The 113458-nt window shown below is 69.4% G+C and carries 109 protein-coding genes and 2 pseudogenes; 57 read left to right on the top strand and 54 right to left on the bottom strand.

Features of this window, described 5'->3' with window-relative positions; all coding sequences use genetic code 11:
• Positions 1-76 precede the first annotated feature (76 nt).
• The 12 genes from ACGFI9_RS31540 to ACGFI9_RS31485 all read left to right on the top strand — a co-directional run bounded on the left by ACGFI9_RS31540 (position 77) and on the right by ACGFI9_RS31485 (position 10606).
• The gene (locus ACGFI9_RS31540; RefSeq protein WP_393183769.1) at positions 77-1186 is read left to right on the top strand and encodes an AAA family ATPase; all 1110 of its coding nucleotides are present in this window, start codon (positions 77-79) and stop codon (positions 1184-1186) included.
• Positions 1187-1212: 26 nt separating this feature from the next.
• Entirely contained in the window at positions 1213-2811 is a 1599-nt protein-coding gene (locus tag ACGFI9_RS31535; protein WP_393183768.1) for a VWA domain-containing protein, read from the top strand.
• A 245-nt stretch (positions 2812-3056) separates the two neighbouring features.
• Positions 3057-4244, top strand: coding sequence for a monooxygenase (locus ACGFI9_RS31530; protein ID WP_393183766.1), 1188 nt, complete (start codon positions 3057-3059; stop codon positions 4242-4244).
• A gap of 121 nt (positions 4245-4365) precedes the next feature.
• Positions 4366-5358 carry a DUF4192 domain-containing protein gene (locus tag ACGFI9_RS31525; protein WP_393183764.1) on the top strand — a complete coding sequence of 331 codons (993 nt, stop codon included), beginning with the start codon at positions 4366-4368 and terminating at the stop codon, positions 5356-5358.
• Positions 5359-5440: 82 nt separating this feature from the next.
• The gene (locus tag ACGFI9_RS31520; protein WP_393183762.1) at positions 5441-5872 is read left to right on the top strand and encodes a DUF3085 domain-containing protein; all 432 of its coding nucleotides are present in this window, start codon (positions 5441-5443) and stop codon (positions 5870-5872) included.
• Between the two features lie 73 nt (positions 5873-5945).
• The gene (locus ACGFI9_RS31515; protein ID WP_393183760.1) at positions 5946-6518 is read left to right on the top strand and encodes a hypothetical protein; all 573 of its coding nucleotides are present in this window, start codon (positions 5946-5948) and stop codon (positions 6516-6518) included.
• 194 nt (positions 6519-6712) lie between these two features.
• Entirely contained in the window at positions 6713-7009 is a 297-nt protein-coding gene (locus ACGFI9_RS31510) for a hypothetical protein (protein WP_393183758.1), read from the top strand.
• A 54-nt stretch (positions 7010-7063) separates the two neighbouring features.
• The gene (locus tag ACGFI9_RS31505) at positions 7064-8089 is read left to right on the top strand and encodes a hypothetical protein (RefSeq protein ID WP_393183756.1); all 1026 of its coding nucleotides are present in this window, start codon (positions 7064-7066) and stop codon (positions 8087-8089) included.
• Positions 8086-8721: a hypothetical protein gene (locus ACGFI9_RS31500; protein WP_393183754.1), complete on the top strand. Its 636-nt coding sequence runs from the start codon at positions 8086-8088 to the stop codon at positions 8719-8721. Before ACGFI9_RS31505 ends, ACGFI9_RS31500 begins: the two co-directional genes overlap by 4 nt.
• Positions 8722-8863: 142 nt before the next feature.
• The gene (locus ACGFI9_RS31495; protein ID WP_393183752.1) at positions 8864-9244 is read left to right on the top strand and encodes a hypothetical protein; all 381 of its coding nucleotides are present in this window, start codon (positions 8864-8866) and stop codon (positions 9242-9244) included.
• On the top strand, positions 9241-9699 hold the full coding sequence (locus tag ACGFI9_RS31490) for a DUF4262 domain-containing protein (protein ID WP_393183750.1): 459 nt from the start codon (positions 9241-9243) through the stop codon (positions 9697-9699). The genes ACGFI9_RS31495 and ACGFI9_RS31490 overlap by 4 nt, the downstream gene beginning before the upstream one ends.
• A gap of 313 nt (positions 9700-10012) precedes the next feature.
• On the top strand, positions 10013-10606 hold the full coding sequence (locus ACGFI9_RS31485; protein ID WP_393183748.1) for a restriction endonuclease: 594 nt from the start codon (positions 10013-10015) through the stop codon (positions 10604-10606).
• Positions 10607-10810: 204 nt separating this feature from the next.
• On the opposite strand, the gene ACGFI9_RS31480 is transcribed toward ACGFI9_RS31485, so the two are convergent.
• The 3 genes from ACGFI9_RS31480 to ACGFI9_RS31470 are packed head-to-tail and all read right to left on the bottom strand — an operon-like array spanning position 10811 to position 15563.
• Positions 10811-12010 (bottom strand): DUF2637 domain-containing protein, encoded by a 1200-nt coding sequence (locus tag ACGFI9_RS31480; protein WP_393183746.1) that lies wholly within the window; start codon positions 12008-12010, stop codon positions 10811-10813.
• The gene (locus tag ACGFI9_RS31475; protein WP_393183744.1) at positions 12007-15084 is read right to left on the bottom strand and encodes a BTAD domain-containing putative transcriptional regulator; all 3078 of its coding nucleotides are present in this window, start codon (positions 15082-15084) and stop codon (positions 12007-12009) included. Before ACGFI9_RS31475 ends, ACGFI9_RS31480 begins: the two co-directional genes overlap by 4 nt.
• A 35-nt stretch (positions 15085-15119) precedes the next feature.
• Entirely contained in the window at positions 15120-15563 is a 444-nt protein-coding gene (locus ACGFI9_RS31470) for a pilus assembly protein TadG-related protein (protein WP_393183742.1), read from the bottom strand.
• A 168-nt stretch (positions 15564-15731) separates the two neighbouring features.
• Between ACGFI9_RS31470 and ACGFI9_RS31465 the strand changes: the two genes are divergently transcribed.
• Entirely contained in the window at positions 15732-16436 is a 705-nt protein-coding gene (locus tag ACGFI9_RS31465) for a hypothetical protein (protein WP_393183740.1), read from the top strand.
• A gap of 74 nt (positions 16437-16510) precedes the next feature.
• On the opposite strand, the gene ACGFI9_RS31460 is transcribed toward ACGFI9_RS31465, so the two are convergent.
• The 10 genes from ACGFI9_RS31460 to ACGFI9_RS31415 form a co-directional block, all read right to left on the bottom strand.
• Positions 16511-16948: a TadE family protein gene (locus ACGFI9_RS31460; protein ID WP_393183739.1), complete on the bottom strand. Its 438-nt coding sequence runs from the start codon at positions 16946-16948 to the stop codon at positions 16511-16513.
• Between the two features lie 122 nt (positions 16949-17070).
• On the bottom strand, positions 17071-17445 hold the full coding sequence (locus tag ACGFI9_RS31455; RefSeq protein WP_393183808.1) for a TadE/TadG family type IV pilus assembly protein: 375 nt from the start codon (positions 17443-17445) through the stop codon (positions 17071-17073).
• A 29-nt stretch (positions 17446-17474) separates the two neighbouring features.
• A complete protein-coding gene (locus ACGFI9_RS31450; RefSeq protein WP_393183737.1) occupies positions 17475-17678 on the bottom strand; it encodes a hypothetical protein in 204 nt (67 codons plus the stop codon).
• Positions 17679-17708: 30 nt separating this feature from the next.
• Positions 17709-18578 (bottom strand): type II secretion system F family protein, encoded by an 870-nt coding sequence (locus ACGFI9_RS31445; RefSeq protein ID WP_393183735.1) that lies wholly within the window; start codon positions 18576-18578, stop codon positions 17709-17711.
• Entirely contained in the window at positions 18575-19423 is an 849-nt protein-coding gene (locus ACGFI9_RS31440) for a type II secretion system F family protein (protein WP_393183806.1), read from the bottom strand. The genes ACGFI9_RS31445 and ACGFI9_RS31440 overlap by 4 nt, the downstream gene beginning before the upstream one ends.
• Before the next feature lie 2 nt (positions 19424-19425).
• Positions 19426-20745: a CpaF family protein gene (locus ACGFI9_RS31435; protein WP_393183733.1), complete on the bottom strand. Its 1320-nt coding sequence runs from the start codon at positions 20743-20745 to the stop codon at positions 19426-19428.
• A complete protein-coding gene (locus ACGFI9_RS31430) occupies positions 20742-21479 on the bottom strand; it encodes a hypothetical protein (protein ID WP_393183731.1) in 738 nt (245 codons plus the stop codon). The genes ACGFI9_RS31435 and ACGFI9_RS31430 overlap by 4 nt, the downstream gene beginning before the upstream one ends.
• Before the next feature lie 20 nt (positions 21480-21499).
• Entirely contained in the window at positions 21500-22054 is a 555-nt protein-coding gene (locus ACGFI9_RS31425; RefSeq protein ID WP_393183804.1) for an SAF domain-containing protein, read from the bottom strand.
• A 134-nt stretch (positions 22055-22188) separates the two neighbouring features.
• On the bottom strand, positions 22189-23055 hold the full coding sequence (locus ACGFI9_RS31420; RefSeq protein ID WP_393183729.1) for a hypothetical protein: 867 nt from the start codon (positions 23053-23055) through the stop codon (positions 22189-22191).
• Positions 23049-23645 carry a hypothetical protein gene (locus tag ACGFI9_RS31415; RefSeq protein WP_393183727.1) on the bottom strand — a complete coding sequence of 199 codons (597 nt, stop codon included), beginning with the start codon at positions 23643-23645 and terminating at the stop codon, positions 23049-23051. Before ACGFI9_RS31415 ends, ACGFI9_RS31420 begins: the two co-directional genes overlap by 7 nt.
• Before the next feature lie 632 nt (positions 23646-24277).
• Here ACGFI9_RS31415 and ACGFI9_RS31410 point away from each other — a divergent pair.
• Both ACGFI9_RS31410 and ACGFI9_RS31405 read left to right on the top strand, forming a co-directional pair.
• Entirely contained in the window at positions 24278-24988 is a 711-nt protein-coding gene (locus tag ACGFI9_RS31410) for a prepilin peptidase (RefSeq protein WP_393183725.1), read from the top strand.
• 134 nt (positions 24989-25122) lie between these two features.
• Positions 25123-25494, top strand: a complete 372-nt coding sequence (locus ACGFI9_RS31405) for an ArsR/SmtB family transcription factor (RefSeq protein ID WP_393183723.1) — start codon at positions 25123-25125, stop codon at positions 25492-25494.
• 83 nt (positions 25495-25577) lie between these two features.
• Here the strand turns inward: ACGFI9_RS31405 and ACGFI9_RS31400 are convergent, their stop codons facing one another.
• Both ACGFI9_RS31400 and ACGFI9_RS31395 read right to left on the bottom strand, forming a co-directional pair.
• The gene (locus ACGFI9_RS31400; RefSeq protein WP_393183721.1) at positions 25578-26288 is read right to left on the bottom strand and encodes a hypothetical protein; all 711 of its coding nucleotides are present in this window, start codon (positions 26286-26288) and stop codon (positions 25578-25580) included.
• 207 nt (positions 26289-26495) lie between these two features.
• Complete coding sequence (locus tag ACGFI9_RS31395; protein WP_393183719.1) at positions 26496-27488, bottom strand: DUF5954 family protein; 993 nt, start codon at positions 27486-27488, stop codon at positions 26496-26498.
• A gap of 320 nt (positions 27489-27808) precedes the next feature.
• Here ACGFI9_RS31395 and ACGFI9_RS31390 point away from each other — a divergent pair, with 320 nt between their 5' ends.
• Positions 27809-28639 (top strand): hypothetical protein, encoded by an 831-nt coding sequence (locus ACGFI9_RS31390; protein ID WP_393183717.1) that lies wholly within the window; start codon positions 27809-27811, stop codon positions 28637-28639.
• Positions 28640-29005: 366 nt separating this feature from the next.
• Here ACGFI9_RS31390 and ACGFI9_RS31385 read toward each other — a convergent pair whose 3' ends face one another.
• The 3 genes from ACGFI9_RS31385 to ACGFI9_RS31375 all read right to left on the bottom strand — a co-directional run bounded on the left by ACGFI9_RS31385 (position 29006) and on the right by ACGFI9_RS31375 (position 31546).
• Positions 29006-29389 (bottom strand): Lsr2 family protein, encoded by a 384-nt coding sequence (locus ACGFI9_RS31385; protein ID WP_393183715.1) that lies wholly within the window; start codon positions 29387-29389, stop codon positions 29006-29008.
• Between the two features lie 531 nt (positions 29390-29920).
• Complete coding sequence (locus tag ACGFI9_RS31380) at positions 29921-30742, bottom strand: endonuclease domain-containing protein (RefSeq protein ID WP_393183713.1); 822 nt, start codon at positions 30740-30742, stop codon at positions 29921-29923.
• A 147-nt stretch (positions 30743-30889) separates the two neighbouring features.
• Complete coding sequence (locus tag ACGFI9_RS31375; RefSeq protein WP_393183712.1) at positions 30890-31546, bottom strand: hypothetical protein; 657 nt, start codon at positions 31544-31546, stop codon at positions 30890-30892.
• Positions 31547-31808: 262 nt separating this feature from the next.
• On the opposite strand from ACGFI9_RS31375, the gene ACGFI9_RS31370 reads away from it, so the two are divergent.
• Complete coding sequence (locus tag ACGFI9_RS31370) at positions 31809-31973, top strand: hypothetical protein (RefSeq protein WP_393183711.1); 165 nt, start codon at positions 31809-31811, stop codon at positions 31971-31973.
• A gap of 18 nt (positions 31974-31991) precedes the next feature.
• Here the strand turns inward: ACGFI9_RS31370 and ACGFI9_RS31365 are convergent, their stop codons facing one another.
• The 4 genes from ACGFI9_RS31365 to ACGFI9_RS31350 all read right to left on the bottom strand — a co-directional run bounded on the left by ACGFI9_RS31365 (position 31992) and on the right by ACGFI9_RS31350 (position 35670).
• On the bottom strand, positions 31992-32357 hold the full coding sequence (locus ACGFI9_RS31365) for a hypothetical protein (RefSeq protein WP_393183709.1): 366 nt from the start codon (positions 32355-32357) through the stop codon (positions 31992-31994).
• A gap of 72 nt (positions 32358-32429) precedes the next feature.
• Positions 32430-33107 carry a hypothetical protein gene (locus ACGFI9_RS31360; protein WP_393183708.1) on the bottom strand — a complete coding sequence of 226 codons (678 nt, stop codon included), beginning with the start codon at positions 33105-33107 and terminating at the stop codon, positions 32430-32432.
• Positions 33108-33264: 157 nt separating this feature from the next.
• Positions 33265-34362, bottom strand: a complete 1098-nt coding sequence (locus tag ACGFI9_RS31355; RefSeq protein ID WP_393183707.1) for a hypothetical protein — start codon at positions 34360-34362, stop codon at positions 33265-33267.
• Positions 34363-34602: 240 nt separating this feature from the next.
• Complete coding sequence (locus ACGFI9_RS31350) at positions 34603-35670, bottom strand: ATP-dependent DNA ligase (protein ID WP_393183705.1); 1068 nt, start codon at positions 35668-35670, stop codon at positions 34603-34605.
• 548 nt (positions 35671-36218) lie between these two features.
• Between ACGFI9_RS31350 and ACGFI9_RS31345 the strand changes: the two genes are divergently transcribed.
• From ACGFI9_RS31345 to ACGFI9_RS31335, 3 genes are all read left to right on the top strand, one after another.
• On the top strand, positions 36219-36860 hold the full coding sequence (locus ACGFI9_RS31345) for a hypothetical protein (protein ID WP_393183703.1): 642 nt from the start codon (positions 36219-36221) through the stop codon (positions 36858-36860).
• Between the two features lie 455 nt (positions 36861-37315).
• Positions 37316-37513: a hypothetical protein gene (locus ACGFI9_RS31340; RefSeq protein WP_393183702.1), complete on the top strand. Its 198-nt coding sequence runs from the start codon at positions 37316-37318 to the stop codon at positions 37511-37513.
• A 75-nt stretch (positions 37514-37588) separates the two neighbouring features.
• Positions 37589-37912 carry a hypothetical protein gene (locus ACGFI9_RS31335; protein ID WP_393183700.1) on the top strand — a complete coding sequence of 108 codons (324 nt, stop codon included), beginning with the start codon at positions 37589-37591 and terminating at the stop codon, positions 37910-37912.
• A 169-nt stretch (positions 37913-38081) separates the two neighbouring features.
• On the opposite strand, the gene lexA is transcribed toward ACGFI9_RS31335, so the two are convergent.
• Positions 38082-38753 carry a transcriptional repressor LexA gene (gene lexA, locus ACGFI9_RS31330; RefSeq protein ID WP_393183698.1) on the bottom strand — a complete coding sequence of 224 codons (672 nt, stop codon included), beginning with the start codon at positions 38751-38753 and terminating at the stop codon, positions 38082-38084.
• A gap of 25 nt (positions 38754-38778) precedes the next feature.
• Here lexA and ACGFI9_RS31325 point away from each other — a divergent pair, with 25 nt between their 5' ends.
• The 4 genes from ACGFI9_RS31325 to ACGFI9_RS31310 all read left to right on the top strand — a co-directional run bounded on the left by ACGFI9_RS31325 (position 38779) and on the right by ACGFI9_RS31310 (position 45208).
• Positions 38779-39069 carry an Imm1 family immunity protein gene (locus tag ACGFI9_RS31325; protein WP_393183696.1) on the top strand — a complete coding sequence of 97 codons (291 nt, stop codon included), beginning with the start codon at positions 38779-38781 and terminating at the stop codon, positions 39067-39069.
• Between the two features lie 243 nt (positions 39070-39312).
• A complete protein-coding gene (locus ACGFI9_RS31320) occupies positions 39313-40881 on the top strand; it encodes an N-6 DNA methylase (RefSeq protein WP_393183694.1) in 1569 nt (522 codons plus the stop codon).
• On the top strand, positions 40874-42097 hold the full coding sequence (locus ACGFI9_RS31315) for a hypothetical protein (RefSeq protein WP_393183692.1): 1224 nt from the start codon (positions 40874-40876) through the stop codon (positions 42095-42097). Before ACGFI9_RS31320 ends, ACGFI9_RS31315 begins: the two co-directional genes overlap by 8 nt.
• 3 nt (positions 42098-42100) lie before the next feature.
• On the top strand, positions 42101-45208 hold the full coding sequence (locus tag ACGFI9_RS31310; protein WP_393183690.1) for a type I restriction endonuclease subunit R: 3108 nt from the start codon (positions 42101-42103) through the stop codon (positions 45206-45208).
• A 181-nt stretch (positions 45209-45389) separates the two neighbouring features.
• On the opposite strand, the gene ACGFI9_RS31305 is transcribed toward ACGFI9_RS31310, so the two are convergent.
• Positions 45390-46577 (bottom strand): ImmA/IrrE family metallo-endopeptidase, encoded by a 1188-nt coding sequence (locus ACGFI9_RS31305; protein WP_393183688.1) that lies wholly within the window; start codon positions 46575-46577, stop codon positions 45390-45392.
• Positions 46561-47391 (bottom strand): hypothetical protein, encoded by an 831-nt coding sequence (locus tag ACGFI9_RS31300; protein WP_393183686.1) that lies wholly within the window; start codon positions 47389-47391, stop codon positions 46561-46563. Before ACGFI9_RS31300 ends, ACGFI9_RS31305 begins: the two co-directional genes overlap by 17 nt.
• Positions 47392-47738: 347 nt before the next feature.
• Here ACGFI9_RS31300 and ACGFI9_RS31295 point away from each other — a divergent pair, with 347 nt between their 5' ends.
• The 5 genes from ACGFI9_RS31295 to ACGFI9_RS31275 all read left to right on the top strand — a co-directional run bounded on the left by ACGFI9_RS31295 (position 47739) and on the right by ACGFI9_RS31275 (position 55642).
• On the top strand, positions 47739-49631 hold the full coding sequence (locus ACGFI9_RS31295; RefSeq protein ID WP_393183684.1) for an ATP-dependent endonuclease: 1893 nt from the start codon (positions 47739-47741) through the stop codon (positions 49629-49631).
• Positions 49621-51315, top strand: a complete 1695-nt coding sequence (locus ACGFI9_RS31290) for a UvrD-helicase domain-containing protein (protein WP_393183682.1) — start codon at positions 49621-49623, stop codon at positions 51313-51315. Before ACGFI9_RS31295 ends, ACGFI9_RS31290 begins: the two co-directional genes overlap by 11 nt.
• Before the next feature lie 127 nt (positions 51316-51442).
• Entirely contained in the window at positions 51443-53791 is a 2349-nt protein-coding gene (locus tag ACGFI9_RS31285; protein WP_393183680.1) for a Piwi domain-containing protein, read from the top strand.
• The gene (locus tag ACGFI9_RS31280; RefSeq protein ID WP_393183678.1) at positions 53788-55107 is read left to right on the top strand and encodes a hypothetical protein; all 1320 of its coding nucleotides are present in this window, start codon (positions 53788-53790) and stop codon (positions 55105-55107) included. The genes ACGFI9_RS31285 and ACGFI9_RS31280 overlap by 4 nt, the downstream gene beginning before the upstream one ends.
• A 304-nt stretch (positions 55108-55411) precedes the next feature.
• Complete coding sequence (locus ACGFI9_RS31275) at positions 55412-55642, top strand: transposase (RefSeq protein WP_393183802.1); 231 nt, start codon at positions 55412-55414, stop codon at positions 55640-55642.
• A gap of 691 nt (positions 55643-56333) precedes the next feature.
• Here the strand turns inward: ACGFI9_RS31275 and ACGFI9_RS31270 are convergent.
• From ACGFI9_RS31270 to ACGFI9_RS31255, 4 genes are all read right to left on the bottom strand, one after another.
• A complete protein-coding gene (locus ACGFI9_RS31270; RefSeq protein WP_393183676.1) occupies positions 56334-56825 on the bottom strand; it encodes a tyrosine-type recombinase/integrase in 492 nt (163 codons plus the stop codon).
• A gap of 1642 nt (positions 56826-58467) precedes the next feature.
• Positions 58468-58872, bottom strand: coding sequence for a hypothetical protein (locus ACGFI9_RS31265; protein ID WP_393183674.1), 405 nt, complete (start codon positions 58870-58872; stop codon positions 58468-58470).
• Between the two features lie 352 nt (positions 58873-59224).
• Positions 59225-59716 carry a hypothetical protein gene (locus ACGFI9_RS31260; protein ID WP_393183672.1) on the bottom strand — a complete coding sequence of 164 codons (492 nt, stop codon included), beginning with the start codon at positions 59714-59716 and terminating at the stop codon, positions 59225-59227.
• 305 nt (positions 59717-60021) lie between these two features.
• The gene (locus ACGFI9_RS31255; protein WP_393183670.1) at positions 60022-61341 is read right to left on the bottom strand and encodes a tyrosine-type recombinase/integrase; all 1320 of its coding nucleotides are present in this window, start codon (positions 61339-61341) and stop codon (positions 60022-60024) included.
• A 576-nt stretch (positions 61342-61917) separates the two neighbouring features.
• Between ACGFI9_RS31255 and ACGFI9_RS31250 the strand changes: the two genes are divergently transcribed.
• From ACGFI9_RS31250 to ACGFI9_RS31230, 5 genes are all read left to right on the top strand, one after another.
• Positions 61918-63453: a DUF3375 domain-containing protein gene (locus ACGFI9_RS31250; RefSeq protein ID WP_393183669.1), complete on the top strand. Its 1536-nt coding sequence runs from the start codon at positions 61918-61920 to the stop codon at positions 63451-63453.
• Positions 63450-64208, top strand: coding sequence for a DUF4194 domain-containing protein (locus tag ACGFI9_RS31245; RefSeq protein ID WP_393183667.1), 759 nt, complete (start codon positions 63450-63452; stop codon positions 64206-64208). The genes ACGFI9_RS31250 and ACGFI9_RS31245 overlap by 4 nt, the downstream gene beginning before the upstream one ends.
• A complete protein-coding gene (locus ACGFI9_RS31240) occupies positions 64205-67750 on the top strand; it encodes an ATP-binding protein (RefSeq protein WP_393183665.1) in 3546 nt (1181 codons plus the stop codon). The genes ACGFI9_RS31245 and ACGFI9_RS31240 overlap by 4 nt, the downstream gene beginning before the upstream one ends.
• Entirely contained in the window at positions 67750-69009 is a 1260-nt protein-coding gene (locus ACGFI9_RS31235; protein ID WP_393183663.1) for a Wadjet anti-phage system protein JetD domain-containing protein, read from the top strand. Before ACGFI9_RS31240 ends, ACGFI9_RS31235 begins: the two co-directional genes overlap by 1 nt.
• Positions 69010-69643: 634 nt before the next feature.
• Positions 69644-70222: a hypothetical protein gene (locus tag ACGFI9_RS31230; protein WP_393183661.1), complete on the top strand. Its 579-nt coding sequence runs from the start codon at positions 69644-69646 to the stop codon at positions 70220-70222.
• Positions 70223-70245: 23 nt separating this feature from the next.
• On the opposite strand, the pseudogene ACGFI9_RS31225 reads toward ACGFI9_RS31230, so the two are convergent.
• From ACGFI9_RS31225 to ACGFI9_RS31210, 4 genes and pseudogenes are all read right to left on the bottom strand, one after another.
• Positions 70246-70488: pseudogene (locus tag ACGFI9_RS31225) on the bottom strand (HNH endonuclease); the annotation flags it as partial.
• 90 nt (positions 70489-70578) lie between these two features.
• Positions 70579-71889, bottom strand: a complete 1311-nt coding sequence (locus tag ACGFI9_RS31220) for a ThiF family adenylyltransferase (protein WP_393183659.1) — start codon at positions 71887-71889, stop codon at positions 70579-70581.
• Positions 71882-72325, bottom strand: a complete 444-nt coding sequence (locus ACGFI9_RS31215; RefSeq protein WP_393183657.1) for a hypothetical protein — start codon at positions 72323-72325, stop codon at positions 71882-71884. Before ACGFI9_RS31215 ends, ACGFI9_RS31220 begins: the two co-directional genes overlap by 8 nt.
• Positions 72322-72588, bottom strand: a complete 267-nt coding sequence (locus ACGFI9_RS31210; RefSeq protein WP_393183655.1) for a DUF2604 domain-containing protein — start codon at positions 72586-72588, stop codon at positions 72322-72324. The genes ACGFI9_RS31215 and ACGFI9_RS31210 overlap by 4 nt, the downstream gene beginning before the upstream one ends.
• A 232-nt stretch (positions 72589-72820) precedes the next feature.
• On the opposite strand from ACGFI9_RS31210, the gene ACGFI9_RS31205 reads away from it, so the two are divergent.
• The 4 genes from ACGFI9_RS31205 (at position 72821) to ACGFI9_RS31190 (ending at position 75958) form a co-directional block, all read left to right on the top strand.
• Positions 72821-73168 carry a hypothetical protein gene (locus tag ACGFI9_RS31205; RefSeq protein WP_393183653.1) on the top strand — a complete coding sequence of 116 codons (348 nt, stop codon included), beginning with the start codon at positions 72821-72823 and terminating at the stop codon, positions 73166-73168.
• Positions 73165-74265 carry an XRE family transcriptional regulator gene (locus tag ACGFI9_RS31200; RefSeq protein WP_393183651.1) on the top strand — a complete coding sequence of 367 codons (1101 nt, stop codon included), beginning with the start codon at positions 73165-73167 and terminating at the stop codon, positions 74263-74265. The genes ACGFI9_RS31205 and ACGFI9_RS31200 overlap by 4 nt, the downstream gene beginning before the upstream one ends.
• A 706-nt stretch (positions 74266-74971) precedes the next feature.
• Positions 74972-75337: a hypothetical protein gene (locus tag ACGFI9_RS31195; protein WP_393183649.1), complete on the top strand. Its 366-nt coding sequence runs from the start codon at positions 74972-74974 to the stop codon at positions 75335-75337.
• Positions 75338-75457: 120 nt separating this feature from the next.
• Entirely contained in the window at positions 75458-75958 is a 501-nt protein-coding gene (locus ACGFI9_RS31190; RefSeq protein WP_393183647.1) for a hypothetical protein, read from the top strand.
• A gap of 801 nt (positions 75959-76759) precedes the next feature.
• Here ACGFI9_RS31190 and ACGFI9_RS31185 read toward each other — a convergent pair.
• Together ACGFI9_RS31185 and ACGFI9_RS31180 are read right to left on the bottom strand one after the other, a co-directional pair.
• Positions 76760-77245, bottom strand: coding sequence for a hypothetical protein (locus tag ACGFI9_RS31185; protein ID WP_393183800.1), 486 nt, complete (start codon positions 77243-77245; stop codon positions 76760-76762).
• A 199-nt stretch (positions 77246-77444) separates the two neighbouring features.
• Positions 77445-77669 (bottom strand): flavodoxin, encoded by a 225-nt coding sequence (locus ACGFI9_RS31180; RefSeq protein ID WP_393183645.1) that lies wholly within the window; start codon positions 77667-77669, stop codon positions 77445-77447.
• Positions 77670-77671: 2 nt separating this feature from the next.
• On the opposite strand from ACGFI9_RS31180, the gene ACGFI9_RS31175 reads away from it, so the two are divergent.
• From ACGFI9_RS31175 to ACGFI9_RS31165, 3 genes and pseudogenes are all read left to right on the top strand, one after another.
• Positions 77672-78190 (top strand): zinc-binding dehydrogenase, encoded by a 519-nt coding sequence (locus ACGFI9_RS31175; RefSeq protein ID WP_393183644.1) that lies wholly within the window; start codon positions 77672-77674, stop codon positions 78188-78190.
• Positions 78191-78282: 92 nt separating this feature from the next.
• Positions 78283-78372, top strand: a pseudogene (locus ACGFI9_RS31170) (DUF2255 domain-containing protein); the annotation flags it as partial.
• Between the two features lie 130 nt (positions 78373-78502).
• Entirely contained in the window at positions 78503-79390 is an 888-nt protein-coding gene (locus tag ACGFI9_RS31165; protein ID WP_393183642.1) for an aldo/keto reductase, read from the top strand.
• Between the two features lie 133 nt (positions 79391-79523).
• Here ACGFI9_RS31165 and ACGFI9_RS31160 read toward each other — a convergent pair whose 3' ends face one another.
• On the bottom strand, positions 79524-80705 hold the full coding sequence (locus tag ACGFI9_RS31160) for a low temperature requirement protein A (protein WP_393183640.1): 1182 nt from the start codon (positions 80703-80705) through the stop codon (positions 79524-79526).
• Positions 80706-81503: 798 nt separating this feature from the next.
• Here ACGFI9_RS31160 and ACGFI9_RS31155 point away from each other — a divergent pair.
• The 9 genes from ACGFI9_RS31155 to ACGFI9_RS31115 all read left to right on the top strand — a co-directional run bounded on the left by ACGFI9_RS31155 (position 81504) and on the right by ACGFI9_RS31115 (position 89010).
• Positions 81504-81677, top strand: coding sequence for a hypothetical protein (locus tag ACGFI9_RS31155; protein WP_393183638.1), 174 nt, complete (start codon positions 81504-81506; stop codon positions 81675-81677).
• Between the two features lie 374 nt (positions 81678-82051).
• The gene (locus ACGFI9_RS31150) at positions 82052-83095 is read left to right on the top strand and encodes a fatty acid desaturase family protein (RefSeq protein WP_393183636.1); all 1044 of its coding nucleotides are present in this window, start codon (positions 82052-82054) and stop codon (positions 83093-83095) included.
• A gap of 147 nt (positions 83096-83242) precedes the next feature.
• A complete protein-coding gene (locus ACGFI9_RS31145) occupies positions 83243-83974 on the top strand; it encodes a GAF and ANTAR domain-containing protein (protein ID WP_393183634.1) in 732 nt (243 codons plus the stop codon).
• Between the two features lie 150 nt (positions 83975-84124).
• The gene (locus ACGFI9_RS31140) at positions 84125-84925 is read left to right on the top strand and encodes a SigB/SigF/SigG family RNA polymerase sigma factor (protein ID WP_393183633.1); all 801 of its coding nucleotides are present in this window, start codon (positions 84125-84127) and stop codon (positions 84923-84925) included.
• Between the two features lie 398 nt (positions 84926-85323).
• On the top strand, positions 85324-85725 hold the full coding sequence (locus ACGFI9_RS31135) for a lipopolysaccharide assembly protein LapA domain-containing protein (RefSeq protein WP_393183631.1): 402 nt from the start codon (positions 85324-85326) through the stop codon (positions 85723-85725).
• Between the two features lie 23 nt (positions 85726-85748).
• Positions 85749-86282, top strand: a complete 534-nt coding sequence (locus tag ACGFI9_RS31130) for a DUF5994 family protein (protein WP_393183629.1) — start codon at positions 85749-85751, stop codon at positions 86280-86282.
• 322 nt (positions 86283-86604) lie between these two features.
• Positions 86605-87105, top strand: a complete 501-nt coding sequence (locus ACGFI9_RS31125; protein ID WP_393183627.1) for an inorganic diphosphatase — start codon at positions 86605-86607, stop codon at positions 87103-87105.
• A gap of 551 nt (positions 87106-87656) precedes the next feature.
• Positions 87657-87992, top strand: a complete 336-nt coding sequence (locus ACGFI9_RS31120) for a hypothetical protein (protein ID WP_393183799.1) — start codon at positions 87657-87659, stop codon at positions 87990-87992.
• A 688-nt stretch (positions 87993-88680) separates the two neighbouring features.
• Complete coding sequence (locus ACGFI9_RS31115; RefSeq protein ID WP_393183625.1) at positions 88681-89010, top strand: nucleoside triphosphate pyrophosphohydrolase family protein; 330 nt, start codon at positions 88681-88683, stop codon at positions 89008-89010.
• Between the two features lie 189 nt (positions 89011-89199).
• On the opposite strand, the gene ACGFI9_RS31110 is transcribed toward ACGFI9_RS31115, so the two are convergent.
• The 4 genes from ACGFI9_RS31110 to ACGFI9_RS31095 form a co-directional block, all read right to left on the bottom strand.
• Positions 89200-90315, bottom strand: coding sequence for a hypothetical protein (locus ACGFI9_RS31110; protein WP_393183624.1), 1116 nt, complete (start codon positions 90313-90315; stop codon positions 89200-89202).
• A gap of 139 nt (positions 90316-90454) precedes the next feature.
• Positions 90455-91090 (bottom strand): hypothetical protein, encoded by a 636-nt coding sequence (locus ACGFI9_RS31105; protein ID WP_393183622.1) that lies wholly within the window; start codon positions 91088-91090, stop codon positions 90455-90457.
• A gap of 371 nt (positions 91091-91461) precedes the next feature.
• The gene (locus ACGFI9_RS31100; RefSeq protein WP_393183620.1) at positions 91462-94557 is read right to left on the bottom strand and encodes an FG-GAP repeat domain-containing protein; all 3096 of its coding nucleotides are present in this window, start codon (positions 94555-94557) and stop codon (positions 91462-91464) included.
• A 136-nt stretch (positions 94558-94693) separates the two neighbouring features.
• Positions 94694-95281 carry a TetR family transcriptional regulator gene (locus tag ACGFI9_RS31095; RefSeq protein WP_393183618.1) on the bottom strand — a complete coding sequence of 196 codons (588 nt, stop codon included), beginning with the start codon at positions 95279-95281 and terminating at the stop codon, positions 94694-94696.
• 65 nt (positions 95282-95346) lie between these two features.
• Between ACGFI9_RS31095 and ACGFI9_RS31090 the strand changes: the two genes are divergently transcribed.
• Positions 95347-96048: an NAD(P)-dependent oxidoreductase gene (locus ACGFI9_RS31090; RefSeq protein WP_393183617.1), complete on the top strand. Its 702-nt coding sequence runs from the start codon at positions 95347-95349 to the stop codon at positions 96046-96048.
• Positions 96049-96149: 101 nt separating this feature from the next.
• Entirely contained in the window at positions 96150-97007 is an 858-nt protein-coding gene (locus ACGFI9_RS31085) for a haloalkane dehalogenase (RefSeq protein ID WP_393183615.1), read from the top strand.
• 38 nt (positions 97008-97045) lie between these two features.
• Here the strand turns inward: ACGFI9_RS31085 and ACGFI9_RS31080 are convergent, their stop codons facing one another.
• Genes ACGFI9_RS31080 through ACGFI9_RS31060 form a run of 5 tightly spaced genes read right to left on the bottom strand, consistent with a single transcriptional unit; the run spans position 97046 to position 99867 of the window.
• Complete coding sequence (locus ACGFI9_RS31080) at positions 97046-97723, bottom strand: pentapeptide repeat-containing protein (protein WP_393183614.1); 678 nt, start codon at positions 97721-97723, stop codon at positions 97046-97048.
• On the bottom strand, positions 97720-98424 hold the full coding sequence (locus tag ACGFI9_RS31075) for a hypothetical protein (protein ID WP_393183613.1): 705 nt from the start codon (positions 98422-98424) through the stop codon (positions 97720-97722). Before ACGFI9_RS31075 ends, ACGFI9_RS31080 begins: the two co-directional genes overlap by 4 nt.
• 8 nt (positions 98425-98432) lie before the next feature.
• Positions 98433-99134 carry a WXG100 family type VII secretion target gene (locus ACGFI9_RS31070; RefSeq protein ID WP_393183612.1) on the bottom strand — a complete coding sequence of 234 codons (702 nt, stop codon included), beginning with the start codon at positions 99132-99134 and terminating at the stop codon, positions 98433-98435.
• Complete coding sequence (locus ACGFI9_RS31065) at positions 99131-99460, bottom strand: type VII secretion target (protein ID WP_393183610.1); 330 nt, start codon at positions 99458-99460, stop codon at positions 99131-99133. Before ACGFI9_RS31065 ends, ACGFI9_RS31070 begins: the two co-directional genes overlap by 4 nt.
• Positions 99461-99465: 5 nt before the next feature.
• Positions 99466-99867, bottom strand: a complete 402-nt coding sequence (locus tag ACGFI9_RS31060; RefSeq protein ID WP_393183608.1) for a YbaB/EbfC family nucleoid-associated protein — start codon at positions 99865-99867, stop codon at positions 99466-99468.
• 229 nt (positions 99868-100096) lie between these two features.
• Here ACGFI9_RS31060 and ACGFI9_RS31055 point away from each other — a divergent pair, with 229 nt between their 5' ends.
• A complete protein-coding gene (locus tag ACGFI9_RS31055) occupies positions 100097-100735 on the top strand; it encodes a LysE family translocator (protein ID WP_393183606.1) in 639 nt (212 codons plus the stop codon).
• 59 nt (positions 100736-100794) lie between these two features.
• Here ACGFI9_RS31055 and ACGFI9_RS31050 read toward each other — a convergent pair whose 3' ends face one another.
• The 4 genes from ACGFI9_RS31050 to ACGFI9_RS31035 form a co-directional block, all read right to left on the bottom strand.
• On the bottom strand, positions 100795-101979 hold the full coding sequence (locus ACGFI9_RS31050; RefSeq protein ID WP_393183605.1) for a hypothetical protein: 1185 nt from the start codon (positions 101977-101979) through the stop codon (positions 100795-100797).
• On the bottom strand, positions 101979-102488 hold the full coding sequence (locus ACGFI9_RS31045) for a sigma-70 family RNA polymerase sigma factor (protein WP_393183603.1): 510 nt from the start codon (positions 102486-102488) through the stop codon (positions 101979-101981). Before ACGFI9_RS31045 ends, ACGFI9_RS31050 begins: the two co-directional genes overlap by 1 nt.
• Before the next feature lie 177 nt (positions 102489-102665).
• Entirely contained in the window at positions 102666-102806 is a 141-nt protein-coding gene (locus ACGFI9_RS31040; protein WP_393183797.1) for a hypothetical protein, read from the bottom strand.
• Between the two features lie 71 nt (positions 102807-102877).
• Positions 102878-103423 carry a hypothetical protein gene (locus ACGFI9_RS31035; protein ID WP_393183601.1) on the bottom strand — a complete coding sequence of 182 codons (546 nt, stop codon included), beginning with the start codon at positions 103421-103423 and terminating at the stop codon, positions 102878-102880.
• 266 nt (positions 103424-103689) lie between these two features.
• On the opposite strand from ACGFI9_RS31035, the gene ACGFI9_RS31030 reads away from it, so the two are divergent.
• Positions 103690-104055, top strand: a complete 366-nt coding sequence (locus tag ACGFI9_RS31030) for a VOC family protein (RefSeq protein ID WP_393183600.1) — start codon at positions 103690-103692, stop codon at positions 104053-104055.
• 69 nt (positions 104056-104124) lie between these two features.
• On the opposite strand, the gene ACGFI9_RS31025 is transcribed toward ACGFI9_RS31030, so the two are convergent.
• From ACGFI9_RS31025 to ACGFI9_RS31005, 5 genes are all read right to left on the bottom strand, one after another.
• The gene (locus ACGFI9_RS31025; RefSeq protein WP_393183598.1) at positions 104125-107262 is read right to left on the bottom strand and encodes an FG-GAP-like repeat-containing protein; all 3138 of its coding nucleotides are present in this window, start codon (positions 107260-107262) and stop codon (positions 104125-104127) included.
• Positions 107263-107360: 98 nt separating this feature from the next.
• Positions 107361-109079, bottom strand: coding sequence for an arginine--tRNA ligase (gene argS, locus ACGFI9_RS31020; RefSeq protein ID WP_393183597.1), 1719 nt, complete (start codon positions 109077-109079; stop codon positions 107361-107363).
• A 284-nt stretch (positions 109080-109363) separates the two neighbouring features.
• Positions 109364-110422 carry a tryptophan--tRNA ligase gene (trpS, locus tag ACGFI9_RS31015; RefSeq protein ID WP_393183595.1) on the bottom strand — a complete coding sequence of 353 codons (1059 nt, stop codon included), beginning with the start codon at positions 110420-110422 and terminating at the stop codon, positions 109364-109366.
• A 93-nt stretch (positions 110423-110515) separates the two neighbouring features.
• Entirely contained in the window at positions 110516-110683 is a 168-nt protein-coding gene (locus ACGFI9_RS31010) for a hypothetical protein (protein ID WP_393183593.1), read from the bottom strand.
• A gap of 91 nt (positions 110684-110774) precedes the next feature.
• Positions 110775-111215, bottom strand: a complete 441-nt coding sequence (locus ACGFI9_RS31005) for a PRC-barrel domain-containing protein (protein WP_393183591.1) — start codon at positions 111213-111215, stop codon at positions 110775-110777.
• Between the two features lie 287 nt (positions 111216-111502).
• Between ACGFI9_RS31005 and ACGFI9_RS31000 the strand changes: the two genes are divergently transcribed.
• From ACGFI9_RS31000 to ACGFI9_RS30990, 3 genes are all read left to right on the top strand, one after another.
• A complete protein-coding gene (locus ACGFI9_RS31000) occupies positions 111503-111967 on the top strand; it encodes a hypothetical protein (protein ID WP_393183589.1) in 465 nt (154 codons plus the stop codon).
• Between the two features lie 70 nt (positions 111968-112037).
• The gene (locus tag ACGFI9_RS30995) at positions 112038-112613 is read left to right on the top strand and encodes an alpha-ketoglutarate-dependent dioxygenase AlkB (RefSeq protein WP_393183795.1); all 576 of its coding nucleotides are present in this window, start codon (positions 112038-112040) and stop codon (positions 112611-112613) included.
• Between the two features lie 53 nt (positions 112614-112666).
• Positions 112667-112921, top strand: coding sequence for an SCO4848 family membrane protein (locus ACGFI9_RS30990; protein WP_393183587.1), 255 nt, complete (start codon positions 112667-112669; stop codon positions 112919-112921).
• The last annotated feature ends 537 nt before the right edge of the window (positions 112922-113458 follow it).

Raw genomic sequence — 113458 nt, 5'->3', positions numbered from 1 at the left:
GCTGCGCGGATGTTGCTTGTTGCCCGCGCACCCCGGAGACGGGTGCGCGGGCCCTACCCCCGATGGGAGGACCCGTATGGATCCCACAACCCCAGCCGCCACCCCACCTGTGATGGATGGCCGGCGCCCCGGCTACCTGTACCGCAAGGTCGCCTCGCATCTGGCCGCTCACCCGGACCAGATGCTCACGGTCGGGGAGATCACCAAAGCCCTCTCCGCCCCCTCGACCGGGGCGGTGTTCGAAGCCTTGAAGAAGATGGCCGTCGCCGGTTACGCCACCCACCAGATGGGCCCGCACCGGTTCCAGATCACCCAGGCCGGGATCGACGCCGCCGGCACCATGCCGCCACCCGCCCCGCGCACACACAGCCAGGGCCGGCGGGCAGGGCGTCGGCAGCCCGTCGCGCGCCCGAACGGTGACCTGTACTTCCCGCGCAAGCTCGCGGGGGCCACCGATGTCGACGTGCTGCGCCGGCTACGCGACAAGCGCATCCCGGTGCTGCTCTACGGTCCGCCGGGCACCGGCAAGACCGCCCTGGTGGAGGCCGCTTTCCCGGACCTGCTCACCGTCGCCGGCACCGGCGACACAGTGGTGGAGGACTTCCTCGGCAACTTCATCCCCCTGCCCGACGGCGGGTTCGAGTTCGTCTACGGCCCCCTGGTAGTGGCGATGCGTGAGGGGCGGGCGTTGCTGGTCGACGACGCCACCCTCATCCCCCCGAAAGTCCTCGCCGTCCTGTACCCGGCGATGGACGGCCGCCGCGTGATCACCATTCCCGGCTACCGCAACGAACGCGTGGAGGCCGCCGACGGGTTCTACGTCATCGCCGGCCACAATCCCGGCGTCCACGGCGCGGTCCTCACCGAGGCGTTGGCGTCGCGGTTCGACGTGCACATCGAGGTCACCACCGACTGGGACCTCGCCCGCCACCTCGGCGTCCCCCGTCCCGCCGTCGAGGCCGCCATCGCCCTGAACACCGACCTCGCGGCCGGACGCGTCGGCTGGGCGCCGCAGCTACGCGAGCTGCTCGGCTTCACCCGCGTCAGCAAAACCCTCGGGGCCGCCGCAGCCGTGGCGAACCTGGTCGGCCGCGCCCCACTCGAGGACCGCGAGCAGGTCCTCGCCGCCCTCAAGCAGCAGTTCGGCACGGACATCAACCCGCTGACCCTCGGCAAGCAACGCTGACCAACCCCTAGAAGAGGAAAGCCACCATGTCTCATCCCTCCACCCACCGGGCCGCCGGCTCGGGCAGCTCGGCTGCCAGCATCCCGGACTGGCACGCGTGGAGCGACGCCTGGACCCGGCACATCCCGGTCCTGACCGGCCGCACCGACCTGACCGTCACCGTCGCCCCCGGCGCGGGCGGCGGCGCCCCGGCCTGCTTCTACCCCGACGCCCGCCGCATCGAAGTCGACGCCACCCACATCGGCGCCCCCGACATCACCGACCCCCGCCGCGCCGGCCACAAGCGCCTGGTGCCGACCGCGTACGGGCTGCTCGTGCACGAAGCCGCCCACGCCACCCACAGCCTGTGGAGCACACCTCCCGGCACCCCGCCGGTCGTCGCCGCCGTCGCCGATCTTCTCGAAGAGTCCCGTGCCGAGAACCGGCAACGCGGCAGGCGGCGCGCCGACCGCAGGTGGCTGCGCCACACCGTCACCACCCTGCTCGACCCCGCCGATGCGCCGGTGGACGACGCCTGGCACGCCGCCCACCTCGCCGGGCTGCTCCTGGCCCGCGTTGACGCCAGGATCATCACCGCCAAGGACATCAAAGGCGTCCGGGCCGCCGTCACCAGCGTGCTCGGCCGCACGAAACTCCGCCAGCTGCGCGACATATGGCGTGAAGCCCACGCCGTCGACGACACCGACGCCACCACGATGATCGACCTGGCGTGGCGGTGGTGCCGCATCCTCGACATCAACCCCCACCAACAGCCGCAACCGCCGCAGCCCGACCCCGGCGCATTCGCCGGGCAGCTCGCCCAAGCCCTCGCCGACTACCTCGCCCACGCCGTCGGACTGACCCCCGCCGAATACGCCGCCCAGCAGATCAACACCCGGCATGGGGCGCCCGCGTCGTGGACGCGCCGCGATCCCACCGACGCCGAACGCGCTGCCGCCCGAACTTTGGCCGCGCGGCTGCGCCGGGCCCGAACCCACTCACCGGAACCCGACACCCGGCCCAGCCCGATACCGCCCGGGCGGCTGCGAACTCGGCACGCCATCACCGCCAAGGCGCAGATCGCCGCCGGCAGCATGCCCACCGCCACACCGTGGCAGCGCCGCGCCCAGATCCCACCGCCGAAGCCGCACCTGCACCTGGCCGTGCTCGTCGACACCTCCGGATCCATGCGCTCCTACGCGGCGCCGATGTCCTCGGCCGGGTGGATCCTCGCCCACGCCGCCCGCACCAACCAGGCCACCACCACCATGATCGGGTTCGGCAGCCAGGCAACGCTGCTCGTGCCGCCCCGGCAGCACCCCGCCTACGTCCTGCAGATGCGGGCGGCCGGAGGCACCACCGCGTTCATCGACGCGGTGAAACTCGCCGACCAACTGCTGAACCTGCGCCAACCGGGCCGGTTGCGGATGCTCGCCGTCGTCTCCGACGGCGACCTGCCCGACATCGCACCGGCGCAGCGGCTGATCACCACCCTGCACCAGAGCGGCTGCGCGGTGCTGTGGCTGCGCCCCGCCGACCTGGCCGGGCACACCTTCACCCACACCACCACCCTCCTGGTCGCCGACCCGGTCCAGGCCGTCGACGCCATCGCCGACGCCGCCGTCACCGCACTCGAACACGCCTGACAACCCTCAGCACGAGAAAGACGCCGAGGCCGGCTACCGGGCACGACCGACAACATCAGCCGCCACGATCGGTCGCCGCTTTCGCGGGCTCGTGACTCCCACGCCCCGCCGCTGACCTCGCCGCCTCACATCGCACGAACCAGGCCGTTGCCCGGCCACCCGCGCACACCAGCGCAAACCCCGGGCACGGCCGACCGGCCGTGCCCGGGTTTCCCACCCACGAGCCTCGAAAAAGGGGAAACCCGATGACACTGCCGCCGCTGATTCACCCGGCCGGCGCGCCCACCGCCGTCACGACGAGCCCGACGACACGTGCGCCTCAGCCACGCATCGCCGTCGTCGGCGGATCCCTCACCGGCTGCGCCACCGCGCTGCTGCTCCAGCACGGCGGTTTCCACCAGGTCACCGTCTATGAATCAGCCCCCGATGCCGCGCCGCGCGGCGGCGGGCTGATCGGCCTGGAATACCCCGCCCTGGACATCCTCGACCGCCTCGGCATCGGCCAGAGCGAGTTCGTCGCCTACGACTCCGAGACCGTCTGTCAGGTCACCGTCCGTGCACGCCAGCCCATCCACACCCTCCGGCAGGTCTACCCGGGCCGCAACACCACCTGGACGCTGCTGCACACCGCGCTGGCCACCCGCCTGCCCGCCGAGGTGCTGCGCACCGGTCGCCGGGTCGCCGCCCTCGGCGTCCACCACAAACGACCTGTCCTGACGTTCGGCGACGGCTCCCGCGAGGTCGCCGACCTGGTGGTGTTCGCCGACGGACGCGCCTCCACCGGCCGCCGCCTGCTCGACCCATCCCGGCGGCTGCGGTACGCCGGCTACGTCGCCCACCGCGGCCACGCCCCCACCCCCGACCAGCCGCTGCGGGACTTCCTGCGCCTGGAGCCCGGGCCCGGCTGCCAATACAACGTCGCCCCGATCCCCGGCGGGCTGGACTGGACGCTCTACCTCACCTGCGGCCCCACCGCCTACGCCCACCAGTTCGGGGCGCCGCCCGAGCGGCGGACGTTCGCCCTGCCCCATCACGTCGGGCCAGCGGCCCGCGCGCACGTCGACGAGCACGCCACCCGGCTGCTACCCGCCGCACACGCCGCGACGGTGCATGCCATCACCGTGCGGATGGCCGTGCCGGTGATGGACATCGATCCGCCCACCCGCATGGTGTGGCCCGCCGGGCGCGGGTGGGCGGTGCTGCTCGGCGACGCCCTCGCCCCCGTGCGCCCGCACACCGCACGAGGCGCGAACAACGGCATCGAACAGGCCGCCGGCCTCGTCACCGCCCTCACCCAACACCACCGCTGGGGCGCCGACCTGGCCGCGGCCCTGCACGGCTGGCAACGCCGCCACCTGCCCGCCGCGGTCGCCGCCGTCCACCGGGGCCCCGTCATCAGCGCCCGCCTCGGTCTCGGCCACCACCCCCGCTGAGCAACCCCTCGACCTGACCGACCCGCCGGCGGCAGGCGCCTGATCTGCCGCCGGTCCACCGCCAGCCCCGTACGCCACGCCCAGCGGCCGCGGAGCCATTTCTCACCAAGGAGTTACCCCTATGACGCACGACCAGCCGGCCCGGCTGCCGGTGACCTCGATCAGCGACCTGCTCGCCGCCGTGCCGTACCTGCTCGGCTTCCACCCCGCCGACAGCCTCGTCACCATCGGCCTCACCGGCCACCGCATCGCCGTGGCCGCCCGAGCCGACCTCCCCGCCCCCGCGACCATCCCCGACTGGGCGCCCGTGGCGGCGCGGCAGCACCTCGCCCTGCTGCGCAACGTCGACGCCACCACCGCCATCCTCATCGGCTACGGACCCGCCACCGCCGTCACCCCGGTCGTCGACGCGATCACCCCACACCTGCACGCCGCCGGCATCACCATCTTCGACACGCTGCGCGTCACCGACGGCCGCTACCACTCCTACCAATGCCAGGACCCGCACTGCTGCCCGCCCGACGGGGTGCCGTTCGACCCGCACTACAGCCCCACCGCCGTACACGCCATCGTGGCCGGGCAGACCGCCCTGCCCGACCGGGCCGCACTCGTGGCCAGCCTCGCCCCCACCGGCAGCGCCGGCATGGCCGAGGCAAGCCGCAGGGCGCAGGAACGCGCGCTCGCCGCGCAGCTCTCGGGCGGGCGGGCGGCGCTCATCCGCGCCGGACGCAAAGCCGTGGACCAGGCGCTCGCCCGCTATGCCGCCGACGCGGTCCTCACCGACGACGAGGTGGCCTGGCTAGCGGTTCTCCTCGCCGACATCGCCGTCCGCGACCACGCCGGGGAGGCCACCGGGACCGAGCCGTGGCATCTGGCCCTGTGGACCGACATCACCCGCCGCGCCGAGCCCGCCTACACGGCCGCCCCCGCCACCCTGCTCGCCCTCACCGCCTGGCGGCACGGGCAAGGCGCCCTCGCCGCCGTCGCCCTCGACCGGGCACTCGCGGCCGACCCCCACTACCGCCTCGCCCGGCTCATCGACCACGCCCTGCGCCACGGCATCCCACCCACCGCCCTCGACGACGGGCCCACCTCCGGCAACCCAGCCCGGTAACCGCCCGCACCAACCCCGCCCCGGACGTCCGGCCACCCACCACCCGGACGCCCGGTCTTCGATCACACGCAAGGAGAGCCTGATGGCACTGCACCTGTACTTCGACCTCACCGACACGCTGCGGCTGGCCGAACACGCCGTCGCCGCCGGCGAGCACGCCCACACCTTCACCGAACGCGACGAGCAGACCCCCTGCCGGGGCGCGTTGGAGTGGGTCCACGACCACGGCGTCTACCTCATGTCCAGCGGCCTGCCCCGCCTGACAGACCCGAACCGGCCCGAGGCCAACCTCGTCGTCTACGCCCACGGCTGGAATCCCCACACCGACGGATACCGCCACGACCCCGACCTCGGCGGCGACGACTTTATCGAGCACGTGCACCTCACCGAGCAGCCCACACCCCTGATCGACACGCTGCGCGCCGCCCACGCCGCCGGCTACCGGTGGCTGCACCTGACCGTCAGCGCCGACACCTACGAGGTGCGCGTGGCCCGCACCCGCCGCCCCGACTGACCACCCCCGCCACCCCGGCCCCGCCCCCACACCTGGGGCGGGGCCGGCGGCTGTTCAACGACTCGGAGACCCCATGTCCACCCCTGAGAATCCCCAGCCGCGACCGGTGAGCCTGGAGGCCGTCCTGCGTGACGCGTGGGACGCCTCCCACCCCGGCCAACCCGCACCACTGGGCTGGCTCACCCACACCGCCGCCCGCATCCACGACCACCTCCGCACCCAGCAGCCCACCCCCACCGCGGCCGCGGCGCTTCCCACCGTCGACGAGCAGTCCACCGCCCTGCGCCGCCGTGTGTGGCAGGCGCTGCGTGACGCCGCAGCCGACGACGTCATCGCCCCGGATGCCGCCGACCACATCCTGGACAGCCTCGACCTGCCCGGACTGCCACGCCGCTGGCAGATCCGCCTCACCCTGCCCCTGTGGATCGAGGTCACGGCCACCAGCCGGGACGACGCCGTCGAGGCCGCGGAAGACGCCATCGACGCCGCCCTCACCGGCACCGGCCACGACACCTACCTCGACTGGGACAACACCACCCGAGACGACGCCACCCCCGGCGCCATCGACACCACCACCGACACGCCAGCCGACCTCCGTTCGGCCACCGCAGCCCCGGAACCGGACCACGACGCCCACGCCAGTTAGCTCATCCGCCGCCGCAGGGCCCCGCCATACCGCGCCGAGCAGCGCGCGTCGACGACTTGATCAACACGAAAAGTCGAGCGTCACTGACCCGGCCGCCACCCCTGTGGCGAACCCGACCGCGTCAGCCCATGCCGCTGGCCGCAGGGGTGGCGGCCTTGTACCGGCCGAACACCAACCGGAAAGGACTGCGGCTCATGGTCTCGTCGCACCGCCGCGCGATACCGCGCACCGTCACCGACGTCTTGTTGTGGCTACTCGCCAGCGACGTCGCCGCCGCCCACCAACCCCAGCCGCACCGGCCCGACCGCTGCGGCAACCTGCGCTGCGCCGGCCAGGCATACCCCTGCCCGCCGGCACGCGACGCCCACCGCGCCCACCAGGCCGCCACCCGACCCCAGCCGCGACCCCAGGGCCGCGCACGGGTGATCCCGCCCGCCCACCGGGTCACCGGCTGGTTCCGGCCCGCCGGCACCCAGCCCCGCGCCGCCTGAAGCCACAGCGACCCGGCGGTCCGCCAAACCCCAACACGCATTGATGGAGGTGTCGTGAGTTTTCGTACGGAGTCGACCCTTGCCGGCTATGCCCGCGCGACGGTCGACCTGCGTGTGCGCATGACCGACTACACGCGTAGCCGCTTCGCCCACCAGTACCTGAGCGCGTTCCTCGAATCCGCCCGCGACGCGACCACCGACAGCTCTGACCGCACGGCGGCCGTCATGGACGCGTTCAGCCGGGTCGCCCATCAGCCGTGGCAGGACGGCGAACCCTATGTCCTCGCCCCCGCCATGACCGCGATCATCGCCGCCGCCGCCCAGGCCCTCGACCTGTCCGGCGACATCGTCGGCAACGACGTCGCCCCGAGCGACGCCGGAGTGCTGTTCCTCCCCGAACCCATCTACGAGCGTGGCGTCCACGGCCAGGTCACCTCGATCGGCGCGATCGCCTGGGCGAAGTTCCACAACACCGGCAACGGGCGTACCGGCTGGTGGATCACCGGCTGGGCCGACCGCGACGACCCCCTCGACCCCGCCGCCGCCCGCCGCCGACGCCAACTCGCCGAAGCCCCCGAACTCGCCGCCCAGTTCGGCCCCTACGTGCTCCACTCTTTCGCCGAGATCCCCGTCGGCATCCCCATCACCGCTCGCAGCGAGCCGGCTGAGGAAGTCGACCGCGACTGGGAGACCGCGCCCGACGGCCGCTTCTGCATCGACGAATCCGCGCTGCGGATGCGGGCCGTCGCGGCGGTGCTGTACGCGTTCTGGCGCATCCAGGAACAGCCCATCGCCGCCGTCGCCGCCCCGCCCCTGGACCGGCCGGCCCGCCGTCGGGCGTTGCGCGCCAGCCTGCGCCATGACACCCGCGTTGTCATGCTCCGCCGCACCAAACCCGTCGCCGAACCCACGGGCGAGGCGAAGTGGCACTACCGGGTGCGGTTCGTCGTGCGCGGGCACTGGCGGCGTCTCGTCAACGCTGACGGCCAGCCCTACCGCATCTGGATCCACTCCTACATCAAAGGCCCTGACGGGGCGCCGCTGCTGCTCGGCGACACCGTCTCCGTCCTCGCCCGATGACCCGACTCCACCCCCGCGACCAGCAGGAGATACGCCTGATGCACGACGCCGGTTACCCCTTCGACACCGCCAACCGCGCCTACCAGCGTTTCCTCTCCCTCGCCAGCGACCATTTCGAAGTCCTCAGCTGGGACAACGCCACCACCGGCCGTCCCACCCTCATCACGCTGACCGACATCGGCAGCCGCGACACCTTCAGTCTGGCCCTGCTCGACAGCGTCGAGGACCGCGCCCCGCACGCGCTGCTCGCCGTCACCACCACCGGCGCGCTGTCCCTGCACGGCCCGGTCGAGGGCCGCGCCGCCGCCGCCGACTATGCCCCCCACCTGGCCATGCGCAACCCCGACATCGCCGCCACCACGCCCGTGGCCCTGCACGACCCCACGCAGGCGCGCATCAGCGACGACGAGTGGACAGCCGTTCCGCCAGACATCGTCCAGGTCGCACGAACCACCACCGTCGACGCCCCACGCGTGGCGTTGGCCCTGCTGGACCGCGACCGTGCCCGCCTCGCCGTCGTCGGGCCCTTCGCCACCCTCGACACCGCCGACGCCTGGCAGCCCGAAGCCGCCGGGCAGCCGCCGGCCGACCGGCTCCTGCTGCCCATGCACGCCCCGAACAACACGTACTGACCGGACGTGCCCACCCGACTATTACCCATCCCCGCCGCGGCTGCGAGGCCATCCGAGCAGTCACCGCCAGCGGTACCAACAATGCCAACGAAAGGGGCGTCGCCGACGGCGGCGCCCTTCAGCTATCCAGGAGGCAGACATCATGGAACCTGTGCCCGACCCCGCCGATGACGCCGGCCGGCAGGAGGAACTCAGCGTCGGCGATCCGGTGCTCGGGAAGTCACGGCTGCTGTCGCGGCAGTGCGACACCTGCATTTTCGCCCCCGGCAATCGCATGCACCTCGGGCCGGGGCAGCTGCGTGCCCTCGTCGCTGAGGTCTGTGAGCAAGGCTCCTACATCATTTGTCATGACACGTTGCCGCATTACCTGTACCCGCAGGCGAAGCCGGCGATCTGTCGCGGTTTCGCCGACCGTTACCGCACTCAGGCTCTGGAGCTCATCGAGCGGCTCTGGGGCTTCGTGGAGGTCGACCCACCGCAACCGTCCGAGCGTCACGACAGCGTGGAAGGATCTGACCAGTGACCGGCATCGACGATTTCATGCGCCGTCAGGGCGAGATGATCGACCGGGTCGGCTGGTCGGTAACCCTGGTGCACCCGAGCGGCGACGATGGCACCGGCAGCCCGTACGGCTACACGGTCGGGCTCACCGCCCACGGCTATCCCGAGCTGCTGATCGCCGGCCTTGACCCCGCCATCTCGCAGCAACTGCTCAACGACCTCGCCGCTCGCGTCTACGATCGCGCCGAACGCTTCAGCCACGGTCAGCGGATCGGCGACCTGATCGCCGGCTACGACGCCGCCATCATTGAGGGCGAACCCACCGAACAGCTGTGCCCGGGGGCCGCGATCGTCCGATACGGGCAGGAGCAGGTCCGTGTGCAGCAGATCGTCTGGCCCGACCCGGACGGGCGCTTCCCCTGGGATGACGGCTACGCCTACCCGTCCGAGGTGCAGCCGGTCATCGACCGTCCCTGAAGGTCGTACGCGCCGCCGGGCCAGGGCCTGCGGCTGAAGCGGCCGGTCAGACGGACATCGCCTTCCCGTCGGGAGCCGTGAGGCATCACGCGCGTTGCGCCGGCGATGACGGTGGGCTGGACAGGACACCCCGTCCAGCCCACCGCCTGGAACTGCAGTAGCTGCAGCCCGACCCGGCCTGCTAACGCCTTCACCAACACGCGCGTGATTCCCCGGAATCCCGTACCCCGCGACCGCACCGCGGCTGTTGTCACACCCCGCCGCTACCTTTTGTGCGCGGTCTCTAACACGCCGTCGACCTGGGGAGGTTGGAGTGGCTCGACGCAAGCGGCGGCGGGGCAAGCGCAGCGACGCGGTGACGCTCGCCGCGATCGGCGGGGGCCTGCTCGCCGTGTCGGCCGTGGTTCAGGTCGTGCGCGAGCACCCGGTTATCGCCTCCCTGGTCGCGCTCGCCGCGCTCGTCGGCGTGAGCGCCTGGCTGTACTTGCGGTGGGCAGGCGCGCGGCAGTTGGCCGAGCACGAGCGCAACGTGGCGGTCACGGACCACATGTCGGGGCCGGAGTTCGAGCAGTTCGTCGCTCGGCTGATGCGTGCCAGCGGATACCGCAACGTCACCGTCTCCGGAGGCTCCGGCGACATGGGCGCCGACGTGATCGGGCAGTCGCCGTGCGGTCGCCGGGTGGTGGTGCAGTGCAAGCGGTACAAGGGCAACCTGGGCAGCCCCCACGTGCAGCGGTTCGCGGGGACGGCCCGCGACATCCACCGCGCTGACGTCGCGCTGCTGGTGACCACTGGCCGCCCGACCGCTCAGGCGCGGGAGGTGGCGCTGCGCTGCCGCATCATGCTCGTGGACCGGCCAGCGCTGGCCCAGTGGGTCAGCACACAGGTGCTCCACCTGGAGCACTGAGGCAACGCTGCACGGCAGCGCTGGGCTCGTGGCTCAGCGAGCGCGCGCTGCGCGCGGCGACGAGGGCCTCCAGAATGGCCTGGTCGACCGTTCGCTACACACCGGCGCATGGGAGAGCAAGAGACGAGACCCTTTTGTCGTTGTGGGCCGGCTGCCCATGTGCGAGGTTGGCCAACCGGCGGACCCGGCATAGGCCGGCGGGTGTCAATGCCGATGCTTGCCGGCGGGGTGGCCGTTACGGTGTCCGGCCCGGGTGGTTGCTCGCTGTTCCCAATGGCGGCGCACGGTGCGTTCTGACCTGCCGATCCGCGCGGCGACCTCGGCTGGCTGCAGTGCGGGATCCCGGCGCCGCCAGTAGGCGACGGCGGAGGCGGTGTCGGCGGTAACGGCAACGCCATCCGGTGGATCCTCCCCGTCGTAGCCACTGGCACCCGCCGCCGGCCCTGCGTCCGTCGTGAGTGCCGGCGCGGGGGGCCGGCCAGCGTCTGTGGCCGCGAGCACCTGCAGCATGACTTCGGACGGCATGGGATCTGTCGCCTTGGCGGCGGGGCCGGCGGTTTCGTTGAGCGCGTCGGCCGGTAGGCCGCTCACTTCGCTGTTGTCGGCGCCGGCGTCCGTGACAGGCGACCGCTGCTCGGTACCGAGCCGGGGCGGTGGTGCCAGGTCATCGTCGCCGTCGCCGTCCACGCCGCTGTCGGGGGCCGGTGGGGCGGGTGGGGTGGCGGCATGTGGCATCAAGATCGAAGAGTGAGTGGATGTCGTCGGCGCCGCAGCATGCGCGGCGGCCGCGGGCGGGTGTTGGTCGGCCCGGGATGCGGCTGAGGTGACCTCGTCGGAGGATTCACGCGGTGATGGGACGTGCCGGACGGCTGCTGACAGGGAGTCGTGGGCTGCTGGCGCCGGTGCCGTAGCCCGTGCGGTGGCGGTGGTGTGTGCGGATGTGGCGCGGATGCGGGCGGAAATTTCGACGAGGCTGACGCTGGCGACGATGACGAGGCCGTCGACGGAGATGGGTAGGAGGTAGGCGGCTCCGTAGCTGGTTTCGCCGTAGCGGGCGGCGACACCGACGAGGTGCCAGTAGGAGACCCAGGCGGCGATGACGGCGATGACGGTGGCCGCGGTGACGCGGATCGCGCCGAGGTACCAGCGGTGGTGGGGGACGCGGGAGATCAGCTCGACGGTGAGCAGCAGCGCCAGAGGCGGCCAGGCGGCGATGATCTGGCTGATGGGGTTCGGTCGGGCGTGTAGGACGTTCGCGGCCACCGACGCGGCGACGCCGAGGGCGAGGGTGGCCCGCACTGCCCACCGCAGCCTGCGCAACTGCTTCTCGCCCGTGCGGGTGTCACCGCCAATCGTTTCAGCAGAAATGGCGGAACCGGCGGCGGGGTGTGCTGCTGCGGTCACGCCGGCCCCTGTGGGGGACGCGGGCCACTTCGGGCGCGTACCTCGGCGATGAGCCGATCGGCGAGGGCGAGCGTGTCGTCGCTGGGTTCGGCGTCGATCTCGGCGAGGCGTCGGGTCAGGGTGCGGCGCAGCGCGCGGATGGCGTCGAGGTTGCCGATGGTGGCGTGGGCGCGCATCGCCTGCCGGTACAGATCCTCGCTGTAGGGGTGGTGGGGTAGGGCGGTGTCGCAGACGGCGGCCTGCTGGTCGGGTTGATCGGCGAGGTCCTCAAGGAGGGCGGTGACGGCGTCGAGGGCTTCGCGTTGCACGGCGTGACGGTGGGGTTCCAGCCATTCGTAGTCGCAGCCCTCGGCGAGGGGGCGGTAGGTGTCGATAGCGCGGCGTAAGGCCTGCACCCGTTCGGCTCGGCTGTCGGTGGCGCGGATCGCGGCGCGCAGCCGCCACAGGTCGATGTCGAAGCGGTCGGGGTTGAGGTGGTAGCGGTGGTGGGGGCGGGTGAGGTAGGTGCCGGGGCCGGCGTGGCGGCGCAGCACGGCGCGCAGGTCGGAGACGTAGGTGTGCAGCCGGTGTGTGGCTTTGCTCGCTGGAGCGTCCGGCAGCAGATCGTCGAGGATCGACTCGGCGGCGGCGTCCCCGTCGCACACGGCCAGATACACCAGCAGCTCCAACGATTTCGCGCGCAGCGTGCGTTCGCCGGTGGCGCCGACGATGGCCGGCGGGCCGAGCACGGTCACCTCGATCCGGTCGCGGCGTGCCGCCGCCGGTGGCTGGCCGTCGTCGGCGGTGGACGCCTCGGCTGGACTTTCACCGGTGTTGGGCGTATGCCGGTCGTCGGAGAGGGCGTCGAAGTCGGCGCCGGGGGTTGCGGCGGTGGGGCTGGTGTGGGCGGCTGGGGTCCCGTCCGGTTCGGATGCGGGTTGACGGTCGGCGGTCGCGTCGGCGGCGTGCGGGCTGCCGGCGTCGGTTGCCGTGCCAGTGGCGGGGCTGGGGGGCGTGTGGTCGGTGCTGTGGCCGGCTGTGGGAGCCGGCGTGGGTGGTTGTGGGGCGGGCGGGGTTGTGACGGTTGTCGGGGACTGCGGGTGGGGTGGGGCTTCGGTGGGGGCGGGTGCCGGCAGGTGGCCGGTGTGGGCTTCCGCGAGGGTCGCGAGCAGGTCGATGGTCTCGGCGGGGTCGAGCACGGCGAGACGGCCGACGTCGGCGGGATGGGGGGTGTGGCGGGGGTCGCCGTCGGCGCGGGTGACGGTGCCGTCGGCGGCGACGATGGCGGTGTCACCGTCGGGCCACGCGCCGAGCAGCACGCCGTGGATGTCCAGGCGTTGCCCTTGGGCGAGCAGGGCGGCGACGCGCGCTCGTTCGTGGCGTTCGGTGGCGTCGGCCAGCAGCATGATCGGTGCGAGGGGCTCCTCGTAGGGGTCGGCGGCGCGCAGTTCGGCGACGGTGTCGACCTCGTGCTGGTAGACCAGCCGGGTGCGGTGCATGGTCTGCTGCTCGAGGACTTCCAGCGCGTCGTTGAGGTCGGCGGTGACGGTCAGCCTCGGGGTGCGGGGCAGGTTCACGGCGGCGGCGCCCAGCAGGGTCGCGGCGGTGGCCGCGGGTATGACCACGTGGGTGCGGGCGTCCGGATGGTCCGCGCCGCCGGCAGCGAGGGCGGCGGTGAGAAAGCCGCGGGCGGCAGCGTCCGCGCCGGGCCCGGCCAGGCCTAAACCCGCAGGAGGCCACACCGCCGACAGGGGATGGGCGAGAGCTGGCGCCACCGGCTGGCCAAGATCACCGGCGCGCCCCAGGGCAGTGTCGGCCTGGACAGGGCCGTGCCGAGGCGACTGGTCACCATCGTTGTCCTGGCCGTCGTGTGCGTTTTCGGGGCGGTGCCCCAGTTGGCCGGTTTCGGTTGCGGTGTAGCGCAGGCCACGTCGGATCTGCCGGACGACGCGGGGCATGGGCGCCAGGTCGGGGTCTGTCCCATGTCGTTGACCGGATGTTTTGCGAGGGCGGTAGCGGCGCTGGCGGTGCGCCCAGACCAGGGCCACCGCGGCGGCGATCGCCAGCGCGAGGCCACCATCGACCCAGCTGCCGGTCGGCAGAGACACCCCGTGGCCGGGCCGCTGCGGGCGGCTGCTGCGGTCAGCGGACGGGCTGGTGGCGCTGGTCCCGCCGCTCGGGTCCGGGGCGGTGCTGGTGGGCGTTGGGCCATGGGTGGCCGCGCTGGGGGCGGGGGTCTGCGGGGCGGTGCTCGCTGGCGCGCCGTTCGTCGGTGGGATGTTGAGCGTGGGCGCGGGCACCGGCGTCTCCGGCGGGGGAGCGGCAGGCTTGGGGGCGTTGGGTCGGGGTTTCTGCCCGGCGGGTGGGGTGGCGTCGGCGGGGAGGTCTAGTTTCCAGCCGGGGTAGATGACGTTCGGGTTGCGCAGGGTGCCGCCGACGTCAGGGAAGTTGGTGCCGCGGTTGAGGGCGAAGATCTCCGGCCAGCGGTTCGGGTCGCCGAGCCACTGTTCGGCGATCTTCGACAGGGTGTCGCCGCGCTTGACGGTGTGCGTGTACTCGCGGCCGTCAGCGACCAGCGTCACCGTGCCCTCAGCCTGGATGTGGACCGGTGCCGTGGACGCCAGCTCTGCGCGGGTGACGGGGGTGAGAGGTTCGTGCTGGGCGACGGCGGCGGTGACCGCGGCGACGCCGGGGGTGTGCGCCTGCGCGGCCGGGGGTGGTGTGGCGGCTTGCGCGGCGGTGGCCAGGACCCCGCCGGTGATCATGGCGACGAGCAGCGCGGCGACGCCCCGGGCGGGGGTGAGGGCGCGGGGCTGGGGCAGCCGCAGGCCGGTGAGGGCGGCGGCGAGTTCGGCGAGCACCGACCAGGCGAACGATGCCCAGGCGGCCCAGAGCAGGGCGGTGAGGATCGTGCCGATCATCTCGTCGGTCAGCGGGCTGGTCAGGGTGGTGGCGAGGGTGTGCCAGGTGGGCAGCCGGTCGGGCAGCGGCGGGTCGAGGTAGCGCAGGAGTGCGTAGGGCGGGCCGGCGAGCAGCAGCGCCAGGGCCGTGACGCCGGCGGTACGGCGGGCGGCGGTGGACAGCGTTGCGATCACGGTGGCGACTCCCGGGCTTGGTCGAGACGGCTGGGTCAGGTGGCGGTGGTGACGCCGGTGGCGGGCGTGGCGGTGGCGGTGGCCGACACCGGGATGGCGGTGATGCCGACGAGGTGCAGCAGCCGTGTGCGATGTTGGGTGGTGACCGTGACGGTGACCTGTTCGGTGGTGGCGGACACCCTGCCGGGCAGGCCGGCCTGGTCGAGGAAGACGCGTGCGGCGGTGGCCGCGGCGGCCGGGTCGAGTCGCACGGCGCCGGTCGCCCGGTAGGTGGCGAGGTCGATCTCGCGGGCTCCGGCGCGGGCGGCGGCCTGGGCGGTGTCGTAGGCGGACACCTTGGCGGCCATGGCCATGCCCTGGTCGAAGACGAGGCCGGCGAGGATGAGCACGATGAGGGTGCCCACCACGGTCCATGGGGTGATCTGCCCACGATCGTCGCGGCGCAGCGGTCGCGCCCAGGCTGCCCGCCGGCCGGTCATGGCTGCGTCCGAAGTGTCATGAGTCACGTCCTGGCGAGGTCGTCTTGAGCTGCCGAAAGACCTGGTCATCGCCGTCAGGCATCGATTGGGCTTATGGCGGGCGGTCAGGATTCCTGACTTGCTGTCGGTCATGTCGGCGTTGGCGAGTGATTCCTGAAGCGGAGCGGTATGTCGCTGGCCATGGTGCGGCCGATCGACGCCCCCGCATCGGCTGCTCGCGGCCAGCGGGTAGGCGAGGCCAGGGCCGCCGAGACAACTCGCGAGGATCTCGTCAGCCGCGACGCCGATGAAGTGCCCGCCACGCCGACCGCTTGCTCCCCGAGCGGGCATGATGACGAGGTGGATCCAGTCGAGTCGTCGATGATTCCCCTCGCCGACGCAGTGCGGCGGTACAGGGCCGAGGAAGGCGCCCCATCCAACACCTATGAGTGGTACCGCAAGCAGGCACAGGGGTACGGCACCGTGTCCATTGGCGCCAGCCAGGTACCCGCCCGCAAGGCAGGCGGCCGATGGATGGTTCAGGCGCGCAATCTCGATGCCGCGCTTGAACAGCACCGCGCCAGGCGGCGCCTGGTCCATCGGGCAACCGAGGACTACAAAGCGCGACGGCTGCACGAGGGCAACGACGCGTTCGTGGAGACAACGTGGGGCGGCTACACGCTCCGCGGCGCCTTCCACTACGTCCAGAACTGGTCGGCAATTGCGCTGAAGGACGACAACGGGACGTGGTGGTGCAACGCCTGCTGGCGACCGGCCAGCAGGGAACACGGTCGCGAAGAATGCCACCGGTGTTCCGACTGGAGCCCATGCGGCAGAGACTGCACACTCAGCCGGGTCTACTGCGAGGCATGCGGCACCTCCATTGATGTATGACCTTCTCGGTCTGCACGTGTCGATGACGGCATACAGAGGCGCACGAGTTAGGAAACCGAAGTCACCCGCTGCGCTCATCGCGCACCACCTGTGCTCTGGTTCGCCGCAGAAGGCGCTTCGGTAAGCCCGAACCCGAGAGCGCTGCTCCGGTACGCGTCAAGGGGCTGTCGGGAGGTGGCGCGGATCGTCACCGCGCCGGGCAGGCCCAGACCGGAGAGATCTTCGAGGCGCACGCGGCATGCCACCGTCGCGCTGACCTGCCCGCCGGGACCGAAAGCGCCGGGGTCGACGGTGACGGTGGACGGCTGGCAGGTGACGCCGCGTCCGGCGAGGCTGACCGAGGCGGCGTCGCCGCCGGCCTGCCGGGCCTCGGCGGGCGTGCGGGCCAGGGATGCCTGCCGGGCCGCCGCCGCGGCGGCGGAGTGCACGTCGATCGCGGCCGAGGCGAGGCGCAGGCATGCCACGATGGCGAGGACGGCCAGGACCATCAGCGGGATGTAGCCGAGGGCCATCTCAACGCTTACCGACCCTCGATCGGCGGGCGGGCCGGCGCGCCGTCGAGGGTGTGAACGGGCAGGGCCGCGAGGCGTGCGTGCAGTCACCGTGCTGCTCCTTCCGGGCACTCGCTGGTGGGTTAGTCGGTGCCGGGTCGGAACCGTTCGACGGGGGCGCTGACCCGGGTGCTGACCGGCAGTCGCAGCCACGGCACCACGGCGGGGGCCCGGCCGGTGACGGCGACGGTGGCGGTGTCGGCGGTGCGGTCGACGGCGACGCGTGGGTCGGTGACGACGCCGGCGGCGACCTGGTCGAGCACGGCGCTGGCGTCGGCGTGTCCGGCAGCCGCGGTGCCGTCGACGACGCGGGTGGTCTGCAGGGCGTGGTTGGCGGCGTGTTGGACGCCGAGCTGGGCGAGTGCCCACAGCGCGAGTTGTACGCCGATGAGCACGAGCAGGAACAGCAGCGGCGCGTACAGGACGACCTCGGTGGTCACCGAGCCGCGGTCACCCATGAGACGGCGTCGCCAGGCGCGGCGCGGTGTCACAGCGCGATCCCGTTGATCTTCTCCAGGATCTTGGACCGGAAGATGCCGTAGACGGCCAGGACGAGGGTGACCAGCAGGGCGATCCACATGACCTTCTCGGTGGTCTCGCTGCCCCGGTCGCCGCTGTCGCGCAGCCGGCGGGCACGCTCGGTGATGGTGAGGTGTCCGAGGGTCAGCAGGGCGAGCAGCTTCAGTCGCACAGGTCTGCCTCCTGTCGTGGTGTCTTCTGCTCAGAACGTGTCGACGGCGGTGACAGCCGGGTAGAGGAGGAACAGCATGTAGGCGGCGGCCAGCAGCATGACCGGCATGGACATGCGTTCGGTGGCGGCGTTGGCTCTGGCTTCGAGGGCGGCGGCTTGGTGGGCGCGCAGGGTGGCGGCGCGGATGGTCAGGGAGTCGCGGATGCGGGCGCCTTCGGTGCCGGCGAGGCTCATCGTCGCGGCCAGCTCGTGCAGTTCGACGACGCCGGTGTCCTCGCCGAGCTGTCCGAGTGCCTGCCAGGGTGCGATGCGCAGCAGCCGGGCGGTGTCCACCGCGCGGCGTAGCCGCTGGGCGGCCCAGCCGTGGGTGTCGGCGCAGGCGTCGTCGAGGGCTTGTTCGAGTCCGGCGCCGCCGGCGAGGGAGATGACGACGAGGTCGAGCACGGCGGACAGGGCGTAGCGCAGTTCGTCGCGGCGCCGTTGCGCTTCGGCGTGCACGGTGGACTCGGCCAGCCACCAGCCTCCGGCGGCGCCTGTCAGGGATGCCCACAGGGGCATACCTTGGGCGAAGGTGACCCCGCCGGTGGCGAGGACGCCAATCGTGGCTGGAGGCAGGACCAGGCCGGCGAGGACAGCTAGGGTCTGGTCGGCTAGGTGGATCGCGACGGGTCGTTCGAGGACGGCCAGGTCGGCGCGCATCCGCTGCCGGGGCAGGCCGAGGGCGTGCAGCGGCGCGGCCAGCAGCCGGGCCCGTGCCGGTGCCGGGACATCCGGCGCCGCCGGCGTACGGCGCAGCGCGTCGAGGGCCTGGGTGAGGCTGGGTTGGGCGGGCAGCAGGCCGGAGGCGGCCAGCACCAGGCCGAGCCCGGCCAGGAGTCCGCAGGCGAGCACCACCCTCATGGCGCCACCCACCCACCGTCGGTGGCGAGCACGCGCGGGGGTTGCGGCACGCGGGAGGCGCGGGCCAGCCACCAGAACCCGCCGGCGAACACCCCGCCCACGACGAGCAGCACGAGTTGCCCGGCCAGGGTCTGGTAGGGGGCGAGGAACCCACGGTTGAGCAGGATCAGCCCGGCGACCATCGCGACGGCGGTGCCGGTGATGACCCGCGCGGCGGTGCGGGTCGCGGCCCGCTTGGTGGCCACCCGCATCCGGATCCCGGCGAGCTCGCGGGCGGTGGCGGCGAGGCTGGTCAAGCATTGCGACAACTGCCCGCCGTGGTAGCCGGCGGCCTGTGTCAGCGCGCGGACGACGAGGTCGGCGGTGGGGTCGGCGAGGTCGGCGGCGAAGATGCGCAGCGCGTCGGGCAGCCGCGCCCCGCCGCGCACCGCGGCGGCCAAAGCCTGGACCTGGGGGCGGATCGGCTGCGGCGTGACTGGGGCGGTGGCGGTGATCGCCTGCTCCAGCCCGGCGGCCGACGAAAGGGTGTCGCGCAGCAGCTCCGCCCAGGTGGCGACCGCTTCGATGCGGGCGACCGCGCGGGTGTGTTCGCGGTCGGGGCCCAGCACGCGGGGGAGCGCCCACACGGCGGCGGCGGTCAGCAGGGCCGCGACGGGCCAGCGGGTCAGCGCCGCCGCCGCGAGCCCGCCCGCTGCGGCGGTGAGTAGCCGGGTACGGTCGGCGGGCGTCCAGGCACGGCGCGGCCGGGCGGTCGGGGCGCCGGGTGGGCGGCGGCGCAGCCCGTCGGCGATGAGTACCAGGCCGGCGGCGCAGCCGAGGCCGAGCAGGATCGGCAGCAGGTCCATGCTCACCACCGGTCCAGCGCGAGAAGATCCATGTTGAGGCCGGCGGCGGTGAGCTCGTCGAGGGTGTCGGCGCGGATCGGGGCGGCCGGGATCGCGCGCCGGTCGGGGCCGGGGCGGTAGATCTCGTTGGAGGGCACCTGGGTGCCGTCGGTCTCCAGCACCTGCCGAATCGAGGAGAGCACACGGGTGCCGTCGGTGGCGACATCGAGGTGCAGGACGAAGTCGACGGCCTGGCCGATGAGCACGTTCGCCGCGTCGAAAGTCAGCTTCTCCGGCGCCTGCATCACATACATGGCCAGCCGGGTCAGGGCCTGCTTCGACGAGGAGGCGTGCAGGGTGCACATCGACCCGTCGTTGCCCTGTGACATGGCCAGGAGCATGGGCACGGCCTCGGCGCCGCGGGACTCGCCGACGATGACTCGGTCCGGGCGCATCCGCAGCCCCCACTTGACCATGGTCGCCATGTCGATGCCGCCGACGCCTTCGAGGTTCGGTTCGCGCTGCTGCAGCGCGGTGGTGTTCGGGTGCGCGTCGATGTCCTCGTCGAGGCCGAGTTCGAAGGCGTCTTCGACCGTGACGATCCGCTCGTGCGGGCCGATCGCGCCGGCGGCGGCGCGCAGCAGGGTGGTCTTGCCGGCGCCGGTGCCGCCGCAGATGACCAGGTTCTTGCGGGCCCGCACCATCGCTGAGATCACGGCGCGTAACCCGGGAGTGAGTTCCCCGCGGTGCACGAGGTCGTCGAGGGTGACCCGGTGCAGCACGTTGCGGCGGATCGACACCGAGGGGCGTTTCGACACGGCCATCACCGCGAACAGCCGCTGCCCGCCGGGCAGGCGCAGCGACAGGCCGGGGGAGCCGCGGTCGAACCGCCGCTCCTCCTGGCCGCTGCGCGCTGCCGCGACCCGCACCAGGTCGACCAGGTCCTCGTCTGAGGCGGCGACTGGCGGCACCCGCCGGGTCTGCCCGTCGGTGGTGCGGATCCACACGTTGTCGCAGCCGTTGGCGAAGATGTCCTCCACCAGCGGGTCGTCGATCAGCTGTTGCAGCCCACCCAGGCCGGTGAAGCTGTCGCGCAGCGCCCGCGCCAGCGCGGCCTCGGCCTGGGGAGTCAACGGAATCCGGCCCGCCGCGATGGCCTCACGGGCATAGCCCAGCAGCTCCTCGGCGATGTAGCCGGCGATCACCGCGTGCCGCTGCGCGTCGGGTAGCTGCGCGCCTCGTCCGGCGAGCCGGTCACTGACCCGGGCGCGTAGCCGCGCCACCAGCTCCGGCGCCACCACGGCGTTCTCGCCGGGTGCGGGTGCGGGTGCGGGGGCGGTCACCGGACGACCTCCAGCACCGCGCGGGGCGCGGGCCGCGCCTGCGCGGCGATGGTGGCGGCCAGCGCGCGCAGCGCCTGCGCCAGCCGCGTGCGGGGCCACGCCGGCCCGGTCATCCGCCCGCACAGCCCGGCCGCGCCCCACCGGTCGCTCGGCAGGTGTACCCACACCGGCACATCGAACCGTCCGCTGATCTCCTTGGGCGTGTAGCGGGTCTTGCCGGCGACGGCCAGACCCACGCCCCGTGTCTGCATTCCGGCGCGTAGGCCCGCCAGTCGGGTGTCGACGTGGTCGAGGTGTTCGGTGTCGCCGGATGTGACCAGCACCAGTGCGTCCACGCGGCGCAGCAGACCGTGCGCCGGGCTGCCCGGGTAGAGACGACCAGCGTCGACGACGACGACCGGCGCCAACCCCGCCACCGTTCCTGGTTGGCCGGCGAGCACCGACACCGCCCCCGCGGCGGTCTCGGCGGCGCCCGGCCCCACCACGGCGTGCACACCCAGCGGCAGGGACTGGACGAATTGTGCTGGCCCGCCCGCCGGAAGGCCGTGGCGGGCCGCCGCCGCCAACGCGGCCAGGCCCGGCTCCTGACGCAGCCCGAACCGGGCGGCGATCACCCCGCCGCAGGGGTCGGCCTCCACCAGCAGCCCTGGTCGGCTCGGCCACAACGCGGCCAACCCCAGCGCCGCCGTCGTTACTCCCGGAGCGCCAGACACCGACGCGACCGCCACCAACATCACGCGCACCTTCCCGTCTCTCACTGGCCTGGCCCCAGTTGCACCAGCGCCACGTCCCCTGACGTCGAGGCCACCGCCTCCGCCTCCCCGGCGGCTAGCAGCAGCGTCACCACCTGCCCGCCTGCCTGATCGGCGCCCGCTCTCGCCGACACCACCGTGGCGACCGCACGCCGCGCTTCCGCTGCCGTCTGGCCGGCCGGCGGGGTTGCGCCCGACTGGTCGGCGCCGGCAGCTGGCGCCACGAGCACCACGACCCGCGCCCCCTTCGTCAGGCCGGCGGGGGCGCGGCCTACCTTGACCGGCACCGCGATCACCGCCTGCCCAGCCGCCGGCCACGCCGGCGGCCCCACCTGCGACGACACCACCAAGCTGCCCACCGCGAGAGGCACCGCCGCCGTGCGTCCCACGACCTCGTCGCGGCGGTCCGCGCCGACTAGCGCTAGGCCCGACGGGTTCGCCACCCGCACCACCCGCACGTCCGCGTCGCGGATCACCGCACCGGCTGGCACCGGCCGCGCCACCGCTAGGAACCGCTCCTCGGCGTGCCGGCGCAGGTCGACCTGCCAGAACGTCATCACCGTGGCCAGCACCAGCAGCACTCCGGCGGCCACCCGTCGTCCGCTGCGCCGCCCAGCCCGCCGAGACGTCCCCGCCACCGGCGGCAGCGCCTCGCCGACCCCGTTCGTCGCCCGCGGGCGGTCCGTCACGCTCATCGGGTGCCCCCGACAATCGCCTGCGACTCTGCTACCCGCACTGCCACCGTCGATGTCGTCGTCAGCGGGGCGAGAGCCCCTCCGCCACCCGGGCCGGACCAGGTCACCGACCACGTCACCGTTGCCCGCAACGTGAACGCCGTGTCCGGGGCGGTAGCCGACGACCGTGTGTAGGTGTGCCCGCACGGTGAGGCGGTCCGCGGGTCTGTGCCGGGCGTCCACGGTTTGCCGGGCCCGACGCAGGTCAGGTCCGGGCTGCCGTCACCGAAGGACCAGCGCACCTTCGTCGGTGTCGCCGTCGCGGTCACCGCCACCCCGGGCACCGATGCTGCCGCCGACCGGGTGCCCCACGTCACCGGATCCACCCACAGCCACACCGGCACCCGCACCAGCACAAATGGCACTGGGGCGGGGTTCGTGCGAATCTGCGGTGCCGGCAGGCGCAGCCGCGACCGCGCCGTCTGCGCCAGCGCCACCGGATCCATCCCTGGGGCTCGGTCGAGCCACACCGGCGTGCCCTGCGAGCCGAGCCCGTTGCCCACGCAGGTCCACGCGTACCAGCCGCCTTCCGGTCCCTTGCCTGCCGGCGGCGGCCTGTCGACGTCGACCGGCTCCCAGTGGCAGCTGTTGTCACCGCCGCCGCTGGAACTGTCATCGGAGCCGCTGCCGCCCTGACTGCCGCCGGTAGAGGCTCCGGAACTGCCGGGCACGCCTGCGGAGATGTCACACTCGGCCGCGTTCGGGGTCTGCCCGCAGTCGACGTTGCCGACCCCGTCGTCGGCTCGGGCGGGGGACCCCATCACGACGGCGGTGGTGGCGGTGAGAAGCGCCGGGAGTCCGAGTCGGAGGGAGCGCCTCAGCATGTGCCCACCGCCTGTACGCCGAAGCTGGACACCTTCCAGCTCTCGCCGTCGCGGACCACCGTCGCCCGCACGGCACGGTTGCCGCCCGGGATGTTGTCGGCCAGCGCGCCTGTCGCCGCCTTGTAGGTGAGGAACCGCGTGGTGTTCAGGCAGTCCTGCACGGAGACCGTCAGGGGCTCCGTCGATGGCGAGGCCGCCACGACATGCGGGTCTGACTCGTAGCCGCCCTTGATGACTTCCCCGTCCTTGCGCAGCTTCGCCAGGCCGGTTGTCAAGGTCGACAGGGCTTGGCCAGTGGCATGGCGCGCCAGCTCGGGCTCGTTCGGGTTTGCGGTAAGGCCGGCTTTGGCGTATGCCTGCCACATTCCCCGGTAGGCGGCCAACGCCGCCTCGTCGACGCTGCCGCGTGGACCCTGACCAGGCATGGGCGCCGAGGCGGACGTGGCCGACGGCGAGCCGCCCGCAGGCTTCCCCCCGTCGCAGGCGCCGACAGCCGCCGCGAGGCACAGACCGATGGGCAGCCCGGCCAGCCGTACCCACCGGCGGCCCGGCCGGACCGCGAAGCTGCCCTGTCTGATCGATGTTGTCATTGCGTGTCTCCTGGTGGCGGCGAGACGACCGGTCTCGCGGTCCTCGATGTCGCGTGTGCCTGACGAACTGACCCACCTCGGCGTGCGGCCTCTGCCGTTGCCGCGCTGCGCCCCAACCGGCCAGCACTGGTGATCCCGGTGGGACTACGGGCCACCGCACCCTTCGGGAAACTGCGGTTACGGACTCCCCGAACCACAGTTGGAAGGCGATACGGCGAGCTAAGCACACTCCAACCCAGAGCGTCAACCGCAGTTTGAGTCGCAACCAACTATGGTTGAATCATGTGTCCCACAACCCGCACCACCCAGCCGGGCTGCCTTCCTCAGCCCTGGAGGTCGCAAGCGCTCATCGGTGGGCGCGTCGCCGATCGCCCGACACAGGATCCGCGCCACGCCGACCAGGAGGACCTCGACATCCGTTGGCAATCCCGTGTGGACCGTGGCCACGGCCAGAGCAACCACCAGGGTTCGTGTTTGCCGGCATCATCTGGGTCTTGGTCCCACGTCATTGAGGCCGTGACGCAGAGCGTGTGGAGCTGGTGCCCGCAGGGGTTCAGCGGACTGGGGAGGCGATCGACGCATGTACGCCTGCGCAAGCCAGCCAGACGGCTTGGGGCAGATTGCGGCTCGCCATGATCGGGCCCGTCTTGTGGTACGGCACGCTATGCGGTGCGCTGGCCGGCGCGGCGCTACCCCACGCCTGCGCCCAGATCGTGGCGAGCCTGCGACCACGCGTGGACGCCGAGCACGTCGCCCCGGTGCCGCGCGCACGCCTGCCCCCGCCCGGCGGATGGTCGCCCCAGCACACGCGGGACGCGATCCTGAGCGGTCTCGGACTGGCCGCCGCGTCCGCGGGCGTGGCCTGGCTGTTGAACGAGGGTCCCGACGGCCTGCTGCTGGTCGCGGTGTGGCTTGTCGTGCTGTACGCCGGCCTGCTGCTCGCCGTCGTCGACGTCGTGACGCGAAGACTTCCCACGCCCATCGTCGCTGCCGCGGCGCTCGCCGTGGGTGGGCTTCTCGCCGGTCACGCCTTCATCACCGGCCAGACACGCACTCTGGTCACCGCTGCGCTGGCGGCCGGAGCGCTCGGCGGCGGCTACCTGTTCCTGGCCATCGGTGGTGGCAGCGGGATGGGGATGGGCGACGTGCGGCTGGCGGCCCTGCTCGGCGCGTCACTGGGCACTCTCGGCTGGCCGGCGGTGCTGTGGGGCGGCCTGCTGCCTTACGCGCTCGCCGCTCCCGAAGCGCTGACCCGCCTCGCGCTGCGCCGCCAGCCCGACCTCGCCTTCGGCCCGTACCTGCTCGCCGGAGCCTTCCTATCGGTTGCGCTCGTCGGCCCCTGATTCCCTCGGCAAACGGGCGCAGGGCAGGGGCGGCTTGCAATCTCGCGGCCCCGGCCCCAGCACCCCTTATACCCCGGTCGGTATCGGAGCACTGGCCCTGGTTCCACCGGCGTATCGATGGTGTTGGTGCAACGATGGAAGACGTGGGAACTACGAAAACTGCTACGCCTGCTATCTCGCCGCTTGCTGGCGAGCCGATTAAGCGTGCCGATGCCGAACGGCTCGCGGGGGTGCTGAAGGCGTTCGCCGATCCGGCCCGGCTGCGACTGCTCAGTCTGATCCAGTCCGCTCCGGAGGGCGAGGCGTCCGTGAGTGACCTCACCGCGCCGCTGGGTCTGTCCCAGCCGACCGTGAGTCATCACCTTCGGATCCTCACCGAGGCCGGCCTGCTCGAGCGCGAGAAGCGGGGCGTCTGGGCGTACTACCGGCTCGTGCCGTCCGCGATCGCGGCGATTGCCGACCTGTTGACGCCGCCCCGCAAGCGGGCGACGAAGAAGGCCCGCTGAGCGGCACTGCCGAAGCCCGGCGCCGGCCGGGTTCCCATCCGTAGATCGGCAGACCCACCCCAGGGGGCCCGGCGGCGTTTGGCCTACTCGGCTGGGCTGGCTTGCCGGCGGCGCAGGGTACGGATCCATCCTTGGGCGGTGTGCTTGGGCACGTTGTAGTGGTCGGCGACGGCCGCCACGCTGCCGGCCTGCTGGTACACCGACTCGAGGTCACTCGGTGACCGCCGGTACACGCGGCCCTCGGTCTTGGCCGCCTCACCCTTCGCGGTCTGCTTGGTGGCTTTCCGACCCGCGGTCCTGGCCTTCGCACCTGCCGCGGTCTTCCGCCCGCCCGCCCGGGTCGTGCCGGCGGCCGGTGCCTTCGCCCGCGACGCCTGCTTCGGAACAGCAACCTCGGTCGCAACGCTCTGCATCGGGTCTGTCGTCGGCTCATCAGGGGTGGACGTGGTTGCGGCAACAGGCTGGGCGGCCTCGGTGTCGGCGGCGGGCTCCTCGCCGTCAACGGATGTGTCGTCTGTTGTGGGTGCGTCGTCGGCTGGGGTGGCAGGCGACGCGGTTATTGCCTGCTGCCCGCTGACGGCAGGCGTGACCGCCTTCAGCAGCAGGTCCAGGTCGACGGCGGGAATCTGGCCCGCGGTCAGCCCGTCTCCCTCACCGGCGCGGACCACCAGCTCGGTGATGCGCGCGGTCGGGCCGGTCAGCTCGACCGTCAGGGTTGTGGTCGCTCGGCTGGGATCGTTTGCGGCGATGGTGATGGTGTAGGAACTCACGACTTTGCCTCCGATGTAGGGCAAGGGCCTTGTCGCCTCTCGCGAACCATCCAAAAGGGCGACAGGGACTTGGCCTTCCCCGCGTAGTATTCGGGGATCAAAGGGTAGAAGCTATCGCATGCCCTCCCAGCTGCCATCTAGCGCATCGGCCACGCCCCGGGCTGGGCCCGAGTTGCGTCCTCCGGTGACCATGCCCAGGGGCCCCTGAAAGTCCACACTGCGCCGGGGTCCTTATTCCGGCTCCGGGAGCAAGCCTTGCTGTCGCAGTTGGGCGAAGTGCGCCTCGGGTGGTGGTTCGGGGTCGTGGTCGGAGGGCCGTGGTGGTTCGGGTCCGTCGGGTCCGAAGCGCAGTAGCGTCTCGACCCGGATGACCCGGAATCGGCGGTCGAGGACCGACACCTCGTGTGCCTGGGTCGCGTCGACCTCGTCGGCGGCCCGGGCGTACGCGGCTATCTCCGCGTCGGTGGGTTGCCCGATGCGGGGAACCATGTACCGGAACTTGAACGTGATCGCCTCCCTCGCTTGTCGGGGAGAGGCGAGGTTGCGGCTCGCCGGCCGCCACCGACCGCCGATGCACTCCGCCACCGCGTATCCGGCGGGCAGGACCACCCCATGGGGATGGGTGCGCAGGGCCCTGCGGCTGTCGGCGTGCACGTCGGCGGGAACCCCCGCCGCGGGATAGCGCGCGGACAGCAGATCCACCGTCACCATCGCCTGCACCGGCCCGACAGGCGCCCCAGGATCCACCAGTAGGCCCTCCCGATCCGAGTAGAGGCGGACGGAGTCGGCCGCGCCGCTGTCGGGGTCGCTCGGGCGTGGAGGTTCCGGCCCGTCCGGGCCGAACCGGGTGAACGTGTCCGCCCGCATGACCCGCCAGCGGCGCCCAGCGACATTGACCTCGTCGACCTTTTCCCAGTCCAACACCCGTCCCACCTCGACTAGGTCCTGCGCCAGCGCCGGATCGGTGGTCTCGGCGAGGTGCTCCCGGAACCGGTGGGCGAGCGTGTCCCGCGCCGCCTGCGGCGTGTCATCCCACAACGCACGAACACACCAGCGGCCATCACCGAGATCCTCCGCGTGGCCGAACAGCGGCCCGCCCATCCGCACACTCGGGTAGGCGGCGACCCGACGCGCCGCATCATCCTCCGCGACCGCCGCGACCGGATGCTCCGGCCGCGCCACCCGCACCACCACCGGTTCCAACGGCCCATGCTCGTCACTCACGCCGCACAGTCTGTTACCAGCGGTACGGATATGCCACCCCGCCACTGTCCCACTCCGCCCGACGGTCCAAGGCCTGCCCGCACCTCCCGTACGTGAAGCAGGCGAGCGGCCGGGTGGGTGTCGGTGCCGGGCCGGCAGCCGCCCGCAGCGATCGCTTCGACGTCCGGCGTCGGTGCCTCTCCGCGGCGAGCCCGTGCCGGCCATTGAACGCGTTCGCCGAGCCGCCAATGGCATCCGCTGGCGCGCGGACCGGCGCCAGTGCGGCAGACTGAGTCGTGCCGCGCGGGTGCGGCGGCGGTCGGCGAAATGGGGCGCAGCGGATGACGCAGGATGACCTCGGTGCGGCGCTGCTGCGCCAGCACCCGCGAGGTGGGCAGTGGCAGCAGCTCGACGTCACGGTGGCCAATCTGACGTTCGAGCAGACGTCCCGCTTGGCCGAGGTCGCCGCGAGCAACGGCCTGCTGGAGGAAGCTCGTGGCAGGGTCATCGCGGGGTTGGCTGGGGAGGTGGCGGGGCGGCTCGCCTCGCGCTGGGTGCGGTGGATCGACACCTTCGGCCTGCCCATGTTCGATCCCGACGCCGGCCAGGCCGAGCAGTTGGCTTATCCATACCAGCCGGCGGCCACGCTGCAGCGGCAGATGTACCTCGACGCGGTCGTGCCGCTGTTCGACGCCGCGCTGGGCATCCTCGGCGCACCGACCAACCCGGCGGGGAACGACGACTGTGACATCCTCACCTCGGCGTGGCGGCAGGTATGCCTGCCGACTTCATACACCCCTGCCACCGCGTACGGCCCGCACACACAGGCCGCGTTGTCGGTGCTGGGCTTCGCCATCGGGATGCCCGCCGCCGCGCTGAAGCGCATGGTCGCGGCGCGCGCCGCCATCGATGAACAGAGATGGCAGACGGCCCGGGTGGAGGCGGGCACCGCGAGCATCGACAGCGACCGCCCCTACCGAAGCCGATGCCTGTACTGGGAAGCCGTAGCGGTTGCCGAACAGGCCGCCGGGGTGTCACCCACCGACCGGGAACTGGTCGACGCGCTATGGGCAGCTGCCGTCGTCCAGATCCTGCCGGGCATCAGCCGGGCCACCGCCAGGTTGCTCTGTATCCCGTACCGCGCCAGCGGCGCCGCCCTCCCCAGTCACTAGCAGCACGTCAGCATGTGCTGATGGAGGCAACAGCCGAACCGGTGGGCCCAGGACGAGTTCGGCAGCAGCCCGAGCCCAGACGACGTGTCCCGCTCCGCGCAGCGCGATCTAAGCCACGAGACAGACAGGTGGTTGTGGGAGGTGCGGGAACAGGAATTGGCCGTCGAGGCGCGCTTTGGCGTTAGCGGGTTGGATCGCCGCCCGGCCTCAGGCGGCCCGATCCCAGGCCGCGATTTCATCCGCCACACGGGTGGGTGAACCGTGAGCTCGCCCCCGCGCGGCCCGTGGCCGACGCCCCGATCTCGTGAGGACGCCCAGCGCCACCGCCGGCCGGCGCGGTCACGAGCCCAGCATCAGCCGCAGAGATTAGTGGCCGGCCGTCGCATGGAACTCATCTACAATTTCCTGCGGAATCCGACCCCGGTCGGAGACGTCCTTGCCGGCCTTCTTGGCCCAGGCTCGAATCGCCTTGTTCTGCTCCCTGTCGACAGTGCCGCCAGCCCCAGCACGGGCGCGCCGACCACCACCGCCTCCCACGCCACGGGTCGCCCGCCCTCCACTGAATACATCACCGCGGCCGACCTTCGTGCCGTTGGCGGTATACGGCGCGAATACCTCGCGCAATTTCCCGGCGTTGGCAGCCGACAAGTCAATCTCGTACTGAACACCGTCGAGAGCGAACCTGACAGTCTCGTCAGCGTCCCCACCGTCCAGGTCATCGATCAGCTTATGGATGATCTGCTTGGCCACAGCTTCGTTCCTTTCAATCCGGGTGCGCAAGGAAACTCCTAGCACAGTAACCCTGCCTTGCTCGCCGTGAAAGGGAGATGCGGTTGGCGGCATGGCGGCGACTACTCCGAGCGCAAACCGGGTTTGAGCTGCCTCGGAATTCCAAGACATGTAGTCGTCATCGGCGAGTGCGGGAACCGCCACATTAGGTACGCCCGACGGGTCACAACTTGTCGCTGCCGCCTACCGCGACTCGACTCGCGAGGTGGCCGGCAAACATCTCATAGACACACCGTGACTGCCCACGCTCGGTGGGTGTTCTCAGCGACTCTTCACCTCCAGAGCATCGGAAGCCGCAACGGCCGACGGGAGGCAGGAGATCCCGTCGCTCACCCACCGCCTCAGGCAACGGGCGGAGTCACCCGGAAAACCGAGCCGGGACAGCCGCCGGCACGGAGTTTGGTCGTTCGCCCCTGGCATGACCCGCGACCCCCGATGGCACATGCAGCACACCGTCAAGGCGTTCGTCGCACCGCTCGCCGTTGCCGGCCTTCAGTGACGTCGGCGCCCGCGGCCGTATCGTGGGTCGAAGCCGAGCTGCGCGATCCGCAGCTCGTCGAAGCTGGTGTGACGCACACGTTCCGGTTTCGGATAGGCAAGGTTCAGACCGGCTGCGGGCGGGTTGTTGAGGTAGTCCGCGAAGGCGCACCCTGAGGCGTGCACGCACAGGTCGACCTGGTTGTTGCAGGGCAGGCACAGCAGCCCCCGGACCCGGTTGTTGAGGTGGTCGTGATCAACAGATGTACCCGGGCGGCGACGGCACGTATGGCACAACGGCCCGAGCGCCTCGGCGAGGGCGGCGCGTAAACGCCCCAGCGGTGTGTCGGGCCCCTGGTAACTGGGCCACTCTGCCCTTATTGGGCAGCGCTGGCGGCCGCGTACCTGGACGGGGTCGATGTGCTCTCCGACGAGCTGCACCACCCACCCGACGATGCGTTCGTGCCGCGTCGCAGCCGCGGCCTCCGAAGCTCGCGCATGGTAGCCAGAGAGGCTTACCCACCAGTGATACCGCAGCTCATGACGGTAGCCCATGGCCGCGTCGCGGCGGCGTCGTGTGCCGCCGCAGACGGGCACGTTCTCACGACACAAGTGGTAGCGGCCGTCAGTGCCGAGCGCGGCGGTGAAAGCCGGCACTGTTTCCACGGCGCGATTCGCCGGCAGGCACAGCCTGGACGACCGTTCTTGGACCAGGTCATCAACGCCTTCGTAGTCGAGCCCCCCGTACGTGCCCTCATAAGCGAAATGCCACAGCAGCGCGTCACGCCGATGCTCCGGCAAGTCAGCAAGCCGTGTGACGCGTTCTGCCTGCGACATCTGATCGGGTCCCACTCCTCCGCTGAGCGGTGAACTGTGAAGCAGTCCCCAAGCAGCAAGTCGAAGGCTCTGTCTTGGTGTCTGGGCTGCTCTGCGCGGTCTGGCTAGCAGGGGCCAAACCGAGGTCGGTGAGCGGGCGGCCGTTGTTTACCGCTCGTTTCCGGGCTGCTCGTGGGCCCCAGCGAGCCAGCCGCCGACGACGGCGAGGTCGGCCTTCAGGGTCATGATCAGGGAGCATGGAGTGCCTGCGGGTGAGTGCGGCTCGGAGCAGGGGCACTGCCACCGGCCGCGGTCTAGCGCCTCGATCGCGCGGATCAGGACGGTGCGCGAGTACACCAAAGTTCTGCCGCCGATGGTGACGGGCTGGTCGCCGCTGGTGTTGGTTCTGAGCTGTGCGCCGATGCCGACGATCGCGTCGGCGGCATCGGTGAGCACCCCGGCGGCGTCAGCGGTCGCCTGTCCGATCTGCTCAGTGGCCAGCTTGCACGCCATGCCGAGCGCGGCGAGCACGCGTCCCGCGTCCGGCACGGTGAGGGTCATCGGTTCGGCTTCGGTCATCATCTCGCGGAGGGTAGCGGCGTGCTCGCCGAGGACCTCCGCCATCACCGCGATGACGTGCGGGGTGATGTAGGTCTGCAGCGCGGTCCGCTCGGTGACGCCGAGCTGGTGGGCGACGGCGATGATCCGCTCCGCGAGGAGGTCCGCGGCTTCGGCCGGCACCAAGACAACGCCTTGCCGGCGGGCAGCCTGCTCAAGCTGGGCGAGCCGCTCCTTGAACAACTTGGTGTTGTGGAGGTTGGCCATTTGGATATCTCCTGCCTCGCCGTCTCCGGCCGCCGGGCCTGCGACGGCCCGATTTCACCGGCACCCTAGTGGCGCCGTTCGGGCGGGCCAAGCCGAGGCCCTGACGCGAACTTGGTTCGTAGTACTGCGACTGGCGAACCCGCCTGCCCGTCAGTGTCGGGTCGACGTGTCGCGAGGTTCGGCTGCTGGCGAGTGTCTAGACTCGGCGGTCGTACATCTGTACTGGTCGGGAGGATCCGTGCGTTCCGTTGAGCCTGTGAGCGTGGGGTGGGTCTTCCGCCCGGAGCGTGCCGACAACGTCGAGGAGCACGTCGGTAAGCAGGTTCGCTCGGTCGGCAACGCGGTCGACGAGGGCGGCCGGATTGAGGTGGTTCTGAGCGACGGGACACGCGTACGGGCGTACCGCCACGAGGTCGTTCCCGGGTAGTGCCGCTACAAGCTGTTGCTACCGCTCCTGGTCGGCTGACCGCTGACCTGGGAGGGCGCTGGTCCAGACGTATACCCAGGGCGGGCCGCCGCCGGCGATTGACTCCAACTCGTACACGCCGTTCATGTCCGCATCGAGCAACTCGCCGCCGTACTCGATCCACAGCCAGGTCTGATCGATTCGTTCAGGGGGCGCGCCGTTCTCATCGATCGGCACCAGGAGGGAGCGTCCGTCCACCGGCCCTCCGACGCACGGTACGTCGGTCTTCGCCCACATGTTCCGATCATCGGCCGAGACTTGGCGCCGCCGGGCGTGTTCCACCGACGCGAGCGCGACCCACCGATTTGCTCCGGTGGGTTCGCCGTGCTCGTGCTGCTGGTCCACGCGTCCGGTCGCGGCCGAACGGCGGCCCGACTGATCGGGGCGGCCGGTGCCGCCCCGATCAGGCCGGGTGGCTCAGCGCAGCGCCCACCGGGTTGAGGGACTGTTGTGGGCCAGGACGAGCGGACGCAGCACTGGTGAGCGGCCGTTGCGGCTGGACCGGCCGGTCCAGAGCGGCGACAACCGCCACATCGAATGCGCCGTCTGATCGTCGACCGGGACGGCGTCGCGGTGGGTGTAGCCGTGCTGCCGGAACAGGTCGAGGTCGGCGTCGGTGAAGGCCTCCGCGTAGGTGGGCAGGCTGAGGGTGTCCATCCATTGCTGCGCTCCGGCGAGGACGGCCGCGGCCCGGCCCGACTCGGCCGGCCCGGGCGCGGCGAGCAGCGCCAGGTGGTTGTGCGGCTCGGTGGGCCACCGCGCGGCGAGGGCCCGGCCGAGCTGGAGGAAACGCTCCTGGTGGGCGCCGGACGCGGCAGCGAGCCGGTCCGTGCAGCGCGCTGGGGGCGGGATGGGCCGGTAGCGGTGGAACCAGACGGTCGCGGCCGTGCCGTCCGGGAGCAGGAACGCGTCGCCGAAGAGCAGCGCGTGTTCGATCCAGATCCGCGCCACGGCGGCGAGAACGGCGGGCCGCTGCTGCTCGTCGGGGACGAGCCAGGCGCCGAGGGCGGTGGGGGAGAGGGCGTCGGCGGCGAGATCGGCGATCCGGCCGATGTCGCACCACCGAGCCCGGACGACGGGCATGGTCACACTCATGAATAACTCCTGGTCACCATCGTGATCGAGAAAAGTCGGGGAAGGCGCCGGCGTCGTCGCGGGACCGACGCGGGCGGCGCGGGCCACCAGGGGCCGTCAGGCATGCAGGTGCGCAAGGCCGCCGGTGTCACGCGGGCGGCACGCAACGGCCCGCCGGTCAGGCGGGCCGGGTGCCCGGTCGGGGCGAGCGGGACGGGAGAGCGACGCGACTGCTCGGGTGGCAGCGGCGCCCGGCCAGGCTGGGCGGCGTCCACATGGAGGCGGTGGCGTCAGCCGGGCCTGCGTGGATGGAGCCGGACGAGGCGGATCCGCTGGTGCCGGGAGCGGGCGTGGCTGGCGGGGAGTCCGCGTCAGGCCGGGGCGGGTATGGCCCATTCGGCCCAGCGAGGCGCGGCAGGGACGAAAGCTGCGTCGTGGTGTGCCAGTCCGTCGGGATGCTGGTGGGGGTGGGCCGGGCAACGGTTCGGCCTGGTTCGTCGACCGGTCCCGTGTTCGGGTCGGTGCAGCAGCCAGGGCCGGCCTGCGGCGCCGCCGGTGGCGCTGGCGCGGGTGGTGGCGTGGCGGGCGGGCCGGCGGGCGGGTCGAGGAGGTCCGTCACCGGGTCGAGGGTGTCGAGCGCGGGGTCCAGCGGCTCGAGCACTGGTTCCAGCCCTCGCCAGACGGGGGACAGGATCGGGGCGAGCGGCTGGATCACCGGGCTGAGGACGTTAGCCACTGGGGTGACTAGGCCGGCCCGCACCGGGTCGGTGACCGGGCGCAGCGTGTCGGCCACCGGGGTGAGCAGCCCGGACCGGACCGGCTCCGTGACTGGACGCAGAACATCACCCACCGGTGCCAGCACCTGACCGCCAGCCGGCCGGGTGGCCGGTCGGCCCGCGCCAGCAGCTGGCTTCGGTGTGCCGGCCTGGGCGGGTGCCGGCGGTGGGGTGACCTGGTTCGCCGGCGGGGCCGCAGGCTGGGCTGGCGGACGGTTCGGCGCTGGACGAGGGTCGGCTCCGCTCGGCGCGGTGCCGGGGGTCGTCTCGTCGATGGGCGCGTCCGGGGCAGGCGGCGGTGCTGTCGGGTCGAGGATCGGGCTGAGGAGGCCGGTGAGAAGGTCGACGGCGGAATCCACCGGCGCGGCCGGCGGACGGTCGGCGGCGTAGGCGACCCCGGTGGTGGCGGCCTCGTGGGCGCCCCACGCCACGACGACGCCGCCGAGCAGGAGTCCAAGGCGCAGCGCGACCCGCGTCCACCGCCCGCCCCGTCGACTCATCCCCGCGCTCCTCCGACGCTCGGCCATCGCCGACGATCAACGTCCGCACTCTACCGAACGAAGCCAGACGATCACAGTCCGGCAAGGGGTAAAGTTCCGGCGCGTCGCGTCCTGGACAGACGCGCGCTTCGGCGGCTGCCCAACACCGGAGCCAGGGGCGCGAGCACCTAACGGCGCATCGTCGACTGGCCACGGCGTCGTCGCACGGGGTCGGTCATTGCCCACGGGAAACAGCATTGCTCACCCCAGGTCGCCGAAGTAGCCCTCCTCCTCACCGAGCAGCAGCGGCACGTCATAGACCGACAGGTCCGATCGAGCCCGCGCGTACCGCACCCGGTGGCGCCAGCGTCCGTGTTCGAAAGCCACGTCGGCGTCGATCTCCGCCACCACCGTCGGGTCCACCTGCACGTACGACAGCGGCTCGGGCCGGTTCAACTGGCCCGACCAAGACGGGGGCAGCGGCTCCGGCCAAGGGTGGGCGACGGTGCCGCGCCGTGGCATCCGCGGCGGCGACAGCAGCTCGGCCAGCGCCGCACGCTGGTCGCTGGTCAGCGGGTGGGACCGGCCGGTGTAGCGCAGCCGTCCCCTACGGTCGAACCGACCCAGCAACACCGTCTCCGGGTTGCTGATGCTGCCGGTCACCCCACCGATGATGGCCTCGGTAACGATCCGTGTTCGAAACTTCGACCAGCCACGCCGGCCAGGCTCATACCGGCCGGCCAGGCGCTTGCTGACCACGCCCTCGATGCCCGCCGCGACGGTCCAGTGCAGCAGCCAGTCCGCCACCTGCCGCATGTCCGCCGTCTGCGGCGTCACGGTGAGCTGCGCCGGCGCGTCGGCCAGCAACCTCTCCAGCCGGCCCCGCCGCTGCGCCAGCGGCAGATCGATGATCACCCGACCGCTGGCGTCCGCGAGCAGGTCGAACAGCACGTAGTGGGCGGGGAACTCGTGTGCCAGGCGCAGCAGGTCACGGCCGGCTGTGACCCGGCGCTGAAGCTGCGCGAAGTTGGTTCGGCCGCGCTCGAACACGATCAGCTCACCGTCGAGCACCACCCCTGGCGGGACGGCCGCCCGGATCGCCCGACTAACGTCGGGGAAGTAGGTCGTCAGGTTCCGGCCGGCCCGCGACTGCAGGTACACCCCGCCGGTCTCGCGGAAGGCGACGCAACGCCACCCATCCCACTTCGGCTCATGCACCAGGCCCGGGCCCTCGGGCACCACGTCGACCGGCGCCGCATGCATCGGCGCGACGGGCCGCCGCAGCCCCGGTTGCGCCCCGGCGCTCGTCCACCGCTGGGCGGGAGTCACCTCCAGTCCCCATCACGCCGGCCGCCAGTGCCGCTCATCTTCCGCCCCCCAGGTCATCGTGGGAGGAAGGTGGGCCGCCTCGGGCGGAGATCCGCGACAACGAATGGGCCACTGCCGGTCGTAACATGCTTGGCGCCGGCCAGGCAGGGAGGACGCATCATCCCGCGACGTGACGTTCCGTCTCGGGCCCGTCCCCGGTTCGCGCTTCCTTCCTGCTGGTGGCACGAGTTGTCCGGTCCACGCGAAGTTGGCCGCTACCCATGGGGTCGACCTGGGGGTGGCCCGGTTGGCCCGGACGCGCGTTCCGACAGCTGTCCGGCCAACCTGGCGAATCCCGTCGGGCCGTCGTTCTTGCGCTCGGTGTCGCAACGTGTGGACCTGCTTGCTGGCCTGTTGACCGACAGCCGGATGTCAGTGGTTGGCGACAGGCTACGTCAGCGTCGCCGGGGAAGTGCATGCGGCTACTCGTGCCGGCTGTGCCGACGCGCTCGACTTGCTGACCTGTCGCAGGGCTGCGGTGACACCGCGCGCTGCGGCATCATCCGGCGATGACCGCGCTGAAGTACACCACCGCCGTGACGATCAACCTGGTTACCGTCGCCACCCTGCAACGAGGGCTAGACCTGCTGGGGCTGCGCTGGCGACCAGCGCCCACGGACGCGATTCCTGATGACGAACGGGGTCTGTACGGCTGGGTCATCGGCCGCGGCGCAGACAGTGGGACCGGACTGCTGAATCGGGCCGTGGCCTACGTCGGTGTGGGTATGGGCGACGGTGGCCTGTTACGTCGGCTGCGCGACGAGCGATCATGGGTCGGGCAGGACGCCACGCACGGGCATGGCCGGGCCATGTTCCTGCTACAGGGGGAGGCGGTTGGCGGCGCCTGCATCCAGGACCCCGGGGCCGACCTGAGCTGGCTGGACGGCACGATCACGGCCGACGGGTATCGCAAGCTGGTGGACTGGTTGACCGCGGATCCGCTGTCGCCAGCCGAGAAGGCCGAACGGTTGTGCGTGCGGATGGCCTTGCATATCGGAGACATCGCTCCCCCGGTGAACAGCCAGTACGCGGGAGTGTGGAACAGCAACGATGCCTGGGACTGGGGAGGTTGGGCGGTAGCCGCCCGGCTGCGAGCCGAGAGTGCTCCCTCGGACCCGGCCGCGCCGCGAACCGTCATGCCTGCCGGCTGACAGTTGTAGGCCGCCGCGCACTGACGTCAGCTGTCACCGGCCATTGACATTCGGCTGTCGCTCAACATGGCCAACTTCGCGCGGACATTGGCCAGGTGCTGGCCAACTTCAGCCGGATGTGGCCACCTTCCGCCGACCGGACACGAGTGCTAGCAGATCCGATCATGATCAGGGAGTTGTCCACAGGCGCCGAAGTTATCCACAGCGGGTGGCCTGTGCGGTGACGAGCGACGGGCGCGGTGGCGAAGCTGAACATGCCGGCGAGGTCACCGCTCGGCTGCTGGCCACGGCCACGCGCAGGTGGAGCAGCCTCAGCCGCAGGCCACCGGCAAGCCGGTCCCCGCAGCGACGCGTCCAGTTGCGGGGGACCGGCCGCCAGCGCACAGCGCCGCCCGCTCGGGCGACAGGGTCTCGCGCGCCGGGTCCCGCATTCATCGCGCGCGTACCGTCGGAGGGTGGACGTGCTGCTGCGCGGCGGGCCAGGCGACGGGCAGGTGGTGCCCGGCGGCGGGGAGACCGTCGTGTGGCAGGCCTGCCTGTACGAGATCACCCGCGAGTACAGCCACCGGCACGGCCACGACCTGCGGGTCTACCGGCACCGGCCTGACTGCTGCGAGCCGTACGGGCGAGGCGCCGAAGATCGCTGCGAGTGACCGCCCTGCCGCCACGAAGCAGCCTTGTCCGCCACCCAACCCCGCCGGTTATTCGTACACGCGTACGATCTCGGTGTGGAAGAGGTCGTCCGGAGGTGGTGGAACGGGAGCTGGGGACGCCTGACCCGCCGCGACGTGTGGCTCGTCCGCCAGACGCGTTGGAAGGTGATAGCCCGCGCCGGGGACACCGAGACGGGGAGAGTGCTGCGGTGGGAGTACGAGACGGAGCAGGAAGCCGCGCTCATGATCGACCGTCTTCTGCGCGCCGGCACCGGCGGGCAGTGGCGTGAACAAGAAGCCGGCGCGGTACCCCGGGATGGCAGCGACGACACGAGCCGCGCGCCGGCCCGTCCGAGGAGGCAGAACAAGGAGCGAAAATGCAGCCAGAGCGGTGAGTAGCCCGCAGGGCCTGCGACAGCGCGGAGGAACCCACTTCTCCACCACCTGCCCGCCCGGCGCCGCTCACCTACCCTGCCGACTCGCAGGGTGATGCCGCCAGCATCACCCCGTTTAGGTCTGCCAGCAGGTGGCGGAGGCGCGGCGGCGGAATTCCAGGGTTGGCTTACGCTTACGGACGGTGCAGTACGCAGACGACCTTGCCGAGGATCGTCGCTTCGTCGCCGGGGATTACCGGGTAGCGGGGGTTGCGGGGGACGAGTTCGACGTGGCCGTCGCGGGTTCGGTACTGCTTGACGGTGGCCTCACCGTCGATCATGGCGGCGACGATGTCGCCGTTGTCGGCCACCGCCTGCTGGCGCACCACGATGACATCCCCGTGGGCGATGCCCGCCTCGACCATCGAGTCACCGCGCACCCGTAGTGCGAACAGCGTGCCCCGGCCGACCAGCTCGGTGGGTAGGGACAGGACCTCCTCGACGTGTTCCTCGGCGAGGATCGGCGTGCCGGCGGCGACGGCTCCCAGCAGTGGGACAAGCGTCCCACGCTCGATGTCTGGTGCGGTTGGCGGGTCACCGCCAGCCGGTGGGCGGGCGTCGACCGCTCGCGGGCCGCCCGGGGCGCGGCGCAGCAGGCCGTGCCTTTCGAGGGTCTTCAGGTGGTGAGCCACCGACGAGGGGGAGCCAAGGCCGACCGCCGCGCCGATCTCCCGCACCGTCGGCGGGTAGCCATCTCGCTTGACCCACCTACGGATCACCGCGAGGATCTGCCGCTGCCGGTCCGTCAACGAGGGCGGATCTGGCGGCGACGGGCGCCGCTTCGACGAGCAGATCAAGACGATCATGCCGCACGGGGCCTGCGGACAGACCATGACGAACGGACCTGCCGACCAGCCCACCCTGCGCATCGACATCGACATCGACGTCGAGGCCGACCGGGCGGCGGTGCGCTGGCTGCCCGACGGCAGCTACGCCGTCGACCTCGACCCCGACGCGCCGATCACCGTCTACGAGTCGCCGGACACCGGCCTACTGGACATTCCCGCCGACCTCGCACGCGTGAACACCGCAACAGCCCGCGAGGTGATCCTGGAGTACGTCGCTACAGGCCGATGCCCCGCGAGGGTGTCCTGGAAGCACGAGGAGCAGCACGCCTCGTAGGCCACAGCTGCTCGAGCCGCAGCGAATCGACGGCCGACCAGCACATTGATCATCTGAGAAGCCGCCCGATCCCGTCGGCATTGGCGAGCCAGTAGAAGACCCATAAAATGCGCCGCGTGTGCGTGCTCACCGGGCAGGACACGCCCGGCGTGTACATGCCGGGCACGACGGAAATAGGGTGACCGGCAGGAATACTGCGGCCTTCGGGTCGCCACCCTTTGACGAGCAAGGACACCCCGACTGATGGCAGTGACCCAGCAGGAGATCGAGAACCGGTTGTGGGACGCCGCCGACGAGCTGCGCGTGGCGATGCCCGAAGCGCAATACTCCTCGGTCGTCTTCCCGCTGATGTTCTGGAAGTACCTGTCGGATACCTGGGAGCACCGCCACCAGGAGTTCCTGGCCGATAATGACGGCCTGGGCGGCCTCTCCGCCGAGGAAGCCCACGAGATCGAGTACCGCGACTATCAATCGTTCGAGATCCCGTTCATCCATCCCGGCACCGTCCAGCAGCGTCGTGCCTCCTGGTCGTCCATCCTCGCCACCATCACCCAGCCCGGCCTCGGCCAGCGGGTCCGCGCCTCCCTGCAAGCCATCGAGACCGCCAACCCTGACAAGTTCTCCCGCCTGTTCGGGGCCATGACCTGGACCTCCGAAGAGGTGCTGCCGGGGGAAGTGTTGGCGGCGGTCATGCAGGCGATGGACCGTACCCCGAAGATGCACGAGGGCAACATGTCCCACGACGTGCTCGGTGGGGCGTACGAGTATCTGCTGAAGCGATTTTCCGACGGGTCCGGCACCCGCGCCGGCCAGTTTTTCACCCCGCGTGAGGTCGTCGAGCTAATCGTCGAGGTCCTAGCCCCCAAGAGCTTCGAGTCGGTGTACGACCCGGCCTGCGGGTCGGGCGGCATGCTCATCGCCTCCGCGAATCTCCTGAAGGCTCGCGGTGGGCGTGGCTACACGCTCCGCCTGTACGGGCAGGAGGCCGTAGCGGACACCGCGGGTGTGGCGCGCATGAACCTCTTCATGCACAACCTCACCCAGTTCCAGGTCGAGGTCGGCGACACCCTGAAGGACCCGCGCTTCAAGAAGCCGGACGGGTCGCTCGCGCAGTTCGATGTGATCGTCGCCAACCCGCCCTACAGCCTGAAGTGGAAGCCCTGGACCAAGGACCCTCGCGCCATCGGCGGCGTCGCTCCGCAGTCGTCGGCGGACTGGGCGTTCGTGCAGCACATGATCGCCAGCATGGACTCGAGGAAGGGGCGCGCTGGGGTGGTCCTGCCTAACGGCGTCCTCTTCCGCAGCGGCCAAGAGGGTTCGATCCGTCAGCGCGTCCTTAACGATGACCTGCTTGAAGCCGTGATCGGGCTGCCGCCGAACCTTTTCTACAACACGACGATCCCGACCTGCATCCTCGTCTTCCGCGCCCCCGACACCAAGATCGACGAGCGCAAGAATGGGGTGCTGTTCATCGACGCTTCCAAGCGGTTCATCAAGGCCAAGAACCGCAACGTCCTCACCGATGCTGATATCTCTGACACAGCGACCGCCTACCACGCGGGCATCGACCCCGACGGCAACACTGTGGCCCTAGCGGGTGGACTGGCCGCCCGGTTCGTATCCATGACGGAGATCGCGGCGAACGGCTATGACCTCAACATCAGTCGTTACATCAAGCGGGCCACGGCCGAGCAGGCGGACCTGCCCACCCTGATCGAGGCTTACAACCTCGCCCGAGCCGAACGCCAGAAGACCGAGCAGCACATGCTCGCCGTCCTTGCGGACGCTGGGATTAAGGGATTCGATGAGTGACCCGACGAATAATGACCCGGCAGCTGACAGGCAGGAGGAGTGGGTTCGGGCACCTCTCTCGCGGTTCCTCACAGCGAATGTGGAGATCGTCGATGTGGACCCGGATCGGATCTATCCGACCGTAGGCGTCCTGAACAGGGGGAGAGGCCTTCTCTACCGCGATCCCATCGCAGGAAGCTCTACGGCCTACAAGAAACTCAACCGGATCGGCCCCGGCGTGCTCGTCTACAGCCGACTCAAGGCATTCGAAGGCGCGATCACGGTAACCCCCAACAACCTGCCGGAATCGTTCGCGTCTCAAGAGTTCCCTACCTTCACCTTCGTGTCTGACGCGGACCCCGACTTTTTCCGCATCCTCACCACGACGCAGAACATGTGGGACGCGCTCCAAGGTGTGTCGAAGGGGATGGGCGGCAGGCGCGAGCGGGTGAAGCCCGCGGACTTCCTCAGCATCGTCATGGACATCCCGCCGTTGCCTGTGCAGGAGCGGATAGTCGAGGTCGTCAGCGTCGTAGACGAACAGGTCGCGGCTCTCGAGGTTGAGGCGGACAGCCTCCTTCGAGTCCGTAACGCTGCTCTGGGAGACCTACTCTCCCGTGGCGGTGAAGGATGGTCATCTGCTCCGTTGTCGAAAGCTGGAACGCTCGCCCGCGGCCGCCGGTTCGTGAAGAGCGACTACGTGAAGTCCGGCCTGGGATGCATCCACTACGGCCAGATCTACACGGACTATGGGGCGTGGGCTACACGGACCGTGACCTACCTGCCCGAGAGCTTCCGCGGCTCGATGCGCCTGGCACAACCGGGCGATGTGGTAATCGCCGGGACGAGCGAGAACGTCGCGGACGTCTGCAAGGCCGTTGCTTGGTTGGGTGATGATGATGTGGCGGTGCACGACGACTGCTTCATCTTCCGCCATAATCTTGACCCGAAGTTCGTCTCATACTTCTTTGCCTCGCCCCTGTTTCAGCACCAGAAGCGTCGATTCACGAGCGAGACCAAGGTGGTTCGCGTCTCCGCCGCCAACCTCAATAAGATCGTTATGCCCGTGCCGCCTCGTGATGAGCAGGAGCGCATCTCAGGAGTGGCTGGCGCGATGGACGCGCAGGTCGCCGCCCTCCGTGCTGAGGCGGAACGTCTCCGTCAGGCGCGGGTGGCATTGCTCTCGTGTCTGCTGGACCGCACCATTGACATCCGGTCCGCCAAGCTGGAGGTCTGAGCCGTGCCGAAGGGCATTCGAGAGCGCGAGTTCCAGAACCTGATGATCCAGTGGTCCCTCCCGATGGGCTGGCGTTTCACAGCGGGCAGGTCGCTGTCGCGTGAGACGACGCAGACGGTGGTCGCTGGCCAGCTGCGGGACGCAATCGTCCGGTTGAACCCCGGGGTGATCGACGGGTTTGACGTGGACGCGGTGGTCGAGGAGATCGTCGCCACGGTCAACGCTGTTGAAGGCGGGCTGGTGCGGGCCAACGAGCAGGTGCTACGCCTACTGTGTGGGCGAAAGGAGTTCCGGGACGCCGACGGCGTTTGGCACGCCCTGAAGGTCATCGACTTCCAGCACCCAGCTGCCAACACGCTGGTCGTGTCGGACGAGGTGGCCATCACCGTCCCCGGCAAGACCTCCCGCCGGTTCGACCTCGTGTACTGGGTCAACGGGCTGCCGCTAGTCGTGGTCGAGGTGAAGTCCCCGACCGCGAAGTCCGGGTGGGTCGACGCCGCCCGCGAGATCAACGACGTGTACGCCACCGAGTACCCGTGGTTCTTCACCCCCAACGTCTTCGCCGTCGCCTCCGACGGGCTGAAGCTGCGGTTTGGTGCCCCCGGTGCGCCCACGAACCTGTGGCAGCCGTTCCGATCCACCGCCGACGACGAGAACCTGTCCGGGCAGGCCGACGTGCAACGCTCCGTCGAACTGCTGATGAACCCGGCGACGATTCTGGACATGCTCGCCAACTTCGCCCTGTTCGACACCTCCGGGGGTGGGGTGGACAAGAAGTACCTGCCCCGCTACCCGCAGATGGAAGCCGCGCACCTGATCCACAAGCGGGTGCTGGCCGGCGGATCGAAGGGCCTGATCTGGCACCACCAGGGGTCCGGGAAGACGCTGCTGATGGTGTTCGCCGCCTCACTGCTGCTGGCCGACATCCGCACCGAGTCACCCACGATCATCCTGCTCTCGGACCGAACGCAACTCGTCCGGCAGACCTCCGGGGTGTTCACCTCCGCGATGGGCCACGCATATTTCCACCAGCCCGCCACCAGCCAGGAGTTGCGTTCCCTGCTGGCCGACGACGTACGCGGCGTCATCTCCACGACCATCCATAAGTTCGCTGACGCCGGCAAGAACCTGTCGACCCGCAGGAACATCATCGTGATGGTCGACGAGGCTCACCGCACCCAGTCCGCCATCCGGGACGGGGGGAGACTGGTCGTCAAACCGAACTCCCTGGCCGGGCAGATGCGCGCAGCATTGCCCCACGCGAAGTTTTTCGGCATGACCGGCACCCCCGTCAGGAATCTCGCCACCGACACTTTCGCCCTCTTCGGCGAGGAGACCGACCCAGGCAGGGTGCTGCATCGCTACTCGGTGTCCCGGTCTCTGCGGGACGAGGCGACCGTCCCCGTCATGCTGGACCCACACCCGGTCTCCTTCGAAATGAACGACCAGGAGTTGCAGGCCGAGTTCGACCAGTTCGCCGACGACTTCGACCTCGACGACCCGGACCGTGAGGCGCTGTCCCGCAAGTTTGGGCGCCTCACCTCGGTGTTCGCCAACCCCGACCGCATCCACACGGTCTGCCAGGACATCGTGGACCACTACCTGGCCGGCGCCTACCGCAACGGCCTCAAAGCCCAGGTCGTTGCCTACAACCGCGAACTGGCCGTGGCGTACACGGACAAGATCAACGAGCTGCTGGCCGGCTTCGAGGCTTCACAGGTGCTCGCCGAAGTCGGTAAGCACACCAGGATCACCGCCGAGGTGAACATCTCCGTCTCGGACTCCAAGGACGAAGACCGTGCCATGCGGCCGTATCAGCTCTCGGAGGCCGAAGAGGAGGAGCAGAAGCGACGGTTCCTCACCCCGGACGACCCGCTGTGCTTCCTCGTGGTCACCGCGAAACTGATGACCGGGTTCGATGCCCCCAACGAGGGCGTTCTCTACCTGGACAAGCCGATGAAGGCCCACACCCTGTTTCAGGCGATCACCCGCCCGAACCGCACCTGGGTCTCCCCAACCGGATTCGTGAAGACCTCCGGCGTGGTCGTGGACTACATCGGCCTGGCCGAAGAGGTCCAGCGGGCCGTCGTCGACCCCACCACCGACGGGGCAGGCAAGAAGGGCGGCGGGTTCGTCACCGACCCGTCCGAGTTGGTCGCCGAGTTCCGCACTACCTTCGCCCGCATCGAAGACCAGCTCGCGGTCGTTGACGACCTGGACCTTACGGTCCACGGATACGAGTCCGTGCGAGCCATCAATATCTTCCTGGACGCCAACCCCGGTGCCGCCGAGGTGTTCTCCAAGGACTACCGACTCCTGGCCCGCCTGTACCCACTCATCAACACCGACAAGCGGATCGCCAAGTACCAGGACGGCTTCGGACTATTCGGGTCCGTGTACACGACCCTGTTCAAGAAGTCCTCCGACGAGGAGAGAAAGGAACGGCTGGCCGAGCTGGGACCGATGGTCCTGGAGATCATCAACGCCCACGTCCACTCCTTCACCGTCGTCGCCTCCCAGGAAGAGCCTCTTGTCCTGGACGCCCAGGGCATAGCCATCCTCAAAGAGCTGATGGCCCTCGTCCGCCCCAAGCCCGACAAGGACGACGGCGAGGCCAAGAAGCCGCCGTCCGCAGCGGAGATCCTGGACCACATCAAGGCCGCCCTCGAAAAGGGCGTCGAACCGGGGTCCGCGAAGTACACCGCCCTCGCGGAACGGATCAGGCTCCTGCGCGACCGGATCATCCAGAACGCCCAGGACGCCCTGGAGTTCCTGTCCGAAGCACTCCGGATCGCCCGCGCCATCGTGAACGCCGAGAAGCACCCCGACGAAGCCGTCGTCGTGCTGGACGACGACCACGTCGGCGTCCTGTCGCGGATCATCCACGACCACGCACCGTCCGGCCTCACTGTTACCGAGAGGAACCTGGCCGAGGAGATCGACCAGGTCGTCACCCGAACCCTCGCCCAATCATGGGACAACGCAGACGCTCGCAACCGAGGCGTCCGCCGCGCCACCGCCGCAGTCTTCCGGCGGTACATGTTGAAGCCGGTGGGAGAGCCGTATGACTCCACCGTCGCCTACATCGAAGCCCACTACCTCGTTGATTGACGAATGTACGGAGCCTCACGGTGCCCCGGGGTAGCCCACTGGCGGACATGCTCTACTGCGGTTGCCGCAGCGGCGGCTTGCACCGGCCCGCTAGCGACGGGCAGGGCGCGCAGAGCCTTAACGACTTCGGCGAGGTTTTCTTGGCCAGGAAGTGGTGAGGAGGCTGGCGGCGTAGGACCCTCTATGGGACCAGCCGCAGCACGGGCCGTTGATGCGTCAGGCCTAGCAGTTCCCGCACCCGCGGTACGGCCCAGCCCAGTTCGTGCGCGAGCGTGGGCACCGTCAGGCCGGTCTCTGTGGCTGCGAGCTCGAACGCCTGCCGCAGCATCACCGGTTGTTCACCGGGATACCGGCTTACCGATTCGGCGACGAATCCCGGCTGGTGGCGCAGCCCGGCTAGCCTCCGCCAGGCCCGCCCGGCTGCCTGGTCCGACAGCAGGCCTACTTCGCGGCACCGGTACAGCAACGAGTCCACCGACACGCCCCATACCTGCTGCAGCTCAACCAGCCGGCTCAGATCGACCCGGGCGGGCAAATCGGGAAGGACGCTATCGCGCGGCGTCAGAAATTCCGCAGCGAACGCGTCGGCTTCCCGCTCGTGCTGTGTGTCTCCGGGCGCGGTGTCGCCGTGCAGGACCAGGTGCCCAAGCTCATGCGCTGCGGTGAATCGGTACCGGTACACATCGTCGGTGCGATTCGCGGTTAGCACCATGATCGGCCGCAGGTACGCGATGGAAAACGCGTCGACCTCCCGGTCGGCGTGGTTGGCCGGTGGTGCGTCAACCACGATGCCACGCGCCTCCAGGTGCCGCACCAGGTGTGGGATCGGGCCGGTTCCTAGCCGCCAGTACACCCGCAGCGCACGGGCTGCCTCGACCGGTGAGCGAGGCAGCTCCACCCCAGAATGCACCTCACCGCCGGCGAACCCGGGCAGGTCGACCGGTGGCAGTTGCACCCGCTTCTCCAGCGCCAGCGTCAGCTCCCACACCTGCTTGACGTGAGCGATCGCCCTGTCCCGCTGCCATGCCCGCGCCGAGCGGAGGCTGCGGAAGTGCGCTCCGGACGCGTCCAGCCGGGCGTGCGGCCGGCCGGAGACGAAGAACGTGATCGGCACCCGTAACTCCTCGGCCAGCCGCGGGATCAGGTCCGGCCGCGGCTTGGTCACCCCCGACTCGTACTGTCCGACCGCAGCTGCGGTGACCCCGACGGCTGCGGCAACGTCCTTCTTGGTTTTGCCTGCCAGGTGCCGCGCCTGTGTCAGCCGCGCCGCGTCAAATGCCCGCGCAACCGCACCCGGGGTGGGCGCCGTGTCCATCGGATCCGCTTCGGCACCAGGCAGCAGCGACAGCTGGTTACCGGTTCTGCTCATCGGCCTTCGGCGTCTCTGGAGCCCGCTCCGTTACCGGCGGGAACTTGTCGCTGTTCTCACGCTCGACCGGCGCCCTAGCCGTCAGCGGCACCGCTGGCATGACGCCGTCATCGAACCGCGGACCGGCGGCGACCCCACCGACCAGACCGGTGAGGCGCGGCGCAGGGATCGATCCGTGGGCGACGGCCGCCCCCGAGATCGGCGAGGCGAGCGGCAGTTGCTCGTACCGACCGCGCAGCCACCGGACGTGTCCCCGATTGCCCAGCTCGCCCTCACCCAGCCAGGCGTTGAGAATCCCGGCGCGGTCGTTGCTGGCGTAGGCAAGCAGCACCAAGCGGGTGCCCTCAGGCAGTGTGGTCAGGACCGGGGAGCGTTCCGGCGTCTCGGAGCCGTCACCAGGCTGGTCGAACAACGACGGCTGCTCCGGCTCCGGCCCGTAACACGCGAACAACTCGGAGATCAGCCCACTGACCTTCCGATCGGTCACCCTGGCACGCTGGATCGGGACGTTGTCACCCTTCGCGTACCGGAAGGGATAGATCAAATTGCCGTCCAGCACCACCAGCTCATGCGGCGAGCCCTTTGGCTTGATGACCTGGGCACCGTCCAGATCCTTCAGCGCCTCCACGATGCACTCATACCGACGCGACGCCTGGGCAGCGCCGAAGGTGAACAGCTTCTTGCTCTTGGCAACCTTGTGCGCGTCCTGCGCATCGGCCAAGGCCCGATGCAACGCGTCCACCAAGGCCGAGAGCACGTGCGCCGCCCGCTCACCGAACCGCTCACGCGCCCACGGGCTGACCGAACGCTTCACCGCCCACTCCCTCGCGCAGCTTGACTGGGGAGCATCAGAGTAACACGGGCGCTTTAGTTGATCTCAAAAATCGGCCTGCAGGCGTGCTTGACAGGCGAACGCACTTATTGATTGGCGGCTGCAGTACTACTCGGTTTAGTCCCCAGCGCGCGTGTGTCTGACGTAGACGTCCCGCAGCTCGGCCGACCCGTCCGCAATTGCGGCAGCCTAGCTGCATGTCCGGCTTTGTCAGCATGTCGTCCTACTCGGAGGCTTTCCGCTAATGCGGCACGATTACGGGCATCGCGCTGGCCCCGGGGCTTGACCCATACTGGCCGGACCGCGTGGTCGACCCTCAAGGAGCGCAGGTGAAGGTAAGCCGCATTACGTTTCAAAACTTCCGCGGCGCGAAGAGTGGCACGGTGCTACTCGATGGCCACTCCTTGCTCGTGGGCGGCAACAGTGTCGGCAAGTCGACGATCTGCGACGCCCTCGATCTCGTGTTGGGCCCGGAGCGGATGGCCCGCCGACCGGTGATCGATGAGTATGACTTCTTCGCTGGCCAATATCTGCTGGCCGACGGGACGACCCCAGAAATCAGGATCGAGGTGATTTTGACGGATCTCTCCGAAGAGGCGACTCGCCGTTTTCGCAGTCACCTGCGTGTCTGGTCTGCGACCTCGCGGGAACTACTGAACGTCGTGGTGCCTCCCGCACCCACGCCGGGCGGGGCTCAGGACCTCGTCGCTGCGTTGCGGCCATCCGAGCCGGGGCCGGAGGAGGGTGCTTGGTGTCTACCGGTGGTGTTCATCGGTCGTTTCGATCCGGACGAGGACGACTTCGCCGCGGGTACGTTCTTCGCCTACCCGGAGGTTGTTGTCGATAGCTTCGCCGACTTTGAGGGTGACCTCGGACAGGGCCTCAAGCCCTTCAAGCGCGAGGACAAGCGAATGTGCGGTTTTATCTACTTACGCGCCAATCGCACGGGAAGCCGAGCCCTCAGCTTCCAACGGGGGTCGCTGATCGATACGATCGTGCGGCTTGAGGCGCAGGGCGCCGACGCGTCGCTGTGGGAGCGGGCGCTTCGCGATGTGGACCAGGTGGTGGTCACCGGGGATGGCTCGGGCTTCGCGAAGATCCGTACCGAGGTCCGCAAGCTCGTCAGCCAGTTCATCAACCTCAGCGACCATCCAGCGGCTGTGGACGTGCACGTATCCGATCTCACCCGTGAACATCTGCGCGAAGTCCTGCGGCTGTTCGTGTCGACCCAGCCGGGCACCTACCCGGTTCCGTTCAACCGGCTGAGCACCGGATCGCTGAACCTTCTGGTGTTCGCGCTACTCACCTACATCGCGCAACTGACCGAGGACCAGTCGGTTATCTTCGCGATGGAGGAGCCGGAGATCGCGCTCCCGCCACATGCCCAGCGCAGGCTGGTCCGGTTCACGCTCGACCAGATGGACCAGGTGATCGTTACATCGCACTCGCCCTACGTCATAGAGATGTTCGATCCTGACCACGTGGTGACCGTGGCCCGCGACGACGCCGGGACGCTAACCAGCTGGCCGGTTACCCTCCCAGCCGATTACAAGATCAAAAAGTATTGGACCAACCAGCGTCAGTTCGCCGAGGCGGTCCTGGCACGCGCGGTCTGTGTCGTCGAAGGAGCCACCGAGCTCGCCACCCTGCGGGTCGCCGCCGACATCCTTGAGCAGGACCCGACGTCGGACTATCAGCACCTCGACCTGACGGGCATCTCGCTGTTCGACGCCGGCGGGGACACGTCGGTGCCGCTGTATGCGCCGGTCTTCGCAGCGATGGGCAAGCCTGTGTTCGGTATTCATGACACGCCGACCAGCCCGTTGACCGCCGAACAGACCTCGAAGACCGCCGACTTCACCATCTACCGGGTGATCGGCTATGCGGGCATCGAAGAGCTGTTGACCAACGAGATTCCGGTCGAGATTCAACGCCGGTTCTGTACTGCCGTCAGCACCAGAAGTGACTATCCGCAGGAGTGTGGCATCCTGGATGCCAGCGCAGGCGAGGAAGCCGTCAGAGACCACACCCGTCACGTGCTGAAAAAGCGCAAGGGATCGTTCGATGGCTACGCGCCTCTACTCGTTGGAGAATGCCGCACCCAGGCGGATCTTCCGGCGACGGTCGTCGAGTTCCTTATGGAGATGAACCAGGTGTTGGCTGAGAAGACGGCCACCGAAACGGCGACCGATGGTGCAAACGAAGCCGCCGATGAATCTTGATCAGCCCCGACTCGACATCCTCGCGGCATCGGGTCACTTGCTTATCATCGGAGGCCCTGGCTGCGGCAAGACGACCATCGCCTTACTAAAAGCACGCGAGGTTGCTCCCGCCCTCAAGCCGGAACAGTCCGTGCTGTTCCTCAGTTTCTCGCGAGCGGCGGTACGGCAGATCACCGACCGGATGGCAGGGGTGCTCAACCGGCAGACTCGACGGCGGTTGGAGGTTCGCACGTTCCACGCCTTCTTCATGGACATCGTGCGCAGCCACGGCTGGTTGCAAACCGGCAAGCCTTCGTCCTTCATCACCCCTGACCAAGAGCAGCAGATGCAGGCGGCGTTCGAGGGCGACTGGGCTGCCGAAACCCGCCGGCTGGCCGCCGACGGCAAGTACGTGTTCGACCTGCTGGCCTGCACAGCAGCCGACCTCTTCGAGCGCTACCCTATCCTCGCCGCTCTCTACGGCGACGCATACCCGGTCGTAATCGTGGATGAGTTCCAGGACACCAACGACGACCAGTGGCGAGCGATCCGTGCGCTGAGCGCGACGTCGACGATTCTCTGCCTCGCAGACCCCGATCAGCGCATCTACGACCACCTGCCTGGCGTCAACGAGGAGCGCATCCAACACGCCATCGATACCCTGCAGCCGAAGTCATTCGACCTGTCCAAGGACAATCACCGCAGCCCCGGGCAGGGCCTGCTCGCATACGCGAACGCGGTGCTGCGGAATGACCCCAGCATCCCGGTGCCGGACAACCTTACCTACGCCACATACAACTACCGAAAAGTGGAGGTACTGGCTCATCAGTACCTGATCGCGCTGCGCCAGCATCTGCGTAAGGAACTGGGCAGAGAGCCCACCATCGCGGTTCTGGCCCCGACCAATTCGCTCGTCGGTCGACTGTCGGAGGCAGCGGCGACAGACATCGAGATCGACGGGACCCCCTACCCGGCTGTGGACCACGAACTCAACCTCGACCAGGACCTGGCGTCCGCGTCCGCCTACGTGGTCGCGTCGATTATGGAATGGCCCGGCGTCGACCCAGACGAGGCACTCACCGCGACGGTGGAACTCATCTGCAACTTCTACCGTGTGAAGTCCACCAAGACGCCCGGAGCGAAAGCGAAGGTCGCAGTTCTTGAGCGCGCGCTAGCGGACATCGCTGCCGGAGCGAAGGTCCGATCAGGAACCGTCAAGGCGGTCGCCGCCGCCTGCTCCAACGGAATCCAGTTCACCGGTAGTCCAGTGCAGGACTGGCAACTCGCTCGCGCCCGATTGAGCGGGTCCAACGAGCTGAAAGAAATCTTCGGCAAGGCCCGCCTCATCCGGTTACTGAAAGCAACCGATGCGATCGCTTGGGCGCTCACTGACGCGTGGAACGGCACCACGTACCTAGACGCGGCAGCGGTTGTGCGTCGAGTTTTGGCGAACCGGATGATCGAGGCAATTCCCTCCGAGGAGGCCGCGACCACGACCTTCATGAACATGTACAAATCAAAAGGTAAGGAGTTCGATGGCGTCGTCATCGCTGAGACCAGGTTCGGTAATGACCAGCTCATCGATCACACGAGTAAAGAGGACGACATTCAGTCTCGCCGGCGGCTCCTTCGAGTCGCGATCACCCGGGCACGCCACCACGTGGTGATCATTCGCCACGCCTCGCAACCACCCCTGATCGGCTGACCTGCCAGCCCTGGCGTCCACAGGGCCTGCTTGTCGCACCCCCTGGGTAGCGTGGTTGTCCGGCCAGGTGCGGTCTGCCCGGGCCGAGGATGAACGCGGGCGCAGCCGCAGCAAGTGGAGGAGGAAGGTGGTCGAGGCAGTGCGTGGAGTGCCCGCCCCGCCCCAACGGGCGGCGCCGAGTCTGGTGGCGAACTTCCTGCCGGTCCGGTTCCACGGACAGGCGTTCCACGCGGGCGTTGTCCCGTTCGACTCGAGGGAGCGGCTTGACGGGCTCCGTACCGAGTTGCAGGGGACGCACGTGGTAGCCCGCGAGGGCAACCAGATTGTATGCGTGCCGCTCACCGCAGAAAGCCGGCCCGTCGGCACCGAACAGAAGTTCCCGATCAGCGACTTCCGCCATCTCACCATGCGCCTGGTGCGCGAGGCCTTGATCAACGAGATCATCGGGATGGGATACAAACTGCGCTCGTTCAAGCAGCCCGGCTTCGTCTCCCGGTACCGCCAGCAGGACCTGCTCGCTCAGTGCGCGGGCGACCAGCGGGAGGCGCTCGCGGGTGTGCACGTGTTCCCGCAGTACCGTCTCGATGCCCGGGCCAACGGCCCGTCGGCGAGGATGGGCATCGTCGTAGGCCTGAAAACCAGGTACGAGTTCGACCACACCGTGCAGGATCTGCTCGACCGCGGGTTCCGCGTCGAGGGCCGGTACGTCCTCGCCCAGACCGGTGAGGTGCCGTACAACCCGCATCTCGACGAGTGTGCCTACCGCAAGCTGGTTGGGGCGGTCGAGTCGGTACGCGCCGGGCGGTTGCAGCTACGTGACGCCCCCGCAGTATCGGAGGTCGGTGCCGGCGAGGCGTGGCTGGAGGGGCGCCTCGACACCTTCCAGGACGTCGTCGCCTTCCTTACCGGTGGACGCCAGGGGCTGCTGCTGGAGCGGCTCGAGGAGGAGGCGTTCGCTCTGACCGGGGCCGAGGGGCGCCTCGGACGGATCACCTCGCTGGCCAGGCGGCTCGCACGAGGCGGGCCGCTGCGGATCGCCGCGGATGTCGAGGTCGAGATCGGGGTGCCGCTGGGAAGTGGCTCGACCGGAAGCAGTGGCGGTCAGGTGCGGTCGACGCCATTCGCGGAGCCGACCTTCGTCTTCGACCCGGGTGGCGGCAAGACCGACAAGTCGGCGCAGCGGGGGCTGACGCGGCTGGGTCCGTTCGACTCGGAGTCGTTCTCGCCTCGCCGGCCGCGGATCCTCGTCATGACGCCCCGCCCATATCAGGGCAGCGTCGAGGTCTTCATGAACCAGTTCCGGCGCGGCGTCCCGAACGCCAAGGTGTTCACGGAGGGCTTCGCCCGCAAGTACCGCCTCACCGACTGTGATATCCGCATTGAGGCATTTGACGCCACCGGTCCCCGCGATGTGACCGCGTACCGCGACGCGTGTCTCGCCGCACTGGACCGCGACGAGAAGCCGCATCTGGCGATCGTGATCACCAGCGAGGCGCAGCAGGACCTGCAAGGGGACGACAGCCCGTACCTCGTGGCGAAGTCCACGCTGATGGGCCAGGGCGTCCCCGTCCAGGAGATCCAGTACGAGACGATCGGGCGCGGCGATATCGCGTATCCGCTCGACAGCATGGCGCTGCAGTGTTACGCGAAGCTGGGCGGGATCCCGTTCGTGATCGCGGCCCCGGGCACGATCATGCATGAGCTGGTGATCGGCATCGGCAGCGCGCACATCAAGCCGAGCCGGTTCAGCGCGCCCGAGCGGGTCGTCGGTATCACCACCGTCTTCAGCGCCGACGGCAACTACCTGCTGTCCAACATGTCTCGCGAGGCCGACTACGACCGATACCCCGCTGAACTTCTGCGTGCCCTGCGGGTCTGCATCGACGAGGTGAAGACCCGCAACGCCTGGCGGCCTGACGACGCGATCCGGCTAATCTTCCACGTCTTCAAGCCGCTAAAGGACACCGAGGCCGACGCTGTGAAGGACCTCGTCTCCGGGCTGCTCGCCGAGTTCCGTGCCGTGCAGTTCGCGTTCGTGCACGTCAGCGACGAGCACGACTGGTACCTGTTCGACACTGCCGCCCAGGGTGTCGGCAACGCCGCGATGCCCTCGGGGCGGCGCCAGCCGAAAGGGCGCTACGTCCCCCAGCGTGGGCACGCGGTGACGATCAGCTCCTGCGAGGTGCTGCTGACCGTCTCCGGGCCGTACGACATCAAGCGGCCCACCCACGGGCTGCCCCGGCCGCTGCTGCTCAAGCTGCACCGGGCGTCAACGTTCACCGACATCGAGTACCTGGCCGGTCAGGCGTTCCGGTTCACCGCGCTGTCGTGGCGGCGGTTCTACCCGTCGAGGTCCCCGGTCACGATTATGTACTCCGACCTGATCGCGTCCCTGCTCGGCCAGCTCCGGCACGTCCGCAACTGGAACGCCGACATCCTGCGCACGGCGTTCCGGACCAGCAGGTGGTTCCTGTGACGGGCCAGGGGCCTGGTGCGCAAACGGTCGTCGTCGCGCAGCTCGCCGACCAGATGGCCGCCCTCGACCTGCACCTTGGCGTCGCCAACAAGCCCGGGGACCTCGACGGGCTCTTCGCCCATCATGTCCTGAGCAGCGTGGACATGTCGTTCGCCTGGGAGGTGAACCCGCTGACCGCGCAATGGCTCGACCAGCACACGGACAGGCTGCGCCACGCCCCGGGGCTCGCCGTCCTCGGGTTCGCCCTGCACGACTTCAGGGGTCACCGCGACCTCGGTATAAAAGAACGCCTGGTGGACGGTCTGCGCGACCTGATGCGTCGCGACCCGTTCCCAGCCGACCGAACAACCTTCGTGACTGACCGGCGGCAGTTGCTCGGCATCACGCTCGCCGCGCTCGTCGCCCGGGACGTGTTGCTGGCGTTTCACAGCTGGCTCCTGGATGTCCTGCACGACTCTCGGTTCCGCGCCGACGACCCCCGCACCGACCTCGCGCGCCGGCACTCTCTGGCCGTTCTGACCGACGATCCAGCGCCGCTCGGCGGGTTGGCCGGTGTCAAGAACCTGCCGGAACTCTGCATGGTGCACTGGATGTCGATCGCCAGCACGGCGCGACTTGCCGATCCAGCCGCCGATCTGCAGCTGATCCAGCGCCGGATCCTCACCGGCCTCCTGCGCACCGACATCGCCGACCTATCCACCTGCGACGCGGCCCTGGTGCGCGCCGCCGCCGGCCGGATCATCGACGCCAGCATCGACAGCACGGTCCTCACCCGCAGCCACGTCGGCGTCGTACTACGCCGGTTCCCCGCCGCGATGAAGCGCTGGCGCTGGGACGATCCGGACGACGTCCGGCACCCGATCCGCTGGGAGGTCAACTCCGAACGCGAGATCCAGGACATCGTCTGGATCATGCTCCGGTCGGTTTTCAGCGACCTCGTCGATGAAGAGCCGTTGCCGCGGCTCGGTCACAGCTCCTACCGCGCGGACTTCGGCATCCCGCGCCTCGGCGTGCTCATCGAGCTCAAGTACGTGCGCTCGGCCGCCGAGTTTAAGAAGGTCGAGAAGGAGATCCTCGAGGACTCCATCGCCTATCTGCGCGAGCGCGGCACCTACACGAAGCTCATCGTGTTCATCTACGACGCCTCGGCCTCAAACCAGGAACACGACATCACGACCGCAGCGCTTCTGGAACGCGACGACATCATCGATGTGATCGTCGTGTCCCGCCCCAGCCAGCTTCCCGCGACGGCGACGCCGGCCGCCGCTTCCACACCCCGCCGCTCCCGAAGCCGACGAAGTCCAAGCTCGCCCTGACCGTGATCCTGGACGTGCAACGGACTCTCGTCAACGGTTCATACCCAGACAAAACGCAAGGACGCACGGTTTGCGGCCCTAAACTCTGAATCGTCGCCGTCCATTAGGGCACACGGGATGGCGACGCGCTGCGAGCGTGGCATCGCGACTACCCGGACGCCTTGGATGTCGCAATCGAGTTGCCGACCGGCGCGGGCAAGAAGTTGGGCGCGAGGCCGCCTGGGCCCGGGCTGTGGTGGGCAGAATCGCGTGCACCACCGTCTTGGTGCTGCGTGAACTCCCGGCTCCTCGCCCACGCCTACCAATGGGGGCTCTGTCCGAACTCCACCGACTCGCCACCACCATCGAGACCTGGTGGCCACAGATCCACGCGTTCCTGACAAGCGGGATCACCAACGCCGGCTCGGAAGGAACCAGCCGGGTCATCAAGACCGTCGCCCGCGACGCCTACCGCTTCCGAAACCCCCAAAACCAGCGACTACGCACCCGCACCGCCACCACCCGCCGTCACCGCGGACACCTCAACCCCGCCTAACTTCGAAGAGCCTCAATGGGTCGCTGCGCACCCCCCCACGTTCACCGACATGGACCTTCCCGAACCCCGGCCCATCGTCCACGCCTGCGACGGCGGCACGACCTTCGCCGGGGAGCTGCAACAGCCACCCGCACCTCGACAACCTGAGCTGTTGGGCCGCTGCGGCCGCTGAGGCTGGTGAGGATCTTCAAGTCCTTCTCAAGAGGGGCAGCCAAGACGCTACTCAGCGGCGCTTCCAGGCGTGCCCTGGCGGCGGGCCGAGGAAACCCTGACGTTTCCCGTAACCGCGGAGGACTTCCACCAACCGTGGCAGGTGCGCGCCGCTGCTGAATCCGGTGCCCAGACTACGAATTGCGGCGGTCGTGGCTGCTCGGTGGCTGCTCGGACGTCGGGGAACTGACGCGGACGAACCGCTACCCGCGCGGACCCGACCGGAGGCGCGGGATCCACTTGTCCATCGATGAGCGGGAATCAGGCCTGCCGGCGCCCCCTACGGATCAGAAGGTTAGGGGTTCGAGTCCCTTCGGGCGCGCAAGATCAAAGGGCGTCTGACCTGCGGAAACGCGGTCAGGCGTTTTTTGTTGATCGTCCCACCTGGACAGTGGGTGTCGCGTGGGTGTCATCCCGATGCCATCACTCTCTGTAATCGCCGTTGCGCTGCATCTGCGCTGACCTAGTGTTTTGGGGTGGGTTACCGCTTCTTGGCGGCCCGGCGCTTGTTGTGTGGGCGCTGGTCGGGGCGGTTGCGCCGTGCCCTCTTCCGGATCTTTTCGCGGGTGCGTCGGGCTGCGGCGAGGACCAGTCGGGCGGTGGCATCGGCGCACCTGCGCTGGGCGTACGGCAAGACGCTGGTGTAGGTGTCGGCGGTGGTGACGATGCTGGCGTGGCCGAGTAGATCTTGCACGGTTTTGAGGTCGGCGCCGGCTTCGTGCGCGAGGGATGCCGCCCCGTGGCGGAGATCGTGGAGTCGGATCGGTGGGAGGTCGGCTCGTTTGATGAGCCGGGTGAAGTGCCGCGTGGCGTACTCGGGGTGCAGTGGCCTGCCGTCCGGCCGGATGAACACGTAGCCGCTGTCGTGCCAGGCTTTGTCTGCCGCCTCGCGGGCGGCCTGTTGCAGGCGCTGGCGGCGTAGGTGCTCGCGTAGCACGGCGACGGTGTGCTGGTCGAGAGCGACGGCACGCATGCCTGCAGCCGTTTCGGCTCTCCTTCGATGATGTGGTAGCCAACCGTGGTGCGGTTGCGCAGGATGAACAGCACTCCATGGTCGAGGTCGATGTCGGACCAGCGGAGGCCGCATGCCTCGCCGCGGCGCAGGCCGCGTAGGGCGATGAGCCACCACAGGGCGAACAGCCGGTCGGTGGTGACCGCGTCGAGGAACGCGGCGAGGTGCGTCGCGGTCCAGACGGCCACCGCCGGGCGCTGGCCTGTTGCCCTCCACTCCGCGACGCGTGCTGCGGTCCAGACCTGGGCGTGCGGCTTGCGGTAGGACGGGAGTTCGAGGTGGCGGATCGGGTTGGCCTCGAGCAGGCCCTCCCGGACGGCGAGGTTGAGTGCCGCGCGGAGGGTGGTCCGGAGGTGTTGCAGGCACGAAGGTGTTTGTGGCTGGCCGCGGCCGTTGGTGGTCTGCGCGATCTTGTCGAACCCAGCACGGATGCGGCGAATGTTGAGATCGGCCAGGGTGATCCTGCCCATGTGCGGGATGAGGAATTGCTCGACGTCCCGGGTGTACTGGGCCTTGGTGGTTGGCCGGATCTTGGTGCGGGTGGACAGCCAGTACCTCAGCCACCGTTCGAGGGTCCAGCCCTGCGCGGTGCGTTCCTCGCCGGTTCGGGCCAGCCACTCGTCTCGCGCTCGGAAAGCTGCGGCCTTCGAGCGGAAGCCGCCCCGGCGCGCTCGTGTCGGCCTGCCGAACGCGTCGGTCGCCGAGCAGTCGAAGTACCAGGTGCCGTGCCCGCGTTCCGGCAGTCGCGTGCAGTTGTTCTCGAGCCGCTTCTTGGTCTCGCTGTGCCGACAGCCACACCGCTTGTAGATCTTTCCCGAACCAGGCATGTTTCTTCCCATTTCATGTGTCGACGGAAGTTTGTGAGGGCTGATCGCATTCTCTGCTGTGATGCTGGGGAATAGACGGACTGCGGGTCCGTCGCGCCGGTCGATTTCGATTCGACGCTGGAGGGCTTGCCAGGCGCTCTGGAGACCGTCTGGCGACCGGCTCGGCCCTCGTCGGTGCTGGCGTGCCAGGTACACCCGGGCCTACCGGTCGCTGTCGACGTTGCGCAGGGCGTACCGGATGGCGTAGCCGCGGCCCTGTTTGCGCCAGTCGCGAGCCCGAACCGGGTCACCATCTTGTTGGTGTCAGCGTCGAGGTTGCATTTCGGGCCGCGACGATGCGGTGCACGGTGGCCTGTTCTTCGCTGCTGTTCGTGTGGCACACCACCGCGCTCATTTGGCTGTCGGTGGGGTGAGGGCGTGCACGGAAAAGCCGACGAGTAGGCGTGCCTACGATCGCGTAACTCATGATCGCCGACATAGGCGGATCCGGCCAGCGAACCGGTCTCGGTCGGCACCGCGGTCGGTGGGCTGCGAGTGCTCCAAATGCCGGGCAACGTCGGTCTCACCGCGGACGGGCAGACCGGAGGCGCCGCGGACGTTCGGGGCGCCACACCGGCTGGCTCGGCGCCTACCCGGCGCACTGTGATCGACCCGCGTCAGGAAATCACGGCAAGTGATAGTCGAGGGCCACCTGCCCAGAAGCGCCTGCGGCTGCCACTGAGCCACCACCAGCCTTGGCCGGAGAACGGATGCTCACAGCAGGCCCACGCGCTGTGTCACGACAAGCGGCGGACCTCCTCTGGCCCGAACCGCGATATGAAGAGCCGACCGAGGTCCTTCCAGTCTTGGACAGAAGCCCGTTCATCAGCGTGAAGCTCAAGGCACTCGTCAACTGTCCAGTCCTCGTAGGTGACGTATGGCTCGGACCACCGTCCACTGCGCCACGCCGCACGGCTGTCCTGCCGCCGTTCGGACTTGTTGAGGCCGATCCAGAACAGATTCCCCGGATCGTGCCCGGCGATGCTCGGAAAGCTTGTCGCCGGTTCCCAGCGCCGCCAGGCGTGGTTGAAAGCAAGCTCCAGATTCAGTTTGGCGCTGGAAACGGCTTCTACGCCCTCCGCCAGTACACCTAGCGCCATCCCCTCGACTACATGCTTTACCTGCTGGTCCTTTGTCGGCATGCGACGATGCTACGACGGCCGCCAAAGGACTTCCCTGCCGCGTTCTCGATGCTCGCCCATCGTCTGTGACAGCCCCCAGCGGGACGTGCGGGCATGCCACGAGGCAACGGCGCTTCGACCCTCGAATTCGGAATCGTCCGCAGCTCGAACACCGGGGTCGCCGAAGCAAGAATGTTGAGCAGGTCGAGAACGACGCGCTGCCCGTAGGGCGGTAGCAGATCGAGCGGAGAATAGGCGAACTCGCGGACGATCGTGCCGTCGACCCACGCCTGGCAGGCCATACCGATCCCGTCGACCGCTGCGGAGACGAACAGGCGGGACGGCGAGGAAAGTCTCAGGGCCGAGCTGGCTCCTACGTGCCAGCTGAGACGTCGACAGCTAGGGCGACGAGGGCTGTGATCGCCTGGAGGATGCCGAAGGCCAACGCCCACAACGCAATCCGGGCTTCGAGCGTCATGCGTTTGCCGGGCGTCTCGGTCACCATCGGTGACGCAACACTTTGAGCATTTGCCTGCGCCGGGTACATCGGCAGGGGCGCGAACGACGGCGGAACGATGTGCATCCGGTAGAGCCACGGATCGAGCCAGCTAGCCGCACCCATGTGACGGACCCACGCCACCAGTTTCTGTCGCTTGTGTTGCCTGCAGCCGACGAGGATCTTGCCATCTTTCGTGCACGGCTTCCTGGTGGTCTTGGTGACGACAAGGCACTTGGCGTCGATCCTGAAGCCGAAGTAGTAGCAGACGTACAGGAAGAGAATTGCCGACCAGAACAGGATGCATACCACGTTCTCCCAGAACGTGGACTGCAGGACGGGCTCCGAGTTCGCTGCCAGGAGAAGCACGAGAGTCCAATCTACAGGAGGCAATCAACCAGACTCGGAACGTGATCACCCTCATGGGTGATCTGAGACGGCTACCCGACGTTCGGCGCGCGGGCTCACACGTCTTGCGCCGCAAAGGGCTGCGACCTGGTGTCACCCGCGACAGGGGTCTGCCCAGGCCAGAGCGACCCTGGCCGGGGCAGAGCCGACATGGCACGCGAGAAAGGCGACGGCGGTGCCCGCAGGATCAAGCAGCGGACCTTGGGCGGTGCGGCGACGATGCCCGCCCGTCGCCGCACCTCACCGGAACCCAGCCATGACGTTCTTCAGTGGGACTCGTGCACCCGGCTTGGGCACCTGTGTGCCGAGGGGCGGAGCTTGGCGCCACTCGTGGCCGAGGATGGCTTCCACCGAGGGCGGCAGGCAGGCGCCGTCACCGGTTGCACCGCGACGGCGCGCTTCCGCAGTGTCGTCGGGTTGTGGCTGAGCTGGCGTCGGATTTCCTCGCCGGGCTTGCCGGCATCAAGGACCAGGCGTGCGGTGGCTTCCGCGGTCTCCCGCTGAGACTCGGGCAGAATGCTGGTGTAGATGTCGGCGGTCAGTTGGATGCTGGCGTGCCCGAGTTGGTCCTGCACCGCCTTGAGATCGGCGCCGGCGGCCCGTGCCAGGGTCGCCGAGCCGTGCCGCAGATCGTGCAGCCGGATCGGCGGCAGCCCCGCCCGGTTGACCAGCAGCCGCATCCGCTGAGTGAGATAGCCCGGGTGGACCGGCATCCCGTCGGGACCAGTGAACACGTAACCGCTGTCGTGCCACACCTTCCCGATCGCGGCCCGCGCGCCGCGCCGCTGGCGTTGCCGGTCACGGTGCTGTCGCAACACCCGCACGGTGTGCTGGTCCAGGGCCACGGTCCGGCGGCTCGCTGCGGACTTCGGCGGTCCCTCGTGTACGTCGTAGCCGGCGGTGGTCCGCTGCCGCACTACCGACAACTGGCCCGCGTGCAGGTCGACGTCGGTCCAGCGCAGGCCGGCGGCCTCACCGCGGCGTAGACCGCGTAGGGCGATCAGCCACCACAGGGCGAACAGGTTGTCGTCGCGGACGTAGTCGAGGAAGCCCGCCAATTGGGTGGGCGTCCACACTGCGATGGCGGGCCGCTCCCCGGTGGCCTTCCATTCGGCGACGCGAGCCTCGGTCCAGATCTGGGCCTGAGGGCGGGGGTGGGCGGGCAGTTCAACTCGGCGGGCCGGGTTATCGGTGATCAGCCCTTCGCGGACCGCGCCGGTGAGGGCCGCCCGCAGCGTGGTGTGAATGTGTTGCAAGGTGCAGGCGGTCTGCGGCTGCCCGGATCGGTTCCGGGTGGACGCGATCTTCCCGAAGGCGACGTTGAGCTGCCGCGAGGTCAATTCGCCGAGGGTCAGCTGGCCGATGTGCGGGATGAGAAACTGCTCGATGTCACGGGTGTAGTGCATCCTTGTTGTCGGCCGGATCCGGGTCCTGGTTGACAGCCAGTAACGCAACCAGCGAGTGACCGTCCAGGACCGGCCAGCCTGCTCCTCGCGGGACAGCGCCAGCAGCTCGTCACGCGCCTTGCGTGCCGCCGCCTCCGACGGGTAGCCACCCCGACGGATCCGTTCAGCCTGTCCGAGCACGTTCCGTGTCGAACAGTGGAAGTACCAGCTGCCGTGCCCTCGCTCCGACAACCGCGGACAGGCCTTACCCCGCCGCCGGCCCGTCACCGGGTCCACACACCGGCACCGCTTCACGATGACACCCTGACTGTTCATGAGCCCTCCTTGATCTGGTGTGGGCTCATCGTCCCGGGGCGGGGAGCGGTGAAAGACGACTTCGAACCGGAATGTGCGGCATTAGACCAGTAGAAATGATATCAGGAAAAGGCGGCCATAATTCGTTGATGGTTACGGACCATTCGACTAACGAAATATGCCGATCTCGGGGCGTAGGTAGCTCCGAGGTTGAAAGTGGCCACCATTTGCTGCCGGTCGTCGCACAAGCGTACGACTCTCCTGACTGTCGCATGCGCCTGGCATCATCGGGGGACGCGACGACGACCCGTCGATGGGATGCGACATGAGATGCGAACGCCGATGGTGGGTGAGGTTCGACCCTGGGCGATGTTCCGGGAGGTCGACCGTTGTCCGACGTGGCCGAGGTCGCGAGTCGCAGCGGCAATGCTGCCAACGGGCATGAAGGGATGATCACCTCCGGTGAGTGACGTAGTAGGCGAGCTTGCCAGGGTCACCGGCGCCTTTGACCAGCCGACCCTCACGCTTCTGTACAAGGGCCACGCGAGGGTGGTGATCGCGATTTTCCGCAACGCGTTCACCCGGGATCACCGCACTATTCCAGCAGCCCGGCTCCACGCCCAGGTCGACACCTATCTTGATCAATTGCGGATTGCGGGCTTCACTGACCTCCCGGCCGGCTCAGGTCGTGATCTGTGCCTTCGGTGGATGCGGGGGCAGTGGCTTGTGCGCAGCGTTGAGGACGATGGCACCGAGGTGTACACGCTGACCAGCCACGCCCAGGACGCGCTCAATCTCGTCACGAGCCTGACACGGGAGCGAGCGAGTCTGAGTGAGCACCGGATCGCTACGATCATCAACGCCGTGCGGCGGTTCAACACCGAGGTCAATCCCGACCGCGGTGCCCGGGTGGACATTTTCAACAGCGAGATCGCCCGGCTGACCCGTGAACGTGACCGCCTCCTTGAAGGCGGAGACCTGCCGCAGGTGTCCGCCGACTACATGCTCGAGGGGTATGGGGAGCTGCTGCAGTTGGTGGCGGCGCTGCCGAGTGACTTCGCCCGGGTGGAGGAAGCCTTCACCGCGTTGCGTGCGCAGATATTGAGCTCGTTTCGCTCAGAGGACCGCCACGCCGGTGACGTGATCGACGACTACCTGCGGCGTACCGACTCGCTGATGACCGCGACCGCGGAGGGCCGGGCGTTCGAGGGGGCGTTCACCCTGTTGCGGGACGACGAGTTGCTGCTGCAGCTGCGCGAGGATCTCTCGGCGCTGCTGAGCCATCCGATGGCTGAGGACATCCTCAACGACACTGACCGCCGTGATCTGCGCGGCACCGTCGGGCTGATCCGGCGAGGCATCGACGCGGTTCTCGCCCAGCGCAATCGCGTCACCGCCACCCTGCGCGAGTACATCCAGACCCACAACACCGTCCGGGATCGTGAGCTGGACAGCACGTTGCGCCAACTCGACGCCGAGCTGGTCCGATGGATGACCTCGGCCGGACCACGCACTAGCGTTCCGCTGCCACTGCTGCCCGCCCGCGTGGACGTGCACCACCTTCGCGAACGATTCCACAATCCGGACGACGAGGCCGGACCACCGCCGCTGCGAGATGTAACTACGCAACGTCCGGACGGGCTGTCCCTGGCGGACCTGCTGGCGCAGGGCGGGCCGTCGCTCGACCAACTCCGCGCGGCCGTGCACCAGGCCCTCGCGTCGGACGAGCCGCTGACATCGTTGGGGAGACTGTTCGACACGCTGGACGCACCGCTGCGTCGGCCCGTCGAGATCTTCGGTCTGCTCCACCTGACGACGAACATGGACGGCTTCGTTCGCGACGAGGATCACCGTGAGGTATACCGCACGCTCCGGCCGGACGGTTCCCGCCGCGACCTGGCTGTCCCGGTGATCGAGCCCGTCTCGCACGGCCCAGATTCACCCCGCGATACGGCAAACGATCGGCCAGGGCGGCCCACGAGATCGGAGTTGGCGTGAGCATCGACGACACGTCCTCGGCCAGCGGGACCGCGAACTTCGCCACTGGCTGCGACGACCCGGAGCGGGAGCTGACCAGCAGCGTCTCCCTGTTCGAAGGGGACGAGGGGGGTCTGGAACTGCCGCAACGCCGCGTGCTGGTCGCTCTGCTCAAGCAACGGTTCATCACCGCGCAGAGCCACCCGAAGGAGTGGAAGACCCTCATGGCGAACCCACGCCTGATCCGCTCTCGGCTCAACGACATGTTCCTGGATCTTCACCTAGACGCCGGCAGGGAGGTCGCCTACAAGCGGCAGGTGGTTCCCGAGGGCGGCGGTAGGTTCCCGACCCTGCTGCACGACACCGCCTGGAGCCGCGAGGAGACCATCCTGCTGGTGTATCTGCGGACCCGCAGCCGCTCGGAGGAGGTCGCTGGCACCTCCCGCACGTATGTCGACCGGCAGGACATGCTCGAGCACGTCGCGACCCTCCGCCCGGCACACGCCACCGACCACGCTGCCGACGGGCGACGCGCCATCAAGGCAATCGAAAGCCTCAATCGAGCCGGGTTGCTGATCGGTGCGAGCACCGCCGACCGGTTCGAGGTTAGCCCGGCAATTGATGTCGTGCTGCCCCTGGAACGCCTGCAGGATCTGCTGCGATGGCTGAAGACGGAGCAAACCAGCGATCCAACGGCGGAGTTCACGGTCAGCCTGGCAGGCAGCAGCAGCGACCTGGGCACCACCGACGCTCTCAGCGACGAGGACGCATCGTGACGATCAGCGACAACGAGCACCCCGCTCTGCTATCCCCGGCTCTGCTCCCGCAGCCGCCGAGCGCATCGCCGGCGCCGCTGTTCTACGTCGCCGGCGCCACCGACGGCACCCTGCAATGGAAGGCAGAGGCCTTCCAACTAGTGAACTGGGGAGGATTTGAAGGCCGCATCCGCTTCGACTTCCACCCAGGCGCGACGCTGATCTCAGGGGCCTCGGGGACGGGGAAGAGCACCCTGCTCGACGCGTACATCGCCCTGATGATGCCGTCGGACACGCCCTTCAACGGCGCCTCGAACGACGCCGTCGCCGGCCGTGCCCGGAGCGCCGAGCAACGCAACCTGCTGTCCTACCTGCGGGGCCAAACGGACACGACCGCCGACGACCACGGCCGAGAACGGCCCAAGGTCCTACGCGGAGACGGTCAGCCGACCTGGGGTGCGGTGGCCATGACGTTCGTCGACGACCACGGCCGCCGCTTCACCGCGCTACGGGTGTACTACGTTCCGACCCGCGCGACCCAGGCCGGGGACATCACCATGCGGATGGCCACCTACGAGGGCTATCTGGACTTGGCAGACCTCGCCGGGCACGCCGCCTCGCTGTTCGCGCCGAAGTCCCTCAAGACCGGGTTCCCCGGCCTGCTGACCCACGACACCTACTCCTCCTTCGCTGCCCGGCTGCACACCCGACTGGGTATCGGCGCGAACGGCGACGGCGCCAAGGCACTACGGCTGTTGGTGCGGATCCAGTCCGGGCATCAGATCCGCACCGTCGATGAGCTGTACAAGGAGATGGTCCTGGAGCGGCCAGCGACGTACGAGGCAGCCGATCGGGCGATCGGCCACTTCGACGACCTGGAGGTTGCCTACGTCGCGATGCAGACCGAGCAGCAGAAGGCCGAACTCCTCGGCCCGATCACCCAGAAGCACACTGACCTCACCACGGCACGAGCGACGATCGAGCAGATCGACACCTTCGGCCTCACCACGGCGGACGACACCCCCATCGTGCTGTGGCGGCTGGGCCGCGAGGCCGCCCTGCTACAGGGCGCGATTAGTACCAACCAGCGCGAAAAGGAAGAAAACGCCAAAGAACTCGCCCGCGCGATCACGGTCGAGACGTCGCTGGATCAGGAACTCGCCGCGACGGTGTCCGCCCACCGCGAGGCAGGCGGCGGCGAACTGGAGAGCCTCGCCCAGCAAGCCACCCAGGAAAGCCAGCGCCGCGACGAACGGCTGGCACGGCGGGCAGCGCTCGCCGAACGCACCACCAAGCTGGCCGTGCCACTTGACGACAGGGAGACCTTCGCCCACCTCCAGGCGGCCGCCGCGGCGTTCCTTACCAACTACGAGACCGCCGCACAGGCCCTACGAGACCGGCGTGAGGGGTTGCGTGACCGAGAGTTCCCGCTGCTCGAGCGACGCAGGTACCTAACCGAAGAGCGTGCCTCGCTGGCCGGCCGCGCCGGACGCGTTCCGAAATACCTCGACGACCTGCGCCACGACGTCGCGCGGGCGTCCCGCATCGATGCGGCTGAGCTGCCGTTCCTCGCCGAGTTGATCGACGTCGCCCCCGATCAGGGGCGGTGGCGGACCGCAGTGGAGTCGGTCCTGGGTGGCAGCGCACGGCTGCTGCTGGTGCCCCGCGACCGGCTGGACGCCTTCTCTACGGCCATCAATTCGCTGCGCCTGCGCGGCCGGTTGACCTTCGATGGCGTGCCGCTCGGCCAGGACGGCCACGCCGACCACGACCCAGATCGGATCGCCGGGAAGCTGGTGTTCAAGGACTCCCCCTTCGCCGGATGGGTCCGCCGGCACGTGTCCGACCCCGCCCGCAATGCCCTCTGCATCGAGGACCCCAGCCAGTTGGGCGGACCCGGGTACCGGGTCACGCTCACCGGGCAGACCCGCTTCGGAACCCGCGGGACGCATGGCCGGAACGAACAGGCGAACATCATCGGGTTCAGCAACGAGGATGCCCTCGCCGACATCGACCGTGAGCTGCGCGAAATCAACGAGGAGCTTGGCCAGGTCGACAAGGAACGACGCGGCATCGACAGCGAACGCACGGACCTCGACGCTCGCCGTAGCGCCCACGAGGCGATCCGCGCGGCCACCTGGGACGACATCGACGTGGCCAGCATCGACGCGAGGATCGAGCAACTAGAGCGGGCCCGCCAAGCGATCCTTGACGCCGACGACCAACTGCAGCAGCTGCAGAAGCACATCGATGATCTTGGCGGGGAGCTGGAGCGCGCCCGTGAACACCGCTTCGCGCTCAAGCGGCGGGAGAGCGACCTTTCCGAGCGAGTGTCATCGCTGATCGAGCAGCAGACGGCGGTGGAAGCCGACCTGCGCCGCATCAACCATGAGCAGCGAGTGATCCTCACCGACGACCAGGCCGCCGCACTCGACCGGCACTTCACCGCGGCAGTCGCCCCAGCCGATCCCGACGACCTGGACCAGTTCCCGGCGAACTTGAGTCGGCTCCGGCAACGGCTGTCCACCACGGTGGAGTCGGCTCGTGGTCAGATGCGCAACGCGGAGGCCGAACTGGAGCGGATCTTCGCTGCGTACCAGATGAAGTTTGAGGACCCGAACCTCGGGCGCACCGCCGCCTCATACCAGGACTACGCGAGGATCCTCGACACCATTCTCACCACCGGGCTCCACGAACGCCGAGAAGAGTGGCGGCAGCGGCTGATGAAATGGAGCGGTGAAGACCTGGTCCCGCTCGCCGGGGCCATGGAGTCCTCGATCGAGGAGATCGAGGAACGACTAGACCCGATCAACGGAATCCTGCGCGGTCTGCCGTTCGGCGCCAACCGCGACCGGCTGCGCATAAAACTCCGGCGCCTGGCTCCCGATGCCGTGGTCCAGTTCCGCCGGCAACTGCGGGTGCTGTCCTCCGGCGCGACGCGGGAACTGCCCGAACACCAGATGGAGCAGCGCTTTCACGAGCTGCAACAGTTCATGGGCCGCATCCGCCGTCGTGACGACCCCCGCGCCGTCGCCGACCTGAGCGACCGCGACCGGCTGCTGGACGTGCGGCGACACGTCGAGATCACCGCCGAGCGCTACGACGCCACCGGGCAACTGCTCAGCACACACTCCTCCCTCGGTGGCAAGAGCGGTGGTGAGAGCCAGGAGTTGGTGGCGTTCATCGTCGGTGCGGCGCTGCGGTTCCGGCTCGGCGATGAGCTGCGGGCCCGCCCACGGTTCGCGCCAGTCTTCCTCGACGAAGGATTCGTCAAGTCCGATGCCGAGTTCGCTGGCCGCGCAGTGCAGGCGTGGAAAGGCCTGGGCTTCCAGCTGATCATTGGAGCACCACTAGACAAGGTGACGGCTCTCGAGCCGCACATGGACGAACTACTGGCCATCACCAAGAACACGACCACGCACTACTCCTTCGTCACCCGCATCAGCAACGCCGGACCCGACCCGGCCAGCGGCTCGCCGGCCATACCGAACGCGCGCGGCCCGATGAATGGCACCAGCATGATGGCCGAGCAACCCCGGCAGGAGACTGAAGCAGCGCCGTGATGAAGACGACCGAGCAAGTCCTGACAGACATCGAACGGCGGCTCGTCAGCACCTGGGCTAGCTGCGCCGCCGAGACCGCACGGATGACGTCGCACACTGCCGCAGCGGCGGAAGGCACGGGCTCGCCGACGCCGCCGGCACCTAGTGAGCAACGGAGCTCGCTGTCAACCTCCTGGCCGCATGCCTTTCCTCTGGGACAACCCTCTTCGACGAACCTCGCCAAGGACTTCTCCGCTGCGGCAGCCTGGGCCGCCACGTGGCGAGCATGGAGCACCAAGCACGGCGTGTCACTGCGCACGCGCACGCGACGCGTCCACACCACCGACCAGGAGTTCCCCACCCACCTCGTCGTCCCCGACGCCAACCACGCGGCCCGGCTGTGCGGGCGGCACTGGCCGCAACGGCTGGAGCGAGGCCGCCGACGGGCGATCCTCCTCGCCGAGTGCTTTCCCCATCTCGTCGAAGCCGGACTGCTCGCCGCGACGATCGCTGCGGTCGACGAGCTGAGCGAGGTGGACTTCGAGCTGCTCTGCCGAGCTGGAGCATGGTTCGCCAAGCACGATGCAACTGGCCTCACCCCCAGGCAGGTGCCGATCGAGGGACTGCACGCCAAGTGGCTCAATCATCGGCTGGGCCTGGTGCGTCGCCTGTCAGCCCGAGACGACCTGGGACTCCTGCCACCACACCCGCCACGAGTCCACTTCACCTACCTCGACCCCGGGCATCTTGCCGCAGGCGGGCGCCGGCACGACTCGGCGACGATAGGTGACCAGGCGCTGCCGGCGTACCAGCCGCGAGTGGTGGTGATCTCCGAGAACAAGGACACCGCGATCCACTTCCCCGAACTCGACGGTGGCGTCAGCATCGAGGGCGTCGGCCGCGGCGGCGCAGCCATCGCCGCCCTGCCCTGGCTGCCGGCCGCCGAGCACATCCTCTACTGGGGCGACATGGACGCCGACGGCCTGGAGATCCTCAACGAGTTCCGCGCCGCCGGCGTCCCCGCGAGATCACTGCTCATGGACCTGCCCGCCTTCGAACAATGGGAGCGATTCGGCACCAACGTCGATGCACGCGGCCGGCCCCTGCAGGCCAGGATGCCGCGACCGGTGCCGTTCCTGACCGACGCCGAAGAGACCCTCTACCAAAGCCTCACCGCCGAGACGTGGGCCCGGCACCGACGCGTGGAGCAAGAACGGATCCCGCTCGATGTGGCAGCGTCGGCGGTGCGCCGGATCGTCGGAGACATTCAGGCAGGTTGACAATCGTCGGGGAACGCTGTGAGGTCGGCCTTTGCTGTTGGTGATACCGGCGATCTTGGCGAAGACGGTACGCAACAGGCCGGCGTCGAGGTCGGCGAGCCGGTAGGCGCCGAGGTGCGGGATGAGCACCTGCTCGACGTCGCGGGTGTAGTGGAACCGGGTGGTCGCGCGGAGGTGGGTGCGGGTGTCGAGCCAGTGCCGCAGCCACCGTTCGACGGTCCAGCCTTGCGCGGTGCGGTCGGCGGCGGTGCCGGCCAGCCACGTGTCGCGCGCCTGTCGGGCGGCGGCCTGCGAGGGGTAGCCGCCGCGGCGGGCGCGTTCCCGGCGGCCGAGCAGGTTGGTGGCCGAGCAGTGGAAGTACCAGGAGCCGTGGCCGCGTTCGGTGAGCCGGGGGCAGCGCTGCTCCAGCCGGTTCCTGCCGTCGTCGCGGCAGCCGCACCGTTTGAAGATCACACCGTTGCTCGACCGCATGACGCCGCCACCTCCCGCCGGTTTCCGCCTGCGGACAACATGAAGAGGCGGGGTCGGGCGGGTGGTGGTCCAGCAGGTAGGTAGGCCAGCGGGGCCAGGGCACCTCCTTGCCGTGCAGCTCGGCTCGTGGTTCGCCGCCGGTGCTGCGTGCGGTGATCGCGTCGTGGAGCTGGTGGCAGTTCTGCGGCCGGTCGATGCCGGGCAAGAGGATGAGGCGTTGGCCGAAGGTGACGGCGACCGCGCGGAGGTCGTCGGGTTGCTCGACGAGCAGGATGCGGCGCTGGTCGGGGGCTGCGGTGCGGTCGCGCAGGACCCGGACGGGTGCTGTGGCGGTGGCTGGTTCGCGGAACTGGATGCGGTAGAGGTCCATGACGGGGCGCAGGATGTAGCGCCAGCCGAGCGCGGCGAAGGCGGCGAGGTAGGCGGCGCGGATCCAGGAGAGCTGGTCGCGGTTGGCGTCGTACTGGGCCTGCATGGTGAAGGTGACGTCGGGGTTCGGGTCGGCCCGGTCGACGTAGTCGTCGAGGGTCTGCAGGTGTGCCGCCTGCTGGTCGGGATGGTTCTGTCTGGGCATGCCGAAGATCTGCAGGCTGCCGTCGTCGGTCCATTGGATAGTGCCGCGCAGCGGGATACCAGCGGCGTGGACGGTGAACGGCAGGGTGCGGCCGGTGGCCTGACGGTGGATGAAGAAGTCTTCGAGGTGCTGTGTCGGCGGCCAGAGCCAAATCTGATTGGCCGTTGACAGTGCTGGCGGCGTACGGCGTGGGCGTCGAGGGCGGTGCCGGCGGTGTTGTTGCATGCGGCGCAGGTCAGCAGGAGGCTGCGACCGCCGAGGGCCCGCGGCGGGACGTGCTCCTCGGTGAGGACCCCGGCGATGACAGCGGCTCGGGAGTAGGCGACCAGGCACAGGGGGGCAGGCGTACCAGTCGTCGCCGGCGGGCAGGGCGTTGCCGAACCCGAGCCGGGTCGGCGGTCGCGCGGAGCAGGGGCGCGCCGTCGTCGAACCACCGCAGGCGCTTCTCCACGAACGGCATGGCCGCGACCACGATGCAGGCCGGTCAATCGGCCATCCAGCCTACGGTCCCCTTTCGCGCTGGGTCACGCGGCTGCTTGTTCCGGCCGTGACATCGGGCAATAGAGCGGGCAGTTGGGGGCGGGCGCCTGCGTGTAGCGGTGCAGACCGCGGGGGTTGTGCAATCCGAGTGGCCAGACCTGGGTTGACCGAGTGCGAGTCTGCGCTGCCGCACGGCTGCTGGACGTGAGATCGAGGGCCTGAATCAGGCCAGCCCAGAAGGAGACGAAGGAGACCGTCGGGATGGGTCCATCCGTGTCGTCGTCCTTCGGGTGGACGCAGCCGGCGCAGGCGGCTCCGCTCGGATGGGCGGAGACGAGGACGAAGTCGTGTGAGCTGGCGCCGATTCCGATCCAGCTGCGGGGTGCTGCGGCCTGGACGAGCCAGCGGGATGGGATGTGGTCGACGCCAACCAGCACGTGCTCGGCGATCGGCGCGAGCGCTTGAGCGGCGCGGTGGTCAAATCGTGTCGGAACGCCGGTGACGGACAGCCCGTTGCGGGTGTACGAGCTGAGCATGGTCGTCTTCGCGGTGTCGATCCAGCTACGTCGGGCGAGCGCGTAGCGGTTGAGATTGCTGAGGTCCAGCAGCTCCGGCTCGATGATGCGCAGATCCGTGGTCATCCGGGGCATGCGCAACAGCGCGTAGAGCGCGGCGTTGGTGATCGCGCCACCACTGATCACGTCAACGTGCCCGAGCCGCGACGGCCTGCGGGTCCGGTAGTCGGTGAGGTCGAGGGTGACCTGGCGCTCCGGCAGCAACCGCCAGCCGGCAGCCGACGGCGCCGGGCGGTTGAGACGCTCCGCCGTGTGCGGCAGGGCGGCTCGGAGCCCGTCTGCCGCGGCCGCTGCGGCTGCTGCCATGGCGCCCACCTGGTCGTCGCCTTGCCAGGCGATGCTGGTGGCGCGCGGGCCGACGTCGGCCCGCCAGCCGGTGCCGCTCACCCGTATGGCGTCGGCCGGGGCCGCGGTGTCGCCGAGGGCGAACGTCACCGTGGGCGTCCCCGGGTTTGATGACCCGCCGGGCATCAGGTCGTCGGCATAGTCGAGCAGGCCGCCCAGCAGTTGACCTCCGCGTAGCGGCGGCTGCTCGGCCACGAGCGGGATCTCCGGCACGTCGAGGTCGATCTGCAGGCCAATCATCGCCAGCTGTCCGAACAGGGTGACCAGCGCGGTCTGCCCGGCTGGGGTGGCGACGTTACGCCGGTCGGCGAGGACCCGGACAGTCGTGGCGCGCAGCCCGTCGATGATGGCCCGGTGATCCACACCCGGGCCGAATACGTCCCGCTCCAGGAGCAGCGCGGTACGGGCCAGTGCGGTGTAGATGTCGTCAGACAAGGTTGAGCACCTCCTGGGTCGGGCGCGGTACCCAGTCGCAGTTCGGGTCCATCTCCATCAGGACGGTGTCGGCGAGGGTGGCTGGCCCGGCCGCGAAGTCTGGGATGACCAGCGACAGGAACCCTGGCGCGGGGGCGAGCGCGAATTGGTCGTCGGTCTCGGAGTGTCCGGCGTGCCGGGGATGGGTGTGCACCTGTACCCGGACGGTCTGCCCCGTGCGCCGCAGGTCGAGGAAGAACCTAGTGATCCAGGTCGAGTCGACGTCATACCAGCGGGGCCCCGCTTGGTGCACCGGGTGCACCAAGCGGGTCAGCAGGTCAGGTTCGGTCCGGGCGGCGCACCAGTACAGGACGCACTCGGCGTGCCCGGCACCACAGGCGCGCAGCTGGTCGAACGAGTCCTGCAGCAGGCGCTGCGGCAGCCGCACGCGATTCACGAGCCGCCCTTGACGGTGCTCTGGCGCAGCACGAGCAGCACGCCGGGCTTCACGCCAGCGTCGGCCGCGGACTGGTTGTCGTCGAGCTCGACGCCGTCCTCGGTGAACAGGGCCAGGAGGTGGTTGTTCGGGCTGTTCTGCAGGTTGAACGCGTGCTTGGCCTGCTGGAGCAGCGCCTGGATCGCGGCGTTCGGCTGGTAGCGGACGTCCTCGTCGGTGCCGTTGTAGGTCACCGTGACGGTGTCGTGCTTGTCGTTGCTCATCTTCGTTGTCCTTGATCTCCGGCGAACCGCCGGTCGCGGTGAAGTGCGAACAGGTGGCACCGCTGTACCGCGACCCCCGCGGTGTTCCAGCGCCAACAGCGCGATCCCCGAGGAGATCTCGCCGCGAGCAGCATACACCCCATCACCCTAGGGGTGATGCGCTTATGCCGAGCAGTCGGCGTGTTCGGCGCTCCCGGCCGGTGTGGGGTCGCGTGTAGCGTCGGCTGGCGGAGTGCACGTCATCAGCCAATGGGTGATGGAGAATGAACGCGTGGAACGGGAGTACCTGGATGAGACTCTGCGTCGCCTCGCCGTCGAACCTGACTTCCAGCCGAAGGGCTGGAGCGCTCAGGAGATCGCGGAGTTCCATCGTCTCGTTCAGTGCGCGCGGGCGGCGTACGTCGAAACCGACCTTCGGAACATGCGCGTCTTGCGCATTAGGCCTGACGACCACGGCCTGCCGGGCAAGGCGCAGGCGACGTTGAGCTCCGGCCGCTTAATCGACCTCACGTTCAAGAACTCCGACAGCTACGGCGCCGTCGTCTTCGAACTCTTGACTCCCGAGATGGAAGCCAAATGAGCAACCCTGAACGCGACCTTCTGCCACCTCACCAGACTCCGGTGGGTCAACTCCTTGGTGAGGAATTGGAAGCCAGGGGCTGGTCTCAGGCCGACTTTGCCGCCGTCCTCGATCGGCCGACCCAGTTCGTGTCCGAGATCGTGACTGGCAAGAAGGAGATCACCAGGGAGTCGGCGGCCCAGATTGGTGCCGCGCTAGGCCAATCGGCCGAGTACTGGCTCAGGCTGCAGGATCAGTACCTACTTGCCGAACAGGTCAAGAACAAAGCCACCCAAGGAAAGCTGGAAGAAGTGCGCAGACGCGCGCTCCTCAATGACAAAGCTCCCATCCAGTTGCTTCGCAAACGCAACCTCCTCGTCGGCAACACACTCGACGAACTGGAGGCCGAAGTCATGGAATTGTTTGAGCTCAGCTCGCTGGACGCGGAACCAGCATTCGCCGCCGCGGCGAGGCGTGGTAACCGAGGTGAAGAGATCAGTGTTCTTCAACGCGCCTGGGTGGCGTGTGTCCGCAGGAAAGCGCGTGAGCTGCCTCCTCGGAAAAGCTATTCGGCCACCGGGCTGGAGAATCTTGCCCGCTCCCTGTCGCGGACTCTCAAGACGTCGGATGCGTTCTCCCACTTGCCCAAGCTGTTCGCGGAGGTCGGGGTAAGGCTGGTCTACGTGGAGATGCTTCCCGGCGGCAAGATTGACGGCTGTGCCATGTACGTCGACGGCTATCCCGTTATCGGACTCTCAGGGAGGGGGCAGCGGCTTGATAAAGTCCTTTTTACCCTCCTCCACGAGGTCGCGCATATACTCCGTGGGCATGTAGATGTCGAGCGCATCATCGCCGAGGAGATTGATGACAAGGGTAACCACGAATCGGCTCAAGAGGCGGAAGCAAACAGATTGGCATCTGCGTGCATCTTTCCAAACGGGTTTCTTAGCGTTCCGGCACGCATTAGTAGTTCGTGGGTCGACCAGGCTGCTGCCGAACTGGGAGTCGCCCGAATCGTCGTCGTGGGCTACCTTCAACACCGCAAACGTCTTGACTGGCGTACGACCTTTACAAAGAATGCTCCGAACGTCAGCGATGTGCTAGGGTCGTGGAAGTAAGGCTAAGGTGCACGACGTGTTATGGCTGGCCGAGTGGGCCAGGCAGCTTGACCTTCCGCGCGATCAGCGCGGAGGCCAGAGCTTCGGCACCGCCCAATAGATTCTCGTTGCACCAGTCCTGCAGTACCTTGCGCAGCTCCTCGATGTCACAGCGTGCTAGCACTGCTGGTGCCGCCGTCGCTGGACGGCGCTGACCGGGTGGTGTTCGTGTGTACGCACAACTCCACCCGGTTCCAGTTGGCCGCCGTTCTGTGGCGGGACCGGGTCGGCGGCCCCCCATCCCGCCTCCCGGGTTCGCCTTCGGGCGGTGAAGGTCGCGCACCGGCACGGCCTGACCCTCGACCGGATCGGCACCGCCCACGTCGGCGGCGTCATCACGACGGCGACCTCGTCATTGCCGTTTGCGATAACGCCCACGAAGACCTCGCCAATACAGCCACAGCGGACGGGCCCGAAACCAACCCGCCGGTCAGGTCGTGCCGCCGGTGTCCGTGCGAATCGATCAGCGTCGACAACCCGAGGGCGGGCGAAGGCCGGCTGATGGAGCGTGCCGTCCTCACCACGATCCGCGGTCAGTTAGCCCCGCCTCACTGCACATGCATAACCTCTAGCGATGTATCCGCGTGGGCTCACTGATGATCACGAAACGGCCGTGCGTGCGGCAGCGTCCGCATTTCGTGCCGGGCTGGAACGAGGCGGGCTTCGGATGATCAGCCTCGCCGAATTCCCGAAGGGCTCATGCGGAGACACGTGCGAACTGCTGGGCCAGTTCCTCGCCGACTCGGGACTCGGTGACTGGCAGTATCGATCGGGCCAGCGGGACGAGCCGTTCCACACGCATGCGTGGCTCGAGCAGGACGGGCTGATCCTGGACATCACGGCAGACCAGTTCCCTGACATCGACGAGCCGGTGCTCCTCACCCGGGATCCGGGTTGGCACGCACGGTTCCAGCTCATGGCTGGACGGCGCGTCGCAAACCTCAGCTGGTTCGACGGCCATGACCATGTAGGCGACGTGCGGTGGACGTACGCAGAGTTGGTACGGCGCGCCGCCGAGTCTCCAGCGGCATAAGATCACGCAACATCCTGAGGCGCCGGTCCGATGACAAGCCTGCCCATGCATGCCCCACGCGAGCCGGCTTCGTTCGTTGAGTCAGTCATGTTGACGAGATGACCACGAGTGCGAGGCGGCGTGCCGATCTTCCTGAAGAACCTTCCCCCGGCCGACCGGGACCAAGACCTTCGGGTCTTCAAGTTCGAAGCGATCGCGAACCTGCGGTGGCCCGACGACGTGGTGCGACAGTGGCTCTACGACCACGGCGGACACCTTGAGTTCCTCAGGGACTACGAAGACCTCGACCTCGAACGGATCCGCTGGAGCCTCGAGGACGTCCCCGTCGCAGAACTCGAATCGATTCCCACCGGCGCCAGTGACCAGGGATTCCTCGAGGAGGTCGCGGCGAACCACGAGTACTGGCTGAGCAAGCGCCCGCAACGAATTCAGGACGCATGGAAGATCCAGGGAACGTGGCTCATACCGCCGATCATGATCTCCCGCAACCTTCTTCATCCATCGAACCGCGGGCTGCAGGTCATCGAAGGGCGGATGCGCACCGGAATCTTGCAGGGGCGACGGTCCGGTGGCCTGCATGTCGCCGACAAGCACCCGGCATGGGTTGGAAGACCAGGCTGATCCGCCCCGTACAAGGCCGCGCGGAGGGGTGGCGGCCATCGAGCGCGGGACCGGTCGTTGGGATCGCGTTGTGTTCCTAACACCCCAACCCCGGCAGCCCTCGCCCTCACGCCCCCACGCCCTCACCAGCACCACCGGCGGCGGAACGACCACCAGCTACACCTACGACAACGGCGGCTACCTCAAAACCCGCACCAGCACCGACAAGCCCAACCAAACCCTCACCTTCGACTCCGAAGGCCACCTCACCGAACTCGTCAACGGCGCCATCACCCACACCTACCTTTCTGACGCAGCCGGCAACCGACTCATCGCCGACAACCCTGGCGCCGAGAAGACCCTCTACCTCGGCGGGACCGAGTACCACCTGAGCCACACGGGCACCGGATGCGGTACGGGGATGGGCATCGTGGGAGCCGGCTGGTGGTGCACTGCCGGGTACGGGTGGGTGAGAACGTCACGCCGACAGCTTCGCCGATTGCGGAGCCCCGGCTCGCCATCCCCCGGGTGCGATGTCGCCTTTCCGGAAGGGTGCGATCAAGCCGTTCCGCCCGCCCCCAGAGATGAGTCAGGCGGTGTTCCGGCGGAGGAACTTCGCGACGTACCCCGTCGGCGATTCTCGGACTCGCTGCTGCCCGCGCTGCTTACCGCCGCTCACCGCAGCAGACCTGGTGATCTGGCCCCTACGGATCAGAAGGTTAGGGGTTCGAGTCCCTTCGGCGCGCAAGATCAAGAGGCGTCTGACCTGCCGGAAGGCGGGTCGGGCGCTTCTGTGTTTCTGCCTGGTTCGAACGGTGGGTGTCACGTGGGTGTCGTCAGGGTGTCATCACGCTGCGTGATCTCTCTCCGCTTTGGGTAGCTGTGACCTGCGGCTTCCGCTCTTCGGTGGGGCGGGTAGGGGCCGGAACACCTGTCGCGGGCCGGGGCTTGGGCTGGGCCGGCCCTTCTTGCGGATCTTGTCGCGGGTGCGGCGGCCCAGCGGGTGCGGAACTCCTCGCTGCGGGTGGCCAGTTCTCCGATCAGGTCGGTCAGGGCCTTGTCGTAGGGGTTCTTGCCGGCCTCCGCACGTAAAGCAGCGACCGTGTCGTGTCCGGTGGCGTCCCAGTCCCGGTAGTAGTCGGCGGCGCGCGGGTTGAGGAATCGGAACCGCGCATGGTTGACCGGGCGGGCGGGATCGTCGAACAGCGGTGCGTTCAACGCCCGGCCCAGCCGGTTGGTCGCCACGATGTCGCCGCGGCCGTTGCCTACCCAGGCCGGTGAGAGCTGGCTGTCGAGGATCTGCTGGATGCCCGGGCGTACCCGCTGCGCGGCCGGCGGGTGCCGCCGTGCGCGGGAAGGCCTACCTGTTCCGGGGTGACCTTGCCGCGGCGGGTGACCAGAAAGTCTCGTACCTCGCTGCGGTTGTCCATGCGCTCTACGCTACAAGCCTGCTCTGGCTGCTGGGAGATGCTGTCAGCACCCCTCTGGGCAGTATCCCCATCGCCGGTCATCGCGCGAGCAGGCCGATGCGTTGCAGCCAGGACTGTACGGTGTCGATGCTGTCGGCGGCTTCTTCGCCGCGGATGGCGAGCCCCTCGTCGATGGTGGCGCCGCGGCAGGAGGCGGTGTAGACCTGCGGCGCCTGTCCCAGGCCGCTGACGGCGTAGGTGACCAGCGGGAAAACGGTCTTGCCGGTGAAGTCGTAGCGTTCGGTGAAGGTCGACATGATCATTGGTGGGCGAACGTTCCAGATGGGGCTGCGCGGTCATCGCCGCCAAGCGCCTCGGCGCCGAGCGGATCATCGCGCTGAGCCGCAACCCCATGCGGCAGGCCCTCGCCCGGGAGTTCGGTGCTACCGACATCGTCACCGAGCGCGGCGACGACGCCACCAAGCTGATCATGGACGTGACCGGCGGGATCGGCGTCGACGCCGCGCTGGAATGCGTCGGCACCGGCCAGTCCATGGCCACCGCGTTCGGCATTGCCCGGGTCGGGGCGGTCGTCGGCGCGGTCGGTGTGCCACACGACTCGGTGGTGCCGATCCAGACGGTCATCTTCCGCAACGTCGGCCTGCGCGGCGGCGTCGCCCCGGCCCGCCGCTACATCCCCGAACTGCTCGACGACGTCCTCACCGGCCGCATCAACCCCGGCCTGGTCTTCGACTACGAGACCGACCTCGACGGCATCAACGACGCCTACAACGCCATGCTCGAACGCCGCGCCACCAAGTCCCTCGTGCGTATCGGCGCCTAACCTGCGATGGGACGTCTGCTGGTACCCCTTTCGGCAGCAACCCCCTCAAACCGGGACAGGGGCGTTTGCTGGTATGAGCCGACTGTGCCCCGATCGGCCGCGCCGAGGAGCTGCAACTGGCGTCGCTGCGCGACGACGGCATGCTGCGCCCGTACGTGACTATCTGGGTCGTGCGCGCCGGCGATCAGCTCTACGCCGCCTACCACGCCAAATGCGACCGGCACGGGGCCGCCATCGTCGGCTCCGTCGCGCGGAAGAACGCCAGCGAGGCCACATCCGCCTGTTCCCCTGACAGTGAAAGGAAACGCTCCCATGCCCCCCATTCCGAACCTGACGCTCAGCAACGGCGTCGAACTGCCCGCCATCGGCTTCGGCGTCTTCCAGACCCCGCCCGAGGAGACCAGCTCCGCCGTCGAGGCGGCGCTGGCAACCGGCTACCGGCACGTCGACACCGCCGCCGCCTACGGCAACGAGCGGCAGGTCGGCGAGGCGATCGCCAAGTCCGGCGTCGACCGCTCCGACGTGTTCATCGAGACCAAGATCTGGATCAGTGACTACGGCTACGACCAGACCCTGCACGGCTTCGACAAGAGCGCCGGCAAGCTCGGCGTCGACCAGATCGACCTGCTCATCCTGCACCAGCCGCTGCCGACGGAGTTCGACAAGACCCGGCAGGCCTACCGCGCCCCGGAGACGCTGCTGAACGACGGCAAGGTCCGCGCCATCGGCGTCAGCAATTTCATGGTCGACCACCTCACCGCGCTGCTGGACAAGGCGACCGTCGTGCCCGCGGTCAACCAGATCGAGGTGCACCCGTACTTCACCCAGCACGAGGTGCAGGCGTTCGGCGCGCAGCACGGCATCGTGTCCCAGGCGTGGTCGCCGATCGGTGGCATCACCTTCTACCGCGACGGCAACCACACCAGCACCCTGCAGGACCCGGTCATTGGCGAGATCGCCAAGGCACACGGCAAGCCCCCAGCCCAGGTGATGCTCCGCTGGCACCTGCAGCAGGGCCGCTCAGCGATCCCGAAGTCGACCAAGCCTGCGCGGATCGCGGAGAACTTCGACATCTTCGACTTCGAGCTCACCACCGAGCAACTCGCCGCCACCGACGGCCTCGACACCGGCCGCCGCGGCGGCCCCGAGCCCGCCGACATCACCCTCGCCACCTTCGGCATGCCGATCCCCGAAGCCTGACACCCCGGGCCGCCCGGGTTCCACCGCGCGGGCCCGCTACCGAACACCCAGGACACATGCGTACGGCCCGGAGATCAGCAGGAGGATCTGGCTCCTGATGAGTCCAGTTGTTCGAGTGGTCCCGCGCCTTCAGCTACATGGAGGGGGTTGGTTGCTCGGGTGGGGCGCCGCGGGCCCGGATGCTGTCTGCGATGGCAACTCCTGCCAGGACGAGGGTGGCGGTGAGGCCGGCCACCAGTGCGGGTGCGAGCACCAGAGCCGGTCCGGCGACGATCAGCACTAGCAGTGCCACCAGCCGGGACGGTGACACCCGACTGAACACCTCGTATTCGAAGCGGGCCCGTCCGGCCAGGAACAACGCAGGCCCGCCGAGAATGATGCCGGCCTGCCAAGGTGTGCTGTGGTCGGTGGGGTGGGCGATGACGACTTCGAAGCCGGCGGACGCGGCGACCACTCCGGCCACCATGAGCAGGTGGGTGTTGGGTGCGGACCGCACGAATCGGCCCGGATCTCGGGAGGATTCGATGGTGGCTTTTAGCAGGGCTCCGGCGCGGTGGACGTAGACCTGCCACAGCAGCACGGTGGCGGCGAAGGCAAGCAGGAGCGCTGCCGTGCGGCCGGCTGTCATGTCGCTGTCGGCGTAGGTGATGGTGGTGACGAGGATGAGATCACCGAGGGCGAGGGTGAAGAATTGCTGGTAGCGCTCCGCCAGGTGGTCGGCTGCCACCCTGTACTGGGATGTGGGTACCCGACCGAGCCGGGGCGTGGGATAGCGGAGCCACGCTGCCCCGTAGTCGATGGCGAGCGCCGCGGTCCACAGCAGGCCCCGCGCTGCGCCTGCCACGAGGCCGCCGGCGAGCCACGGTACGGCGGACACGAGGAACCAGAAGACGAATCGGCCGGGGTGCAGATGCGCCCTGCGGTTGTGCAGCGTGGCGACGAGGAAGATGCCACGTCCCAGGTGGATCGCCACGTATGCGCCCGCGAAGACCAGGGCGCGGTCGGAGAAGGCGTCGGGCAGCGTGCCAGCCATCAGGATGGTTCCGAGCATGACCCAGAGCGTCATGACGAAGATGGGAGGCCGCTGCGCGTGGTAGAGGTCGGTTACCAGCGCGGTGGCGGACCAGACCCACCAGATCGCCAACAGCAGCACCACGGTCTGGACGGCCCCGACCCAGTCGAGACGCTGGGCCAAGGTTCGTGATGTCAGGGCGAGCGCGGCGACGAAGACCAGGTCGAGAAACAGTTCCAGCAGGGTTGCCCGCTGAGGTCCCTCGCTCTCCCGGGCCAGCCCTATTGCTCGGTCGGTCGTCATCGGGCTCCCGTCTACTAACCCGGGTCTTCGGGACTGGCGAGAGATTTGCGGTAGGGGACGCGGCCGGGTCGGGTGGCGAGGAAGCCCTGAGCGATTTTAGGGGAGTAGCGAACTCAATATGGCAAAAGTTGACTTTGTCCCCTCGGTTTGGGTTGGCGCCCGCGCCTCGGGCTGGCCCGAGAATCCCGGTCCTTCGTGTTGCCGCCGTTACCCCCCACCCTCCTTGTCACAGACCGCGCACGGATCGGTGCGGGTTGTTGTCGCCGCCGGGGCCGGTGGTACCCGCACGGCATGATGTGCCGGATTCGAACCAGGGTGAGGGCGAGGCTCGGGATTTCGGCGATCGCTTCCGGGATCGCGGCCACCACCCGCCGTCCAGAACCGCTCGCCTCCGGGTGGCGGTGAGGATTAGCCAAGGTGCGGCGGATGTTGTGGCGGGATCATGGTGCCGATGACAGCGGCCAGCAGTAGCGCCAGACCGATGGGCAGGGGCGATGTGCGAAGCCGGCCCGGTGCGGGTGCAGATCCACGCCATGAGGCGTACGGTGAGTGTGTCACCCGAGTCCCTGGCGGCCGCCACTGCCGTCCACCATCCCGCTCGGGCGCCAATCGTCACTCCCATCGTGCCAAGCCTGCTCGTCGTGCTGGCTGATCGCCGACCACGTCCCGGCCGACGGATCCGCCGGCGCGGCACGCTCAGGGCCGCCGTGTGTCCCGACGGTGGTGGGATCCAACCAGCGCGTTCGCACGGCCGCCCGTGAGCACGAACCTTCCGGACGGCTTCACAGGGAGTATCCGATGAACATCGCCAGGCAGCGGATCGTCAGCATTCTTCGCCAACGCGGCCAGCAAGTCAGGGCCGACTGGGTCGAGCGCGAGCTACCGGAGCGGGTGGACCCCAAAGAGCACGCCGGGCTGCTCGCCACCCTACGTCTCGATCCGGCCGATCTCGTCGACGCGCCTTCGCCGTGAGGGGCGCTCCGCTCGGACCGTTCGCCAGGCGCACACCTCCCACCGTGGCGGCCCCACGCTCCGGCGCTATTGAGGCCAATCCGCCGCAAGGGGTTGGTCGACCGCCGAAAATCCAAGCTGAAGAGGCATCGGAGTCAGCCGACGCAGTGCCGACCAGAGAGGGGGTGCACCGTGACGTCGGGATCGGTGAGCCAACAGATCAAGGGCCTGCTCGGCAGTCCCAGAGGGCGTGGCTTGATGCGGCGTGGCCGCTGCGGCCCGGGCAGCCCCGGCACGCTGCGGACACTTCAACAGCTCATGACCCGCCTGACCGGCTGGTCGAGCCGCGGCCGCTGAGACAAGCCGACGGAGAAAGACCAGCGGGAGCAGCCGACGTGAGCGATACCAGTCTCGGCACCGACCGGCAGCGGGGCAGCGATTACGCCGACCTGTCCCGGCTGGTCCGCGCGGCGGGTCTACTGGGGCGGCGGCGAGGCTACTATGCAGTGCGCATCGGCCTCGTCGTCGGCTCCTTCGCCGGACTGTGGGCCCTGTTCGTCCGGCTGGGTGAATCGTGGTGGCAGCTCGGCATCGCGGTGGCCCTGGCGGTGGTCTTCGCGCAGGCCGGGTTCATCGGTCACGACGCGGGGCACCGGCAGATAGCCCGCTCGCGCCGGGCGAACGACCTGATCGGCATCGTGCACGGCAACCTCCTGACCGGGATCAGCTACGGCTGGTGGGTGGACAAGCACAACCGGCACCACGCCCACCCCAACACCGAAGGCAAGGATCCCGACATCACCGTGGCGCCCCTGTCCTTCACCGCCGACCAGGCCCGCCGGCGGCGTGGCCTCGGTGCACTGCTCGTGCGCTACCAGGCGTATCTGTTCTTCCCGTTGCTCCTGCTGGAAGGCCTGCACCTGCACGCCAACAGCGTGAAGTCGGTCCTCGGCGCCCGCCGCATCGCCCGCCGAACCGCCGAAGCCGGGCTGCTGGCCCTGCACCTGGGCGGCTACCTCGCCGCCGTGTTCCTGCTCCTGAGCCCCGCGCAGGCGGTCGCGTTCATCCTCGTCAACCAGGGCGTGCTCGGCCTCTACCTCGGCTGCTCCTTCGCCCCGAACCACAAGGGCATGCCGATCCTCGGCGCCGACGACAACCTCGACTACCTGCGGCGACAGGTCCTCACCTCCCGCAACGTCCGCGGCGGGGTGTTCCTCGACATCGTGCTCGGCGGCCTGAACTACCAGATCGAACATCACCTGTTCCCGAGCATGCCGTGTCCCAACCTGCGCCGCGCCCGACCATTGATCCGGCGGTTCTGCGCCGAGCACGACATCGACTACCACGAAACCACCCTGGGCCGCTCCTGGGCCGAGACACTGCGCCACCTGCACGACATCGGATCCCCCGCACCTCCGACCGGCGTCGCCATGCGCTGAGCTGCTATGCCGCCTGGCCGCGAGCTGAGGCGCCCCTACTGGGGTGGCTGGCGGCGGGGCCGGATGAAAGCCGGGAGCCGGCCCATCGTGCAGCCGGTCCGCTGCCGCACATCCAAGTGGGGCTATGGTATGCCGAGGGTGAGTGGCATGGCCGAGATCCAGCTGTCCGACGTGTTCGTGGAAATGGCTGACACGCTTGTCGACGACTTCGACGTGATTGAGTTCCTGCATGTGCTCGCCGACCGGTGTGTTGAACTGCTGGGCGTCTCGGCGGCCGGGCTGCTGGTGACCGACCGGCAGGACAACCTTCAGGTGGTGGCGGCCTCCTCCGAACGCACCCGGCTGCTGGAGTTGTTCCGGCTGCAGACCGACCAGGGGCCCTGCGTGGACTGCTTCCGCACCGGTCAACCCGTGTCGGTCATCGACCTGCGGGCCGCCGGCCACCGCTGGCCCCGGTTCACCGCCGCCGCAGCCGAAGTCGGCTTCACCGCGGTACACGCCCTGCCCATGCGCCTACGTTCCGAGGTCATCGGCGCGCTGAACCTCTTCGACACCCGCCCGGGCGCCCTCGACGAAGGCAAGGTCCGGATCGGGCAGGCCCTGGCGGGCGTGGCCACCATCGGGCTGCTCCAACAACGCGCCATCCACCACCGCGACATCCTCACCGAGCAACTGCAGACCGCACTCAACAGCCGAGTGCTGATCGAGCAGGCCAAGGGTGTCCTCGCCGAACGCCTCCAGGTGGACGTGGGTGAGGCTTTCGCGCTGTTGCGGAACGGCGCCCGCAGCCGCAACCGGCGGCTGTCCGATCTGGCTCAGGCGATCATCGACGGCTCCGAGCAATTCCCGCCAGGAACGGCAGCCAACCTGTCCGCCTGACTGCCTGGTCAGCCAGCAGCGGCCTGTGCGGTCCCGCCAGCCGGCATCCGGCGATGCGAATCGGTGCGATGAGGCGTACGGTGAGGTGTGTCGCCCGGGCCCCCGGTGGCCGTCAGTTCCGCCGCCGCCAGCCGTAAGGGGCGTTGAACAATGGTCATCCCCACCGCGACCGCGACCGCCGTTCCCCGACATCCGCAGGCGGGTGACGTGCCGGCGACGAGCGAACAACTGTTGCGTCGACACGCTGCCCTGAGCTGCGACGATCCCGATCGTACGAGACTGCGGACCCGGATCATCGAGGGCAATCTGCCCATGGCCAGCCGACTGGCCCGCCGATACACCGGACGCGGAGAGCCCTACGATGACCTGGCCCAGGTCGCGGCCCTCGCCCTGGTCAAAGCCGTCGACGGATTCGACGTCCGTCGAGGCGTCCCGTTCTCCTGCTACGCGGTGCCGACCATTCTCGGTGCCCTCCGCCGGCACTTCCGCGACACGACATGGGCGATGCGCGTCCCGCGCCGCGCCCAGGAACTGAACAGCATGGTGCGAGCCGCCACGGCCGAGCTCACGCAGCGACAGGGCCACCACCCGACCACCGTGGAACTCGCCGACCACCTGGACGTGAGCGTCAACGACGTCCAGGCCGCCCTCACCACATCGCAGGCCTACCATCTGCCATCCCTCAACGCGCCCGACCTCGGCGCCGACAGCGTCGAGACCATCGAGCTCATGGGCGCCGTCGATCCCGGCTACGCGCGCGTGGACGACCACCTGACACTACTGCCGTTACTCGCCGCCCTTCCTCTGCGTGAGCGTCGGATTCTGACTATGTGGTTCTACCGCCACATGACCCAGGCGCGGATCGCCACCGAAGTCGGGCTGTCGCAGATGCACGTGTCCCGGCTGCTGAAGCGTTCCCTGGCCCAGCTCAGGGCCGGAATGCCGAGCTGACGGGCCGCCGTCCCGGTCACTCCGATCGCCCAGAGGAGAGCGCCAAACGATCACGAGAGGATTTCGATGGCAGTTGGTCCGTCCGTCGCGACTGAGTCCTCCATCGCCCATGTTGCCGATGGCCCTGTCTGGTATGAGGCGGTGCTGTGTTCGGCCGAGGCGCCGGCTGCCGGATTCGCCTCCCACTGCAGTCGTCGTCGAACGGCTACGGGCTCCAGTTGTTCTTCTGTTGGTCCTGTGAGGGGCGGGTGCGGCGGAACATGTTTGTCCGGATTGGTAGATCCGACATCTCGAGCGTGCCGATCAGCCCAGACGGAGAGTAGGCTGAGGTTGTCGTCCTGGACCCCGACGGCTCCGGTTCGCGTACTTCGCGCACCACCGTCGAGATGAGGTCCACAATGACCAGGTTCACCGGCTCCGCCCGCTCCACCAACGTGCAGTCCGGCCCCGAGATCAACGACCGGCCCCGCGCTGTGCCGCGTGTCCGCGCCGGGGGTTCGCTGGTCGCATTCACGGCATCCGCCGTGGTGCTTCTCCTGCTACTGATCTTCATCCTGCAGAACGGTCAGCGTACGGACGTGCACTTCTTCGGCGCGCACGGGCAACTTCCGATGGGAGTCGCGCTGCTGCTCGCCGCCGTGTTCGGCGTGCTGCTGGTGACCATCCAAGCCACCGTGCGGCGCATCCTCCAGCTGCGGCTGTTGACCCGCCGGGACCGCACCACCCCCTACACCACCACCATCACCCGTCCAGACCCCGCCGACACCGACCCGGGCACCGTGCCGGAGGGACGGAAGTGATGGTCCGCTCTGCCGAGGACCGTATGACGTGGGTCTGCACCCGTGAGCCGCCTACGGCACGCCTGCGGCTGGCCGACTCGCCGTCCAGCCGCGCGATGCTCGACGGTGGTTGGTGGCCGACTTCACGCGACCCGGTCGTCGAGCTGTGCAGCCTGGTGACCGCGCTCACCGCCGAGCGTGGCGGCGTGATCGAACGGATCATGTTGCAGCCGGCGGCCTGGGACAGGCATCCATGCCGGATCGGCGTCGGCGGTGCCGTGGTGCGGGTGGGCTGGTTCACCACCCTCGCAGCCGGGCTGGTGATCGTCACCGGCCCGCGGGATCTGCGGATCGACCTGGCCGTGATAGCGCCGCAGACTAGTTACGCCGTGGCGACGGCGGCCATGCTCGCCGCTTCCCGCCCCGCCAACACCACCCGCGCCGCCGGTACCGTGCTCATACCGCCCAGCCCACGCCGGCGAGGGGTGGCACGATACGGCGACGATGTCGCCGTCTGGGAGACCGAAGGCGGCCACGTCCAGCCTGATCGACAACCCGCAGCGCCGGCCCGGATCTGACAGCTCCAACCGGCCCGGGCCGGGAGGCGCGGGGTCCGGGACCTCGGTTCGAGGTCCCGGACCCCGAAGCCACCACTGACCGCATTCCACCAGACGCGGGAAGGGCAACAATCGGGAAGGACATCGGGACGCCGGACGCGGCCGGCTCCACTCATCGTATCGAGGGGCCTGCGTTTACCCTGCCGAGCCAGCCGCTACAGCTAACGGCCGGTCGTGTCGTCGTCGGTGTTCGACACTCACACGGCAGCGAGATCGCCGGGTTCATCACCGACCAGACCGACAGCCGGTCACCGACTGAAGGCCCGAAGAGCGGAGCAACCGCATGGAGTTCGACGTCACCATCGAGATCCCCAAGGGAACACGCAACAAATACGAAATGGATCGCCAGACCGGTCGGATCCGACTGGACCGCACCCTGTTCACCGCTACCCAGTACCCGGCCGACTACGGCTTCATCGAACACACCCTCGGCGAGGACACCGACCCCCTCGACGCGCTGGTACTGGTACAGGAACCGACCTTTCCCGGCTGCCTCATCCGATGCCGTGCCATCGGCATGTTCCGCATGCGGGACGAGAAGGGGCCCGACCCGAAGGTGCTGTGCGTGCCCACGGCTGACCCCCGCCTCGCGCACCTCGGCGACATCACGGACCTGGAACACTTCCACAGGCTGGAGATCCAACACTTCTTCGACGTGTACAAGGACCTGGAGCCGGGCAAGAGCGTCGACGTCGAACGCGGGATCTGGGCCGGCCGGACCGAAGCCGAGGCGGAGATCAGACGTTCACAGGAACGCGCCCGCCAGCAGACCTCTGCCGGCTGACCACGCCAGGCCGAGCCTCGGAGCCTTCGTCTGCGTACTCACCGTCCGGCCGGGCGCTTGGTCGCGCGCCGTCCAGGTATGCCGGACGGGTGGCGGAGTAGGCTGAGGGAAGCGTTTGCTCCAGACCCCGGCGGCGTGCTTGAGCGTCGATTGCCGGGAGGATTCGTGAGCAGCATCGATGCGACAGGCCTGCTCGACCGGCGCCCGACCTACTACACGATCAAGATCGCAATCAACGCCGCGTTGGTTGTCGCCGGCTGTCTTTGTGCTGTTGGGGGACTCGTGGTGGCGACTGGTCACCGCGGAGCTGCTGGCGTTGCGCCACGAGATCGCTGTGCTGCGCCGACGCACGTTTATCCGGGTGCAGGTGGCTCAGGTCGCGTTCGTCACCGGCCGGACTCCAGGTCGCCGTCACCCGTCCATTGAAACAAGTCTTCGACGCAGCCCGGCTCAGCAGGCGTCCGGTGAGCTCGAGTTGGGGAGGCGACACCCTTCGCGCGGCGGCACGGAGCGGACGACAGGGGCTGTTCCGGCTGGCTTGACGCCCACAACTGCAGCGGGGCCGCCGGGGCCCACCCCGGGCGCCAACGCGTGGGAGACTGGCGCTGCGGTGGAGGCGGGGGTCCTGCGCGAGTACCGCCGCGGGCCGGGGCTGGCTGATCATCACCCGCGACCGCCACATCCAGGAACACCGCCTTGAGATCGCAGCCGTCCGGGACAACCGCGCCAGGATGGTCGCCCTGACAGCCGCCGCCGCGGGCAGCGTCTTCGCGCAACTCGAGGTCGTCATGAGCGGCTGGCGCGACATCGAGCGCTCCCTTGTCGAGCCGCCGCCCTTCATCTACACAGCCACCCGGACCACGATGCGGAAGATCTCGCTGGCCTGACAACCCCGCGAGCTGGCTGTGGAGGCTCCAACGGTGCGCGGACGTCCGCAGGCCAACATCCAGCACGAACTCGTTCCAGCATTGCCGCAAGTCTCGGTAGTTCAGGCCCAGCGTCGTGAACGGGCCGATCCATGGCTGCTCCGTGGCTGCTCGGACATCGGGGAACTGATCCGAAGGTGCGGGGACTGGTTCGGATTCCGGGGCCGTTTCTGACGGCGAGCAACGATCGACGGAACCTGATGTATAGCCTGGACCTGCTGGTACCTGTGGGGATCCGTGCGGACCGTGCGGGACTGGGGCGGACGGCTGGCCAGCCAGATCATGCCCATAGACAAACATCGGTCTACGGATCAGAAGGTTAGGGGTTCGAGTCCCTTCGGGCGCGCAGCAGATCAAGGGCCGGTTTCCCAGCACGGGAGGTCGGCCCTTGATCGTGTTGACAGCGTCCTGCTGCATCCGCCGGGTCGCCTCCACGTAGATCGACTTCGTGACCGTTGGGAGCTGTGCCCCAGCACGTCCTGAATTCGTTCGAGCGGCACGAATGGCGCAGGTCATGAAACCGAATGCCTGACGAGGAGATCCGCTTGCTGCCCCGGCACCCCCGCGGCGTTGTACTTTGCCGGCGGCCTTTCGCGGTCGAAGTAGACCCGGCTGGTCGGGTATGAGGTGTTCGGCATACTGGTCCGCCATGGACCTGGACGAGTATCAGCGCGGCGCCCTCCGCACCGCCGCTCCACGTGACAAGAGGAACGAGCTGCTTCACCTGGTGCTCGGGCTGGTCGGCGAATCGGGTGAGATCGCCGAGAAGTTCAAGAAGTGGGTCCGCGACCTCGACAGCGACGAGTCGCGGATCGACCGGGCCGACATCGCCAAGGAACTCGGTGACGTGCTCTGGTACGTGGCGGTGCTCGCCGACTACCTCGACCTGTCGCTGGACGACATTGCGAGGGCCAACCTGGCCAAGCTGGCCAGCCGCCAGGGCCGTGGCGTGCTGAGCGGCAGCGGCGACAACCGCTGAGCCAGGGGTTCGGCGGTACCAGATCGACAATTCCCAAGTTCGAGTCCCTTCGGGCGCGCTTCGCGATCAAGGCCGTGACCAGCAGCAACGCTGGTGACGGCCTTGATCCGTTTTAAGCCGCTGCCAGGCGAACGGACGAATCCCTGCCACTTGGTCGAGCTGGCGGTTCGCCTGCCTAGGTCGGCTCCGCTACCGCCCGGGCTGGCCGGCCAGAACCCTGCAGTCGTTGCCGGCTGCGGCGAGTAGAGCGCCTGCGGTGTCGAGCCGACCGACCGCGCGGTGGGTGGCGGCGAGGGCTTTCCACTGGAGTGGGTCAACGGTCAGCACCGCCGCAGCCGGATGGTTGACCAGGAGGTCGAGCCGGTCGGTGTCGGTGACCGAGCGGGCTGCCTCGGCCAGGCACATCACGGGTAGCCCGAAGAGGCAGCCCTCGTCGGCGACCTTGGCGATCGCTTCGCCCACGGCGTTCGACCCTTCGGCGAAGGCGAGGATGGCGGACGTGTCGAGGATGAGCCGGATCGGCAGATCGTTCAGGGCGGGCGCGGGCCGGTCGGGACGGGCGGGTGGGGCGGATGACCGTTCGCGGCGTCGACGCTGCCCTGGGGTGCGCCACATGGGGTAGGTGGTGCTGCCATCGGGGAGATTGAAGGGTTCGAGGGGAACGTAGCCGTGCCGTGCGTACAGGTCCCGGTCGGCGAGGGTCGTCACCTCCGTGTAGGTGGGCAGCAGGGCCTGGCCCATTCGGGCGTTGCTGGTGGCCAGCAGGGTGCTGGCACGCCTGACCCGGTACGGCTTTGGTGCGACGCTGAAGAACGCCAGGTGGTTGTGGGGGCCCTCGGGTCGGTGCGTGTGCAGAACGTCGTCGAGGTGCAGGAATCGGTCCACGTACTCGCCGCAGGCGACGGCGAGCCGCTCGCCGTACCCGGTTGGTGGTGAGAGGGGGCCGTAGCGGTGCAGCCACACGGCGGCGGCGGAATGATCCTGCAGGAGATATGCCTCGCCGAACAGCAGCGCGTGTTCGGTCCAGACTCGGACGACGGCGCTGAGGATGTCCCGTCGACGGTGTTCGTCGGGTACGAGCCAGGCGCCGATCGTGCTGTCGGCGAAGGGGCCGACGACAAGATCGACGATGTGGGGAATGTCCTGCCAATGAGCGCGGCGGACGGGCAGGTTGTTGATCACAGGGTTCTCCGGGTAGCAGATGCGGCTGGTCAGTGATGGCGTCTCGCCGGGCTGCGCAAAGTTCTCGGACGTCATGACGCGCGGCAGCAGAGGCCGCTTCCTCCTCACGAATCGCCCGATCAAGCAGGAGCGGTTACGGCAGAAGCGGTTCCGCAGGACTGGGTAGGCGGGACCGGACCCCAGGTGGCAGCGGCCATGACGGCGCCTGCGTGGGCCGGGTCCTCGCGGCTGTCCCGCCTCGGGCGGGGATGGCCGGGGTTGCTCAGGCGGGCCTGGTGTCCGGTTGGCCGGAGCGGCCGGCGAGCTTCTCGCCTCCTGTGACGTAACCACCGGCAGGCTGCAGGTCCGGGGCCCAGGAGCGCGGCGAAGCGTCAGCCGCGATTCCTGTACCGCCGGCAGCACAGCCCTGGCCGGCAGCGCTGGCGGGAGCGTTCATGGTCAACCCGAGGGCGTGGGCCAGGTCGTCTGCCCACGGCACCTGACTCGTTCCGACCGCCTTCAGCGACCGGGGGTCAAGGTTTGCTGTCACGGACGCCCGCGCCGCCCGCGGGACACTCGGCTGGACCGCGGCCATCGGTGGTCGAGGCGGCACGATCGTGGTGGGCGTCGCGGCCGGCGGCGCCTCATCCGCCGCCGGCGGCGCGGCGGGAGGCGTCGACGGCGCGGCGGGTGAGCCGATGATCGGCTGGACCAGGTCGAGCACCGGCGTCAGAGCGGGCGGTAGAACGTCAACGATCGGCTCGGTCACAGGCCGGACGACGGTGCCGACCGGTTCCAGCAGGCCTGTCCCGGCGACCTCCTCCACGACCGGTGACGCCAGACTCACGACCGGACGCATCGCCGTGACGACCGCCTCGACAGCCGTTTCGGCGTCGGCGACTGTCGTCGGGTCCGCCACCTGGCCTACGGCTGCGGGTCCGGCGGCCCGAGCAGCATCATCCGCAACCGCCTCGTGAAAGCCCCAGAGACCGACCGCGCCTCCTATGAGGAGAGCGCCACGCAGCGTCCACCGAGCCAGCCGGCCTGGACACCGCAACAACAGGCACCTCCGACGGGTACGCCTTCGTTACCCAAGGCCTGTGATTGTGCCTCGGGGTCACTGTCCGGACACGCTCCGACACACCGTGGAGTTCGCCACCGCCCAGTCCTACCTAGGCTCCGTGGCGACGGACGGGCATGTGTTGAGCAGCGGGCTGAGCGTCGCCGGAGAAGACGAACCGCCCCCGGTCGCCGTGGCGGCGTCCGGGGGCGGTCGGCGGAGCGGTCAGCTCAGATGATGATCTTGTACATGTTCCAGCCGGTGCCGGCTTTGACGCGGGCGGCGAAGGAGCCGTTGCCGAGTCCGGCGTAGTGCCAGAGGACGCCGTAGGCGTCGCGGGCGACGAGGTCGTTGCGGCCGTCCTCGTTGAGGTCGCCGATGGCGATGACGGTGTTGTACATGTTCCAGCCGCCGTAGACCTTGGTCCGGCTGCTCCAGCCCTTGTTGCCGTTGCTGAAGTAGGTGTACATGACGCCGTAGGCGTCGATGCCGATCAGGTCGCCGTGGCCGTCGCCGTTGAGGTCGCCGGCGCCGGTGACCCGCTTGTAGATGTTCCAGCCGGACCCGACCTGCACCCGCGAATTGATGCCGCCGGTGCCGGTGGTGGTGTAGAGCCACAGCTTGCCGTAGGTGTCGATGCCGAGGATGTCGTCGTGCCCGTCCCGGTTCACGTCCCCGGGGGCGAGGATCGACTTGTACATCATCCAACCGCCGCCGAGGCTCTTGGTGGACCGGCCGCCGAAGTGCAGTTGGCCGATGCCCAGGTGCGCCTTCATGTACCCGTTGCCGTCCCGCACCAGCAGGTCGGGGTAGGCGTCCCCGTTGTAGTCACCGAACGGCACCAACGCCGACGTCCGCGCCGAACCGGTGCAGCTCAGGCACCAACTCTCGGTGTACCCGTTGTCGCGGAGCTGGCCGGGGCCGGTGGCCAGGGGATGCGTCCCGTACCAGTGGGCCTCGCCGGTCGACTTGACGCCGAGGAGCCCGGGCCCGCCGTCGCAGGCGTACCCCCGGAACGGGAACGTCCCGCAGTTGGCGACGGAGTCACCCGAACCCACGGTCACCGGGGCGGACGTCTCGGTCGTCGTGCCGGTCAGGGTCCAGGTGTAGGCGCCGTTGAGCACCGTCTCCCCGGACGGCAGCCTGCCGTCCCACGAGCCGCTCACGGACCGTCGTGCCATGCTGCCGGTCTCGCGGTGAACCACTTCGCCGGTCCACTTCCGCCTGACCGTCAGCTCCCATGTGTAGAGCGGACGGCTGAACGCGATCCACGCGTGCCAGAGCTGGTTGGTCGATCGCGGGTAGAACCCGGCGCTCGTCAGGTTCTCGCCGATCTGCGGCGCCGTACCCGGCACGCCGGTGTCCAGGACGTGCACCGCGTTGTTCGCGTCGACGTACGCGACGCCGGAGCCGTGCCGGTCGACCGCCCAGGTGACACCGCGACCGTCGGCCGGCTTGCCGGCCGGCAGGTCCGCGAGCTTCACCGGCGCCTGCACGGTGCCGTCGTGGAAGTCGGTGAGCTGGAGACCGCCGTTCTCGTGCCGGACCAGGAAGCCGTCACCCAGCAGGACCGGCCCGGCGGGGACCGGCACGTTCCGGTTGTTCTGCAGGTCGTAGACGCCGGCGGGGCCGCTGGCGCCGCACGTCCACCAGAGCCAGCGGGCGGTGGCCTGTACGTCCGTCGGGACGCACGCCGAGCCCGTCGAGACGGTACGGGGGGACTGCCGGTTGAACAGGTGGCTCGACCTGAGCTGGCCGGCGGTGCCGGTCGCCGCCCAGAGTGTGTCGAACCAGAGGCTGGCCCCCCGGATCGGTGCCGTCCAGGCGGGTGAAGGCGCTCCGACCTGCTGGGCGTACTGCTTGCCCATCTGGTCGTCGTTGACCAGGACGAAGTCGCCGCCGGCGTCGATGATCCGCCCGTTGGTCGTCGGCAGGTCTGCTCGCTGGGCCGTGGAGGAGGCGTCGTTGATCGCGTACGCGGTGTCCGTCCCGCCGGCGCCGCCTCGCACCAGATAGGCCACGCCCCACTTGTTGCCCTCGGTCAGGCGCAGGCAGGGCGTGTCGGACGCGCAGGTCGCGGCGGCGGCCGGAAGGACGAGGCCCTGGGCGGTGATGGACTTGTCCGGGAAGATCGGGTGGCTGAAGACGGCGTACTGGTTCGCCCCGGTGGTCGGCGAGACCTGGGTCTGCACGTGCCGGACGAGGCCCTGGTCGTACGTCAGGCCGGCGTTCTCGACCGGGTCGCGCACGGGAAGGACCGGCGTGACGGTGGGGGTCTGGCCTGGCGCGCCGGTGATCCGGTGCACCGCCCAGTCGCCGTAACCGGAACCGCCGACGACCAGGGCGGCTCCGTCCGGTGCCTGGATGAGCGCCGACAGCGGCGGCGCGATCTTCGGCAGGAGCGTGGGGCGGGGAGCCGTGGTCTGCACGGGCACGCTGATCACCGGGTAGTAGTCGTTCGTGTTGGTGTACCGGCTGACCACCAGCCCGCCGTCCACGACGGCGCTCCGCAGTGTGCTGTCCTGCGGGACGGTCACCACCCGGGCGGACGTGTCCGTGCCGCTGGTCAGACCCGTGCGGGAGTAGAGCTCGAACGTGCCGCCGACTGACCCCCAGGCCACCGTGTCGCCGGAGAGGCGCCAGATCGAGGTGTAGGGGGCACCGGGAATCGGCATGAGGGTGGCGGTGGGAAGGTCGAGGAGACCGGAGAGCGTCTTGCCGCCGGCCTGGTACGTGATGACGGCCGAGGTGAGATCGGCGGCCCGGGGAAGGCCCAGCGACGCCGCACCGCTCGGGATGCCGGTCACCGGTGCCGTCGTCGAGGTGCCGTCCTCGGCGAACGTGCGCAGCTCCAGCCTCAGGTCCGTCCCCGACGTCCTGAGCAGCATCCGCTGGCCGTAGACACCCCACAGTGTGCGGTCGATCGGGATCTCCCACTGCTGCCAGCTCTGGTCCGACAGGTCCAGCACGCTCACCTTGCCGGGTGCCGGCCGGGCCGGCACCTGGGCGGTGGTGGAGACGCTGTCACCGCCGGCCGACTTCAATGCCGTCGAGGCCACCCCCGCCAGGTCGCTGACCACGGTGGTCGCGCCGCTGTCGTAACGGGTCCAGAGGTAGTCGGGCGAGGTGTTGTGCCGGTGCAGGAAGCCGGTGCGTCCGGCGAAGACCAAGGTCTCGTTCGCCAGGGCGGTCGGTGCGCTCTCGGGGATGACGGCGATCTCCCGGGGAGCGGTGCCCGGCTCGGCGGTGGCCGGGGTAGCCGGGATGGTCAGCAGGCCCAGCGCGAGGGTGGTCGCGATGGCGCCGGCCGGGATTCTGCGGCCCAAGGGGGTCCTCCTGGGATGGGGCTGCGCGGAACGCGCACAGATGCCCGCAGCCTAGTGGCCGTACGCGAGGGGCATGTGCCGCCGAACGGCTGATTCCCGGCCGTCCTGACCCGACGCCTCCCTGCGGGAACCCCTCTCACCGGTGGCGGACGGGCCGGGGGTGCAGGGCGGCGCGCAGTGCCGGTCCGAAGATGCGGCGGATCTCCTCCGAGGGCAGAGCCGCGATGGCCGGGATCGGGTTCAGGTAGCGGGTGAAGATCAGGCCACCGATCACCCCGACCGCCGCGGTGGCGCGCTCGGTCGCCGCAGGGCCCCCGAGAAATTCAGCAACTCGGACGAGTAGCTCACTTTCCAGGTAGCCGCGGAAGGCGCGCATCGTGTCGTCGTCCGCCAGCGCCAGCCGGTTCTCGGTGGGCGCGGTGGCGTCCCACAGGGTCGTGATGGCGGTGAGGAGCCGGTCGGCGAGGCCGGCCGGGTCGCCCTGCAAGGCATGGTCGAGGGCGGCGGACTCCACGCACAGCAGGTTCAGTGACTGGCCGAACAGGCCCTGCTTGGAGCCGAAGTGGTAGCTGATGAGCGCCGAGTCGACCCCCGCCGCGGCGGCGACCGCGCGGACCGTGGTGCGTCGGTAGCCGTGCTCCAGGAACAGTTCGCGGGCGGCCGCGGAGATGCGGGCCTTGGTGTCGGGGTTGCCGCGTGGCCGGCCCCGGGTTTTATTCAGCACGGTTGAATATTGCGCTCCTCGCGCGGCACCGTCAACGCCGTCAACCCGCGAGGAGGAGCGAACAGATGCGTACCGTCGTCTTCGGCGCCACCGGCCCCACGGGCCGCCAGTTGACCGCGCAGGCCCTGGCCGCCGGCCACGAGGTCACCGCCGTCACCCGCCGCCCCGGCGCAGTCGAGCCCCGCCCCGGCCTCACCGTGGTCACCGCCGACGTCGCCGATCCCGTGGCGGTGGAGCGTGCCGTCGCCGGGAGCGACGCCGTGCTGTCCAGTCTGGGCGTCCCGCTCACCCCGAAACCGATCACCGTCTACTCGCGGGGCAACGCGAACATCGTGGCGGCGATGCACCGGCACGGGGTGAAGCGGCTGCTCACGGTCAGCTCCAGCGTCATGGATCCGACCTGGCGTCCGACCGGCGAGTTCTTCTTCAACAACGTCATGGACCCGCTGTTCAACCGCAGGTTCGGGCGCACCGCGCACGAGGACATGCGCCGCATGGAGGCCCTCGTCCGCGACAGCGGCCTGGACTGGACGATCGTGCGACCGTCCGGGCTGTTCGACCATCCCACCGTCACGCGGTACCACGTCGAGGAGAACGTCACGGACGGGCTGTTCACGGCGCGGGCCGATCTCGCGGCGAGCATGGTGGCGCAGTTGACCGACGAGCGGTTCGTCCGACGCGCCATGGCCGTGGTCACCACCGAGGTCCGGCTGAGCATCGTCGGCCTGATCTGGCGCGAGGCCGTCGCCGGGAAGAAGCGGCAGTGACCCGGCCGCTGTCGGCACGCGCCGCCTTTCCCACCCGACCGCGTGGTGATCGAGATCGCGGTCGATCAAATCCTCAGCCGTAACCTCTGAAAGGTCATCCCATGCCTACGACCACCGTCCTCGACTCGACGATGTTCCACCGCGAGCTGGGCAGCGGGCGCCCGATCGTCTTCCTGCACGGCAACCCCACCTCCTCCCATCTGTGGCGGCACGTCATGCCCGCGGTCGGCGCGGGCCGGCGACTCGCACCGGACCTGATCGGGATGGGCCGGTCCGGCAAGCCCGATGTCGGGTACGCCTTCGACGACCACACGCGATACCTCGACGCCTGGTTCGACGCGCTCGACCTGGACGAGGTCGTGCTGGTCGGCCACGACTGGGGTGGCGCGCTCGCGTTCGACTGGGCCGCGCGGCATCCGGGGCGGGTGCGTGGCCTGGCGTTCCTGGAGACGATCGTGAAGCCGATGGCGTGGGAGGAGTTCCCCGCGGCCGGTCGCGACCTGTTCCGGTCGATCAGGACGCCGGGCGTCGGCGAGCCGATGGTCCTCGACAAGAACGCGTTCCTCACCGAGCTGCTGCCGTTCACCGTTGCCAGCGGTCTGGCCGACGAGGATCTGCAGGTGTACCTGGAGCCGTACCCGACGCCGGAGAGCCGCCGGCCGTTGCTGCAATGGCCGCGGTCGATGCCCCTCGGTGGTGAGCCCGCCGGCGTGGTGGCCCGGATCGAGCGGTACGACGCCTGGCTGGCCGCCAGCCCTGATGTGCCGAAGCTACTGCTGGCCTTCGAGCCCGGCCCCGGGGCGATGATGGGGCCGGAACTGGTCGAATGGTGCGCGGCCAACATCGCCGGCCTCGAGATCGAGCACCTCGGACCGGCCGGCCACCACGCGCCCGAGGACCAACCGGAGGCGATCGCGGCCGCCGTGCGCGACTGGGCGGAACGGCACCAGCTCCTGTGACGCCCTGGCAGAGCCGCTCCGGGTGGATGCCGGTCGCGTCACGGCGTCCCGGGCACCACCTGGATGCTTTCCGCGCCCCGCTCCACGAACCACGCCTCGAGCTCCGGGCCGTCGAGCGACTGGCTACCGTGCTCGTCGACGAGGACCGGGCCGACGACAGCCCCCTTCGCGCCTTCGAGTTGGCAGCCGAACATCCTCGCTCCGCTGAGGATCGCGGGCATGTTCCTGCCCCCCAGGGTGCACCACCGCAGGCTCGCGAACTCGAGGTTGGCCCCGCGCAGGTCGGTCTTGTACAGCTTGGCCGAGTTGAGGATCGCGTGGCTGAGGTCGGCCCCCGTCAGGACGGCTTCGTCGAGCTCCGTCGCGAAGAGTCGGGCAGCACGAAAGCGGGCGTTCGGGGCGGAGCATCCGACCAGTTCCGCCTTTGCCAGGTCGGCGAAGCTCAGGTCGGCGTCCGCGAGCTCTGCGTTGTTCAGGTTCGCGCCGCCGAGGTTGCTGTCCTCGAGTCGGACGCCGACCAGGCAGGAACTGACCAGGTAGGCGTCCGTCAGGTCGATGGTGCTGAGGTCCGCGCCGCGGAAATCGAGAAAATCACCCGACAGGTACGACGTGCTGTCCGAGGCAAGGGCGGTGAACCACTCCTCGAGCGCCGCCCTGGCCTCGGCATTGTCGGGCCAACGGGTCACGTCGGCGCTGCTCTGCTTGTACCTGCTCATTCGAGGAACACCACCTTGCCGTCCAAGTCCGTGTTACTGGCGACCCGACTCTTGAGGTCGGCCAGGGAACTCGGAGACAGATTCTTGCTGTCGATGATGACACGCTGTCCGCCGGCCACCTCGTCGCCGAGCTTCTGCTCGAACTCGTCGCCGTTGTAACGCCCCTTGGTGCCCTCGGGCATCGGCTGGCCGGCCTGCCGCCCGGCCGGGAAGGTGTCGACCGGACTCTTGACGTCCCAGTTGTCGCCGTTGGCGTCGATGAACTCGCCCTGATCCTTCTGGAAGGCAGGATCGGTGTTGTCCAGCTCGGCGCGGCGGATCGGGCCAGGAATCTTGCCCTGCGCCTCGGCCTCCAGCCCGACCTCCGCCTCCCGGCGTGACTTGGCGCTGATCTTTCCGTTGTGGGCCGGGTCGGCGGCGAGCTCCTCCACCCGGCGGTCGTACTCAGGAGTGCCGGGCTTGGGGGTCTGGTATCCGTCGTCGCTGCCCGAGGGCTTGCCCTGCGAACCGCCCTGGTCGCCGCCCGGGCGGCCCTGGCGCGCCTCCTCGGCGACGGTTTCCTGCGCTCGGCTGACGTTCTCGGGGGCTTCGGGGGTACTGCGCCGTCGGCCGGGGGTGCTGCCGTCGCCCTCGCCGTCACCCTCGCCGTGGGGGCGCGGGTTCGGGCCGTCTCCGCCGTGCGGGGTGTGGGGTTTCGCCATCGTCGGGCCTAGCCGTCCAGGAGCGCGGAGAGGTTGGTCAGGCTGGTGATCAGGGCCATCACGTACGTCAGGATGCGTCCGGCCCACTTGACGACGGCCGCCGCGATCTGCGAGGCGATCACCGGGATGGTGACCACGAAGATCGCCTCGACCGCCCACACGATGACGCGGGCCACCAGGTCGGCGATGAGGTCCCGCACGATGTCCCGGGTGAACATCACCAGGTTCCCGGCGGCCTGGGTGGCGGCGGCCATCGCGGCGGAGATGCCGCCGAGCCCGTTGATGGCCTCCACGTTGTGTTCCATCAGGTTGTGGTACGCCGTGGCGGCCCGCCCCTGCCAGTGCGGCGTGTCCCCCTCGACGAAGGACTTGAGGTCGGCGGCCATGCTCTGCAGCGCGACGGCCATGTTGTCCCAGGTGGCGGCGTGCGAGGCGACCACGTCGGGCATGCCGGTGAGCTCGTCGAGGACCTGCCGCAGCGGCTCGAAGTATTCCATCGCCCAGCCCAGCCCGTTGGCCAGCAACGCGCTGAACGGGTCCATCACGGTCGCCGTGACCTCGACCCCGAACGCCGCGCCCGCGATCAGGTCGTCGACCCAGCCCTCGCTGTGGATGGCGTCGACCAGCCCCTGGAAGCTGTCGGCCAGGGCCGCGCCGGTCCACGGCTTGCGCGTCGACTGGACGTCGGCGATCAGCGAGGTGTCGGTCATTGCGCCGACCTCGTCAGGCCGCCACCCGCCTTGCGGATGGTGGTGTCGGCGTCGGTGTCGGCGTTGTCGTAGTTGTCGGCGGTCTTGCGCAGCCCGGCAACGACCAACGACAGGTTCTCCTCCACGTACGCGATCAGCTCGTCCTGCCGCTTGTGCCGGCCCTCGAGGATGGCGGGCATCCACGAGCAGAGCAGCCCGTACGCCGAGTCGTCCTGCGCGATGTGCGCGCTGGCGGTCTTGACCGCGTCGAAACGTCCCCGCACGGCGTCGACGTTGCGCGCGTGCGCGCGGATCTGCTCCGCGTCGACTGCGAAACCGTCGGCCATCGCGCTCACCACCGACCGTGCTGGTCGTCGTCCCCGGCGGGATCGGCGTCGCGCAACTGCTGCCCGACCCGCTCGGCGATCGCCCGCCCCGCGGCCGACTCGGTGCCGATCGTGTCGGCGATGATCTCCTGTGAGCGGTCGGCGAGCTGCCGCTTGGCCTCGCGGATCGTGTCCATGATCGTCCTGGCGACCACCTCGGGGGCGACCCGCTGGATCCGTGGACCCAGCCGCAGGTCGAGCAGGCCCCCGGTGGAGTCGACCGTGACCTCCGCCAACCCGTTGCCGTCGGCGACCGTGACCCGCAGCTCCTGGAGACGGTCACTCATCGCCCTGGTGTCGGTCGCGAGCTGGTCGATGCGACCCTTCCACGCCGCCAGCCGCTCCTTGGCGCCGTCCGGATCCAGCAAGCCTCCCGCGCTCGGAACGCCGGCCCCCATGTGTCCCCCGGTCGCTTACCGTGATCATGCCTGGCCGGGGAAGACTAACATCGTATCCGCGTGGATGACTACGGTCGGTACGGCCACGGTCCACAACAGACGTACATCCGACGGAAGCCCCGACCCGGCGGCACGGGCGCGACTTCCCCGACTTATCCACAAGGGACAGCACGCGCCGGACGGGGCGGAAGGGGAATTCATGACCACGGCCCCGCAGCTGCTCGCCTTCGGCGGTGTCATCGTGCTCGGGGCGATGTCGCCCGGACCGGACTTCGCCGTGGTGGTCCGGCACTCGGCCGTCTCGGGCCGCGCGCACGGGACGCTGGCAGCGGCGGGCGTCGCCAGCGGGGTGTTCGCCTGGGCGATCGCCGCCGCGTCGGGAGTCGCCGCGCTGGTGGCCCTGATCCCCGTCGCCTTCACCGTCATCAAGCTCGTGGGCGCCGGCTACCTCGCCTACCTGGGGATCAGGGCGCTCTGGTCGGCCCGGCGCGTGGGCGGGTTCCGGGTGGAGCCCACTGCCCCGGGTGCCGCCAGTCCGGGTCGGTGGGTCGCCTTTCGCGACGGCCTGCTGTGCAACCTGCTCAACCCCAAGGCGGCGGTCTTCTTCGTCGCGCTGCTGCCGCAGTTCCTGCCGGCCGACCCCGGTCTCCTGGACACGGTGGCCCTGTCGGTGACCGCGGTGGTCATCACCGGCGCCTGGTTCCTCGCCGTGGCGAGCCTGGTCGCCGGGCTCCGCCGGCTGTTCGCCCGGCCGGCCGTCCGCCGTGCCGTCGACGCGGTGACCGGTGTCGTGCTCATCGGCCTGGGCGTCCGGCTCGCCCTCACCAGCGCCCGGTGAGCGGGCGGCGCCGGTCTCCCCGTGGCACGGGGAGACCGGCCCCCGTCACCGTCCGGTGGTCACTGGATGCGCAGCCGCCAGGTGACGTGGTTGTTCGAGTCGTCCGGGTCCGGTGTGTCGGTGCGGATGTCGGTGGTGAACCCCCAGTCGGTCACACAGGCGTCGATCTTGAACGAGTAGGTGAGCTGGACGCTCTCCCCGCCCTCCAGCGCGCGGTACCCGCCGTCGGACGCCGGATCGCCGGGAGTGTCCAGCCAGTAGGGCGAGTCGTACGAGCCGTTCGGCAGGAAGGCGCCGCCGCGCCACTCCAGGTAGAACTGCCCGGACGAGTAGCTGCTGTGGTTCCGCACGGTGAAGGTGACCGACACCTCCCGCAACTGCCCGTCGCACGCCCCGCTGACCGGCTGCGCCACCGGTTCGGCCACCGTCAGGCCCAGGTCCGCCGGTTGCGTCACCGGCGTGAAGGCCCGCGGGCCGCCCACCTGCGTGAACCGCTGGCCGGTCCAGGCGTACGACCGCTCCTGGCGCTGCTGGGCCTCGGGGTCCCGGGTGTCGGCGACGGTGACGGTCACCCCGCCCCGGCTACGCCGGGCGATCCGGACGATGGCCGGCGTGGCTCGATCGGTGGCGACCACCAGGCCGAGCGTGACGATCTGTCCCTCGTCGTCCCGGCCGAAGGCCACCACCTGCTCGGCCCCGTACCCGCAGCGCAGCAGGGCCGCGGTCTCCAGCCCCGGGTCGTCGTCCAGGTTGCTCCGGACCAGGGTCACCACCCCGACCCGGGCCGCCGCCACGTCGCCCGACGGGCGGAGCTGCACCCGGCCGCTCGCGCAGCGGCCCGGCGCCCCGCCGATCCACTCCCACGCCGGTACGGCCACCGGGGCGCCGGTCAGCTGTGCCAGGGTGATCGATCGGTCAGACCCCGACCTGGTGGACCCGGGCACCGTCGCAACGCTGGTGGCCGAGGCGGAGAGGCTCGGCGTGGGCGACGCCGGCGTCTCGCTCGGCACCGGCGAGGTGCTCGTTCCGGCCAGGTCCGGCTGCCCCCGACCGGTTCCCATGAACGCCCCGGCCGGCAGCAGCACGGCCAGGCCGGTGGTCACGATCAGCGTGACCACGCGGTTCCGTCGGCGCCGCGCCACCTCGTCGCGTACGCCACCAGGCGCCCGCACCGCCGGCGCCAGGTCGGAGGTGAAGTCGCTGAAGGCGCGGTCGATCAGCAGCTCGTCGTCGTGCTCGGTCATCACTGGTCCCCTCTCAGCTGACTGGCCAGCGCCGCTCGTCCGCGGCTCAGCCAGGACTTGACCGTTCCCTCGGCTACGCCCTCCTGGGCCGCGATCTCGGCGACGGAGAGCTGGGCCATGTGGTGCAGCACCACGGCTCGCCGGTGGGTGGGCGGGAGGGCGGACAGCGCACGGACCAGGGCCACCCGGTCGGGTTCCGGCCCGGCCACGACGACCTGCCGTTGGCGGCGTAGGAAGGCGGCGGCGGTGCGGCGGCGGCGGAACCGGCTGGTGGCGAGATTCCAGGCCACCTGGCGTACCCACTTGCTCGGGTCGTCGTACCGGCTGATCTTCTGCCAGCGTTCGAAGGCCCGGCAGAACGCCTCCTGGACCAGGTCCTGCGCCTCCGTCAGGTCGCCGACGTAGGCGTAGAGCTGGAGGGTCAGCCCCTGGAAGCGTGCGCGGTAGAAGTCGTCGAAGTCCGAGCCCTCGACGCCGTCGGAGGTCAGCGTCAACTCCTCGACCACCATGACATCAAGCCGCCTCTCCTTCTGCCCCGTGTGCGGCTCCGTTCGGCCGTCGCAGCCCACACGCCTTGGCGCCCGGACCGGTTGCGGCCGATCTGACAATTGACCGATTCGGATCGGAAACGGAAACGCCTTCCGGGCGCGCCGTGCGTCCGGAAGGCGTTCCGCCGACGGTTCGGGTCAGACGATGACCTTGTACATGTTCCAACCGGAGCCGGCCTTGACCCGGGCGGCGAAGGAGCCGTTGCCGAGGCCGGCGTAGAACCAGAGCACGCCGTTGGGGTCCCGGGCGACCAGATCGTGCCGGCCGTCCTGGTTCAGGTCGCGTGGAGATCAGGCGAGCGTAGCGACCCGGCGGCGATCGCGTGTGCCGCCGAACGGCTGATGGCGGGTCAGTTGCCGTCCTCGCCGTCGAGCCGGGCCAGCGCGTTCCGGCTCGCCCGCATCGCCGCCAAGTCCCTGCCGTCCTCATTGGAACCCGGCCCGTACGGTGACCGGCGATCAGCCGGCCTGGGGGCGGCCACGTCGGCCGTGATCTGCATGGTCAGGTCGATGACCTGCCAGAGCACCGTGGGGGCGGTCACGCCGTCGACCGTGGTGACCGTCTTCGAGTACCCGTCCGTGTACGCCACGGAAACCGTGTAGAAGTAGCGGTCGGCACCGGTGTCCGCCGGCAGGTAGCACGGCGCGAGGGTACGGAATTCACGGCCGTTCACCATCGTCATCAGATCGGTGGTGTAGAGGTGAACGGTGCTGGAAAGAACGGTGTACGACTCGTCGAGGCCCGCGAATCCACCCGTCCTTTCCACGGTGACCTGGTACGCGGTGCTCCGGGCGGCCTGCGCCGGACCGGCCACTGCCAGGAGGCCACCTCCAACGCCGATGAGCAGCGCAAACGCGGTGGCGACGCGGCCGATGGCGCGCAGCATGGCGGACATGACTGAACCCTTTCCTCGTGGGAACGGCGAAACAGCCGGCGCTACGGATTCGGCGATCGCCGACCTCCGCCGGGCCGCGTGACTGTGGTCACGTCGAACGGCCGGCCGTTTCCTTGTCGCCCTCTTTCTAACACCGTCGAGAAGCCTGAATCCATGGTCCGTAAGTCCCTCAAGGACAGTGCGTATGGTGCAATTTGTTTCGTTTGTTTCCCACGTTTTTAGAATGCGAATCGGGGGGTGCCGGGCCTGGGGTTAGGGTCCGGGGCATGAGTGTTCATCCCCGCGTCGTCACCGACGACTTCCCGGCCACCCTGCGCTTCTACGCCGGCCTGCTCGGCGAGCCCGAGAAGGTCGTCGCCGACTTCGAGTACGCCAGCTTCGACTCGGGCGGCGAGACCGTGCTCGCCCTGCTCGGCCGGCAGGCCGCCGAGGCGGTGCTGCCGATCGGCCGGGGGGACGGCGGCGTCCTGGTGGTGGTACCCGTGCCGGACGTGGATGCCGTTGTCGCGGCCCTGCCGGCGGACGCCGTCGTCGCCGCGCCCGCCGACCGCCCGGGCTGGGGCGTCCGCTCGGCCTACCTGCGTGACCCGGAGGGCAACCTCGTCGAGGTGCAGACCTGGACGGCGGGCTGACACGGTGGGAAACGGCGACCGCCCCCGGTCGCCGTGGGCGTCCGGGGGCGGTCGGTGGGAGTGGCCTGCTCAGATGATGATTTTGTACATGTTCCAGCCGGTGCCGGCTTTGACGCGGGCGGCGAAGGAGCCGTTGCCGAGTCCGGCGTAGTGCCAGAGGACGCCGTAGGCGTCGCGGGCGACGAGGTCGTTGCGGCCGTCCTCGTTGAGGTCGCCGATGGCGATGACGGTGTTGTACATGTTCCAGCCGCCGTAGACCTTGACGCGGCTGCTCCAGCCCTTGTTTCCGTTGCTGAAGTAGGTGTACATGACGCCGTAGGCGTCGATGCCGATCAGGTCGCCGTGGCCGTCGCCGTTGAGGTCGCCGGCGCCGGTGACCCGCTTGTAGATGTTCCAGCCGGATCCGACCTGGACGCGGGGGTTGATGGCGCCGGTGCCGGTGGTGGTGTAGAGCCACAGTTTGCCGTAGGTGTCGATGCCGAGGATGTCGTCGTGCCCGTCGCTGTTCACGTCCCCGGGGGCGAGGATCGACTTGTACATCATCCAGCCGCCGCCGAGGCTCTTGGTGGACCGGCCGCCGAAGTGCAGTTGGCCGATGCCCAGGTGCGCCTTCATGTACCCGTTGCCGTCTCGGACCAGCAGGTCGGGATAGGCGTCCCCGTTGTAGTCACCGAACGGCACCAACGCCGACGTCCGCGCCGAACCGCTGCAGCTCAGGCACCAACTCTCGGTGTACCCGTTGTCGTAGAGCCGGCCGGGCACGGTGCCGTCCTGACGGGTGCCGTACCAGTGGGCCTCACCGGTCGACTTCACGCCGAGCAGGCCGGGCCCGCCGTAGCAGTCGTAGCCCCGGAACGGGAAGGTGCCGCAACCCACGGAGAACTCGCCCGAACCGATCGTCACCGGGGCGGTGCCGTCGGCCGTGGTGCCGGTGAAGGTCCACCGGTAGGGCCCGTTGAGTGCCGGCGCGCCCGAGGCGAGCCTGCCGTCCCAGGAGGCCTGGACGTACTCCCGGGTGAGGCCACCGGCCCGCCGCTTGACCACCTCACCGGTCCACTTGCGGGTGATGGTCACCTCCCAGCCGGTGAGGGGCCGGGTCAGCCCGAAGGTCGCGTACCACGGGACTCCCCCCGACCGGGGATTGACCACATTGTTCGCCGCCAGGGTGCCCAACTGCGGAGCCGTGCTCGGCACCCCGGTGTCCAGTACGTGTACGGCATCGTCCGCGTCGACGTACGCGACGCCCGAGCCGTGCCGGTCGACCGCCCAGGAGACCCGGCGGTCGTCGGCCGGCGTGCCCGCGGCCAGGTCGGCCAGCTTCACCGGCGCCTGCACCGTGCCGCCGTGGAAGTCGGTGAGCTGGAGCGCCCCGTTCTCGTGCCGGACCAGGAAGCCGTCACCCAGCATCGCCGGCCCGGCCGGCACGCTCAGGTTCCGGTTGCCCTGCAGGTCGTAGACCCCGGCCGGCCCGGCGGCGCCACACGACCAGTAGAGCCAGCGGGCGCTGGTCTGGAGCTCGGTCGGTACGCAGGCCGCGCCGGTGGAGATCGTCCTGGTGGTGTCGGTCGCCAGGTCGACCGCCTTGAGCTGGCCGGCCGTGCCGGTCGACCGCCACAGGGTGTCGAACCAGAGCGCCGCGCCGGTGATCGGCCCGAGTCGCGTCTTCAGCCCGTGCGCGTGATCGACGAGGTACTGGTCATTCGATGCGCCGTCGTTGACGAGGATGACGCGGTTGCCGACATCGACGACCCGACCGTTGTGCGTGGGCAGTGGATCCTGGCTGTAGCTGGAGGGGAACTCCTGGAAGCTGTACAGCGTGTCGGACGCGCCGGCGGCGCCCGGAACCAGGTAGACGGCCCCTTCCTGGCTGTCTTCCGCCAAGTGCACGCAGGCGGCGTTCGGGGCGCAGGCCGCGGGGGTGTAGCGGAAGGCGACTCCGCCGGCCTTGACCGAGCCGTCGTCCACGATCGGGTGGTTGTAGACCGCGTACTGGCTCGTGCCGTTGCCGCCGACGATCTCACTCTGCACGTGCCGGACGAGACCTTGGTGGTAGAGCAGGCCGGCATTCTTCACCGGGTCCCGCACCGGGAGCAGCGGCGTGGTGGTGGGTGTCTGGCCCGGCTGGGCCGTGATCCGCCGTACCGCCCAGTCCCGAGCCCCCGTGCCGCCCACGACCAGGGCGGTGCCGTCGGGAGCCTGGACCAGGGCGGTGTTCTCCGAGTCGATCCGCGGCAGCACGGTCGTGGTGGCGCTGCCATCGGCGGGCACGGCGACCGCCGGGTCCCAGGTGGCACCCCATCCGCTGGCGGATCGCGAGACGACGAGGCCGTCGCCGACGATCGCCGAGCGCGCGAAGCTGTCGTAGGGGGGCCGGATCTGCCGGGACTGGGTGTTCGTGCCGCTGGTCAGCCCGCTCCGCGAGTACAGCCGGAAGGTCCCGCTGCCGTTCGTCGGGTACGCCCAAGCGACGGTGTCGCCGGAGAGCCGCCAGACGATGTCGCTGAGATAGGCGGGCATGGACTCGGGGATCTCGACGATCCGCGCGCTGGCGAAGTCGAGCAGACCGGAGTGGTACGCGCTGTCGGCCGCGTACGGCACCACTGCGGAGGTCAGGTCACCGGTGACGGCGATGCTGACGCTGCCGGGGCTGGCCCCGTCGGGCACGGTGACCGGCGTGCTGCTCGCGATGGTGCCGTCGGGGGCGAAGGTGAGCAACACGGGCCCGGTCGGGCCGCCGCCCACCCACTTCTGGGCGATCATGGTGTGGCCGTAGAGGCCCAGAATTGTGTAGCCGTTGGCGCCGGTGGGCACGGCCCACTGCTGCCAGCTCTGATCCGACAGGTCGAGCACGCTCACCTTGCCGGGCGCCGGCTTCGCCGGCACCTGGGCCCGGGTGGAGATGAAGTCGCCACCGGCCGGCTTCAGCACCGACGGGGCGAGGCCGGCCAGGTCCTTGACCACCACCGTCTCGCCATTGTCGTAGCGGGTCCAGAGGTACTGGGTGGAGATGTCGTGGCGGTGCAGGAAGCCGGTCGCCCCGGCGAAGATGACCGCCTCGTGGGCCGGGACGGTCGCCTCGCTCTCCGGGAAGACGGCGATCTCACGTGGTGCGGTGGCGGTTTCGGCGGCGGCCGGTGCGGCCGGCGCGACCAGCAGGCCCAGGGCGAGGGTGGTCGCCAGGGCGCCGGCCGGAAGAGTGCGACCCAAGGGGTCCTCCTGGGAAGGTGTGGCGCGGAACGCGCCCAGATGTGGGCAGCCTAGCTCGATGATCTTCGACGGGTGTGCCGCCGAACGGATGATTCCTGCTAGAGCCGCTCGGGCGTACGGATGCCGAGCAGGTACAGGCCCTGCCGCAGCACCCGCGCGGTCAGGTCGCAGAGCACCAGCCGGCTCTCCCGCACCGGCACGTCGGCCCGCAGCACCGGGCACCGCTCGTAGAAGGCGCTGAACGCGGCGGCGAGCCGGTACAGGTAGGCGGCCAGGTGGTGGAACTCCAGGCTCCGCTCCACCTCGGCGACCACCGTCCCGAAGCCGACCAGCTCGAACGCGAGCGCCCGCTCGGCCGGTTCGGCCAGGCTGATCCCCGCGTCCGGCCGCGCAGCCACCCCGGCACGCCGGAAGATCGACCGGATCCGCGAGTACGCGTACTGGAGGTAGGGCGCGGTGTTGCCGTCCAGCGAGAGCATCCGTTCCCAGTCCAGCACGTAGTCCTTGTGCCGGTCGCTGGACAGGTCGGCGTACTTGACCGCGCCGATGCCCACCGCCCGGCCCACCTCGGCCGCCTCCGCCTCGCCCAGCTCCGGGTTCCGCTCCCGGGCCAGCGCGGTGGCCCGGGCCACCGCCTCGTCGAGCAGGCCGACCAGCTTCACCGACTCCCCGGCCCGGCTGCGCAGCATCCGTCCGTCCGGCCCGAGGATCGAGCCGAACCCGACGTGCTCGGCCCGGGCCGGCGGGACCAGCCAGCCGGCCTGCGCCGCCGCGGCGTACACCATCTCGAAGTGCCGCCGCTGCGGCAGGCCGACCACGTAGAGCAGCCGGGTCGCGCCCAGCGTCCCGGTCCGGTGCCGGATCGCCGCCAGGTCGGTCGCCGGGTAGCCGTAGCCGCCGTCGGACTTGCGCACGATCAACGGCAGCGGCTCCCCGTCCCGGCCCACCTGGCCGGGCGGGAAGACGCAGGCCGCGCCGCCGCTCTCCCGCAGCAGCCCCAGCCGGTCCAGGTCCTCCACCACCGGGCCGAGCAGGTCGTTGTAGCTGCTCTCGCCGTGGAAGTCCCGCTCGGTGAGGGTCACGTCGAGCAGGTCGTACACGGTCAGGAAGTAGCGCTCGGACTGTTCGACCAGGAGCCGCCAGCGCCGCAGCGTCCCCTCGTCGCCGCCCTGCAACGCCACCACCCGCCGCCGGGACCGCTCCCGGAACGCCTCGTCGGCGTCGAACTTGGCCCGGGCAGCCTTGTAGAACGAGTCCAGGTCGCCCATGGACAGCTCCTGCGCCGCCTCGGCCTCGCCCAGGTCGACCAGGTGCTCAATCAGCATTCCGAACGGGGTTCCCCAGTCGCCCAGGTGGTTGGCCCGGACCACCCGGTGCCCCAGCCACTCCAGCAGCCGGGCCGCCGCGTCGCCGATCACCGTCGACCGGAGGTGCCCGACGTGCATCTCCTTCGCCACGTTCGGCGCCGAGTAGTCGACCACCACCGTCTCCGGCGCGGCCGTCTCCGGCACCCCGAGCCGCGGGTCGGTGGCGAGCGCGGAGAGCAGCCCGCCCAGGGCTCGGTCGGCGACGGTCAGGTTGAGGAAGCCCGGCCCGGAGACCTCCGCCGCGGCACACAGGTCGGCCAGCTCCGCGCGCTCCAGCACCTCCGTGGCGATCGCCCGCGGCGGCCGGCCGAGCCGCCGCGCCAGCGCCAGCGCCGCGTCGGACTGGAAGTCCGCGCGCTGCGAGCGCCGCACGACCGGATCCACCGGTACGCCGGCCACCGTCTCGAACGCCGGCGCCAGCCGGTCGGTCAGCAGTTTCTCCAGATCCATGGGTACGCCGATCTCGCTCGGACCCGCCTCGGGCGGATCTCCGGACTACGGATGCGGGCGGACCGAGGACGATCGGCGATGACCGGCGGCTCGATCCGCCGGTCGCAAGAGGAAGTGCTCAGCGCAGGCGGTCGCGGGACCGCCGGCGTCGCAGCGCGCCGACCCGAACGTCGGGGGACGTCGGCTGGAGGGCGTGCGAGCTGGTCACGACGACAGCCTAACCGGCCGGCCCGGGGGCGGTGCAAGGCCGTTCCCGGACCGGCCGGCAGGGCGTACGCGAATCGTCAGGCCGGCGTGGCGACGGCCTTGCGGTACCGCTCGGCCCGCCGCCGCACCTGGGTGTACGTGCTGGTCAGGCCCATCGCCCGGCGGACCTCCAGCAGGGTGCCGCGCACCTGGACCCGGGTCCGTTCGGTGCCCTCGAAGATCAGCTCGTCGACCAGGCCGGGCTGCGCCTCGAACCGGGCCCGCCGCTCCCGGACCGGGTCGAGGAACCGGTTGAGCGCCACCGCGAGGGCCTCCTTCACCTCGACGTCACCGACCCGGCCGGCCCGGTACCGCGCCTTCAACTCCTCGACCTGCGCCCGGTCCGGGTTGAACACCTCGTGGTACGCGAAGACCGGGTTCCCCTCCACGGTTCCCGGCACGTCGGCCCGGACCCGGTTCGGGTCGGTGTACATGCCCATCACCTTGCGGCGCACGGTGGCCGCGTCGTCGGAGAGCGCGATGGCGTTCCCCTTGCTCTTGCTCATCTTCCCCTGCCCGTCCGTGCCGACCAGGGTGGGCGTCTCCGACATGATCAGCTCGGGCACCGGGAACACCTCGCCGTAGAGGTGGTTGAAGCGCCGGGCGATCTCCCGGGTCACCTCGACGTGTGCGGCGTTGTCCTTCCCGACCGGGACGGCCTGCCCCTTCACGCAGAGGATGTCGGCGGCCTGGAGGACGGGATAGCCGAGCAGCCCGTACGGCATCTCCTCCTTGCCGGCGTCGCGGCTCATCTCCTTGAGCGACGGGACCCGTTCCAGCCGGGGCACGGTGACCAGGTTCTGGAACAGGGTGTTCAGGTCGCCGACCTCCGGGATCGCCGACTGGAGGTAGAAGGTGGCCCGGTCCGGCTCGACGCCGGCGGCGAGGATGTCGGTGACCATCTCCCGCGCGTTGCGGGAGACCTGCTCGATGTCCTGACGGCTGTTCTTCGTGGTCAGCATGTGCAGGTCGGCGATGATGAAGAAACTTTCGTACCGCTGGTGCAGCTTCACCCGGTTGGCGATGCTGCCGACGTAGTGGCCGAGGTGCAGCCGCCCGGTCGGGCGGTCCCCGGTGAGCATCCGTGTCGCGGACATGGTGGTACGCCTTTCGTGCCAGAGAACAGTGGAAGGACGCGCGGGCGCGCGGAAACGACCCGGGGTCGTGCCCGGATCAGTGGAGTCGGCTCGTCAGAACGAGCGCCGCCATCGCCCGCCGGCGCGGAACCGCAGCCCACCGGCACGGAGTACGTCGAGGATCTGCTCCCGACCGTCGTCGACACGGGCCAGGAGAACCGGAGCGGCAGCCACCGCGAGACCGTCAACGGTCTCCGGGGCGCAGGTGCTCGGCCGGACCATGCCTGACACGGTAGCCGCTCGGCCGCTCCCCGCGCATACGCGCATACCGGAACGCGGCGGCACCCGGCCACCGCGTCCCGCCCTGTTCCGCTCAGTCCCGGCGGTAGCTCTCGGCGTAGTAGCTGCCCACCTGCTCCCGATACTCGGGCCGGTCGAAGTCGTCCGGGTCGAAGGCCGGCGACTCCTTCACCTGGTCCCGGGTGCGGTCCACGTGCACGACGCGGTCCAGGTGGTCGACCCGGGCCACCGTGCCGACCGGGAGCAGCACCTTCTTCCCGAAGATCCACGGCCCGGTGTCCACCACCAGGTAACGGGCGCCGGCGTCCTCGGTCGCCTCGTCGACCGAGCCGATCCGGCCGTCGGTCGCCTCGACCCGGTAGCCGGTCAGGTCGAGCGGAGTGCCCGGGCCGGGCGCATCCGGACCCTCGTCGCGCACCGACCGCTGCCGGGGCACCTCCCCCGGGCTGGTCTGGTCGTAGCCGCCGGCGAGGGCGGCCGGGTCCCGCCAGGCCCACGGATTGAACGGCTGCACAGCACACCTCCGGATGTCGTCGTCCCGCCGACGGAAAACATGCCCGCGAGCCCGTCCGAGAAAACACCGCCGCAATTCCCCGGTCACCTCGGACCGATCCTGCGAGATACTTCATAGTCGATACGTCATGATCGGTTCGGATGCCTTCCCGCAGCTCAGTCCTGCTGGTCAGGCCGATCGGCACACCGGCCGGCGGGTCGGAGTGTCCATCGCACACATTCGATCCCGCGGACCCGCCCGACCATTCTGGTCCCGCATCCGGTCGTTACCGAGGAAAGGGAATGCAGATGCGGCGGATTTTTCGACGGATCGGAATCGCGGCGGCGACGGCAGCCGTACTGGTCGGGGTGACGGGGACGGGCGCCCGGGCCGAAGTGGTCAACCCGTACACCCCCGAGGGGCTATGCGGGCCCGGCTTCCGCACCGTCGACCAGGACCCCATCCACGACGCCGCCACCGGCACCCGGCTCGGCACCGTCTACCTGCTGCACAACCCCTTCACCGGGTACGGCTGCGCGGTCACCCTCAAGTCCGCGTACGTCGGCACGCTCACCAGGACCCAGGTCTACCTGGACCCGGAGTCGACCTGGTTCACCGTCGACGACGGCAACCGCCTCTACGCCGCCGGCCCGGTCTACGGATACGTCGGGGGCGGCTGCGCGATCTGGGGCGGCCTGATGGCGGACGGCTCCGGGGTGCACCGCCACGACCGGGCCAACCCGGCCATCGGCGGCGCGGTCACCTGCTTCTGAGTCCGGTGAGCGGCCCGGCTTCCACCCGATGTGGGGCCGGGCAGCCGCTACCGTCGTGCCGGTGGGCAGGATGCGCGGGATCCATGAGCGACCGGCCGGGCTGGCGTACCAGCCGGACCTGGTCGATGAGGACGAGGAGCGGTCCCTGCTCACCACCCTCGACGCGCTCGACTTCCGCACCGTGGAGATGCACGGGCAGATCGCCCGGCGGACGGTCCGGCACTTCGGCTACCGCTACGACTACGGCTCGTTCCAGCTCACCGCCACCGAGGCCCTGCCGGTGGCGCTGAGCTGGGTGCGGGACCGCTGCGCCACGTTCGCCGGCCTCGACCCCGAGGACCTCGCCCAGACGCTGGTCACCCGCTACCCGCCGGGCTCCGTCATCGGTTGGCACCGCGACGCGCCCGCGTTCGGGCCGACGGTCGTCGGCGTCTCGCTGGGCGCCGCGTGTCTGTTGCGGTTCCAGCGGGGCGCCGGAGAGGACCGCCGGGTGTACGAGCTGGAGCTCGCGCCCCGGTCCGGGTACGTCCTGACCGGGGCGGCCCGGTCGGCCTGGCAGCACAGCATCCCGCCGGTGCCCGCCCTCCGTCATTCGTTGACCTTCCGCACGCTCCGCCCCGGCGGGCTGCCCGACGGAGCGCCCTGACCTGCACCGACGCCGCAGCCGACGCCCCGGCTCCGCTGGCATACTGGCCAGCCATGGTGCTGTCGCGTGGCTGGTCGCTCTTCCTTGTCGGAGTCGGCGTCTGGACCTGGGTGATCTGGCCGAGGTTCGCGGTCGCCATCTGGAACGACCCGCGGGCCTGGTCGACCGGCACGGTGGCCGAGGGCGACCCCACCAGCTTCCTCTGGGTGCACGCCCTGCTCATCGCGGCCTCGCTGGCGATCGGCACCACCGTGGGAGTGCTCGGCGTACGGGGTTGGCTGACTGCCCGCCGCCGGCCGACCGCCTGACCGCGTTCCCGCCGTCCTTTCGCGCCTGAGCTCGGAAGATAGCTTCGCGGCGATGATGTGACGCGGGACGCTACCCGCGGATTTGACGTTCAAACCCGCAGACGCGTAACTTTCTCTCTGCCAGCGCGGAACGGGGCAAACGGGACGAAAGCCCGGAGCGCCGAACCGGACTGGCGCCGGGTCAGACAGGGGCCAAAAGCTCCTGGCACCCGGTCCGGGCGGGGCTCGTCCAGATCCGCGGGGCGGATTTGGCGGAGCGGAACCGACCGGGTAAGGTTGTCGACCGGCAGGGCACCGGACGAGCTTGCGGGACACCGCAGCGGCCGGCCTGCCAAATCCGATGATCAAGCGCAGCGGTTCGCTGCTGCGCGGGCTCAGCGGCGCCAACCCGTATGAAGCACGACAGACCGGGACACACGGTTTGACACGGCAGAGACGGTGAGGTAACGTAGTAAAAGTGCCCGGCGCGAGAGCGGTGGGTGCGGGTGAACGAAATGCCCCGGACGGGGGCCCTGTGGATGCGGGGTTTCTGGATGG

The sequence above is a fragment of the Micromonospora sp. NPDC048930 genome (assembly GCF_043197935.1).
GTDB lineage: Bacteria > Actinomycetota > Actinomycetes > Mycobacteriales > Micromonosporaceae > Micromonospora.
This window is presented reverse-complemented; position numbering and strand designations above follow the sequence as displayed.

Coding starts and splice junctions, on each gene's coding strand:
- ACGFI9_RS31445 (WP_393183735.1), bottom strand. CDS start 18,578: ATGAGGGTGGTGCTCGCCTGCGGACTCCTGGCCGGGCTCGGCCTGGTG.
- ACGFI9_RS30995 (WP_393183795.1), top strand. CDS start 112,038: ATGCGCGGGATCCATGAGCGACCGGCCGGGCTGGCGTACCAGCCGGAC.
- ACGFI9_RS31455 (WP_393183808.1), bottom strand. CDS start 17,445: ATGGGTGACCGCGGCTCGGTGACCACCGAGGTCGTCCTGTACGCGCCG.
- ACGFI9_RS31415 (WP_393183727.1), bottom strand. CDS start 23,645: ATGACAACATCGATCAGACAGGGCAGCTTCGCGGTCCGGCCGGGCCGC.
- ACGFI9_RS31000 (WP_393183589.1), top strand. CDS start 111,503: ATGCGGCGGATTTTTCGACGGATCGGAATCGCGGCGGCGACGGCAGCC.
- ACGFI9_RS31085 (WP_393183615.1), top strand. CDS start 96,150: ATGCCTACGACCACCGTCCTCGACTCGACGATGTTCCACCGCGAGCTG.
- trpS (WP_393183595.1), bottom strand. CDS start 110,422: ATGTCCGCGACACGGATGCTCACCGGGGACCGCCCGACCGGGCGGCTG.
- ACGFI9_RS31495 (WP_393183752.1), top strand. CDS start 8,864: ATGGAACCTGTGCCCGACCCCGCCGATGACGCCGGCCGGCAGGAGGAA.
- ACGFI9_RS31050 (WP_393183605.1), bottom strand. CDS start 101,979: ATGACCGAGCACGACGACGAGCTGCTGATCGACCGCGCCTTCAGCGAC.
- ACGFI9_RS31180 (WP_393183645.1), bottom strand. CDS start 77,669: ATGATCATGTCGACCTTCACCGAACGCTACGACTTCACCGGCAAGACC.
- ACGFI9_RS31130 (WP_393183629.1), top strand. CDS start 85,749: ATGACGTGGGTCTGCACCCGTGAGCCGCCTACGGCACGCCTGCGGCTG.
- ACGFI9_RS31065 (WP_393183610.1), bottom strand. CDS start 99,460: ATGGCCGACGGTTTCGCAGTCGACGCGGAGCAGATCCGCGCGCACGCG.
- ACGFI9_RS31515 (WP_393183760.1), top strand. CDS start 5,946: ATGTCCACCCCTGAGAATCCCCAGCCGCGACCGGTGAGCCTGGAGGCC.
- ACGFI9_RS31535 (WP_393183768.1), top strand. CDS start 1,213: ATGTCTCATCCCTCCACCCACCGGGCCGCCGGCTCGGGCAGCTCGGCT.
- ACGFI9_RS31270 (WP_393183676.1), bottom strand. CDS start 56,825: ATGCGTGCCGTCGCTCTCGACCAGCACACCGTCGCCGTGCTACGCGAG.
- ACGFI9_RS31525 (WP_393183764.1), top strand. CDS start 4,366: ATGACGCACGACCAGCCGGCCCGGCTGCCGGTGACCTCGATCAGCGAC.
- ACGFI9_RS31165 (WP_393183642.1), top strand. CDS start 78,503: ATGCCCCCCATTCCGAACCTGACGCTCAGCAACGGCGTCGAACTGCCC.
- ACGFI9_RS31035 (WP_393183601.1), bottom strand. CDS start 103,423: ATGTCCGCCATGCTGCGCGCCATCGGCCGCGTCGCCACCGCGTTTGCG.
- ACGFI9_RS31090 (WP_393183617.1), top strand. CDS start 95,347: ATGCGTACCGTCGTCTTCGGCGCCACCGGCCCCACGGGCCGCCAGTTG.
- argS (WP_393183597.1), bottom strand. CDS start 109,079: ATGGATCTGGAGAAACTGCTGACCGACCGGCTGGCGCCGGCGTTCGAG.
- ACGFI9_RS31355 (WP_393183707.1), bottom strand. CDS start 34,362: ATGAGTCGACGGGGCGGGCGGTGGACGCGGGTCGCGCTGCGCCTTGGA.
- ACGFI9_RS31135 (WP_393183631.1), top strand. CDS start 85,324: ATGACCAGGTTCACCGGCTCCGCCCGCTCCACCAACGTGCAGTCCGGC.
- ACGFI9_RS31195 (WP_393183649.1), top strand. CDS start 74,972: ATGATCAGCCTCGCCGAATTCCCGAAGGGCTCATGCGGAGACACGTGC.
- ACGFI9_RS31465 (WP_393183740.1), top strand. CDS start 15,732: ATGTCGCTGGCCATGGTGCGGCCGATCGACGCCCCCGCATCGGCTGCT.
- ACGFI9_RS31210 (WP_393183655.1), bottom strand. CDS start 72,588: ATGAGCAACGACAAGCACGACACCGTCACGGTGACCTACAACGGCACC.
- ACGFI9_RS30990 (WP_393183587.1), top strand. CDS start 112,667: ATGGTGCTGTCGCGTGGCTGGTCGCTCTTCCTTGTCGGAGTCGGCGTC.
- ACGFI9_RS31460 (WP_393183739.1), bottom strand. CDS start 16,948: ATGGCCCTCGGCTACATCCCGCTGATGGTCCTGGCCGTCCTCGCCATC.
- ACGFI9_RS31325 (WP_393183696.1), top strand. CDS start 38,779: ATGACGAACGGACCTGCCGACCAGCCCACCCTGCGCATCGACATCGAC.
- ACGFI9_RS31070 (WP_393183612.1), bottom strand. CDS start 99,134: ATGACCGACACCTCGCTGATCGCCGACGTCCAGTCGACGCGCAAGCCG.
- ACGFI9_RS31160 (WP_393183640.1), bottom strand. CDS start 80,705: ATGACGACCGACCGAGCAATAGGGCTGGCCCGGGAGAGCGAGGGACCT.
- ACGFI9_RS31080 (WP_393183614.1), bottom strand. CDS start 97,723: ATGAGCAGGTACAAGCAGAGCAGCGCCGACGTGACCCGTTGGCCCGAC.
- ACGFI9_RS31360 (WP_393183708.1), bottom strand. CDS start 33,107: ATGAGTGTGACCATGCCCGTCGTCCGGGCTCGGTGGTGCGACATCGGC.
- ACGFI9_RS31345 (WP_393183703.1), top strand. CDS start 36,219: ATGACCGCGCTGAAGTACACCACCGCCGTGACGATCAACCTGGTTACC.
- ACGFI9_RS31510 (WP_393183758.1), top strand. CDS start 6,713: ATGGTCTCGTCGCACCGCCGCGCGATACCGCGCACCGTCACCGACGTC.
- ACGFI9_RS31265 (WP_393183674.1), bottom strand. CDS start 58,872: ATGCCGACAAAGGACCAGCAGGTAAAGCATGTAGTCGAGGGGATGGCG.
- ACGFI9_RS31275 (WP_393183802.1), top strand. CDS start 55,412: ATGGGGGCTCTGTCCGAACTCCACCGACTCGCCACCACCATCGAGACC.
- ACGFI9_RS31305 (WP_393183688.1), bottom strand. CDS start 46,577: ATGAGCAGAACCGGTAACCAGCTGTCGCTGCTGCCTGGTGCCGAAGCG.
- ACGFI9_RS31420 (WP_393183729.1), bottom strand. CDS start 23,055: ATGCTGAGGCGCTCCCTCCGACTCGGACTCCCGGCGCTTCTCACCGCC.
- ACGFI9_RS31055 (WP_393183606.1), top strand. CDS start 100,097: ATGACCACGGCCCCGCAGCTGCTCGCCTTCGGCGGTGTCATCGTGCTC.
- ACGFI9_RS31045 (WP_393183603.1), bottom strand. CDS start 102,488: ATGGTGGTCGAGGAGTTGACGCTGACCTCCGACGGCGTCGAGGGCTCG.
- ACGFI9_RS31540 (WP_393183769.1), top strand. CDS start 77: ATGGATCCCACAACCCCAGCCGCCACCCCACCTGTGATGGATGGCCGG.
- ACGFI9_RS31430 (WP_393183731.1), bottom strand. CDS start 21,479: ATGTTGGTGGCGGTCGCGTCGGTGTCTGGCGCTCCGGGAGTAACGACG.
- ACGFI9_RS31520 (WP_393183762.1), top strand. CDS start 5,441: ATGGCACTGCACCTGTACTTCGACCTCACCGACACGCTGCGGCTGGCC.
- ACGFI9_RS31410 (WP_393183725.1), top strand. CDS start 24,278: ATGATCGGGCCCGTCTTGTGGTACGGCACGCTATGCGGTGCGCTGGCC.
- ACGFI9_RS31470 (WP_393183742.1), bottom strand. CDS start 15,563: ATGACCGGCCGGCGGGCAGCCTGGGCGCGACCGCTGCGCCGCGACGAT.
- ACGFI9_RS31405 (WP_393183723.1), top strand. CDS start 25,123: ATGGAAGACGTGGGAACTACGAAAACTGCTACGCCTGCTATCTCGCCG.
- ACGFI9_RS31315 (WP_393183692.1), top strand. CDS start 40,874: ATGAGTGACCCGACGAATAATGACCCGGCAGCTGACAGGCAGGAGGAG.
- ACGFI9_RS31375 (WP_393183712.1), bottom strand. CDS start 31,546: ATGGCCAACCTCCACAACACCAAGTTGTTCAAGGAGCGGCTCGCCCAG.
- ACGFI9_RS31390 (WP_393183717.1), top strand. CDS start 27,809: ATGACGCAGGATGACCTCGGTGCGGCGCTGCTGCGCCAGCACCCGCGA.
- ACGFI9_RS31200 (WP_393183651.1), top strand. CDS start 73,165: ATGAGCAACCCTGAACGCGACCTTCTGCCACCTCACCAGACTCCGGTG.
- ACGFI9_RS31290 (WP_393183682.1), top strand. CDS start 49,621: ATGAATCTTGATCAGCCCCGACTCGACATCCTCGCGGCATCGGGTCAC.
- lexA (WP_393183698.1), bottom strand. CDS start 38,753: ATGATCGTCTTGATCTGCTCGTCGAAGCGGCGCCCGTCGCCGCCAGAT.
- ACGFI9_RS31125 (WP_393183627.1), top strand. CDS start 86,605: ATGGAGTTCGACGTCACCATCGAGATCCCCAAGGGAACACGCAACAAA.
- ACGFI9_RS31500 (WP_393183754.1), top strand. CDS start 8,086: ATGACCCGACTCCACCCCCGCGACCAGCAGGAGATACGCCTGATGCAC.
- ACGFI9_RS31010 (WP_393183593.1), bottom strand. CDS start 110,683: ATGGTCCGGCCGAGCACCTGCGCCCCGGAGACCGTTGACGGTCTCGCG.
- ACGFI9_RS31115 (WP_393183625.1), top strand. CDS start 88,681: ATGGACCTGGACGAGTATCAGCGCGGCGCCCTCCGCACCGCCGCTCCA.
- ACGFI9_RS31530 (WP_393183766.1), top strand. CDS start 3,057: ATGACACTGCCGCCGCTGATTCACCCGGCCGGCGCGCCCACCGCCGTC.
- ACGFI9_RS31425 (WP_393183804.1), bottom strand. CDS start 22,054: ATGACGTTCTGGCAGGTCGACCTGCGCCGGCACGCCGAGGAGCGGTTC.
- ACGFI9_RS31235 (WP_393183663.1), top strand. CDS start 67,750: ATGAAGACGACCGAGCAAGTCCTGACAGACATCGAACGGCGGCTCGTC.
- ACGFI9_RS31140 (WP_393183633.1), top strand. CDS start 84,125: ATGGTCATCCCCACCGCGACCGCGACCGCCGTTCCCCGACATCCGCAG.
- ACGFI9_RS31380 (WP_393183713.1), bottom strand. CDS start 30,742: ATGTCGCAGGCAGAACGCGTCACACGGCTTGCTGACTTGCCGGAGCAT.
- ACGFI9_RS31145 (WP_393183634.1), top strand. CDS start 83,243: ATGGCCGAGATCCAGCTGTCCGACGTGTTCGTGGAAATGGCTGACACG.
- ACGFI9_RS31155 (WP_393183638.1), top strand. CDS start 81,504: ATGAACATCGCCAGGCAGCGGATCGTCAGCATTCTTCGCCAACGCGGC.
- ACGFI9_RS31440 (WP_393183806.1), bottom strand. CDS start 19,423: ATGGACCTGCTGCCGATCCTGCTCGGCCTCGGCTGCGCCGCCGGCCTG.
- ACGFI9_RS31030 (WP_393183600.1), top strand. CDS start 103,690: ATGAGTGTTCATCCCCGCGTCGTCACCGACGACTTCCCGGCCACCCTG.
- ACGFI9_RS31075 (WP_393183613.1), bottom strand. CDS start 98,424: ATGGCGAAACCCCACACCCCGCACGGCGGAGACGGCCCGAACCCGCGC.
- ACGFI9_RS31320 (WP_393183694.1), top strand. CDS start 39,313: ATGGCAGTGACCCAGCAGGAGATCGAGAACCGGTTGTGGGACGCCGCC.